This is a genomic window from Acidilobus aceticus, assembly GCF_055392325.1.
Window position 1 is genome coordinate 507,148 of the sequence record NZ_AP042407.1, and the last position, 112,555, is coordinate 619,702.

General features: G+C 56.0%; 121 protein-coding genes and 2 tRNA genes (2 of these 123 running past the window's edge). 73 read left to right on the forward strand and 50 right to left on the reverse strand.

The window, feature by feature from the left end; translation table 11 throughout:
• The 11 genes from ACZ5OO_RS02725 to ACZ5OO_RS02775 form a co-directional block, all read left to right on the forward strand.
• Positions 1–235, forward strand: the 3' portion of a protein-coding gene (locus ACZ5OO_RS02725; protein ID WP_013267137.1) for a 50S ribosomal protein L6. The gene continues 314 nt to the left of window position 1, outside the view; the window shows 235 of its 549 coding nt (coding positions 315–549); its start codon lies beyond the left edge, outside the window; its stop codon occupies positions 233–235.
• Positions 235–642 (forward strand): 50S ribosomal protein L32e, encoded by a 408-nt coding sequence (locus ACZ5OO_RS02730; RefSeq protein WP_013267138.1) that lies wholly within the window; start codon positions 235–237, stop codon positions 640–642. The genes ACZ5OO_RS02725 and ACZ5OO_RS02730 overlap by 1 nt, the downstream gene beginning before the upstream one ends.
• Before the next feature lie 2 nt (positions 643–644).
• Positions 645–1,109 (forward strand): 50S ribosomal protein L19e, encoded by a 465-nt coding sequence (locus ACZ5OO_RS02735; RefSeq protein ID WP_048813027.1) that lies wholly within the window; start codon positions 645–647, stop codon positions 1,107–1,109.
• Positions 1,106–1,744: a 50S ribosomal protein L18 gene (locus tag ACZ5OO_RS02740; RefSeq protein ID WP_013267140.1), complete on the forward strand. Its 639-nt coding sequence runs from the start codon at positions 1,106–1,108 to the stop codon at positions 1,742–1,744. The genes ACZ5OO_RS02735 and ACZ5OO_RS02740 overlap by 4 nt, the downstream gene beginning before the upstream one ends.
• Positions 1,741–2,394, forward strand: a complete 654-nt coding sequence (locus ACZ5OO_RS02745) for a 30S ribosomal protein S5 (protein WP_048812865.1) — start codon at positions 1,741–1,743, stop codon at positions 2,392–2,394. The genes ACZ5OO_RS02740 and ACZ5OO_RS02745 overlap by 4 nt, the downstream gene beginning before the upstream one ends.
• Positions 2,395–2,400: 6 nt before the next feature.
• Positions 2,401–2,874 (forward strand): 50S ribosomal protein L30, encoded by a 474-nt coding sequence (locus ACZ5OO_RS02750; RefSeq protein ID WP_013267142.1) that lies wholly within the window; start codon positions 2,401–2,403, stop codon positions 2,872–2,874.
• Between the two features lie 52 nt (positions 2,875–2,926).
• Positions 2,927–3,427, forward strand: coding sequence for an uL15 family ribosomal protein (locus tag ACZ5OO_RS02755; RefSeq protein WP_013267143.1), 501 nt, complete (start codon positions 2,927–2,929; stop codon positions 3,425–3,427).
• On the forward strand, positions 3,424–4,023 hold the full coding sequence (locus ACZ5OO_RS02760) for a DEAD/DEAH box helicase family protein (RefSeq protein WP_013267144.1): 600 nt from the start codon (positions 3,424–3,426) through the stop codon (positions 4,021–4,023). The genes ACZ5OO_RS02755 and ACZ5OO_RS02760 overlap by 4 nt, the downstream gene beginning before the upstream one ends.
• Positions 4,011–4,514: a CDP-2,3-bis-(O-geranylgeranyl)-sn-glycerol synthase gene (locus ACZ5OO_RS02765; protein WP_013267145.1), complete on the forward strand. Its 504-nt coding sequence runs from the start codon at positions 4,011–4,013 to the stop codon at positions 4,512–4,514. Before ACZ5OO_RS02760 ends, ACZ5OO_RS02765 begins: the two co-directional genes overlap by 13 nt.
• 114 nt (positions 4,515–4,628) lie before the next feature.
• Positions 4,629–5,792: a fructose-1,6-bisphosphate aldolase/phosphatase gene (gene fbp, locus ACZ5OO_RS02770; protein ID WP_048812866.1), complete on the forward strand. Its 1,164-nt coding sequence runs from the start codon at positions 4,629–4,631 to the stop codon at positions 5,790–5,792.
• Between the two features lie 80 nt (positions 5,793–5,872).
• Positions 5,873–6,550 (forward strand): triose-phosphate isomerase, encoded by a 678-nt coding sequence (locus ACZ5OO_RS02775; protein ID WP_013267147.1) that lies wholly within the window; start codon positions 5,873–5,875, stop codon positions 6,548–6,550.
• Here ACZ5OO_RS02775 and ACZ5OO_RS02780 read toward each other — a convergent pair.
• Both ACZ5OO_RS02780 and ACZ5OO_RS02785 read right to left on the reverse strand, forming a co-directional pair.
• On the reverse strand, positions 6,534–6,860 hold the full coding sequence (locus tag ACZ5OO_RS02780) for a helix-turn-helix domain-containing protein (protein WP_013267148.1): 327 nt from the start codon (positions 6,858–6,860) through the stop codon (positions 6,534–6,536). The genes ACZ5OO_RS02775 and ACZ5OO_RS02780 overlap by 17 nt on opposite strands.
• 128 nt (positions 6,861–6,988) lie before the next feature.
• Complete coding sequence (locus ACZ5OO_RS02785) at positions 6,989–8,014, reverse strand: acyl-CoA dehydrogenase family protein (protein ID WP_464078420.1); 1,026 nt, start codon at positions 8,012–8,014, stop codon at positions 6,989–6,991.
• Positions 8,015–8,091: 77 nt separating this feature from the next.
• Here ACZ5OO_RS02785 and ACZ5OO_RS02790 point away from each other — a divergent pair, with 77 nt between their 5' ends.
• Positions 8,092–8,640, forward strand: coding sequence for a 50S ribosomal protein L16 (locus tag ACZ5OO_RS02790; RefSeq protein WP_013267150.1), 549 nt, complete (start codon positions 8,092–8,094; stop codon positions 8,638–8,640).
• 115 nt (positions 8,641–8,755) lie between these two features.
• On the opposite strand, the gene ACZ5OO_RS02795 is transcribed toward ACZ5OO_RS02790, so the two are convergent.
• Entirely contained in the window at positions 8,756–9,082 is a 327-nt protein-coding gene (locus tag ACZ5OO_RS02795) for a PIN domain-containing protein (RefSeq protein WP_013267151.1), read from the reverse strand.
• A 315-nt stretch (positions 9,083–9,397) separates the two neighbouring features.
• On the opposite strand from ACZ5OO_RS02795, the gene glyA reads away from it, so the two are divergent.
• From glyA to ACZ5OO_RS02815, 4 genes are all read left to right on the forward strand, one after another.
• Complete coding sequence (gene glyA / locus ACZ5OO_RS02800) at positions 9,398–10,699, forward strand: serine hydroxymethyltransferase (RefSeq protein WP_013267152.1); 1,302 nt, start codon at positions 9,398–9,400, stop codon at positions 10,697–10,699.
• 211 nt (positions 10,700–10,910) lie between these two features.
• Positions 10,911–11,852, forward strand: a complete 942-nt coding sequence (locus ACZ5OO_RS02805; protein WP_013267153.1) for an ABC transporter ATP-binding protein — start codon at positions 10,911–10,913, stop codon at positions 11,850–11,852.
• 12 nt (positions 11,853–11,864) lie between these two features.
• Positions 11,865–12,839, forward strand: a complete 975-nt coding sequence (locus ACZ5OO_RS02810) for an oligopeptide/dipeptide ABC transporter ATP-binding protein (protein WP_013267154.1) — start codon at positions 11,865–11,867, stop codon at positions 12,837–12,839.
• A 15-nt stretch (positions 12,840–12,854) separates the two neighbouring features.
• Positions 12,855–13,112 carry a hypothetical protein gene (locus tag ACZ5OO_RS02815; RefSeq protein ID WP_048812868.1) on the forward strand — a complete coding sequence of 86 codons (258 nt, stop codon included), beginning with the start codon at positions 12,855–12,857 and terminating at the stop codon, positions 13,110–13,112.
• A gap of 47 nt (positions 13,113–13,159) precedes the next feature.
• On the opposite strand, the gene ACZ5OO_RS02820 is transcribed toward ACZ5OO_RS02815, so the two are convergent.
• Positions 13,160–13,247 (reverse strand) — tRNA-Leu (locus tag ACZ5OO_RS02820).
• Between the two features lie 74 nt (positions 13,248–13,321).
• Positions 13,322–14,041, reverse strand: coding sequence for a CdvA-like protein (locus ACZ5OO_RS02825; RefSeq protein ID WP_013267156.1), 720 nt, complete (start codon positions 14,039–14,041; stop codon positions 13,322–13,324).
• 123 nt (positions 14,042–14,164) lie between these two features.
• Here ACZ5OO_RS02825 and ACZ5OO_RS02830 point away from each other — a divergent pair, with 123 nt between their 5' ends.
• From ACZ5OO_RS02830 to rgy, 3 genes are all read left to right on the forward strand, one after another.
• Positions 14,165–14,845, forward strand: coding sequence for a Snf7 family protein (locus ACZ5OO_RS02830; protein WP_013267157.1), 681 nt, complete (start codon positions 14,165–14,167; stop codon positions 14,843–14,845).
• A gap of 138 nt (positions 14,846–14,983) precedes the next feature.
• Positions 14,984–15,709, forward strand: coding sequence for a TrmB family transcriptional regulator (locus tag ACZ5OO_RS02835; RefSeq protein ID WP_013267158.1), 726 nt, complete (start codon positions 14,984–14,986; stop codon positions 15,707–15,709).
• A gap of 120 nt (positions 15,710–15,829) precedes the next feature.
• On the forward strand, positions 15,830–19,477 hold the full coding sequence (gene rgy / locus ACZ5OO_RS02840; protein ID WP_464078421.1) for a reverse gyrase: 3,648 nt from the start codon (positions 15,830–15,832) through the stop codon (positions 19,475–19,477).
• On the opposite strand, the gene panB is transcribed toward rgy, so the two are convergent.
• Positions 19,463–20,326, reverse strand: a complete 864-nt coding sequence (gene panB, locus ACZ5OO_RS02845) for a 3-methyl-2-oxobutanoate hydroxymethyltransferase (protein ID WP_013267160.1) — start codon at positions 20,324–20,326, stop codon at positions 19,463–19,465. The two genes, rgy and panB, sit on opposite strands and share 15 nt — an antisense overlap.
• Positions 20,287–21,213 carry a ketopantoate reductase family protein gene (locus ACZ5OO_RS02850; RefSeq protein WP_464078422.1) on the reverse strand — a complete coding sequence of 309 codons (927 nt, stop codon included), beginning with the start codon at positions 21,211–21,213 and terminating at the stop codon, positions 20,287–20,289. The genes panB and ACZ5OO_RS02850 overlap by 40 nt, the downstream gene beginning before the upstream one ends.
• Before the next feature lie 134 nt (positions 21,214–21,347).
• Between ACZ5OO_RS02850 and ACZ5OO_RS02855 the strand changes: the two genes are divergently transcribed.
• Both ACZ5OO_RS02855 and ACZ5OO_RS02860 read left to right on the forward strand, forming a co-directional pair.
• Positions 21,348–21,614 (forward strand): ribonuclease P subunit p25 family protein, encoded by a 267-nt coding sequence (locus ACZ5OO_RS02855; protein ID WP_013267162.1) that lies wholly within the window; start codon positions 21,348–21,350, stop codon positions 21,612–21,614.
• A gap of 74 nt (positions 21,615–21,688) precedes the next feature.
• Positions 21,689–22,099 carry a translation initiation factor IF-5A gene (locus ACZ5OO_RS02860; RefSeq protein WP_013267163.1) on the forward strand — a complete coding sequence of 137 codons (411 nt, stop codon included), beginning with the start codon at positions 21,689–21,691 and terminating at the stop codon, positions 22,097–22,099.
• Between the two features lie 196 nt (positions 22,100–22,295).
• Here the strand turns inward: ACZ5OO_RS02860 and ACZ5OO_RS02865 are convergent, their stop codons facing one another.
• On the reverse strand, positions 22,296–23,267 hold the full coding sequence (locus tag ACZ5OO_RS02865) for a transcription initiation factor IIB (RefSeq protein ID WP_464078423.1): 972 nt from the start codon (positions 23,265–23,267) through the stop codon (positions 22,296–22,298).
• Between the two features lie 156 nt (positions 23,268–23,423).
• Here ACZ5OO_RS02865 and ACZ5OO_RS02870 point away from each other — a divergent pair, with 156 nt between their 5' ends.
• On the forward strand, positions 23,424–24,203 hold the full coding sequence (locus tag ACZ5OO_RS02870; protein WP_013267165.1) for a YlqF/YawG family GTPase: 780 nt from the start codon (positions 23,424–23,426) through the stop codon (positions 24,201–24,203).
• Here ACZ5OO_RS02870 and ACZ5OO_RS02875 read toward each other — a convergent pair.
• A complete protein-coding gene (locus tag ACZ5OO_RS02875; RefSeq protein ID WP_013267166.1) occupies positions 24,200–26,038 on the reverse strand; it encodes an aldehyde ferredoxin oxidoreductase family protein in 1,839 nt (612 codons plus the stop codon). The two genes, ACZ5OO_RS02870 and ACZ5OO_RS02875, sit on opposite strands and share 4 nt — an antisense overlap.
• Before the next feature lie 188 nt (positions 26,039–26,226).
• Here ACZ5OO_RS02875 and ACZ5OO_RS02880 point away from each other — a divergent pair, with 188 nt between their 5' ends.
• Together ACZ5OO_RS02880 and ACZ5OO_RS02885 are read left to right on the forward strand one after the other, a co-directional pair.
• Positions 26,227–26,676 carry a DUF2153 family protein gene (locus tag ACZ5OO_RS02880; RefSeq protein WP_083774091.1) on the forward strand — a complete coding sequence of 150 codons (450 nt, stop codon included), beginning with the start codon at positions 26,227–26,229 and terminating at the stop codon, positions 26,674–26,676.
• A gap of 62 nt (positions 26,677–26,738) precedes the next feature.
• Complete coding sequence (locus ACZ5OO_RS02885; RefSeq protein WP_013267168.1) at positions 26,739–27,050, forward strand: hypothetical protein; 312 nt, start codon at positions 26,739–26,741, stop codon at positions 27,048–27,050.
• Here the strand turns inward: ACZ5OO_RS02885 and ACZ5OO_RS02890 are convergent.
• On the reverse strand, positions 27,047–29,317 hold the full coding sequence (locus ACZ5OO_RS02890; protein WP_464078424.1) for an adenosylcobalamin-dependent ribonucleoside-diphosphate reductase: 2,271 nt from the start codon (positions 29,315–29,317) through the stop codon (positions 27,047–27,049). The genes ACZ5OO_RS02885 and ACZ5OO_RS02890 overlap by 4 nt on opposite strands.
• 139 nt (positions 29,318–29,456) lie before the next feature.
• On the opposite strand from ACZ5OO_RS02890, the gene ACZ5OO_RS02895 reads away from it, so the two are divergent.
• A complete protein-coding gene (locus ACZ5OO_RS02895) occupies positions 29,457–30,740 on the forward strand; it encodes an NAD(P)/FAD-dependent oxidoreductase (RefSeq protein WP_464078425.1) in 1,284 nt (427 codons plus the stop codon).
• Positions 30,737–32,044 carry a dihydropteroate synthase gene (locus ACZ5OO_RS02900; protein ID WP_013267171.1) on the forward strand — a complete coding sequence of 436 codons (1,308 nt, stop codon included), beginning with the start codon at positions 30,737–30,739 and terminating at the stop codon, positions 32,042–32,044. The genes ACZ5OO_RS02895 and ACZ5OO_RS02900 overlap by 4 nt, the downstream gene beginning before the upstream one ends.
• A 36-nt stretch (positions 32,045–32,080) precedes the next feature.
• Here the strand turns inward: ACZ5OO_RS02900 and surE are convergent, their stop codons facing one another.
• On the reverse strand, positions 32,081–32,884 hold the full coding sequence (gene surE, locus ACZ5OO_RS02905; protein ID WP_013267172.1) for a 5'/3'-nucleotidase SurE: 804 nt from the start codon (positions 32,882–32,884) through the stop codon (positions 32,081–32,083).
• An 89-nt stretch (positions 32,885–32,973) separates the two neighbouring features.
• On the reverse strand, positions 32,974–33,516 hold the full coding sequence (locus ACZ5OO_RS02910; protein WP_083774093.1) for a hemerythrin domain-containing protein: 543 nt from the start codon (positions 33,514–33,516) through the stop codon (positions 32,974–32,976).
• A 169-nt stretch (positions 33,517–33,685) separates the two neighbouring features.
• On the opposite strand from ACZ5OO_RS02910, the gene ACZ5OO_RS02915 reads away from it, so the two are divergent.
• Positions 33,686–34,210, forward strand: coding sequence for a metallophosphoesterase family protein (locus ACZ5OO_RS02915; RefSeq protein WP_464078426.1), 525 nt, complete (start codon positions 33,686–33,688; stop codon positions 34,208–34,210).
• 42 nt (positions 34,211–34,252) lie between these two features.
• On the opposite strand, the gene ACZ5OO_RS02920 is transcribed toward ACZ5OO_RS02915, so the two are convergent.
• Positions 34,253–34,798 carry a hypothetical protein gene (locus ACZ5OO_RS02920; protein ID WP_013267175.1) on the reverse strand — a complete coding sequence of 182 codons (546 nt, stop codon included), beginning with the start codon at positions 34,796–34,798 and terminating at the stop codon, positions 34,253–34,255.
• 109 nt (positions 34,799–34,907) lie between these two features.
• On the opposite strand from ACZ5OO_RS02920, the gene ACZ5OO_RS02925 reads away from it, so the two are divergent.
• The gene (locus ACZ5OO_RS02925) at positions 34,908–35,330 is read left to right on the forward strand and encodes a hypothetical protein (protein WP_013267176.1); all 423 of its coding nucleotides are present in this window, start codon (positions 34,908–34,910) and stop codon (positions 35,328–35,330) included.
• A gap of 92 nt (positions 35,331–35,422) precedes the next feature.
• Here ACZ5OO_RS02925 and ACZ5OO_RS02930 read toward each other — a convergent pair whose 3' ends face one another.
• Entirely contained in the window at positions 35,423–37,441 is a 2,019-nt protein-coding gene (locus ACZ5OO_RS02930) for an AMP-binding protein (protein ID WP_464078427.1), read from the reverse strand.
• 47 nt (positions 37,442–37,488) lie between these two features.
• Here ACZ5OO_RS02930 and ACZ5OO_RS02935 point away from each other — a divergent pair, with 47 nt between their 5' ends.
• Genes ACZ5OO_RS02935 through ACZ5OO_RS02950 form a run of 4 tightly spaced genes read left to right on the forward strand, consistent with a single transcriptional unit; the run spans position 37,489 to position 40,865 of the window.
• A complete protein-coding gene (locus tag ACZ5OO_RS02935; RefSeq protein WP_464078428.1) occupies positions 37,489–38,664 on the forward strand; it encodes a thiolase domain-containing protein in 1,176 nt (391 codons plus the stop codon).
• 5 nt (positions 38,665–38,669) lie between these two features.
• Positions 38,670–39,848, forward strand: coding sequence for a thiolase domain-containing protein (locus ACZ5OO_RS02940; RefSeq protein ID WP_048813029.1), 1,179 nt, complete (start codon positions 38,670–38,672; stop codon positions 39,846–39,848).
• Positions 39,849–39,864: 16 nt separating this feature from the next.
• Positions 39,865–40,401, forward strand: coding sequence for a Zn-ribbon domain-containing OB-fold protein (locus tag ACZ5OO_RS02945; RefSeq protein ID WP_013267180.1), 537 nt, complete (start codon positions 39,865–39,867; stop codon positions 40,399–40,401).
• Positions 40,402–40,406: 5 nt separating this feature from the next.
• Positions 40,407–40,865, forward strand: coding sequence for a Zn-ribbon domain-containing OB-fold protein (locus tag ACZ5OO_RS02950; protein WP_148217193.1), 459 nt, complete (start codon positions 40,407–40,409; stop codon positions 40,863–40,865).
• On the opposite strand, the gene ACZ5OO_RS02955 is transcribed toward ACZ5OO_RS02950, so the two are convergent.
• Positions 40,862–41,503, reverse strand: a complete 642-nt coding sequence (locus ACZ5OO_RS02955; RefSeq protein ID WP_464078545.1) for an undecaprenyl diphosphate synthase family protein — start codon at positions 41,501–41,503, stop codon at positions 40,862–40,864. The two genes, ACZ5OO_RS02950 and ACZ5OO_RS02955, sit on opposite strands and share 4 nt — an antisense overlap.
• A 77-nt stretch (positions 41,504–41,580) precedes the next feature.
• Here ACZ5OO_RS02955 and ACZ5OO_RS02960 point away from each other — a divergent pair, with 77 nt between their 5' ends.
• Genes ACZ5OO_RS02960 through ACZ5OO_RS02970 form a run of 3 tightly spaced genes read left to right on the forward strand, consistent with a single transcriptional unit; the run spans position 41,581 to position 43,784 of the window.
• On the forward strand, positions 41,581–42,462 hold the full coding sequence (locus ACZ5OO_RS02960; RefSeq protein ID WP_464078429.1) for a thiamine-phosphate kinase: 882 nt from the start codon (positions 41,581–41,583) through the stop codon (positions 42,460–42,462).
• Positions 42,453–43,340, forward strand: a complete 888-nt coding sequence (locus ACZ5OO_RS02965; protein ID WP_464078430.1) for an N-glycosylase/DNA lyase — start codon at positions 42,453–42,455, stop codon at positions 43,338–43,340. The genes ACZ5OO_RS02960 and ACZ5OO_RS02965 overlap by 10 nt, the downstream gene beginning before the upstream one ends.
• 42 nt (positions 43,341–43,382) lie before the next feature.
• Positions 43,383–43,784, forward strand: coding sequence for a 30S ribosomal protein S8e (locus ACZ5OO_RS02970; RefSeq protein ID WP_464078546.1), 402 nt, complete (start codon positions 43,383–43,385; stop codon positions 43,782–43,784).
• 62 nt (positions 43,785–43,846) lie between these two features.
• On the opposite strand, the gene speE is transcribed toward ACZ5OO_RS02970, so the two are convergent.
• Entirely contained in the window at positions 43,847–44,764 is a 918-nt protein-coding gene (gene speE, locus ACZ5OO_RS02975; protein ID WP_464078547.1) for a polyamine aminopropyltransferase, read from the reverse strand.
• 174 nt (positions 44,765–44,938) lie between these two features.
• On the opposite strand from speE, the gene cedA1 reads away from it, so the two are divergent.
• The 4 genes from cedA1 to ACZ5OO_RS02995 are packed head-to-tail and all read left to right on the forward strand — an operon-like array spanning position 44,939 to position 48,802.
• Positions 44,939–45,187 carry a DNA import protein CedA1 gene (gene cedA1, locus ACZ5OO_RS02980; RefSeq protein WP_464078431.1) on the forward strand — a complete coding sequence of 83 codons (249 nt, stop codon included), beginning with the start codon at positions 44,939–44,941 and terminating at the stop codon, positions 45,185–45,187.
• Positions 45,184–46,572 (forward strand): hypothetical protein, encoded by a 1,389-nt coding sequence (locus ACZ5OO_RS02985; RefSeq protein WP_464078432.1) that lies wholly within the window; start codon positions 45,184–45,186, stop codon positions 46,570–46,572. Before cedA1 ends, ACZ5OO_RS02985 begins: the two co-directional genes overlap by 4 nt.
• A 3-nt stretch (positions 46,573–46,575) precedes the next feature.
• A complete protein-coding gene (locus ACZ5OO_RS02990) occupies positions 46,576–48,123 on the forward strand; it encodes a helicase HerA domain-containing protein (RefSeq protein WP_464078433.1) in 1,548 nt (515 codons plus the stop codon).
• Positions 48,089–48,802 carry a 50S ribosomal protein L2 gene (locus tag ACZ5OO_RS02995; protein WP_013267190.1) on the forward strand — a complete coding sequence of 238 codons (714 nt, stop codon included), beginning with the start codon at positions 48,089–48,091 and terminating at the stop codon, positions 48,800–48,802. Before ACZ5OO_RS02990 ends, ACZ5OO_RS02995 begins: the two co-directional genes overlap by 35 nt.
• A 2-nt stretch (positions 48,803–48,804) precedes the next feature.
• Here the strand turns inward: ACZ5OO_RS02995 and ACZ5OO_RS03000 are convergent, their stop codons facing one another.
• Both ACZ5OO_RS03000 and ACZ5OO_RS03005 read right to left on the reverse strand, forming a co-directional pair.
• Positions 48,805–50,193: a bifunctional hydroxymethylpyrimidine kinase/phosphomethylpyrimidine kinase gene (locus tag ACZ5OO_RS03000; protein ID WP_464078434.1), complete on the reverse strand. Its 1,389-nt coding sequence runs from the start codon at positions 50,191–50,193 to the stop codon at positions 48,805–48,807.
• Positions 50,194–50,199: 6 nt separating this feature from the next.
• Entirely contained in the window at positions 50,200–51,270 is a 1,071-nt protein-coding gene (locus ACZ5OO_RS03005) for an AIR synthase family protein (protein WP_464078435.1), read from the reverse strand.
• 74 nt (positions 51,271–51,344) lie between these two features.
• Between ACZ5OO_RS03005 and ACZ5OO_RS03010 the strand changes: the two genes are divergently transcribed.
• The 3 genes from ACZ5OO_RS03010 to ACZ5OO_RS03020 all read left to right on the forward strand — a co-directional run bounded on the left by ACZ5OO_RS03010 (position 51,345) and on the right by ACZ5OO_RS03020 (position 53,967).
• Entirely contained in the window at positions 51,345–52,358 is a 1,014-nt protein-coding gene (locus tag ACZ5OO_RS03010) for a glycosyltransferase (protein WP_464078436.1), read from the forward strand.
• A gap of 63 nt (positions 52,359–52,421) precedes the next feature.
• Entirely contained in the window at positions 52,422–53,330 is a 909-nt protein-coding gene (locus ACZ5OO_RS03015; RefSeq protein ID WP_013267194.1) for a fumarate hydratase, read from the forward strand.
• Between the two features lie 10 nt (positions 53,331–53,340).
• On the forward strand, positions 53,341–53,967 hold the full coding sequence (locus tag ACZ5OO_RS03020; protein ID WP_048813034.1) for a FumA C-terminus/TtdB family hydratase beta subunit: 627 nt from the start codon (positions 53,341–53,343) through the stop codon (positions 53,965–53,967).
• Here the strand turns inward: ACZ5OO_RS03020 and ACZ5OO_RS03025 are convergent.
• From ACZ5OO_RS03025 to ACZ5OO_RS03040, 4 genes are read right to left on the reverse strand one after another with little or no spacing between them, the layout of a single operon-like run.
• A complete protein-coding gene (locus ACZ5OO_RS03025; RefSeq protein WP_464078437.1) occupies positions 53,933–55,078 on the reverse strand; it encodes a SufB/SufD family protein in 1,146 nt (381 codons plus the stop codon). The genes ACZ5OO_RS03020 and ACZ5OO_RS03025 overlap by 35 nt on opposite strands.
• Before the next feature lie 8 nt (positions 55,079–55,086).
• A complete protein-coding gene (gene sufB / locus ACZ5OO_RS03030) occupies positions 55,087–56,481 on the reverse strand; it encodes a Fe-S cluster assembly protein SufB (RefSeq protein ID WP_464078548.1) in 1,395 nt (464 codons plus the stop codon).
• A 53-nt stretch (positions 56,482–56,534) separates the two neighbouring features.
• Complete coding sequence (gene sufC / locus ACZ5OO_RS03035; protein ID WP_464078438.1) at positions 56,535–57,290, reverse strand: Fe-S cluster assembly ATPase SufC; 756 nt, start codon at positions 57,288–57,290, stop codon at positions 56,535–56,537.
• A 56-nt stretch (positions 57,291–57,346) separates the two neighbouring features.
• Positions 57,347–57,745, reverse strand: a complete 399-nt coding sequence (locus ACZ5OO_RS03040; protein ID WP_464078439.1) for a HEPN domain-containing protein — start codon at positions 57,743–57,745, stop codon at positions 57,347–57,349.
• Between the two features lie 107 nt (positions 57,746–57,852).
• Between ACZ5OO_RS03040 and ACZ5OO_RS03045 the strand changes: the two genes are divergently transcribed.
• Entirely contained in the window at positions 57,853–59,478 is a 1,626-nt protein-coding gene (locus ACZ5OO_RS03045; RefSeq protein ID WP_464078440.1) for a B12-binding domain-containing radical SAM protein, read from the forward strand.
• 128 nt (positions 59,479–59,606) lie between these two features.
• Here ACZ5OO_RS03045 and ACZ5OO_RS03050 read toward each other — a convergent pair whose 3' ends face one another.
• Positions 59,607–61,136: an APC family permease gene (locus ACZ5OO_RS03050; RefSeq protein WP_464078441.1), complete on the reverse strand. Its 1,530-nt coding sequence runs from the start codon at positions 61,134–61,136 to the stop codon at positions 59,607–59,609.
• Between the two features lie 232 nt (positions 61,137–61,368).
• Here ACZ5OO_RS03050 and ACZ5OO_RS03055 point away from each other — a divergent pair, with 232 nt between their 5' ends.
• Positions 61,369–61,941, forward strand: coding sequence for a class II aldolase/adducin family protein (locus ACZ5OO_RS03055; protein ID WP_464078442.1), 573 nt, complete (start codon positions 61,369–61,371; stop codon positions 61,939–61,941).
• Between the two features lie 72 nt (positions 61,942–62,013).
• Here ACZ5OO_RS03055 and ACZ5OO_RS03060 read toward each other — a convergent pair whose 3' ends face one another.
• Positions 62,014–62,523: a hypothetical protein gene (locus ACZ5OO_RS03060; protein WP_464078443.1), complete on the reverse strand. Its 510-nt coding sequence runs from the start codon at positions 62,521–62,523 to the stop codon at positions 62,014–62,016.
• A gap of 149 nt (positions 62,524–62,672) precedes the next feature.
• Between ACZ5OO_RS03060 and ACZ5OO_RS03065 the strand changes: the two genes are divergently transcribed.
• The 6 genes from ACZ5OO_RS03065 to ACZ5OO_RS03090 all read left to right on the forward strand — a co-directional run bounded on the left by ACZ5OO_RS03065 (position 62,673) and on the right by ACZ5OO_RS03090 (position 68,860).
• A complete protein-coding gene (locus ACZ5OO_RS03065) occupies positions 62,673–63,503 on the forward strand; it encodes a dipeptidase (RefSeq protein ID WP_464078444.1) in 831 nt (276 codons plus the stop codon).
• 62 nt (positions 63,504–63,565) lie between these two features.
• Positions 63,566–63,883, forward strand: a complete 318-nt coding sequence (locus ACZ5OO_RS03070) for a DUF424 domain-containing protein (protein WP_013267205.1) — start codon at positions 63,566–63,568, stop codon at positions 63,881–63,883.
• A 256-nt stretch (positions 63,884–64,139) separates the two neighbouring features.
• Complete coding sequence (locus tag ACZ5OO_RS03075) at positions 64,140–64,946, forward strand: electron transfer flavoprotein subunit beta/FixA family protein (RefSeq protein WP_464078445.1); 807 nt, start codon at positions 64,140–64,142, stop codon at positions 64,944–64,946.
• A gap of 10 nt (positions 64,947–64,956) precedes the next feature.
• The gene (locus ACZ5OO_RS03080) at positions 64,957–65,865 is read left to right on the forward strand and encodes an electron transfer flavoprotein subunit alpha/FixB family protein (protein WP_464078446.1); all 909 of its coding nucleotides are present in this window, start codon (positions 64,957–64,959) and stop codon (positions 65,863–65,865) included.
• Positions 65,866–65,994: 129 nt separating this feature from the next.
• Entirely contained in the window at positions 65,995–67,911 is a 1,917-nt protein-coding gene (locus ACZ5OO_RS03085; protein ID WP_013267208.1) for a 2-oxoacid:ferredoxin oxidoreductase subunit alpha, read from the forward strand.
• Complete coding sequence (locus ACZ5OO_RS03090) at positions 67,901–68,860, forward strand: 2-oxoacid:ferredoxin oxidoreductase subunit beta (RefSeq protein WP_464078447.1); 960 nt, start codon at positions 67,901–67,903, stop codon at positions 68,858–68,860. The genes ACZ5OO_RS03085 and ACZ5OO_RS03090 overlap by 11 nt, the downstream gene beginning before the upstream one ends.
• A gap of 54 nt (positions 68,861–68,914) precedes the next feature.
• On the opposite strand, the gene ACZ5OO_RS03095 is transcribed toward ACZ5OO_RS03090, so the two are convergent.
• From ACZ5OO_RS03095 to ACZ5OO_RS03120, 6 genes are all read right to left on the reverse strand, one after another.
• Entirely contained in the window at positions 68,915–69,766 is an 852-nt protein-coding gene (locus ACZ5OO_RS03095) for a DMT family transporter (RefSeq protein WP_048812875.1), read from the reverse strand.
• A gap of 10 nt (positions 69,767–69,776) precedes the next feature.
• The gene (locus ACZ5OO_RS03100) at positions 69,777–70,208 is read right to left on the reverse strand and encodes a PPC domain-containing DNA-binding protein (RefSeq protein ID WP_158303798.1); all 432 of its coding nucleotides are present in this window, start codon (positions 70,206–70,208) and stop codon (positions 69,777–69,779) included.
• A 46-nt stretch (positions 70,209–70,254) separates the two neighbouring features.
• The gene (locus ACZ5OO_RS03105) at positions 70,255–72,156 is read right to left on the reverse strand and encodes an aldehyde ferredoxin oxidoreductase family protein (protein WP_013267212.1); all 1,902 of its coding nucleotides are present in this window, start codon (positions 72,154–72,156) and stop codon (positions 70,255–70,257) included.
• The gene (locus tag ACZ5OO_RS03110) at positions 72,143–72,661 is read right to left on the reverse strand and encodes a 4Fe-4S dicluster domain-containing protein (RefSeq protein WP_013267213.1); all 519 of its coding nucleotides are present in this window, start codon (positions 72,659–72,661) and stop codon (positions 72,143–72,145) included. Before ACZ5OO_RS03110 ends, ACZ5OO_RS03105 begins: the two co-directional genes overlap by 14 nt.
• 156 nt (positions 72,662–72,817) lie before the next feature.
• Positions 72,818–72,896 (reverse strand) — tRNA-Gly (locus ACZ5OO_RS03115).
• Positions 72,897–72,923: 27 nt separating this feature from the next.
• On the reverse strand, positions 72,924–74,450 hold the full coding sequence (locus ACZ5OO_RS03120) for a B12-binding domain-containing radical SAM protein (protein WP_148217197.1): 1,527 nt from the start codon (positions 74,448–74,450) through the stop codon (positions 72,924–72,926).
• A gap of 73 nt (positions 74,451–74,523) precedes the next feature.
• Between ACZ5OO_RS03120 and ACZ5OO_RS03125 the strand changes: the two genes are divergently transcribed.
• Positions 74,524–75,672 (forward strand): radical SAM/SPASM domain-containing protein, encoded by a 1,149-nt coding sequence (locus ACZ5OO_RS03125; RefSeq protein WP_158303799.1) that lies wholly within the window; start codon positions 74,524–74,526, stop codon positions 75,670–75,672.
• On the opposite strand, the gene ACZ5OO_RS03130 is transcribed toward ACZ5OO_RS03125, so the two are convergent.
• Positions 75,635–76,087 (reverse strand): PadR family transcriptional regulator, encoded by a 453-nt coding sequence (locus ACZ5OO_RS03130; RefSeq protein WP_202965446.1) that lies wholly within the window; start codon positions 76,085–76,087, stop codon positions 75,635–75,637. The two genes, ACZ5OO_RS03125 and ACZ5OO_RS03130, sit on opposite strands and share 38 nt — an antisense overlap.
• Positions 76,088–76,230: 143 nt before the next feature.
• Positions 76,231–76,704 (reverse strand): NUDIX hydrolase, encoded by a 474-nt coding sequence (locus tag ACZ5OO_RS03135; RefSeq protein ID WP_013267217.1) that lies wholly within the window; start codon positions 76,702–76,704, stop codon positions 76,231–76,233.
• Between the two features lie 156 nt (positions 76,705–76,860).
• Between ACZ5OO_RS03135 and ACZ5OO_RS03140 the strand changes: the two genes are divergently transcribed.
• Complete coding sequence (locus tag ACZ5OO_RS03140) at positions 76,861–77,661, forward strand: mechanosensitive ion channel family protein (protein WP_464078448.1); 801 nt, start codon at positions 76,861–76,863, stop codon at positions 77,659–77,661.
• A 57-nt stretch (positions 77,662–77,718) separates the two neighbouring features.
• Here the strand turns inward: ACZ5OO_RS03140 and ACZ5OO_RS03145 are convergent, their stop codons facing one another.
• Entirely contained in the window at positions 77,719–77,961 is a 243-nt protein-coding gene (locus ACZ5OO_RS03145) for a sulfurtransferase TusA family protein (protein ID WP_013267219.1), read from the reverse strand.
• 125 nt (positions 77,962–78,086) lie between these two features.
• Between ACZ5OO_RS03145 and ACZ5OO_RS03150 the strand changes: the two genes are divergently transcribed.
• Together ACZ5OO_RS03150 and ACZ5OO_RS03155 are read left to right on the forward strand one after the other, a co-directional pair.
• Entirely contained in the window at positions 78,087–79,502 is a 1,416-nt protein-coding gene (locus ACZ5OO_RS03150; RefSeq protein WP_464078449.1) for a YeeE/YedE thiosulfate transporter family protein, read from the forward strand.
• Between the two features lie 121 nt (positions 79,503–79,623).
• Entirely contained in the window at positions 79,624–80,898 is a 1,275-nt protein-coding gene (locus tag ACZ5OO_RS03155) for a Glu/Leu/Phe/Val family dehydrogenase (RefSeq protein WP_013267221.1), read from the forward strand.
• 85 nt (positions 80,899–80,983) lie between these two features.
• On the opposite strand, the gene ACZ5OO_RS03160 is transcribed toward ACZ5OO_RS03155, so the two are convergent.
• Positions 80,984–81,970, reverse strand: coding sequence for a GTPase (locus ACZ5OO_RS03160; RefSeq protein WP_158303800.1), 987 nt, complete (start codon positions 81,968–81,970; stop codon positions 80,984–80,986).
• A gap of 32 nt (positions 81,971–82,002) precedes the next feature.
• The gene (locus ACZ5OO_RS03165; protein ID WP_148217198.1) at positions 82,003–82,542 is read right to left on the reverse strand and encodes a TFIIB-type zinc ribbon-containing protein; all 540 of its coding nucleotides are present in this window, start codon (positions 82,540–82,542) and stop codon (positions 82,003–82,005) included.
• Positions 82,543–82,718: 176 nt separating this feature from the next.
• Here ACZ5OO_RS03165 and ACZ5OO_RS03170 point away from each other — a divergent pair, with 176 nt between their 5' ends.
• A complete protein-coding gene (locus ACZ5OO_RS03170; protein WP_013267224.1) occupies positions 82,719–83,693 on the forward strand; it encodes a tyrosine-type recombinase/integrase in 975 nt (324 codons plus the stop codon).
• 4 nt (positions 83,694–83,697) lie between these two features.
• Here the strand turns inward: ACZ5OO_RS03170 and ACZ5OO_RS03175 are convergent, their stop codons facing one another.
• On the reverse strand, positions 83,698–84,453 hold the full coding sequence (locus tag ACZ5OO_RS03175) for a hypothetical protein (RefSeq protein ID WP_013267225.1): 756 nt from the start codon (positions 84,451–84,453) through the stop codon (positions 83,698–83,700).
• A 181-nt stretch (positions 84,454–84,634) separates the two neighbouring features.
• Between ACZ5OO_RS03175 and ACZ5OO_RS03180 the strand changes: the two genes are divergently transcribed.
• Entirely contained in the window at positions 84,635–85,201 is a 567-nt protein-coding gene (locus ACZ5OO_RS03180; protein ID WP_148217200.1) for a hypothetical protein, read from the forward strand.
• On the opposite strand, the gene gatE is transcribed toward ACZ5OO_RS03180, so the two are convergent.
• The 3 genes from gatE to ACZ5OO_RS03195 are packed head-to-tail and all read right to left on the reverse strand — an operon-like array spanning position 85,198 to position 88,724.
• A complete protein-coding gene (gene gatE / locus ACZ5OO_RS03185; protein WP_464078450.1) occupies positions 85,198–87,126 on the reverse strand; it encodes a Glu-tRNA(Gln) amidotransferase subunit GatE in 1,929 nt (642 codons plus the stop codon). The two genes, ACZ5OO_RS03180 and gatE, sit on opposite strands and share 4 nt — an antisense overlap.
• Positions 87,113–88,498: a Glu-tRNA(Gln) amidotransferase subunit GatD gene (gatD, locus tag ACZ5OO_RS03190; RefSeq protein ID WP_464078451.1), complete on the reverse strand. Its 1,386-nt coding sequence runs from the start codon at positions 88,496–88,498 to the stop codon at positions 87,113–87,115. Before gatD ends, gatE begins: the two co-directional genes overlap by 14 nt.
• 55 nt (positions 88,499–88,553) lie before the next feature.
• On the reverse strand, positions 88,554–88,724 hold the full coding sequence (locus ACZ5OO_RS03195) for a 30S ribosomal protein S30e (RefSeq protein WP_048812877.1): 171 nt from the start codon (positions 88,722–88,724) through the stop codon (positions 88,554–88,556).
• Between the two features lie 260 nt (positions 88,725–88,984).
• Between ACZ5OO_RS03195 and ACZ5OO_RS03200 the strand changes: the two genes are divergently transcribed.
• The 4 genes from ACZ5OO_RS03200 to ilvA are packed head-to-tail and all read left to right on the forward strand — an operon-like array spanning position 88,985 to position 92,650.
• On the forward strand, positions 88,985–90,238 hold the full coding sequence (locus ACZ5OO_RS03200) for a SnoRNA-binding protein (RefSeq protein ID WP_013267230.1): 1,254 nt from the start codon (positions 88,985–88,987) through the stop codon (positions 90,236–90,238).
• Positions 90,239–90,244: 6 nt separating this feature from the next.
• Entirely contained in the window at positions 90,245–90,937 is a 693-nt protein-coding gene (locus tag ACZ5OO_RS03205) for a fibrillarin-like rRNA/tRNA 2'-O-methyltransferase (protein ID WP_048812879.1), read from the forward strand.
• A gap of 1 nt (position 90,938) precedes the next feature.
• Positions 90,939–91,364, forward strand: a complete 426-nt coding sequence (locus tag ACZ5OO_RS03210) for a DUF61 family protein (RefSeq protein WP_013267232.1) — start codon at positions 90,939–90,941, stop codon at positions 91,362–91,364.
• A 50-nt stretch (positions 91,365–91,414) separates the two neighbouring features.
• Entirely contained in the window at positions 91,415–92,650 is a 1,236-nt protein-coding gene (gene ilvA / locus ACZ5OO_RS03215) for a threonine ammonia-lyase (protein ID WP_238523604.1), read from the forward strand.
• Between the two features lie 3 nt (positions 92,651–92,653).
• On the opposite strand, the gene ACZ5OO_RS03220 is transcribed toward ilvA, so the two are convergent.
• Genes ACZ5OO_RS03220 through ACZ5OO_RS03230 form a run of 3 tightly spaced genes read right to left on the reverse strand, consistent with a single transcriptional unit; the run spans position 92,654 to position 95,063 of the window.
• Positions 92,654–93,430 carry a hypothetical protein gene (locus tag ACZ5OO_RS03220; RefSeq protein WP_048812880.1) on the reverse strand — a complete coding sequence of 259 codons (777 nt, stop codon included), beginning with the start codon at positions 93,428–93,430 and terminating at the stop codon, positions 92,654–92,656.
• Positions 93,431–93,464: 34 nt separating this feature from the next.
• The gene (locus tag ACZ5OO_RS03225) at positions 93,465–93,956 is read right to left on the reverse strand and encodes an Lrp/AsnC family transcriptional regulator (RefSeq protein WP_013267235.1); all 492 of its coding nucleotides are present in this window, start codon (positions 93,954–93,956) and stop codon (positions 93,465–93,467) included.
• A 45-nt stretch (positions 93,957–94,001) separates the two neighbouring features.
• The gene (locus ACZ5OO_RS03230) at positions 94,002–95,063 is read right to left on the reverse strand and encodes an NAD(P)-binding protein (protein ID WP_464078452.1); all 1,062 of its coding nucleotides are present in this window, start codon (positions 95,061–95,063) and stop codon (positions 94,002–94,004) included.
• 55 nt (positions 95,064–95,118) lie between these two features.
• Between ACZ5OO_RS03230 and ACZ5OO_RS03235 the strand changes: the two genes are divergently transcribed.
• Complete coding sequence (locus ACZ5OO_RS03235) at positions 95,119–95,559, forward strand: archease (RefSeq protein ID WP_013267237.1); 441 nt, start codon at positions 95,119–95,121, stop codon at positions 95,557–95,559.
• Here ACZ5OO_RS03235 and ACZ5OO_RS03240 read toward each other — a convergent pair.
• Positions 95,556–96,095: an archaemetzincin family Zn-dependent metalloprotease gene (locus tag ACZ5OO_RS03240; protein WP_464078453.1), complete on the reverse strand. Its 540-nt coding sequence runs from the start codon at positions 96,093–96,095 to the stop codon at positions 95,556–95,558. The two genes, ACZ5OO_RS03235 and ACZ5OO_RS03240, sit on opposite strands and share 4 nt — an antisense overlap.
• A 66-nt stretch (positions 96,096–96,161) precedes the next feature.
• On the opposite strand from ACZ5OO_RS03240, the gene ACZ5OO_RS03245 reads away from it, so the two are divergent.
• The 7 genes from ACZ5OO_RS03245 to ACZ5OO_RS03275 all read left to right on the forward strand — a co-directional run bounded on the left by ACZ5OO_RS03245 (position 96,162) and on the right by ACZ5OO_RS03275 (position 100,827).
• The gene (locus tag ACZ5OO_RS03245; RefSeq protein ID WP_464078454.1) at positions 96,162–96,854 is read left to right on the forward strand and encodes an endonuclease III domain-containing protein; all 693 of its coding nucleotides are present in this window, start codon (positions 96,162–96,164) and stop codon (positions 96,852–96,854) included.
• Positions 96,800–97,336, forward strand: a complete 537-nt coding sequence (locus ACZ5OO_RS03250) for a hypothetical protein (RefSeq protein ID WP_048812881.1) — start codon at positions 96,800–96,802, stop codon at positions 97,334–97,336. Before ACZ5OO_RS03245 ends, ACZ5OO_RS03250 begins: the two co-directional genes overlap by 55 nt.
• 116 nt (positions 97,337–97,452) lie before the next feature.
• On the forward strand, positions 97,453–98,691 hold the full coding sequence (locus ACZ5OO_RS03255) for a Cdc6/Cdc18 family protein (RefSeq protein ID WP_464078455.1): 1,239 nt from the start codon (positions 97,453–97,455) through the stop codon (positions 98,689–98,691).
• Between the two features lie 16 nt (positions 98,692–98,707).
• A complete protein-coding gene (locus tag ACZ5OO_RS03260; protein WP_148217299.1) occupies positions 98,708–98,965 on the forward strand; it encodes a helix-turn-helix domain-containing protein in 258 nt (85 codons plus the stop codon).
• Between the two features lie 62 nt (positions 98,966–99,027).
• Entirely contained in the window at positions 99,028–99,459 is a 432-nt protein-coding gene (gene moaC, locus ACZ5OO_RS03265; protein ID WP_013267243.1) for a cyclic pyranopterin monophosphate synthase MoaC, read from the forward strand.
• A 46-nt stretch (positions 99,460–99,505) separates the two neighbouring features.
• Positions 99,506–99,754 carry a hypothetical protein gene (locus ACZ5OO_RS03270; RefSeq protein ID WP_013267244.1) on the forward strand — a complete coding sequence of 83 codons (249 nt, stop codon included), beginning with the start codon at positions 99,506–99,508 and terminating at the stop codon, positions 99,752–99,754.
• Entirely contained in the window at positions 99,754–100,827 is a 1,074-nt protein-coding gene (locus ACZ5OO_RS03275) for a hypothetical protein (protein WP_464078456.1), read from the forward strand. Before ACZ5OO_RS03270 ends, ACZ5OO_RS03275 begins: the two co-directional genes overlap by 1 nt.
• Here ACZ5OO_RS03275 and ACZ5OO_RS03280 read toward each other — a convergent pair.
• Entirely contained in the window at positions 100,824–101,984 is a 1,161-nt protein-coding gene (locus tag ACZ5OO_RS03280; protein WP_464078457.1) for an NAD(P)-binding protein, read from the reverse strand. The genes ACZ5OO_RS03275 and ACZ5OO_RS03280 overlap by 4 nt on opposite strands.
• Positions 101,985–102,074: 90 nt before the next feature.
• Between ACZ5OO_RS03280 and acnA the strand changes: the two genes are divergently transcribed.
• On the forward strand, positions 102,075–104,747 hold the full coding sequence (gene acnA / locus ACZ5OO_RS03285; RefSeq protein WP_464078549.1) for an aconitate hydratase AcnA: 2,673 nt from the start codon (positions 102,075–102,077) through the stop codon (positions 104,745–104,747).
• A 118-nt stretch (positions 104,748–104,865) separates the two neighbouring features.
• Here the strand turns inward: acnA and ACZ5OO_RS03290 are convergent, their stop codons facing one another.
• From ACZ5OO_RS03290 to ACZ5OO_RS03300, 3 genes are all read right to left on the reverse strand, one after another.
• Positions 104,866–106,224: an APC family permease gene (locus tag ACZ5OO_RS03290; RefSeq protein ID WP_464078458.1), complete on the reverse strand. Its 1,359-nt coding sequence runs from the start codon at positions 106,222–106,224 to the stop codon at positions 104,866–104,868.
• 73 nt (positions 106,225–106,297) lie between these two features.
• Positions 106,298–106,897: an alpha/beta fold hydrolase gene (locus ACZ5OO_RS03295; protein ID WP_013267249.1), complete on the reverse strand. Its 600-nt coding sequence runs from the start codon at positions 106,895–106,897 to the stop codon at positions 106,298–106,300.
• A 50-nt stretch (positions 106,898–106,947) separates the two neighbouring features.
• Positions 106,948–107,139 carry a DUF7128 family protein gene (locus ACZ5OO_RS03300; protein ID WP_464078459.1) on the reverse strand — a complete coding sequence of 64 codons (192 nt, stop codon included), beginning with the start codon at positions 107,137–107,139 and terminating at the stop codon, positions 106,948–106,950.
• 145 nt (positions 107,140–107,284) lie between these two features.
• Here ACZ5OO_RS03300 and ACZ5OO_RS03305 point away from each other — a divergent pair, with 145 nt between their 5' ends.
• From ACZ5OO_RS03305 to ACZ5OO_RS03315, 3 genes are all read left to right on the forward strand, one after another.
• Complete coding sequence (locus ACZ5OO_RS03305) at positions 107,285–108,628, forward strand: MFS transporter (protein WP_464078460.1); 1,344 nt, start codon at positions 107,285–107,287, stop codon at positions 108,626–108,628.
• Between the two features lie 93 nt (positions 108,629–108,721).
• A complete protein-coding gene (locus tag ACZ5OO_RS03310; RefSeq protein ID WP_464078461.1) occupies positions 108,722–109,243 on the forward strand; it encodes a hypothetical protein in 522 nt (173 codons plus the stop codon).
• A 90-nt stretch (positions 109,244–109,333) separates the two neighbouring features.
• The gene (locus ACZ5OO_RS03315; RefSeq protein ID WP_464078462.1) at positions 109,334–109,525 is read left to right on the forward strand and encodes a hypothetical protein; all 192 of its coding nucleotides are present in this window, start codon (positions 109,334–109,336) and stop codon (positions 109,523–109,525) included.
• On the opposite strand, the gene deoC is transcribed toward ACZ5OO_RS03315, so the two are convergent.
• Positions 109,511–110,257: a deoxyribose-phosphate aldolase gene (gene deoC, locus ACZ5OO_RS03320; RefSeq protein ID WP_464078463.1), complete on the reverse strand. Its 747-nt coding sequence runs from the start codon at positions 110,255–110,257 to the stop codon at positions 109,511–109,513. The genes ACZ5OO_RS03315 and deoC overlap by 15 nt on opposite strands.
• Before the next feature lie 54 nt (positions 110,258–110,311).
• Here deoC and ACZ5OO_RS03325 point away from each other — a divergent pair, with 54 nt between their 5' ends.
• A complete protein-coding gene (locus ACZ5OO_RS03325; protein WP_464078464.1) occupies positions 110,312–111,721 on the forward strand; it encodes an FAD-binding oxidoreductase in 1,410 nt (469 codons plus the stop codon).
• 12 nt (positions 111,722–111,733) lie between these two features.
• Here the strand turns inward: ACZ5OO_RS03325 and ACZ5OO_RS03330 are convergent, their stop codons facing one another.
• Both ACZ5OO_RS03330 and glmS read right to left on the reverse strand, forming a co-directional pair.
• Positions 111,734–111,892 carry a hypothetical protein gene (locus ACZ5OO_RS03330; RefSeq protein ID WP_464078465.1) on the reverse strand — a complete coding sequence of 53 codons (159 nt, stop codon included), beginning with the start codon at positions 111,890–111,892 and terminating at the stop codon, positions 111,734–111,736.
• A 76-nt stretch (positions 111,893–111,968) separates the two neighbouring features.
• On the reverse strand, positions 111,969–112,555 hold the end of the coding sequence (gene glmS / locus ACZ5OO_RS03335) for a glutamine--fructose-6-phosphate transaminase (isomerizing) (protein ID WP_464078466.1). It continues 1,180 nt past the right edge of the window; 587 of the gene's 1,767 nt are visible here — the last part of the coding sequence; its start codon lies beyond the right edge, outside the window — the gene reads right to left on this strand; its stop codon occupies positions 111,969–111,971.

The window sequence follows — 112,555 nt, forward strand, 5'->3', positions numbered from 1 at the left end:
GAAGAGCAGGGTAGTTATAAGCAACTTCCTTGGAGAGAAGGCCCCGCGCTACGCCACAATAATGCCCGGTGTCACAGTGAAGGTGCAGGGGCAGGACATAATAGTTGAAGGAAGCGATGTGGAGGCGGTGGGCCAGACTGCGGCTAATATCGAGAGAGCAACGCATATAACTGACTTTGACCGCAGGAAGTTCATGGACGGCATATTCATATACTCAAGGGAGGTGGCCAGCTGATGGCCTCGGAGCAGCCAAAGGTCCCAGAGCAGCTCAAGGAGAGGAGAAGGGCGCAGGCCCTCATAAGGAGGAAGCTGAGGCTTCACTTTATAAGGTACCTCTCGTGGCGCCTGAAGAGAATAGATGAGTCATGGCGTAAACCGAAGGGGATAGACAACAAGCTGAGGCTTCAGATGAAGGGTTTTGGAAGGCTTGTTAAGGTGGGCTACGGCTCTAGCTCCGAGATCAGGGGAAGGCACCCCTCAGGACTTATACCGGCCGTGGTGTCCTCTATAAAGGACATTGAAGGCCTCAGCCCAAGCACTCACATAGTTTATATTTCTGCTAAGGTCGGGCTGAGGAAGAGGCTCCAGCTGCTTGAGGAGCTCAGGAGGAGGGGCTTCAGGGTAGCTAATGGTGGTGAGTGACCGTGGACTACAGGCTTCAGAGGAGGCTGGCGGCTGAGATACTGGGCGTCGGCGAGAGCCGCATATGGATAAGTCCAAACCCCGAGGACAGGGAGGATATAGAAGGAGCTGTCACAAAGGATGACGTCAGGTCGCTGATAAGCAGGGGACTTATAAAGGTACTCCCCGCCAAAGGAAACGCCCATAGATGGCTTGAGAGGAAGGGGAAGAGGTCCGAGGGCCACAGAAGGGGCCCTGGAAAGAGGAAGGGAACTGCGTTCTCGCGCAGGGATCCAGAGACCATGTGGGTCAACAAGGTCCGCAAGATGAGGGCTTACATAAGGTGGCTGAGGGACCATGGTATGCTGAGCAGGAAGGACTACAGGACTCTCTACACGCTTATTAAGGGCAACAGGTTTGCAAGCCTCTCAGACCTAAGGAGGTACGCCGAGTCCGCTGGTATGATTAAGGGAGGTGGGGCTAAGTGAAGGGAGGCCCTAATTACAGGGTCCCGCTTAGGAGAAGGAGGGAGGGCAAGACCGACTACTACAAGAGGTTTGCGCTTCTCAGTTCAAGGAAGCCAAGGATGGTGGTCAGGATATCAAATAAGTACATATGGGTGCAGTTCATTCAGTTTGACCTTAAAGGGGACCGTGTCATAGCGGCGGCGCATTCAAGGGAGCTAACCAAGCTTTATGGCTGGAAGGGCAGTGGCAAGAGCGAGTGCGCCGCTTACTTGACAGGTTTCCTCGCCGCAGCAAGGGCCCTGGAGAAGGGCGTTAAGGAGGCCGTGCTGGACATAGGCCTTCACAGGCCAACGCTAGGAGGCAGGGTATTCGCCGCCCTTAAGGGCGCTCTGGACGCTGGCGTGCATGTGCCGCACAGCGACGAAGTTCTACCCTCAGAGGAGAGAATAAGGTGTGAGCACGTGGCATCATATGCTGCTGAGCTGAGCAAGAACGACCCAGAGAAGTACAAGAGGCTCTTCTCGGCACAGCTGACCAGGCTGCCACCTGAGGAGATACCGAAGAACTTCGATGAAGTCCTAGAAAATATAAAGAAGGCCTACAAGACTGTCCTGGAGGCTGCCGGAGGAGCTGAGCAGGCGGTGATGGAGAAGTGAGCAAGCAGACGAGTGCGCCAGGCCCGAGCGCTCCTCAGGCTGAGGAGTGGGTGCCGAAGACTAAGGTGGGCCAGCTGGTCAAGGAGGGCAAAATAGCGTCCATAGACGAGATATTCAGGAGAAACCTGCCCATATTGGAGCCGGAGATAGTTGATGTCCTACTGCCAAACCTGCAGACAGAGGTGCTAGACATATCCCACGTCCAGAAGATGACCGACGCTGGAAGGGTCACGAGGTTCAGGGTGGTAGTTGTAGTAGGCAACAGGGATGGCTACGTTGGTATAGGAAAGGGGAAGGCCAGACAGCTCAGGGAGGCCCTAGACAAGGCTGTCAGGAATGCCAAGCTTAACATAACGCCGGTTAGGAGAGGCTGTGGCAGCTGGGAGTGCACGTGCGGAGAGCCCCATAGTGTGCCCTTCACTGTAGAGGGCAAGAGCGGGAGCGTGAAGGTCATACTCAAGCCAGCGCCCAAGGGCACGGGCCTTGTGGCCGGCAACATAGCTAAGGTAGTGCTCTCAATGGCAGGCATCAGGGACGTGTGGTCTCAGACGTTCGGCGAGACCAGGACAACGTATAACTTCGCAAGGGCTGTATACATGGCGCTCCGTAACACCTACAAGGTGGTCACCTACCAGGACTGGACGAGGTGAGCGGAGGTGGCCTACCTTATTATAAGGATAAGGGGCGAGCCTGACCAGAGGCCTGAGGTCAGGGCAACGCTTAATGAGCTGAGGCTGAGGAGGATATTTACGGCTGTAGTTTACCCTGACGACATGCAGGGCATAAAGGAGATGCTGAGGAGGGCCCAGCCAGCTATTACTTGGGGTGAGGTCTCGCCAGACGTTCTGGCCAGCCTGATAGCAAAGAGGGGCAGGCTGGTGGGGGATAAGCCGATAACTGATGAGTGGGTCAAGGAGCGGCTCAAGCTCAGCGGCATAAGGGAGCTTGCAGAGAAGGTTACAAACAATGAAATTAAGTACTATAAACTGGATGAGGTGGGAGTTAAGCCCTTCTTCAGGCTTCACCCGCCCAGCGGCGGCTTTAAGAGGTCAGTTAAGAAGCTGTACCCTGCTGGAGAGCTGGGCTACCGCGGCAAGGAGATAAATGACTTAGTTCTCAGGATGTTCTGAGCTCCTAGCTTTTTAATCCCCTTTCCTTAGTGTGGTAGAGGGCTGAGCAAACATGACCTGGACGATACCAAGGGCCCGTAAGAAGGTGAGGAAGCTAAGGGGAAGGACCCGCTCAATGGGCTGGGGCCGCATAGGGCAGCACAGGAAGACCGGCAAGAAGGGGGGCAGAGGAGCCGCTGGCATGGGCAAACATAAGAAGAGCTGGATGCTCAAGTATGCTCCGGACTGGTTTGGCACAAGGGGCTTCAGGAACCCTACAAGCAGAGGCGAGCTCAACACTATAGACTTGGAGGGCCTCGAGAGGTTGGTGGCCGGCCTAACTGCTAAGGGCCAGGCCAAGACAGAGGATGGGCTTGTAGTTGTCGACCTTAAGGCAATGGGCTACGAGAAGCTGCTCGGAAGGGGAAAGCTGACAAGCAAGGTCAAGGTAATAGTGCCTATGGCAAGTGAGAAGGCCGTCCAGAAGGTTAAGGAGGCGGGTGGCCTAGTAGTTACAGAGGAGGCGGGCGAGAGCTCAGAAGGGCAGGGCGGCGAGGAGAATGAGGGCCAGTGAGCGGCCCCTGCAAGCCCCTCTCGCCTCTTCCCAGGGAGCTTTCTGAGCTTATTGATATTGGCAGGTTTGTAGTGGTTTACGGCCCCTTTGGCACTGGAAAAACCAGGTTAGCCTTCGAGGTAGCCAGGCACTTGATGTCAGATGGTCATAACGTGAGGCTTCTGGCCACGGAGCCAGGCACCCTGTCCTACGCAAGGAACGTAGTGACGTGCGTGCCCTACATGACAATATTAACGGCTGACCAGCTGGTAAACGAGGTTGTCAAGGCCGCATCCGAGGGCGTGAAGATAATAGTAGACTCCATAAACTGGCCCTTCAGATCGCTGCAGGGGGACTACCCTCTCAGGCTGCTCTCTTTCGTCTCGGCAGTACTAAGGCAGGTAGGGGGCTTCGCAGTAGGCCAGATAGCCGATGTGGAGGGCGGCGAGTTCGAGATGTCCCTCGGGAGGTGGGTCCTGCCGTGGGCTGACGCCATAGCTTACACAGAGAGGATAACATGTAAGAGGGGACCCTGCGTGGCTCTAACCTTTATCAAGCCGTTCATTAACACGCTCATATTTGAGCTGAAGAAGGAGGGTGTTGAATGGGTGGCCTGACATTTTCGCTGCTGCTGTTATTAGAGTATATAGCGCCAGCAATGGTTGCCAACGGAGCCCCAGTTGTGCTTCATGGGCCGCCACCCATAGACTTTGGAAAGAGGCTACCTGACGGCAGAAGGATTTTTGGCGATGGAAAGACTTGGGGAGGCCTCCTGGCTGGCATAACTTCCGGCACCTTCGTAGGGGTCATAGAGTGGCCGCTCCTGGGCCCTCAACACATAGCCTATGCCGCGCTGGCCTCAGCAGGCGCCATGTGCGGCGACCTCTTTGGCTCATTTATTAAGAGGAGAGCAGGACTTGAAAGGGGGGCCGAAGCCCCAGTCCTCGACCAGCTGGGCTTTTACATCTTCGCGCTGCTGTTCCTCTACATAGGCGGCGTCACGTTTTCTGTGTATGCCGAGCTTATATGGGCCGTCATAATATACGTGCTCCACCGCGCGACAAACTGGGCCGCCTATAAGTTGAGGCTTAAGTCGGTTCCCTGGTAGCAGCATTAACTCATGCAGTTGGCGAAATGCCAGGCAACGTTACTTTTGGAATTTTAGATATCATGGATCTCATGTTTCAAAAATAGAAATATAAGGGTGACCCGCACCGCATTCATGGGGATTCTAGTGTCGTCTGGCGGAACAAAGACTACCCTGAGCGTGATAAAGGCCGACATCGGAAGCATAGCTGGGCATCATAAAGCACATCCAGACACCCTTCTTGCCGCCTCAAGGGTCCTGGCCGAGGGCAAGAAGAAGGGTATAATAGCGGACTTTTACGTGACCGCGATAGGCGACGATATTCAGCTCATAATGACGCACTTCAGGGGCGTTAATGATCCTCAGGTTCACGAGCTTGCGTGGAGCGCATTTAAGGAGGCAACGTCCGTGGCTAAGGACCTGGGCCTATATGCTGCCGGCCAGGACCTGCTAAGCGACACCTTCAGCGGTAACGTCAGGGGGCTGGGGCCGGGGGTCGCGGAGCTGGAGTTTAACGAGAGGCCTTCAGAGCCCGTAGCTATTTTTATGGCTGACAAGACGGAGCCAAGCGCCTTTAACCTGCCTCTCTACAAGATCTTTGCTGACCCGTTTAACACCGCAGGGCTTGTAATAGACCCTAAGATGCACAGCGGCTTTGTGTTCACGGTGCTAGACCTTTACGAGGGCAAGGCGGTTGACCTGTCGACGCCTGAGGAGCTCTACGACCTGTTGGCACTCATAGGCACCACGTCAAGGTACGTCATAAAGTACGTCCATAGGAAAGATGGAGAGCCGGCGGCCGTGGTCAGCTCGGAGAGGCTTAACCTAATAGCGGGCAAATATATAGGCAAGGACGACCCAGTTATGATAGTTAGGCTTCAGTCAGGCTTCCCCGCGCTCGGGGAGGCGCTTGAGGCCTTCTCGTTCCCTCACCTGGTGGCCGGCTGGATGCGCGGCAGCCACTTCGGCCCACTTATGCCAGTTGGCCTTAAGGATGCTAAGATGACAAGGTTTGACGGGCCTCCAAGGGTACTTGGACTTGGCTTCAATATAAAAGCTGGCAGGCTTGTGGGCCCAACAGACCTCTTTGATGATGTGGCCTTTGACGAGGTCAGGAGGCAGGCAGCGGAGATCGCAGATTACATGAGAAGGCACGGCCCCTTCATGCCGCACAGGCTAGGTCCTGAAGAGATGGAATATACAACGCTGCCCGACGTACTAAAGCGCCTTGAGGGCAGGTTCAGGCCGTTTGACCTAGGATATAGGCCCATCGTAAAGCATGAGGACCTGCTGGAGTGACGGCCTGACACGCTAACATGACTTGGAAGATCTACATGCCCTTTTTAGGAAGGGAGCCCGCTCCTAACTTGTGACCGGGCATGCCTAGGCTGGTCTTCGCCGTAAATTTTAAGGCATACGAGACCGCATTTAATGAGAAGTCGCTGGAGATAGCTAGGGAGGCGTCAAAGGCCTCCTCAAGATACGGCAACGTCCGGGTTATTCTCATAGTGCCTGCTGCGATTGCATCAAAGGTGCTCCAAATTTACGACGACGTCTACATTGAGCATGCAGATCCCGTGGACTACGGGGCTTACACGGGCTACCTGCCAGCTAAGGCAGCTAGGCTGCTTGGAGTTAGGGGCATTCTAGTAAATCACAGTGAACACAAGATGATCTACAGGGACGTAGCTAAGGTTGTCGAAACGGCGTCCAAGGACGGCATAGAAACTATGGCCTGCGCCGACACGCCTGGCGAGGCCGCTGGGCTGGCTTACTTGAGGCCAACCTACATAGCAATTGAGCCGCCAGAGCTCATAGGCACTGGGGTCTCAGTTTCCAAGGCCAGGCCTGAAGTTATCACTGAGGGCGTTAAGGCCGTAAAGGCAGTGGCCGATATACCTGTGCTGGCCGGCGCTGGGATCACGTATAGGGAGGACGTCGTACGTGCAGTGCAACTCGGCGCCAGCGGCATACTGCTGGCAAGCGCTGTAATGAAGGCCGCGGATCCGGACAAAGCGCTCAGCGAGTTCGTAGATGCGCTCAGCTCTGTTGCATGACTGTTTGAGGTCCTTCAACTTCCTTCGCTTTGGACTCTATCAGCTTCTCGACCTCGTCGAGGCTCTTCCTGCACTCGTCGAGCATCGCAAGTAACTTGTTAACGTTAAGTTTGACCAGCTTTCTCGGCCTCCCCCTTCCCTCTATCTTGAGCTTGCTGGTGGTCACTATTCCCAGGCCCGTCAGATCGTTGATTACCCTCAGGACGAGCGGGTAGCTGACGTTCAGCTCTTTTGTAATATCCCTGACGCTTATCTCCTTGCGGTCGAGTAGGACCTCTATTATTTGTGCGGAGACCTCGGGGTCCGGCACTGAGGCGCACTGAATTAAGGCTTTCAGATACTTTAAGGTTTTACCTTCCACTTCTAGTCCCGTGTCGCACTTTTCAAAGGAAACTTATTAATTTTTCTCTTTTAAATATTAAGACTTAGAACCTGGGTTCAGGCCCCTCTGTACTTCTTGACGGCCAGGTCGCCTATGAAGTCATAGAGCACCTCCCTGGCCCCTGCGCCTATGTCAAGCATCCTGGCGTCCCTCGCGAGCCACTCGAGCCTTGATCCTCTTGAGAAGCCGGTTCCGCCCATTATCTGTATTGCGGTCCACGTCGCCTTTTGCGCAACCTCAGCCCCGAGCAGCTTTGCCATAGCGGCATCGTATGGATCTAGGCCTCCCTTCTCCGCCTTGTCTATGGCGTCCCTTATAAGGGCGTCGAGGGCCCTTGACCTGATCTCCAGGTCAGCTAACATCCACCTTACGCCCTGAAACTCCCCCAGTTCCTTGCCGAATATGACCTTTCTCAACGCCTTGGAACCCGCCTCCTCGAGGGCCCCCTCCTTTATGCCAAGGCCTATCATGCCGTATCCCAGCCTTTCGTAGTTAACGGTCTCGAGCGCCTCCCTAATGCCTTTGCCTGGGGTTCCAATCCTGATGCCGTGAGAGCTGTTGAACTTGACCCTCGAGACTCCGGCGCCCCTGAACGTGAAGAGGTCATGGACTTCAACTTCAACTGAGGGGTCCCTTGTGACCATGTACAGAGTTGGCCCCTTAGGGCCATTGGCAAGTACCAAGAACCTGTCCGCGTAGGCCGCGTTGCTAGCGAAGACTTTTTCGCCAGTAATAATAGCCTCGTCGCCCTTCTCCTCGGCAACGGTCTTTAGGTTAGCCTTTATGTCGGTGCCTCCCCCTGGCTCAGTTATGCAGATTGAGTATATGTGGCCCTCCTCCTTAAACCTGAGGGCGACGGTTGATGATGACATTATTATGTGTGCCACTGCCGGGCTCCACTTAGAGGCCTCCCTCACGACCTCGTATACGGACCTCATGCCAAGGGATACTGCATTGAATGCTCCAGCCGAAGAAAGCCTATCTATGACGTCCTTGTCAACTAAGTTCTTATCGTCTATATCCTTTGCCTTGGTAGGCAGCAGCTCATTAAGGACTTTCAGCACTTCCTCCTTTGACGCCATGTCAAACACCCATGAGACCAGGCTTCAAACTAATATTTAAAGTCCAACCAAGGAAGCTATCTGGAGGGCGAAGCACTATGCCCATGAGGCCTGGCCGCTGCTATTCCCATATAACTAGCCAGCCTTATACTAGGAAAGAGTATATACATGGGGCTCCACAGCCAAAGATCTCGAAGTTCACTGCTGGAAGTCCGGCAGTCCAGGGCAACTACGAGGTGAGGGTTCAGCTTATCTCGCTCGAGAGAGGCCAGATAAGGTCTAACGCGCTGGAGTCCGCAAGGTTAATGGCCTCTAAGTACCTTTCAACGACCGTAGGGGACCCGAACTATTTCCTCGTGGTGAGGACCTATCCACACCAGGTTATAAGGGAGAACAAGATGATGGCTTTTGCGGGCGCCGACAGGCTCCAGGATGGCATGAGACTCTCGTTTGGAACTCCCGTCGGCGTGGCTGCCGTCGTTGATATAGGCGATGCAATAATTGATGTGTTCGGCAGAGCATCAGACCTAGACAAGATAAAGGAAGCTCTCAGGAGGGCAGCCTCTAAGATACCTCATAGGACCCGCATCGTGATAAGGGAGATTAGAGGCCAGGGGCCTAGCCAGGAACCCTCCAAGGCAGCTTAGGCCCTAATGGCCAAGTTCTCTTGGTTCATGTAATTATGGACGTCTTCAATCTCTTTTAACAGCGCAATCACAGCAACACTATTATTAGCACGCCAGCCAGGTTTACCAAAAGTCGCTAAGCTGCTACTGAGGGATGCTGCTGGGTGCCGACAAGGACAAGCTCTGAGCGGCCAGAGTCGCCCAGCGCTGCGTTCTCTATGACAGCCTGAATTATCTCCTCTACGAGCTCCCCATACGACTTGAGCGGATCAACCCTTATCTCTTTATCGCCTATCACCACGGTTGGGTCTTCGGTTGTCTGGATAGGCGCGGTTAAATGGCTGTTTATCTCCACGAAGACCATAAGTGAGTACTCCCTCCTCAACACCTCAGCGGCATCAAAGGCGGCCTTCACTACCATTTCATCGTCCCACGGCGTCTCATTAACTATCAGGTTGAGCATTCCAGACACCCGGGTAAGCGGAAATCCTATGCTCCAACCGGAATACTTGTCATAGGGCATATTTATTATATTAGGGTTCGTAATCCGGCGCTTCTTGATGAAGTAAACTAAAACGTAAAATATAACTACCAAGCTAAGCTGATGCTTTAATAGTATGGTATACTTTTAATCAAAACAGCAAAGCCTCATTTGGGGCTTAAACGTTATCTCAATATTTGTTTCATTGCAACCTACCTGCGCATTGGGAGCCACCTAGAGGTGGGATATTGACAGGCATAATAACTCGCGGCGACAGCTCACCTGTGAGTGGGAAGGTTGATAGACAGGGACACCTTTGTCAAGATTTTTGAGTTGACGAACTCTCAAAACGTGTGGAGGCTAAAGGAGACCATAAACCTCATAGCAAGCGAGAACGTCATGAGCCCCGCGGCTATGGCCGTTTACATTAATGACTTTATGCACAGGTATGCGGAGGGCAAACCCTTCAAGAGGCACTACCAGGGCACCAAGTATATAGACGAGCTTGAGGTCCTTGCTGACAAGCTCATGGGCGAGCTGCTCGACACAGACATGGTTGACTTGAGGCCCATAAGCGGCACCATAGCTAACGCTGCAGTTTTCAGGGCGCTCGCCGCTCCGGGCGAGCAGGCCGTCATAGCTCCTGTCCAGGCGGGCGCCCACGTGAGCCACACTAAGTTTGGCACGCTGGGGGCCCTTGGCATCAAGCAGGTGGAGCTGCCCTATGACGAGGAAAGAATGAACGTAGATGTAGACAAGGCCGTTAAAGTAATAGAGCAGGTGAAGCCCAAGTTCGCCGTCCTGGGAGGAAGCGTCTACCTTTTCCCGCACCCAGTTAAGGAAATAGCGGAAGCCGTGCACTCGGTTGGCGGCAAACTTGTCTACGATGCAGCGCACGTACTCGGACTTATAGTAGGTAAGGCGTGGGAGAATCCGCTTAAGCACGGCGCTGACGTTATCACAGCGTCGACGCACAAGACGTTCCCAGGGCCCCAGGGAGGCGTCATATTCTTCTCGGACGAGGCCACGTACAAGGAGGTTGGGAAGACCATATTCCCATGGTTTGTGAGCAGCCACCACCTGCACAGGATACCTGCCACTGCAGTTGTAGCCCTGGAAATGAAGGAGTATGGCCATAACTACGCTGAGCAGATAACTAAGAACGCAAAGAAACTGGCCGAGGCCCTTGCTGAGAGGGGGTTCACAGTCCTTGGGGAGTCTATGGGTTATACTATGAGCCACCAGGTTCTGGTTGACGTCTCAAAGCAGGGGGGCGGAGCTAAGGTAGCCGCTGAGCTGGAGCAGGCCAACATAATACTTAACAAGAACCTCCTCCCGCACGACCCGCCCGAGGCCGTAAGGAATCCAAGCGGGCTGAGGATAGGAGTTCAGGAAATGACTAGGTTTGGCATGAAGGAGCCAGAGATGGAAGTGATAGCGGACTTCATGGAGAGGGTAGCGATCAAAGGCGAGGATCCAGCTAAGGTAAGGGAAGAGGTTAAGCAGTTCAGGTCGCAGTTCACCAAGGTGCACTATGCCTACACGCTTGATGATCTGCAGGGTATAACTTATGCGGATGCTATAAAGCTCTTGGAGTGAGCCTCCCGCCTTAAGCTCACGCAGATAATAGTATACAATTTTGTATTAGAATAATATACTGAAGTTAAAGCCTTAGGCAAGCGTTGATCAAACTCGAGTCTGTTTTAGGCGGCTCTGCAGGTGCTTATGGTAAGAACAGGATCACTTAGCATAATAATTTAAAGTTCAGACCTGTAGCTGTAAAAAGGCCCCAAGAAGGAAGGGAAATTGCATGCCGCCTCTACTTAAGGTGGAGAACCTGAAGATATACTTCCACATGCCAAGGGGCTATGTAAGAGCAGTGGATGAAGTGAGCCTTGAGCTGAATGAAGGCGAAATAATAGGCGTGGCGGGGGAGAGCGGCAGCGGCAAGAGCACCCTGGCCCTGGGAATAATGAGGCTCATAATGCCCCCAGGATTTATAGAAGGAGGTAATGTGTACTTCGAGGGTAACGAGATCCTGCACCTGCCTGAGAAGGTCTTTAACTCGGAGTACAGGTGGAAGAGGATAGCCATGGTCTTCCAGGGCTCGATGAATGGCTTCACGCCTGTCTATAGGATAAGGGATCAGATCAAGGAGGTTCTGGAGGTTCATGGCTATACGGGGGATCCCGACCAGCGGGTCAATGAGCTCATGAAAATGGTGAACCTGGACCCCTCAATAGCCGACAGGTATCCGCACGAGCTCAGCGGAGGGCAGCGGCAGAGGGCTTTCATAGCTATGGCCCTAGCGCTCAACCCAAAGGTGTTGCTGGCTGACGAGCCTACTACGGCTCTCGACGTTATTACTCAGACCCATATAATAAACCTGCTCAAGCAGCTGAAGAAGGAGCTCAACCTTTCAATACTGTTCATAACGCACGACCTGGCGCTTATGTCAATGCTGGCAGACAGAATTTACGTGATGTACGCCGGCCGGATAGTTGAGCACGCAAGCACTGAAAACATAGTCAAGAACGCAAAGCACCCATACACTAAGCTCCTTATGGAGTCGGTCCCCGACCTAAGTAAAGACTACGTCAAGGGCATACCGGGCTCAATGCCAGACCTGGCCAGGCTTCCGCCTGGCTGCAGGTTCAGCACCAGGTGTCCCTTCGTAATGGACAGGTGCAGGGCGGAGGAGCCGAAGCTGAGGAGGGTGGGCGAGAATGACGTCGCGTGCTGGCTTTATTGAGAGGTGACGCAGATGGTGTCAAATGAGATCTTAATAGAGACCCGCAACCTCAAGGTGTACTTCCAGAAGGGGGGCCTCTTCAGCAAGAAGTCCTTTGTTAAGGCTGTAGACGACGTAACTATACAGATACGCAAGGGCGAGATACTCGGGCTTGTGGGTGAGAGCGGCAGCGGCAAGACAACCCTCGGCAGGACTACGATAGGACTTCAGGCTCCCACGTCAGGGCAGGTTATATACTATGATAGTAAGGGGACGCCGCACGAGATAACTCCTAAGAAGATAAATAAGGATATCAGGAGGAAGCTTCAGATGGTTTATCAGGACCCCTTCTCGTCAATAGACCCCTACATGAAGGTATATGACGCTTTAAGGCAACCCCTTTACTATGCTGGCGTTAAGGATCCGGCCGAGGCCACTGAGATAATTCATAAGGCTTTTGACGAGGTAGGGCTTCCGTATGATCTCCTGTCGAACTTCGTGTTCCAGCTCAGCGGGGGCCAGAGGCAGAGGGTGGCTATAGCCAGGGCCCTCATGTTAAATCCTGAGTACCTGGTTGCTGACGAGCCCGTGACCATGTTAGACGCCTCGCTCAAGGGGCTCATAGTTGACGATCTGAGAAAGATAAACGCCGAGAGGGGCATATCTATACTGTTCATAACTCACGAGCTCCCAATAGCGAAGGTTATCTCGCACAGGATAGCCATAATGTATCTAGGCAAGATAGTCGAGATAGGCCCGACCAAGAAGGTGATCGAGAATCCACTTCATCCATATACTCAGGCCCTGCTTCAGGCATATCCAAGACTGGACCCAAGCCTAAGGGATAAGATGATAAAAGTTAATGTCAGAGAACTAGAGCTGGTAGTGCCTAAGAGCGGCTGCAGGTTCCACCCCAGGTGTCCCTTCGTAATGGACAGGTGCAGGGCGGAGGAGCCGGCGCTTAAGGAGGTGGAGCCTGGCCACTTTGTAGCGTGTTATCTCTACTAGATCGGGGGGCTTTTGTTGAGAATCTACTTCAGGTTCCTCATCGTTGGGACGATAATGATGGGCCTAACTTATATTCTTACAATAATAGCCATAAGGTATACGAGCCTTCCGTTGGAGGTATTGGCGTTCGCTATAGCCTTGGCAGGCGCCATGATACTCTTCAGGGGCCTTGCAGAGTTCTTAAGGGACGTGATCAGCGGCGAATACAAGAAAGGGAAGGGCAGCGTCAAGAGGCGCAACGGCGAATCCGATGAGGAGCAGGGAGCTGAGTGAAAAGATCGCAGCTCCTTTCCTTTCAATGGACCTATAATTAGCGCCTATGGTGCGGGGGGTGGGCTTCGAACCCACGCAGGCCTACGCCAACGGGTCTTGGGCCCGCCCCCTTTGGCCAGGCTCGGGCACCCCCGCACCATAAGAAGCTGTAAGTGTGAGTGGAAATAAGGCCTTACTCTGGACAGAGGCTCGCTAAGCTGGCCCACAGTTTAGGCCTCTATCTTAACTACCATAGTTTGTTGTGCGTTGGGGCCCGCGGCTACCGGGCTTTGGGTGGTCGTCGAAGGCTGAGGCTGTACAGCTTTCTGAACCTCGCCCTCGCTGGCCAGTTGCACTACCTTATCCAGCTTGTCCAACAGGTCCTTGGCAGCCTTCTTTTCCTCGCTTAGGCTGTCCTGAAGCTTCCTGAGGTGGTTCATGCTCTGCGTGTAGCCTCTCTCGCTTATCTCCCCGCTGAAGTAGGAGATCCCTATAGTTGCTATGGCCCTGGCAACTTTGAGGCTTTCGTCATCTATCTCACCTATTCTTGAGTTTACGACCTTCTTGACCTCGTCAGCCTTTAGTTTGAGCGCCTTTATCTCATCTTCAAGCTTTCTCTTCATGGGCTCTACTACTACAGCTGGAAGGTCGTTCCTGCTACTTATGTTCTCGATGGCCTTTCTCCTCTTGTAGGCCCTGTCAAGATTCTCTATCACCTGCAGTATCTCAAACTTCCACTCAGGAGTCACCGTTACCTTGTCGTCACTAACCTTAACTCTCTCGCCCTCTATGACATCAAGTGACAGGTCCTCGGACTTAACTATTATAGACGACACCTTGCCGTCTATGTCGCTCTCCACAGCTATGAGCGTGCCGAGGCTCCTGCCGAAGTCATCAAACACTTCAGAACCTATGAACTTAGAGATCTCGTCAACCTTAATTGCGGGCATTCGCTGCACCAATGGGTCCTAGCTGGGCCGTATATAAAACGCAGAAGCCCGCTTAACTTTGGCTGTCCCCCTTTAAGCCTATGTAGTCAAAGGCGCGTCTGGAGCAAATCCCGGTGATAAGAAGTGAGCGGGATAGAGAGCTGGCCCAAGAGGTGGAGCGAGGAGCCGAAGAGGGACACGATAGCTGAGAAGGTTAAGAACTTCATATCTCCACCCCCGCCCCTGAAGAGGCAGATAATGATAGCGAGCTACAGGGTAGCCACGCAGATGAACAAGCTGGACTACACTCTCAGCAAGCTGCAGGCTTACGACAGGCAGCTCTTTGAGAAGGTGGTCAACAGCCTCACTGAGGGCGACAGGAGCAGGGCTGCCATGTATGCCAACGAGGTCGCAGAGGTAAGGAGAATGACTAAGGTAATAATGACCGTCAGGTACGCTCTCGAGAAGGTCAAGCTGAGGCTTGACACGACGCTGATAATGGGTGACGTTAACGCCGACCTGGCGCCTGCAATAGTAGCGCTGAAGCAGGTGGCCGGGTACCTCAGAGGCACCATGCCTGACGTGTTCACCGACCTGATGGACATAGACGAGGAGCTGCAGACAGCAGTAACGCAGTACACAAGCGGAGCTGTGCCAATGCTTGACAACGAGTTCGTGACCGAGGAGGCGCAGAAGATACTGAAGGAGGCAAGCATAGTCGCAGAGCAGAGGATGAAGCAGGAGTTCCCAGAGCTGCCCTCCGTGGAGGGAGCCCCAACCTCTACGGGCCAGCAGGGGAGCGCAACGGCCGGGGCCTCAAAGTGAGGCCCCACCGGCCTCAGTTTCACAAGGTTATTTTAATTACACCTTAAGTTTGTTAGTTATAGTTCAGTGGTTCAAATTCTTTGCAGGAGTAGCAGATATTAGGTCTTTGGTCGCATCAAATAAAGGGCAGAGCAAGGATTGAGCAGTGAGGACAATATAATAGAGACGCTCAGGAGGGCCCTGGACCTAACGCTCTACGAGGCAAAGCTTTATGTAGCTCTCCTTCAAGGGGCCAAGGACCCAAAGGAGGCGAGCGCAATAAGCGGGGTGCCGCTCCCCAGGATATACGACGTTATAAGGGTCCTTGAATCTAAGGGCATGGTTTACCGTGATCCAAGCGGCTGGTACAAGGCCATAAGTCCTCAGTCATTGGCCGCAATGAGCATTATAAGGATAGAGGAGGAAATGAGGAGAAGGGTAAAGGACGTAGAGAGCGCGGTTAAGATGCTGGAGAGGTTTGACAAAAGACTTTCATCTCCCCCAGCAACCGTGGTCAGGGGCCTTCTTAACGTGATAAGCGCTGCCGTTGATTACTTCAGAACTTCCTCAGTGGTCTATGTCACTGCAGTCTACGTGCTGGCAAATGGCGACTACCTGGGCAAGCTTGTCAGCTCCCTTGCCGCTTACGTTTCTGACGTCAGGGTTCTCGCAAGCTTTGTGCCCCAGCTTCCTCAGTCGCCTGGGGTCAAGCTGAAGGGTAACGTGGCCTCGCTATATGTTGACTCAGTGGCCTCAAAGTCATCACTGATGGTTATAGTTAAGGATCCTGCAAACGATGAACCTATGAGCCTTCTGGTCAACGACCCTGTGCAGGCCAACACTTCATTCAAAGCCCTCTCAGCTCTCTGGCAAATAGCCCAGTAAGTAGTGATTACTTGACGTATATCATTTAAATCAGCGAGTGGCTGTGCTGGTGGCGTAGCCTGTAAGCCTTAATACCCTAGCTTGTGAGAAACCTGAATATGGTATAATGGGAGAAAAGCAGTGCCTGCGCTGCTGCCAATCTACGAGCGAATGTGTCCTAACTGCGGCAGGGAGATAACAGCCGACCGACTTGAGAAGGGGCTTCCCTGCGCTGTTTGCCTCCCAAGGGAGCCTAAGAGCGGCGATATACTTGAGATAGGGCTTGAGTTAGCGAAGGAGGGCAAGTTAAAGGGCTATTCATCGCTATATCTCATGGAGAAGAGCTTTCGCGATTTCTCTAAGTTCTTTGAGGAGAAATACGGTTTCAAGCTATCCAGCGCGCAGAGGAGTTGGGCCAGGAGGCTCCTCTCAGAGGAAAGCTTCTCCATAGTGGCGCCGACGGGCGTCGGAAAGACTACCCTCCTGATGGCCTACGCCGCCTTCAAGGTAATGCAGGAGGGCTACAAAGTAATGTATCTTGTCCCCACGGAGAACTTGGTGGCGCAGACGGCCGGAAGGCTCGCATCAATGTTAGGGGACAAGGTGGCCTTTTACTATAGCAGCCTTCCGAAGGCCCAAAGGAGCCAAATGCTGGATAAAATAACTAGAGGGGACTATTCCGTTGTAGTCATAACTCCAGGTTTCATGGTGAAGAACTTCGACATGCTTAAGAAGCAGTCACCGTTTAACCTAATGATAGTGGACGACGTTGACAGCCTGCTGCGGAACAGCAAGAATATAGACAGGGCCCTGATACTCATAGGGTTTGACGAGGATTCCATAGCTACGGCATTTAAGATAGTCCAGGAGAAGCTTGAGCTGGTAACTTTAGAGGCCTCCGGGAGGAGCGAGGAAAGAATTAGGCAGCTCCAGAGCGATATAAGTTCTCTGTCGCTTAAGCTTAGCGAGAAGGTCCTCGAAGGCCCTAAAGGTCAGCTGGTAATAGCGTCGGCCACTGGAAGGCCCAGGGGAGTGAAGCACCTCATATTTAGGGAGCTGCTAGGCTTTGAAATAGGCGGCGGCACCGACTACCTCAGAAACGTTGTGGACACCTTTCTCATAACAGCCTCACCGGTGGACTCGGTAGTAAGCTTAGCTAAGAAACTTGGGAAGGGAGGCCTGATATTTATCTCTCAAGCTTATGGGAAAGCTTACGTTAAGGAGCTTATGGACAAGCTCGCAGGAGCTGGGGTCAAGGCCGTTCAGGCTATAAGTAACTCCAGGAGGGCTGTGGAAAAGCTCTCGTCAGGGGAGGTTGACGTAGCTATAGGCCTCGCGAGCAGGTACGGCGCGCTGGTCAGAGGTATTGACCTGCCCGAGGTTATCCGTTACGCGATATTCCTTGGGACGCCTGCAATAAAGGTAGAACTTAAGACGGCCCTTCTCTCGCCTAGAAGGCTTCTCAGGGCCCTAATATTTCTTGAGGAAAAAGATAGCAGCTTCAAGGAGTATAGGGAAAAGCTGGAGAACCTGCTCAAGAACTTTAATGTTGAGAGCAACATCCTGTCGGCCGCCATTAGGGGTGAAATAGAGGCCAAGGGGAGGCTCGAGGTGTTGAGGGAGCTTGTCCTAGAAGCCTCAGCCAAGGCTGTTCAGGCGCTCAGCAACATGATTGTCAAAGACGGGCAAGTTCTGAGGATAGGCACAATGGTGCTCAGGAGGGAGGGCCCATCAATATGGCTTTACTCACCTGACGCGCCGTCGTATTTGCAGGCGAGCGGCAGGACCAGCAGGCTCTACCATGGGACTATGACCAAGGGGCTCTCTGTCATAGTTGACAATATGAAAGAGCTCGTAGATGCTATGGAGGACAGGCTCAGGTGGATGAGCCAGGCGACCTTCGTAGAATTCAACAGCGTAAACCTTGAGGATGTGACGCGTGAGATAGAGGCCAGCAGGTCTGAGAAAGGGGAGAGAAAGCAGGTTAACATAGTGACCGAGCTCATAGTCGTGGAGTCGCCCACTAAGGCAAAGACCATTGCCAACTTCTGGGGCAGGCCAGCGAAGAGGTCCGAGGGAAGGGTTAGCATATATGAAACCACCGTTGTTGACCAAGAGACGGGAACGGTGCACCTGATAACTATAACGGCGTCGAAGGGCCACATTTATGACCTCGTAATAGAGGGAAGCGATGAGGTTGGCAACAGCCTCTTCGGGGTCAGGTTTAACAACGCCATACAGCCCGTCTACACTACAATAAAGAGGTGCCTCAGCTGCGGCTATCAGTTTACTGAGAACGTTGATAGGTGTCCAAGGTGTGGCTCAACTGCAATAATAGACTCCAAGGGCATCGCTGATACCCTGAGAAAGCTCGCGACGCAGGTCGACAGGGTAATCATAATGACCGATCCTGACAGGGAGGGGGAGAAGATAGCGTGGGACCTCTACCTTACGATGAGGCCATATAACCAGAACATTTACAGGAGCGCATTCCATGAGGTGACGCCGAGGGCCTTTATGGAGGCCCTGAGGCTTCCGGGCTCCATAGACGTAAATCTAGTGAACGCTCAGATGGCGAGGAGGATAGACGACAGGTGGATAGGCTTTGTGACAAGCCAGTACCTCTGGCTTAAGATGAACAAGAACTGGCTGGGTGCTGGAAGAGTTCAGACCCCGGTCCTGGGCTGGATAATAGACAGGTATAATGAGTACAAGGAGGTCATGGGCTACAAGGTCAGGGGCCTGCTTCCCTCTGGGACCCCAGTTATATTCTACACGAAATCAAGTGAGGAGGCGGAGGAGGCGTCAAAGCTCAACGTAGCGGTCGCTGTTACCGAGAAAGTGTGGACCGAGGACGTAAATCCAATGCCCCCATACACCACGGACGAGATGATATTTGACGCCTCGGCTAAGCTTGGCTACTCCGCAGAGCTTACAATGAAGCTGGCCCAGGACCTCTTCTACTCAGGCCTCATAACGTATCACAGGACGGACTCGACAAGGATTTCAGAGGCGGGCATGGCGGTCGCGAAGCAGTACCTCGAATCCCATGGTCTTGCCCAGTACTACAAGCCGAGAAGCTGGGGCGCTGGGGGAGCTCACGAGGCCATAAGGCCCACGAGGCCCCTGAACGCTGAGGAGGTCGAGAGGGCAATCCTTGACAGCTCCCTGAGGGTTCCCATGGCGCTCTCGGGCGCTCATTATAGGCTGTACCAGCTGATATTTGAGAGATTCATGGCAAGCCAGATGGCCCCTGCGACGCTTGAGAAGGCGTCAGTAACGCTGAGGCTGGGGAACCTTACTCAGTCTATGGAGGTGGTTATAGCAGTGGTAAAGGAGGGCTTCACGGCTATAATGCGTCCAAAGCTTGAGACTTGGGTCCTCAGGGAGACCAACAAGGAGTATGAGGTTCCCTTAACTAACGTGGTAATGTTTAAGGGAAGCCTCATTCAGCCTTACAGGAGCGGCGACCTAGTTATGCTGATGAAGAAGAAGAACATAGGGAGGCCGAGCACGTATGCAAAGGTAATAGAGGCAAACCTAAGACATGGATACGCGGTTGAGACTAAGAAGCTGAAGTTCCTAATACCAACGCGCCTCGGGATAGAGGTCTACAGGTTGCTCAGCAGCTCACCCTTCAGTGATATGTTGAATGAGGAGGCTTCAAGGAGGCTTGAGGAAAGCTTAGATGCCATAGAGTCCGGGTCTCAGGATGCCGGGAGCTTCATAATGAGCGTTAGGGAGGAGCTCTTCAGGAAGCTCAGTGAGGCTAACCTAAGGCTCAGGTGATGTAACTCCGCGGAGCATATTTAGCAGCCTTTCATACTCGCCATCCTTCATATGCCAGTACATTTCCTCCTGGGGGAACCTGTTGTTCTCTACGTCGTCCTTATATGACTTGATGGCAGAGGCTATGATATCCTTAAGGTTCACGTATTTTTTGGCAAACGGCGGTGGCGCATCGGAGAGCCCCAGCACATCATGAATTACCAGCACTTGTCCGTCACAGAAGGGGCCTGAGCCTATACATATCGTGGGCACCTTGACCCTCTTAGTGACCTCCGCGGCGACCTCGGACGCCGTGTACTCTATTACAATTGAGAACGCGCCGGCCTCTGCTATGGCTTCTGCGTCCTCAATGATTTCCTTGGCCTCCTCCGCGGTCTTGCCCATGAGCCTGTAACCTCCCAGGAGCTTGTGCTTTTGGGGAGTCAGACCAACATGACCCATGACTGGGATGCCGGCGCGGGTCAAAGCCTTAACTACGTCAGTATACTCCGAGCCTCCTTCAATCTTGACTGCGTCCGCGCCAACCCTGAGGAACTCGCCGGCGTTTCTTACGGCCTCGTTAACGTTAGCCTCATAACTAAGGAAAGGCATGTCGGCCACCAGGAGCGACTTAGGCTGAGCCCTCGACACCGCTGCGGTGTGCCTTAACATGTCGTTCATGTCAACCTGTAAGGTTGAGGGGTTACCAAGAACGGTCATCGAGAGGGAGTCTCCGACCAATATTATATCAACGCCTACCTCGTCGACAATCTTTGCAGTAGGGTAGTCGTAAGCTGTTATCATCACTATAGGCTTCTTGCCCTTGAGGTTTACAATCTTACGCACGGTGACCTTCTCCCTTTCAGCCACCTCGAGGCCACCTCCACCGCCCTGTACACAGAGAGGTTCGCTACAGCGCGTACCTGTAAGCTTACTGAGGCGTTCCAGACAGCCAAGTTAATATACTTAAGTTCCGTCTCCCTGTTGGCGGCCAGGTCCTGAACTGTTGAGCTGCAGTTGTCAGCGGTCTCCCTGGCAGTCCTGTAGGTAGCCTCGACGGGGTCCTCGGGGAGCTTTATGCCAAGTTGAGACGCCACATTGCCCGTTTCCGCCGCAAGGTCCGCCGCGAGATCTCTGGCTATCTCATCTTTAATTATCACCTCGTTCTTATCCCAGGACAGCGCTGTGACAGGATTTATGGCGCTGTTGACGGCCAGCTTAAGCCACCTCTCCGACTGAAAATCCTCAGGGGTCGTAACTATCGCATCAAGGCCGCCGGCTTTCAAAGCCTCGGAGAGGTCCCTCAATAGCGTCTCATCGCAGCCCCTGCGGCATCCAAGTATTACCTTTCTGCCCCCATTGTACTTGGACCTACACCTGGACACCCTTGTAGCTCCATAATAGACTACGGAGCCTGCGGCCCTGCTCCCAGCCCTCTCCTCAAGAAGTTCGAGCGGGCCGAGGCCATTATGAGGTGAGACGTAAAGTTTAGCATTAAGTTTGACAGAATCTTCTATGGCACCATCAGCGTCATATGCCTTGGTGAACAGGATAACAACGTCGTAGGGTCCCTTTGCCGAGCTCCAGCCGCATACCGTCAGACGCCCTTTCCAAAGGCCCTCAACTTCTACCTCCTCGTCACTGCAGCCTTTCTTGCCTCTATCTATTATCTCAACGCTGGCGCCCCCCTTGACGAGGGCCGCCGCGGCAACAGAGCCTGCGGCGCCGCATCCGCCAACTATGGCGACCCTGAGCAAAGCCCCTCTGGCTAGTTCTGCCGCTGAGTCCCTAAAGTGCTATGCTCCCAGGATGCCCCCTGAAGAAGGTGTAAGGCCAAGGGGCGCAGTTAAGCTAAAAAGCCAGTAAGTCCGTAGTGGCTTTGGGAAATACCATGGAGAGCAGGAGCAGAATAAACGTAACCTCAAGCAGCTCAGCCGAGGACTACGCCCTACAGGCCATACTGGAATTTAACAAGGGGTTTAAACAGGTAGAGCTTTATGCTGACAGCGACGATGCCTGTAAGCTGGTGGATGTCTACTTAATAATGAAGCAGAGGATGGGCGAGGCCCTCAGGGTCGTTTCCGCAGATGTCGGCTCTTCAAGGCCAAGGGGAAGGAACGCTGGCTACCTGAGTATAATAATTGAAAGGCTGGCCTAATGAGCGGTAGCTTATGTCGCGGAGGAACATTTTTAAAGAGAGAGTGTTAGGTAGGCTTTTGGGTGTAAGGCAAGATGAGCGTTCAGTTCGCCACGCTAGGCGACCTAAAGAAGGGCAATTACATAGTAATTGATGGGGAGCCATGCAGGATAGTTGAGATCACAAAGGCAAAGACTGGGAAGCACGGCAGCGCAAAGGCTCACGTGGTTGCAATAGGCCTGTTCAGCGGCACTAAGAAGACAATGGTCGCACCTACCGACACCCAGGTCCAGGTTCCAATAATTGAGAAGAGGAACGGGCAGGTCCTCGCTGACCTGGGTGACTCGATCCAGCTTATGGATCTCGAGACCTATGATACTATAGAGGTGGAGAAGCCCAAGGACGACCCTGAGCTGCTAGAAAGGCTTAAGCCAGGGGCTCAGATAGAATATTGGCTAATAATGGGGAAGCCTAAGATTATGAGAACAAGGCCCGAAGAGGGCTGACGCCCTTAATACGAAAAGTCCTTTCATAACGTCATCGTTAGGCAGTCGCATCTAGTAGTTTTAGCAGCAGAGTCAATAAAGTTAATTAATGACGTGAATTAGGTTAACTAACGATATTAAGGGGCCGTTCAAAGTAAGATTTAAGGTAAGACGAAACACAGCTATTAATAAAGAAAAGAAAAGAGGAAAGGGAAAGTTACTGCGTCTCCCCCTTAAGCTCGTCCCCCACAAGCTCCTTATACCGGTTTCTTACCGTGACCTCAGTGACGCCAGCCACGTGAGCTATCTCCTTCTGGGTCCTCCTTAGGCCGTTCTTCAGCGCTGCGAGGTAGACAGCCGCCGCGGCTAGGCCGCTTGGATCTTTGCCGGCGGTAACCCCCTTGTTTCTGGCCTCCCTTAGTATCTTGGCAGCCTCGATGGTTATATAGTCTGGCAAGCCAAGGGCGCTCACTATCCTACTTATGAACAGCTCTGGCTCTATGACAGGTATGTCAACGCCCAGGTCCCTCACAAGCAACCTATAGCACCTGGCTACCTCCCTCTTGGTGTCAGCGCTCTTGCTGGGCAGGTTCTTGGCTATGTCGTCTATGGTACAAGGTATCTTTAGCTTACGGCAGGCAGCATACAGAGTGGCCGCGACCACGCTCTCTATGCTCCTGCCCCTGGTGAGGCCCTTCTCGGTGGCGTCCCTGTAGAGCTTAGAGGCCTCCTCCTTAACCCTGTCCGGGAGCTCCATCCTGGTGGCTATCTCGTCGAGTATCTTGAGGGCCTGGTTTATGTTCTTCTCAATGCCGCTTAGGGTCCTTCCCATCTTAAAGCTACGCTGCAGCCTTAGGTTCTCTATCCTCCTTGAGAGCCCTCTTATCCTCTTGCCACTTCCCTCGTGGAACCCGCTCAGGTAAACGTCAAGGCCCATGTTTGGCTTGGCAAGGGAGAGCGGGCCTCCGACCCTTGTTCTCCTGGCCCTTTCGTCGGGCGTATAGGCCCTCCACTCGGCCTCGTCACCTATAACCTGCTCCTCTATAATCTCGCCAGTGTCAAGGCAGATCCTGGCGCCGGTGTTAGGGTCATAAATTATGTGGTCAGGGGGGCACTTAGAGGACTTCTGAGCAGCTGTCTCGGAGTCCTTTTTAGGCTGTTCAGCGTTAGACACGCCCTGACCCCCCAAATACTTGCATCTATTTAGTCAGGAGAGCAAAGCTTATAAGCTCAGATGCTTGCCGTGATGCCATGGCCTCCAGAGCTGATGTAATGCATAAATAGCAGTAAATGTTTATAAGCACTTAATCTGCTGCTCGGCGCTACAGTTTAGGGAAAGGCCGCAGTGCAGCTAGCAGATTGGCGTTCTCTGGCCAGAATAATAAAAAGGTCTGACGGCATACTTGAGGTCCTAGACGCAAGGGACCCCTTGGGCACGCGAAGCCCCAGAGTTGAGGAGATGGCGAGGGCCTTTAATAAGAAGGTCTTGCTAGTGATTAACAAGTCTGATCTGATACCTAGGTCTGTGGCTAGGGCATGGTTGGAGTACTTCAGCTCCCACAATGTTAGCGCGGTTTTGATCTCAAGCCTCAAAGGCTATGGTAAGGGAGTCCTGAAGGCTGAGCTCAAAAAGATGTCCCAGGCCGGCGTCTCGACATTCTGCGTAGTGGGTTACCCCAAGACCGGCAAGTCCAGCTTGATAAACATGTTAAAGGGCTACAAAAGCGCGCCCGTGAGCAAGGTGCCAGGAAGCTGGGGGTATACCAAGAGCTACACCATCTACAGGGTTGCCAGTGACATATACATCATAGATACCCCGGGCACTATACCTGTCGAGGGGGATGAGCTGGAGTCCGTGATCAGGGGCAAGAGCCCTGAGGAGCTCTACGACCCAGTAAAGCCTGCGATGTTTTTGCTCGAGAGGGCCATGAAGTATAACCCTAACTCAGTCGTTGAGGCTTATGGAATAGTTGAGAGGGACCCCTACAAGATACTTGAGGAGCTGGCGGCGAAGAGGATGTGGATATATAAGAGCACCCATGAGCCTAACGTGGAGGAGGCCGCCAGGGCCGTCATAAGGGACTACCACAGGGGCAAGCTCTGGTTCTTCGTGCCTCCGCCTTAGCTCAGCTTCACGTACTTCTCAAGCTCTGGTATGACAAAGTCAAGGCCCAGCCTGTGAAGGGTCGCCTTGGTGGGAACGCCGTTGTAGTCCCAGCCCCTCAGCTCATAGTAGTAGTTTAACAGCTGGTTATACTTGTCATAGTCCAAGTGCATGCCGCTCAGCGGCCCCTTGGTCAGGGGCCTCTTAAACCACTTGACGGGCGGCATGTCGTAGTCCCTGCTCCAGCTGCCCTTCTCCCTTATCCAGATGGCCCTTATCAGTGCATACACGCGGTCGCCTATAGCGTAGAGGTCGTCCCATGTATACTTGACGCCGGTGGAGTAGTAGAGCAGCAGCGGGTAGTGCTCTATGTTAAGCCCTACTTCAACCCACGGCAGCCTGCAGGTGGTGAAGCTCTCAAAGAGTCCGCCCCTTATCCTCTGCAGCTCTATAACCTTGGCGGCCTTCTCCTTGCTGTACGCAAACCTGTCGTTCTGGACTTCCCAGCTTATGACCCAGGCGTCCTTGTGATGAGCCCCTATGGGGCTCGTCGCGAAGGCGAGTGCCATGCCCGGGGCCGCGTGGCAATCGTAAGCGCTCACACCAAGCCCCTTGACGTCCATTGAGAAGTCACAGCCTCCGACCTTTCTGCACGCGCCAGAGCTGGCCTCAGCGAGTAGGTCTCCCAGGGGCGTCGACCTGTTAGCTATCTGGTACGCCACGTCCGCGAGCGTCTTAGCGTCGCCCCACTCAAGCCTCAGCCCGCCGTCGTAGTCCTTTAGGAGCCCTGCCTGGCTGGCCTCTATGGCCCAGCTCAGGGTAGTTCCGAGGCTCTCCGTGTCATAGCCCATCTGGTCCCCTATCCTGTTGAGGTAAGCAGCGTCCGCCAGGTGATCAATGCCCAGGTTGCTCCCCAGAAGCGCTACGTTTTCATAGTCAAGCTCGCTCTTGACTCCGGCCCTGTCAAGCACTACGTTGCCGCACTGCATGTTACAGTTAGGGCAGCCCCTCTGCTCCACCTTCATGCTCTCCATGGTGTAGCCGTCTATCCCCTTAAAGCCGTCAAAGACCCCCTCATCAAAGTTGTAGGTGGGGAGCACGCTGGTCTCCTGGGCCCAGTCTATGGTGGCCATTGTGCCCTGGCGCATCCAGAACGGGTATCCAGGCCTGTTCTTTATCTCTATGAGGGCCTTAGTAGCTTCAGCCATGTACTCCTTGCTGTCATAAAGCTCATACTTCTCGCTTCCCCTCATGACTACAGCCTTGATCTTCTTAGAGCCCATGACGGCGCCTATTCCCGGCCTTCCGCCGCTCCTGCCCTCCTGGCTTATAATAGTTGCAAATTTCACTAGGCGCTCGCCCGCGGGGCCTATCTCAACGATGCCAGCAAAGCGACCGTAGCGCTTCCTCAGCCTCTCCTCGGCGGTCCAGGTGTCAAGTCCCCACAGGTCGTCGGCTGGCTCAAAGTTGACCTTAGTGTTCTCTATTTCAACAACAACCGGTTTGTCGGAGACCCCGCTGAAGACCACGGCGTCAAGGCCTGCTTTCCTCATCTCGTTAGAGAACGTGGTCCCAACGTTGCCGTCCCCATAGCCTCCTGTCAGGGGGCTTTTGGCCGCCACCTGAAGCTTGCCCGTGCTGGGCCCCGGAAGGCCCGTGAGGGGCCCTATTGCAAGGATCAGAAGGTTGTCAGGCCCCAGGGGATCGGCCCCCGGCTTCATGTACTCCCAGAGGATTCTTGCCGCAAGCCCCCTGCCTCCAAGGTACATCAGGGACCATTCGGCAGGATACTCGACGACCTTCGACTCCTTCCTTGTTAGGTCAATCCACAGCAGCCTGCCACTCCATCCCTTCATTGAGGGTTACCTCACCTATATTCACATGTGAAAATTAATATAGTTATCTTCATTAGCGCTATGAAGGTGCTGCAGGTGGTAATAAAGGGGGGAGAAGTCCTATATTAAGTTAAGGGCTACCTAACGTGAGGGTCCTTATGCATTAAAATAATAGGCCTGGAGGCCTTTCTCGCACAGAGGTGCGGAAAGTGTCGTCCAGGCAAGATATAACAGACTTCCTGCGTAACCTAGATAGATGGGTAGTTATGCAGCAGAGCATACTTCAGACCTTCAAGGAGAACGAAAAGAGGATATCGCAGGCTGACAGGCTTGAGCTTATAGTCAACACTAGGCTTGCATTCAGCCACATGATGAGAACTATAAAGGCCTTTGACGACTGGCTCCAGGACCCCTTCATAACTACGAACGCGCCCAGAGACCTCCTTGTTGACGTGTGGGAGAGAACTGTGAAGATACTTGAGGAGCTCCTGGAGCTTGACATAGAGCACACCTCGAGCATGAGGAACACCCTTGACAACTACTTTAAAATGGGTCAACTGAACCCCATACTCACTAGGCTGAGGGAGATAGGATCGACCCTTGGTGGCGAGCAGGAGAGAGGGCGGGGAGAGATAGGGGGCACGACAATATCATTCTAAGGCCCCTACTCGCTCAACCTTTTTAAACCAGCCTAAGTCGCTCATAGGTTGGGTGATGCTAAGTGTCAGAGCAGCCAAGGAGACAGGAGCAGGCTAGGAAAGCCCAGGGAGCCAAGGGTTCAAGGCAGCAGGCCAGGGCCCAGGCAGCGGCGCCCGCTCTTGACGTCACGCCAGAGCTCATAAACAGGGCTAAGAGGGACATAGCCAAGATGGGCTACGTGACGCCGGCAAAGCTAGCGCCTATGCTTAACGTGAAGCTGTCGGTGGCCAGGAAGATACTTAAGAGGCTAATTGCTGACGGCTCCGTAGATGTCCGCGCAAAGAACAGGAGAATTATAGTCGCCGTGCCCAAGTCATCCTCTTCATCCTCTTAGAGGTCGCAGGTCGGGCATCCTCCAGCGTACTCTTCGCTAACAGCTGAAAGCGCTGAGCCCTCAACATTTATAACGCCAGGCACCATTTTGGCCTTAACCCTTATCCTCAGATTTGGCGGCTCCCTGATGAGGGCATCGATATTTTGATTTACGCTCATCACCTGGACTCCCTTGCTTTGGTCCCTGAACACTGTTATGCCCTTACACTTAAGCCGCCATGCCTCTATGAAGACGCCCTTCACATCATCCACGGTGGCGTCCCTTCTCATGTTGACCGTCTTGCTGACAGCGTTGTCAACCCATCTCTGAAAGACCGCCTGCATCCTGACGTGCCACCTCCAGTCTATATCAAGCGCCGTGCCGAGAACTGCCTGGACGTCGCTTGGAACCCAGCTCAGTCCCCTGACGGACCCTCCATGCCTTATAACGTCCTTAATCTTTTCCGCGTTAAGGTTGTTGCTCTCCTGAAGCCAGTCCCTCAGGAACCTGTTAAGCTCAACCCATGAGAAGAGGGAGCTCTGTCTGATGTATATGAGTGAGTAAAACGGCTCTATGCTGCTGCTGGCGTCAGCTATTATGCTTATGCTTCCCGTAGGTGCAATTGTAGTCATAGTCGCATTCCTCGTGCCCTCCATCATCTCAGACCTGACCCTGTCCCAGTCAAGCTTAGGCCTTGAGTTTACTATCGAGTGAACGGCGTCAGAGACCTTGGACTCATCATAAATCTGTGAGCTGCTGACCTGTGGCTCAAAGTTGAACCTTCCATCCTTGTGTATGCTTCCTGGAAACTCAGGGTAGGGCCCCCTCTCCCTTGAAAGCCTGTTGCTTTCATCCCTGGCGACGTAGGCTATGAACTCCATAAGCTTATCAGCGAGGTATAGCGCTGAGTCGCTGTCATAGGGTATCTTTAGTTTAGCCAGCATGTCGGCCCAGCCCATAACTCCAAGCCCTATTTTCCTGGTGCGTTTGACCGCCGCCTCTATTTCGGGCCGCGGGTACCAGGAAGTTTCTATTACGTCGTCCAGGAACCTAACCGCAATTCTTATATCGTGCTCAAGCAGCTCCCAGTCTATGCCCTCATCCTTAACGTAACGTCCGAGGTTAAGTGAGCCTAAGTTACAGGCCTCCCAGCTCAGTAGCGGGGTCTCCCCGCAGGGGTTTGTAGCCCTTATCCTACCAAGCCTTGGAGTCGGGTTGTGCTGATTTATTGTGTCAAGGAACACCAGGCCTGGGTCGCCGGTCTCCCACGCGGCCCTCGCAGCCTCTTCAAGCAGGGAGCTGGCCCTAACGGTCCTCCTGGGGCTGCACCTTCTCCAGAGGTCGGGAAGGTCGCCGCTGAGGAGGCCCACGAGCTGGGGGCACTCATTTGGGTCATAAAGGTTCCACTCGCTGTCGCTCGCGGCTGCCATCATGAAGGCGTCGTGGACTCCTACGCTTATATTGAAGTTCTCCAGGCCGCCCGACAGCTTTGAGTTTATGAAGTCCTCTAAATCTACATGAACATCGTGAAGTACCCCCATCATGGCAGCCCTTCTTCTACCTCCTTCCTTGATTACGTCGGCGACCTCGTCAAAGAGCTTCATGAAACTGACGGGCCCGCTGGCGGTGCCCCCAAACGACAAGGGCGATCCTCTTCCCCTGAGGGGAGTGAAGTCAAAGCCTGCGCCCGCGCCCGTCTTGAAGACCCAGGCGGCGGTGTTAAGCGCCGAAAAGATGGAGTCCATGTCGTCCTCCAGGGGTATCACGAAGCACGCCGCCAGTTGATGATACTTAGTTCCAGAGTTCATTATAGTGGGGCTGTTTGGCATGAACCTGCCTGACGACATAATTTCGTAGAACTCCTGCCTAGCAGCGTCAAGGGAGCCCCCGAGGCTAAGCTCGGCCTCGGCCACGAAGGAGGCTACCCTCTCAAGCGCCTCGTTGGGCGTCTCAACCACGAAACCTTTGCGCTTGACAAGGTACCTCTCATAAAGTAAGTTCAGGCCAACCCACGTTGCCCAGGACTCTATGCCCTCAAGCTTGCCGGGCGCCTCCGAGCCCTTCTCCTCATATATCTTGTAAAGGATCAGCCTCCTTGCTGCCTCCTCCCACCTCGGATCCAGAAGGCTCCATGACGCGAAGGTGCTGAGGGCCTTAGTGAAGAGCTCCTGCGGGCTGCTGGCCTGGAGCCTCAGTAGCTCGAACTCTATTTGAGATGGGTCGAGGCCAGCGTCTCGCGAGGCATGCTTAGCCCACGCTATAACCTTAGTTCTTGTCAGCTCTCTCATAGTTACCCTGCTCTATATTGTAGGGGAAAACTAAATAGTTAGCCTCATTAACTCAAATCAAAAGGTTAAGCTGTGGGATTTCTTACGATAGATACCTAATAAAAGCCGCTGCTCGACAATGTATACATGAGGGAGCCAAATGTACGATTACATAGTGGTGGGCTCTGGCATAACTGGGCTTGCGACCGCTTACCACATAAAGCTGATGAGCCCTGACTCCTCGGTAATAGTCATTGATAAGGAGGACTCAGTAGGAGCGGGGGACACCTCTAAGAGCGCGGCGGCCTTCAGGGCGGCGTTCACAAATAAGGTAAACTTAATGTTAGCCAAGGGCAGCATAACGTTCTATGAGAGGGTTCAAAACGAGGGCTTTAGCCTAGGAATGCTGAGGGTGGGCTATCTGTTTGCAGTCGACGCTACCTCTGACAGCATAGTAAGGCAGGGGGTCAGGGCGGCGGAGTCCCTGGGAGTCGACGTTGATGAACTTCAGCCGGAAATACTTAGCAAGACTCTGCTCATGAGGACAGAAGTCGGCGGAAGCGAGGAGTCCAAAATAGTTGGAGCTGGCGACATAGTCAGGGGGTACCTGTTTAAGTACGCGGGCGTTCTGGACGCTGAGAAGCTGGTAGATTACTACTACAGCAAGCTTAGGTCCATGGGCGTAGAGTTTCAGCTCGGAGTCCCGGTGAAGGAGTTCGTGGTTTCCCCCGCGAAGCCTCTTGGCATAGAGGGTGAGCCGTTCCCGTGGGAGGAGGCCAGGGTCAGCGGCGTCAGGCTAGAGGATGGAAGGGTTCTGGAGGCTAAAAGGAAGATCATAGCAGCCATGGGCGTCTGGGCCAACGACCTCCTGAACCCCATAGGAATAGACACATACAGCAGACCTAAGAAGCGGCAGATCTTCGTAGTAAAGGCCGACACGCAGGAGCTGAGGTCCATGCTTTACGCGGAGGGCCTTAACAGCGAGAAGGTGATGCCGTTTACAGTGTTGCCAAAGGGGGCCTACATAAGGCCCAACCCCACGGAGAGCACGTTCTGGATCGGGATGGCTGACGAGCTTGGCAGGCCCTTCGCCAGGGATGAAAACCCAACGGCCGAAGAGAGGTACTACACTTACGGAATCCTGCCAGTGTTAAGCCTTTACTTCCCCCAGCTTGGCCTTAAGTACCCCGAGGCCTCCTGGGCTGGGCACTATGACATAAGCTTTGACGGGCTGCCTGTAATATATGAGCCTTACTCAAGCGGCCTGGTGGTGGTGGCGGGGACCAGCGGCAGCGGCATAATGAAGGGTGACTCCATAGGCAGGGTGGCGGCGGCCCTCGCACTGGACATGGATGAAGTAGAGCTCGGTGACGGCACCAGCTTCAAGGTCTCCCTGCTGGGCCTGGAGGGCAGGGGAGCGGAGAGGGAGCTGCTGATACTATGAGGGTGCTCCTAGTAGTTACAGGTGACGCATCTAAGTTTAAGGATGTTATAATGAGAAGGGTCCCTCATTACATTAAAGTCGACTTCTTGGAGGTCAGGGACCTCCTTTTCCTAGATCCTGAGGCGCTGAGGGCTACGATAATTCAGAGCGCGGGAACGGACTACGATTACATAATAATTCCCGGGAGCTATCCTTGGAGCGCCAGGCTGGTTGGAGCTAATGTATATAAGGGTCCTGAGGGTCTGGGGCTCCTAGCTCAGATGTTGGAGAAGGGAGACCTTGATCTCAGCAGGGACCTCAGCTTTGAAAAGTATAGGCCTGACCTGGTGAACTCCATGGCCAGGGAAGCCTTAGAAAGCCTCAGAAATTATGAGCTTATTCCTCTTAGGCCGCCCCCTGTGAGAGTTCTATCAGAGGTAGTGATCAAGGGCTCTGAGAACATTGAGGACATAGCGGGCACGGCTAAGACCTTGGCTGCTGATGGAGCCGATGTAATAGTGTTGGCGCCCATTACTGCAAAGGCCGAAGGCATGCTTAAGGACATCCTGGCGGCGATGAGCGACTTGAAGATCGCGCTAGGCCTTGACGCAAGAGCTGAGATTTTGAGCAGGTTTTCCTCAGATTTTGAAGTGCTTCTGAGCCTTAGGCCGTGGCAGCTCAGGGACCTTTCATGGGCCAGCGGCAAGTACCTCGTGATAACCGCGAGCAGTAACGATGAAATAAACCTCGCGAGAAGCTATGTGGAGCATTTAGTTAGCGAGGGCGTTAGACCAATTTTAGACCCAGTTATAAGGCCCCCTCTGGTGCCAGGCCTCTGGGGCTCGCTCCAGAGGCTTGCTGCGATCAGGGAACTTAACGCGCCTATAATGATAGGGCTCAGCAATGCAGTAGAACTCATGGATGCCGACACGGCGGGCTCAGCGGCAATGCTGACTTTCATCTCTGCAGAACTTGGAGCCTCAGCGCTCCTCGTGGAGGAGGCGAGCTTCAAGGCTAGGGGGCTGACGGCCGAGGCCAGGGCCGCAGCGGATATGGCGTCGCTCTCGCTCATGTGGCTAAAGCCGCCCAAGGACGTCGGCGTAAGCCTGCTGAGCTCTAAACTTAAACATGGAATAATCAAGGATGAAAATTTTGAGATCAGGCTTTTGGGTAGGGATAAGATAGAAGTAAAGCTGGGCAGTAAAACCCTTACGCTAAGTTGCAGGGACAGGTGCCCGCCTAAGTCTCTTGGAGCTGCGGATCCCTCCCTTATAATAGCAGTGTACAGGGCCTGTCTGCCCTGGTCATCCAGGTGGGACTGTTAAACTATAGCTTGAATCTTGGAGGCCACTTGAAGAGCGCTACAGGAGGCCCGCGAGGGCCTCCTTGAGCTTACTTAAGGAGCTCACAGGGTAGGTGGCGACGCTTAGACACCTTATACATATAGGTGTCAGTGAGGCGTAGCCTCTCTTGACAACGTCCACGTCGCTTCCTTCTTCCCCTCCAGAGTAAGCTACGCTTAGGTCATCAGTTCTCCAGCCGAGCACGTGGTAGGTGTTCCCGTCCTCACCGTTGTAGATCTCTATGTTAGCTATGTTGGCTATGGGCGCTATGGTTATCCCTTTGGGCTCTCCCCTGGGGAAGTTAAGGTTTATGATGTCTACATCCGTGAGCTCATAAATTACGTCTACGAGCCTTGCAACTATATCAGCTGTAATCATAGATGCCGTCCTGAGCCCTCTTAGATCCTTCTCATCCCTGAGGCCGCGTAGCACTGCATAGCTAGAGGCCACGGCCTTGACGCCTAGCAGGGAAGCCTCGATGGTCGCCCCTATTGTGCCGCTCGTGAAGAAGTCCACAAGGCCCATGTTAGGGCCAATGTTTATCCCTGAGACAACCATTACTGGCCTCGAGGGCAACAGAGCCTTTATTCCTATGGCCACGGCGTCCGCGGGCCTTCCATCTATGGCCCACGCCTCCCTAGCTCCTTCAAGTTTGCGTTTCTCGACTTTCACAGTGAAGGAGTTAGATTTACTGGCGCCGCTCACCTGTGAGGCCGGCGCTACAACATAGACCTCTAGTCCTCTTGAGGCTAGCTCCTCCACCAGGTATCTCAGCCCCGCACTGTCTATGCCATCGTCATTGGTCACTAGCAGGCTCTGCATTTCTTCCACGCTCCAGGGCTTGCGAAGCGTCAGATGTGTGATGCACGGAAGATAAAAGCGTTAACATTAGGCACTACAACAAGGTTCGGCTAGCCCTCCATGACAGAAAACATGTAATTAAGCTGCCTCTCCACGGAAGCCTTGTTACACTCAGGCTTTGCGTCAAACAGCCTTAGCTCATTCAGCAGCTGGCTCTTCTCGTTGTCGCTGGTGTACATTTCGACGTAGGCGAATGCAACGCTGTTCTCCTTCTCCTGGTGGCTGAGGAGCCTCTTTACCAGGTCTCCGAGCACGGCATCAATGAGGCTAACGTCGCCGGTCTCCCAGGCGGCCTTAAGTTTATCTGTGAGCGCCCTGATAGCGTTATGATCCTCCTCTAGCTCAAGCTCCAGCGACTTAATATCGTCGCCTAGGGCCCTCAGCTTAGGAAACACGTAAAGCTCTTCCTTTGCGAAGTGGCACGAAATTACGAAGTCCCTGAGAAAGCTAAGCTGCGATGAGATGAAGTCCTCGTCTAAGCCTATGCCCGACTCCACTCTTGTCCTAGTCCACTCGAGGACCGTCGTGAACCGCTCTATTAGTACGTGTTCTTCCTGAAGGCCTAAAGTGACGGCCTCCACTCGAAATCCCATTTAGACGTTACCCGCCTGTGGCGTTTTTAAGTTAGGACCATGGTTAGTAAATCTTAAAAGGCGAGGTTAGGACTCTAAGCTTTTACTTGTAAACAAGCGAGGCCATCTGTGGAGACCCATATTGAAAGCCACGTTAGTGCTGGCAGACGTTCATTACCCTCACACTGACTTGAAGCTCTTAAGGTGGTCGCTGGAGGAGGAGCACGACTCAGTGGTTCTGCTGGGGGACTCTGTCGACTTAGCAGCGTCTCTGCCAGAGCTCCTGAGGTTAGTTGGCAACGAGGGGTCTGTACCCGTCACGCTGGTGAGAGGAGATAATGAAGAGGCGCTAGGAATAGGGGGTGTAGACTTCTACTCAGCGCTCGGAGGAAGAGTGCTCATGGTTCATGGACATCAAGGTAACGTGGCCAATGAGAGCTTTACAAAGTTCGCCGCAAGGCTTGCCGCTAGGGTCAGTAGGAGGCTCGTCCTGAGCGTTTATGCAATGAGGCTGCACAGGCCCGGGGTTTTTGTTGTCGCTGGGCATGCCCATGCTCTGTGGTACTCACGTGCTTTCAGGGTAGCTATCGTTGGTTCACTGTCCACTAAGAGCAGTTCGAGGCCATTCAACGAGCAGGGCTATGCGATCTTAAGCGGGGAAAGCCTGACCCTTAAGGTCGACCCCGACGATCTGGTGGTCTCCATAAAGGTCTGAAGGCGTGGAGAATCGAAAAAGCTAGTGGTGCGCGGTCAAACCTTACTCCTGGACTACTATCCTCTTGACGAGCTGGCACTTCTTGGCGAGTTGAAGCATGGGTATCCCCTTTGGGACGACTAGCTCATTAACAACCTTAATGGACCTCACCTTTGAATTTATTGTGTCCCAGTCTACATCGGGCGAGAACACCAGCCTCTTGATGTTTGAGAAAACAACAGGTTTATCAAGAGCCAGTAGGTCGTTCTTGCTTACTGTAAGTTCGTCTATGTCACTTATGAGGTCAAAGTCACCAACCACGCTAACCATAGTCTTTATAGCGGCTGACTGGGCGGCCTTAAGTTTCTCGGCTATCCTGGACACCTTAGATGAGGCCTTCTGAGCTGCGTCCTTAGAGGCCTCGAGAGTCACAAGTAGGTTACTCATGGCCATATTCATTAGGTCTCCAACGGTGACCCCTACCTCCTTTGCGACCTTTGTAAACCTGTCGTAGAGGTCAGGGTCAAGCCCCCTTATGGTGTATACCTTCTCCCTCTGTTGAGTTTTGCCTTCTGGGGCCTCCCCCTGCTGGTTTCCTTCCGAGCTCATAATACATGTCACCTCTGTATTACAAGTATTCTATGCATGCCTAATAAACTTTGCTATATTAACTAACATTCTAAAAAGAAAGGCTCCAGAAGTCAGAGCGGGGGCAGCAGTGGCCATAGGGTTCATGATCTCTAGGGGAGTTTCCGACCCCGCGTGCGCCTGGAAGGCGGTGGCTGACATAAGCCAGATGCCAAGGTACTGGAGGGGGCACAGGGAAGTCAACGTGATGAGCTACGATGGACATAGGTATTATGTTAGCATAAGGTTTGCCTTCCCTGGGCCCTTAAATAAAGGGCTGGCGAGCGTGCTGATAAATGATGCCGAGAAGTACGTCACGGTGGAGTACGCTAAGGGCCCGGTGAGGGGCACTGTGACGACTAAGGTTCAAGGAGGCAAGGTGATCACTGTATGGAACGTCAAACTCGCATGGTATTTGAGGCTTCTCGAGCCGTGGGTTAAGGGTCACTTCATGAAGGGGGCCTCTGACGCCCTCGGGAGGATAGCATTGGAGTGCAGCGAAGGTCACGCCTAAAAGGCCCCGCGCGCACTTCTAAACGGCCGCCGTGAGGAAAGGTTTCGGGCCTGAGGCGATGAAGAGGGCTAGATTGTCCGAGCGGTCCTCGTTCACTTCATAAGCCTCTTCAGCGTTGCTGCAGCCTCCTTCACGTAGTTTATGGACTCTGGGTTATCAATTACAGAGGACTGCTCCACCTGTTTATCAACAGCGGCGTCCCTCACTATCCTCCTCATTATCTTTCCGCTCCTGGTCCTGGGCAGGTCCTTAACGGGCACCACGGCCTCCGGCTCAAAGGGTTTTCCAAGCTTTTCTGCCACCAACCTCCTTATGTTGCTCAGGTCCACATCATCAAGCACCTGGCCCGGCTTAGGTATGGCAAAGCAGACAACCACCTCACCCTTGACAGGGTGCGGGTAGCCTATGCACGCGCTCTCGGCGACCTTGGGGTAGCTGTTGACTATAGTTTCGACCTCGGCCGGGCCCAGCCTCTTGCCGGCCACCTTTATCACGTCGTCAGCCCTTCCAAGTATGTACCAGAAGCCGTCTTCATCGATAAGTGCGTAGTCCCCATGGTACCAGACCCCTGGGAACCTGGACCAGTAGGTCTCTATGTACCTCTCGGGGTCCTTCCAGAGCCCCCTTGTCATGCTTGGGGCAGGCTTCTTGGCGACCAGGTAGCCGGGCTTGCCCCTCACAGGCGTGCCGTTATCGTCGAACACGTCAACGTCCATGCCAAGGCCCGGGCCCCAGAGCGTAGTGGGCTTGAGCGGCACCACGGGGCTCGGCAGCAGGAAGCACCCCATTATCTCAGTGCCCCCGCTCAGGTTTATCATAGGCCTCTTCTCCTCGCCAAGGTCCCTGACCACCCACATCCAGGTGTCCTCGTCAATAGGCTCACCGGTGTTGCCAAAGGCCCTGATTGAGGACAGGTCATGGTTTTCATACGCGTCCTTGCCAAGTGACTTAAGTAGTCTGCCCGCAGTGGCGGCGAAGCCCAGGTGGGTCACCTTAAACTTCTCTATTATGTCCCAAACCCTGTCCCTTGCAGGGTAGTCAAGGGCCCCCTCTATCGAGAGGTGGGAGGCGCCAAGCGCCTGGGAGCCAACTACCATCCATGGCCCCATCATCCAGCCCAGGTCGGTTATCCACCAGAGGACGTCATTGTACCCCTCCCAGCCGGGCTTTATGTCAAGGTTGAAGTAGTGCTCCTTCGTGGGCTGGAGCAGCATGCCCGCGTGGCTAATTACTGCCCCCTTAGGCTTTCCGGTTGTGCCGCTCGTGAACATAAGGATTGCCGGGTCCTCGGCTTCGGTCTCTGCAGGCTCAAAGGTAGGCCTCTTGGACTGTACCTCCCTGTCAAATATCAGGTCTCTCTCCTCGTTAATGGGAACCTCTATGTTTAGCCTTCTTATCACTATTACCTTAGGTTTAAGCCCGGAAAGCCTAACAGCTTCGTCAGCGCTGGGCTTGAGCTGCACTACCTTCCCTTTCCTGTAATACCCATCAACGGTTACAAGCACCTTGGCCTCCCCAAGCCTTAACCTTTCAGCGACGGCCTCAGGCGCGTAGCCGCTAAATATCGGCGCGGCTATGGCCCCGACCCTCATGGAGGCCAGCATAGCTATGGCGCTCTCAGGCATTATTGGGGCATATATCGCAACGACGTCGCCCTTCCCAACGCCAAGATCCACTAGCAGGTTGGAGAACCTATTGACGTAGTCCAACATCTCATTATACGTTAACCTGACAACCTTAGAGTCCTCGCCTATCCACGTCATAGCTACCTTGTCTCCAAGCCCCCTCTTGACAATTCTGTCGAGGACGTTATAGCTCACGTTTATTTTACCGCCTATGTACCACTTGGTCCACTCGACGCCCCTGGAGGAGTCGTAGACATCCCTAGGCTCAGCGAACCATTCAAGCTCCAGCCACTCTGGCACGTTGCCCCAGAACCACTTGATGTCCGACGCGCTGCGCCTCACGAGGTCTTGATAGCTTTCTATCTTCTGGGACTCCATGAAGTGCGTGACGTTGGCCTGCTGCACGAGGTCCCTGGGCGGAGTCCAAATATAGGTCACAATCCCACCCTTAATACTGGGCCCGATTATGTATCCAGTAAGTAGCACAGCTTTTATTTTAATGAAGGACCCCATTTATAATAGGCAGAGTTAGTATGGGGAATGGAAGAGTAGCCATAATAGGCGTCGGCTTTTATGGCTTCAGGCCATCAACGCCCGAGGTAAGCTTCCAAGGGATGATGTTCGAGTCATCCCACAGGGCCTATGCAGAGGCTGACGTGGATCCAAGGAAGGACATCGACGTCTTTGTAGATTGTCAGGAAGACATGTGGGAGGGCATAGCTATAACTGACGAGTTCGCCCCGGAGCCCATAGGTGGAGCTTTAAGGCCTACCTTCACGGTGTCAGGCGACGGCCTGCTGGGGGTAGCCCACGCCTACATGTTAATAAGGTCGGGCCTTGCCAACGTGGTGGCCGTGGAGTCCCACGGAAAGCCCAGCGAGATAAAGACCTTACAGGACATCTATTACTTTGCGATGGACCCGCTTCACATAAGGCCTCTGAGCACGGGTAACCCGTTCTTCATAGCGGGCCTTGACGCCCAGGCTTACATGAGCAGGACCGGAGCTAGAAGGGAGCACCTAGCTATGGTGGCAGTTAAGAACAGAAACAACGGCCTCCGTAACGACAGGGCCCCCTACTCATCAAGGATATCACTTGACGAGGTCCTTTCATCGCCTTATGCAGTATACCCGATGACTAGGTATGAGATGGCTGGGTTCTCGGACGCCTCAGTAACTGTGGTGCTGGCGAGCGAGGACGTAGCGAAAAAGTTCACCGATAAGGTGGTGTGGCTAGACGGCGTTGGATACTCAACTGAGGTAGGGAGCGGCTCCATCGAGTGGCACCAGTGGGGAAGGATGCCATCTATGAGAAACGCCGCCTTGATGGCTTACAAGCTCGCCGGGCTCTCCGACCCGCAGAAGGACGTCAGCTTCGCAGAGGTGGAGGACAGGTTTAGCTTTATGGAGCTGCTCTCGGCCGAGGAGCTTATGCTGTCGCCTGAGGGTGAGGCCCACAAGATGCTGGAGGCCGGGGAGTTCGACTTTGATGGAAGGCTCCCGCTGAACCCGAGCGGCGGCAGCCTGGCCATGGGCGTCTCGCTGGAGGCCACAGGCCTAGCCAGGTTCCTTGAGGCCGTGCTTCAGCTGAGAGGCGAAGCCGGAGCTCACCAGCTCAAGGAGGCCAGGAGGGCGGTGGTGGCCTCGTGGAGGGGGGTTCCCACGTACACGAGCGCCGTAGCTGTTTTGTCCTCAGACGTTGAGGGGTGATGTACATGGTGAGTAACCTGTTCGTTAAGGATAGGGTTGCGATAGTTGGCGCGGGCATAACCACTTTCATGAGGCGCGCGCTCGAGACGCCCAGGGAACTCGCCTGGGAGGCCGCAAGGCAGGCCCTTGATCAGGCTGGGCTGACGCTGAGGGACATAGACTGCGTGGTAATAGGCTCAGCGCCGGACACCTTCGACGGCGTCCACATGAAGGGTGAGTACCTTGCTGACGGCTCAGGCGCCCTGAACAAGCCCATGACAAGGGTTTACGTCGGTGGCGGCACCGGCGTCTTCGTGCCGGTATCGGCGTGGTGGCACGCGGCCAGCGGCCTCTGCAGGACGGTCCTGGCGGTGGCGGAGGAAAAGATGAGCCCTGCCCACCCTCACCCGCAGTACGTCTTCAGGTACATATGGGACCCAATAATTCACAGGCCCCTTGAGCCTAACCTGATATGGATATTTGCCATGGAGATGAGGAGGTACATGGCCAAGTGCGGCGCCAAGAAGGAGGACATAGCGCTGGTCAGCGTCAAGAACAAGCGCAACGCGCTCGACAACCCTGCGGCGCAGGTGGCGGCAAACATAACTGTCGACGACGTGCTTAAGAGCGAGCTCCTGGTGTGGCCGGTCAACGAGCTCGACATATCGCCTGTGACGGACGGCGCGGCAGCCCTGGTTATCACCAATGAGAACACCGCGAGGCAGGTCACCGACTCCCCAGTGTGGATAGACGGCATAGGCTTCACGCTCGACAACCAGCACTGGGAGAACAGGGAACTGGCATTTCCAAGGTACCTCAACTACGCCGCAAGGATGGCTTACAGGATGGCGGGAATAGAGAGGCCCTGGAAGGAGATAGACGTGGCGGAGCCGTACGACCCATTTGACTACAAGGAGCTACACCACATAGAGGGCCTTATGCTGGCCAGGCCCTGCGAGGCATGGAAGCTGCTCAAGGAAGGGTACTTTGAGAGGGACGGGGAGCTGCCTACCAGCCCAAGCGGAGGCCTGCTGGGAGTCGGCAATCCAATAGCCGCCGCTGGGCTGATGAAGGTGGCCGAGCTCTTCTGGCAGCTGAGGTACGAGGCCGGCAAGAGGCAAGTTAAGAAGCCTGTTCACAAGGCCGTCGCCAACGCGTGGGGCGACCTCATGCAGGCTGGAACCGTTATTGTTTTGAGTAATTGAGGTGGAGGTGGTGTGCATGAGCGCGAAGGAGGGTGCAAGGCTTCCGGGAACTAAGCTCAGTGCGAAGGAGATGTACTCGTTGTTAGGCCTCGTGGAGTCAAGTCCGCAGGCCAAGTATGAGTTCTCGGCAGGGCCCACCATCTCAAGGTTCCTGCAGGGGCTCAAGGAGGGTAAGATACTTGGACGCAGGTGCCCCAGGTGCGGCAGGATCTACGTGCCACCTAGGGACTACTGCGAATACTGCCACGTAGCTTTGACTGACTGGGTCGAGGTCCCCGACACCGGCACTGTGCAGACCGCAGTGGTGAGCTACATATCTGTAAGGAGGGAGAGACTTGAGAAGCCGGAGGTTGTCGGCGTCATAAAGCTTGACGTGCCAGGCTACAAGGAGGGCAGCTATGAGTTCGCAGGGCTCTTCCATAGGCTCTGCATAGACCCTGAGGAGGCAAAGAAGGACAGCACCATAGGCATGAAGGTCAAGGCCAGGTGGAAGCCCGCCGAGCAGAGGACAGGGTCTATTTTAGATATTGAGTGCTTTGAGCCCGTGAGGTGATGGACATGAGCTGGGACAAGCACGGTAGGATTCACGACCTGATATTCTGGCCTGAGCGTGAGGAAGTAGACAAATACGTCTATACTCCAGGCCTTCATGGACTCGAGCTGGCCAAGGCCCTGGTTGAGGGCAGGATACTTGGGATGAAGTGCAGCGACGGCTCGGTATACGTACCGCCTAAGACCTTCTGCCCAGACTTCGGCGAGGGCTCGCTGGTTGAGATCAAGGGACCATGGAGGCTTCAATACTACACCGTAGTTTATGAGGACCTCTACGGCAACAGGCTCGAGAAGCCCATAGTTGTCGGCGTCATAAAGCCCGACGACGCGGTAAACGGTATGGTACACATAGTAAATGTGGACCCAGGCAAGGTTTACGTTGGAATGGAACTAAAGCCCGTCTTTAAGCCCAAGGACCAGAGGAAGGGCACGATAGCAGACATACAGTACTTTGAGCCCGCTTAAGCCCCAAAGTTCCTTTTTTGCAGCTCAAACCACTCGAGGGCTTTCTTCAGCTCCTCCCTTGTGAACTCAGGCCACAGGGTCTCCGTGAAGTACAGCTCTGCGTAGCTGGTCTGCAGCGGGAAGAAGCCGCTGAGCCTCCTCATGCCGCCGGTCCTTATCACTAAATCTATGGGCGGCACCCCAGCGGCCAGCGAGGGCGAGGCCGTCCCAGATGCAATGATGTTCCTCTCCCACTCACCGCTGTAGCACACTCCCAGGTGAAGGGAGCCACCATCATAGCTAGCCGTGTGCTCCTCGAGCGCTGTTCCCTCCCTCCTAGCGGCCTCGGACACGAGGGAGAGGTCGCCGACAAGCCTCACCCTTATCCTCTCCCCGTTAATTATTGGGTCAGATCTCAGATCCCTCAGCCCGTTGACCAGCAGGTCCTCAAGGACGGCCTTCTCTATAGGCGACCTCCTAGTGCAGTTCTCATAGCTCAGCACGTACACAACGGCCCTCCTGACGCCCTCCTCTATAACCCACCTCAGGGCCTCCCTCAGCCTCTCATAGCCCTGCCTGTAGGCCTGAAAGTAGCTGATGTTGTGCTTCTTAGCGAACCTCCTGTTGCCGTCAGGTATAATGCCGATGGTGTTAGGTATCGTTGGGACACACCATGCAGGTCAGAGGTGTCAAAGTTAATAAGAATTAGTTTCCTTAACCCCTGGGACGCGACTAGTTGCAGGGCGAGGAGAGTATTTTAAGAAGGCTGGCGGAGCTCGCTGGAAACGCCGACATTTTCAACGTAGATGCCGCAGGGCCGCAGGGTCTTCTTATTAATATAGATGGCTACGCGGCCTCCATGAGCAGGCTTCCGTTCATGAGCTGGAGCGACTGGGGCTACAAGTCGACGGTGGCCTCAGCCAGCGATATCATAGCGTCAGGGGGCAAGCCCATAGCGATAGCTTACAGCGTGGGCGCCACGTCTGTTGATATGCTTGAGGAGGTAGCCAAGGGCGTTGGCGAGGCCTCCCGCGACGTGGGAGCTAAGGTCTACAAGGCGGATTCCAATAGGTCCGCAGCAGACGCGTGGATCGACGTGGCCGTCGTGGGTACCACTAGTAGGCCTGTGACAAGGAGCGGGGCAACGCCAGGCGACATTGTGGTGCAGGTTGGCTACCTTGGGTATGGGGCGCTGGCCTACAAGATTATGAAGTCCGAGGTTTCGCTCAGGGACGTTGAGGAGGACGTCATAAGGAAGATAGTAAGGCCTCGCCCTCACGTTGACGCGGCTGAGGCCATCTCAAGGTATGCCCATGCCTCATCCGACAACAGCGATGGGTGGCTCGTGACCCTTAACAACATAGCTAGCTCCAGCGGTGTGCTAATATCATTAGAGGAGGTGGTCGTGGATCCCCAGCTCGAAGGGCTGCTTACGGCAGAGGAAAGCATCACGAGCTGGGAAGACTATAATCTAGCTGTGGCAGTGCCGGCCAGCTCCCTTGACGATTTTCTGAAGCTCTGCGGCTCACATTGCTTTGCAGTGGGGAAAGTCAGGGAGGGGCGTGGAGTGGAGTTTAAGGGAAAGCCCCTGGAGCCGCGGGGTTGGTCATGGTGGTAGCCAGGGTTGACAGCGAAAGGGTCAGGGCTGTAGCCTCAGCAATATCAGGAGCAGGGGTAAACGGCATCCTAAGGCTCGAGGAAGTTCTAGACCCTCAATATGACGACATGCAGAGGCTTGCGGAGAGCGTGGGAAGGGGGCCAGCCACCGTCTACGCCCTTCTGGTGGCCCTATCAAGCTACAGGTTAACTATGAGAGGTGAGGAGTGGTGGCGGTGCGTCTCAGACATGTTAGGCGGTAGGGGGACTCCCAAAACTGTTGACGAGGCCGTCGATAACGTTATATGGTTCCTGAGCAACTGTCCTGGCTCCCTGATTGGCAGGGATGTCAAGATAAGGAGGGTTAGAAAGGTAGGAACTTACATGAGGGGCGTCCTTGAGGGGCTCATGTCGCGGCCGGAGCTCGTCATTGAGAAGCCGCAGGACATCCTAAGCTCTGTGGCGGCCTCGCTGGGCTCCAAGGAGGAGAGGAAAACGGTGGCGTTCTCAGTTAAGATGGCCTACTACGCTGCGAGGGCCAGAGGCGTCATGAGACCGTTAGCCTTTGACCTTCCAATGCCCATAGACGTCAGGGTAGCATGCGTCACCATGACAAGCGGGCTTGTCAGGGGCCCCAGGGACTACCACGAGCTTGTTAGGTCGCCTGCAGAGGCCCAGAGGGCCTGGAGGGACGTTTCGCTGATGAGTGGGGTGCCGACGCCTCACCTGGACTCGCTGCTGTGGGTGGTGGGCTGGGCTCCGAGGGACCTTGATCAGGCAGCCGCCAGGGAGGAGATAAGGAGGACACTCTCAAAAGTAATCCCAGAGGCGGCAGAGGCCATAGCAAGGGAGCTCACGTATATTCCTTGCCCCTCTGGCGGAGGCCCGCGTCGCCATTAACGCTTTTATGTGTAAGCCTAATGCTAACCCCTGGTGCAGGCAATGGGCGTGTACCAGTACAGGGACCTTAAGAAGCCCAGCGGCGGCCTCAGGTCACTGCCTCACAAGAGGAAGAGGAGGTACGCGATGGGCGACTACTTTGTGCCGACGGTGCTGGGCGACTCACGCGACGTCAGGGTCAAGAGGGTGATGGGGGGCAACTATAAGCTGTCGCTTAGGACTGTGACTGAGGCGATAGTTAATGACCCCAAGACCGGCAAGAGCGTTAAGGCCAAGATACTTGCCGTCGTGTCAACGCCCGCCAACAGGGAGTACGCGCGGAGGAACATAATAACTAAGGGCACTATAATCAGGACATCCGCTGGCTTAGCCAGGGTCACCTCAAGGCCAGGCCAGGACGGTATTGTTAACGCAGTTCTAGTTGAGGGGCAGCAGGCTAGTTAAGTTGCCGAAAACCTTGTTATATAAGGACTGAATTACTAGGGGAGCGGTAAAAGGAAAAATGATTAGGCCGGCAGGTAAACAGGATGGCTGAGCGTCGAGACCTCATTCCATGAGGCCAGGAAGTCCCTTATGTTCTTAGGTACGTTAAACATTGACCGATGGCTCTCGGAGTCATAGAACCTGTTGCCCTTGACCCCCATGGAGCTGAGCCGGGAGTCTATGTCGTTCGTGGAGCGCAGGGACTCCACCTCTATGTTGTCAGAACCCATAACAAAGCCCCAGAGGCCCTCGAAGCTCCTTATGTAGACGTAGTAAGAGGTTGCGTGCTTAAAGGCGGCTCTGACGGTGTTGTAAATGGTTGCATGCACAGAAGGCGTAAGCACAGGGCTTGTGGCCTGAGTTACAAAGACTCCCCCCTTGTTAAGCTTTGACTTAAGCAGCTCGTAGAACTCCTTAGTGTAGAGCCTCCATGCCGGGCCCCCCTCCTCTGGATCAACCAGGTCAGCTATTATTACGTCGAACTTCTCGCCGGTAGTAGTGACGTAGTGCTCAGCATCATCTATAACCAGTTTTAACCTTGGATCGTCGAAGGCCCCCCTGTGCCACTCTGGCAGAAGCTCCTTGCAGGCGTTAACCACCTCCTCATCTATGTCAACCATTATCACCTTGTTTACTGAGGGAAACTTAAGGACCTCGCGCGCCGTGGCGCCCTCGCCGCCCCCAAGTATGAGGACGCTCCTGGGGGAACCGTGGGCTATCAGGGCAGGCTGAACTAGGGATTCATGATAAACGAACTCATCTATAATGGCCGACTGGGTCTTACCGTCAATAACGAGCGCCTTTCCTAGGTCCTCAAACTCCACTACAAGGTAGGTCTGGTACTTACTTTTACCAAAGGCGTAGACCCTCTTCACTGCGTGTGCGTGAAATGTGCCGGGCGTGCTCCATTCATGAATCCAGTGCCACTCAGGGTAGTTCACAGACAAGACTCCCGCCGCACTCGAGGGTTCATAAGTGAATTTTAAAGCCTTTAACCTTCCCCTGAAGGCTTGTTGACGCTCAAGGGGCGGCCTTTCCAAAGGTCCTTCACTTTCGCTCGCTCCGCCCACCCCTCCCTGCAATTTTTGGCTATGCTGTAGGCTGGGTACCAGGCAATGGCTGATGTGGTAAGTTTCATACAGCAGCTCACCCAGGAGATCACGCTGGCCGCCTGGGCCCTATTCCTCTTGACGTGGACCATAGGGTGGACTTTGAGGGGGGCCCCAATACCGCTCTCAAGGCTGAAGAGGGCCGGCTCAGGGCTAGTTGAGGACTCCATATGGGCTGCCCTCTGGCTGGCCCTTGGAAGTACGGTGTTCGCGTTCATAACCTATATCGTAAAGGCGGTGGTAGGCTCGCCATGATCTCCTATGGCTACCTTTTTCAGCTCGCAGTTAAGCTTGCCCTGCTCTCCTTCTACATTGGGGTCCTGATCTACGCCCTGCCAATACCGGTCAGGGGAGTGAAGAGGTGGGGAGGCACCCTAGTGAGGGACTCCATGTTCTCCTTCATACTGGCCATATCGCTTACTGCAATCATGGAGTTCGCCCAGGGCCTGGCTGGCATGCTAGGCGGCTCGTGGCCCTACTTTGACTCCTGGCTGACTAATGGAATAGAGCTGCTCCTGAGCGTTAAGGTGGCGCTCCTGGCCCTCTCCTCACTGGCCTCCTACGTTCCAGGAGGCTCCGCGGCCAGGGCCCTCGTGTCCCCCTTCAATGATGCGCTGACCGCCGACCTGCTCTTAATGGTGACGCTCGCGGCCATAGAGACCATAGTTAGGTACGCTGGAACTCTAATCGCACTGTTGGGCCTCGTGCTCTTCGCGCTCCCATTCAGGCTGGGCCGCGAGGCCGGGGCATGGTTCATAGCGTTTGTCGTTACGTTTAGCGTGGGCCTGCAGGTGATGCCGGCGTTTGAGTCGGCCATAGCGTCCTCCCCCTCAATAGGCGTCTCGCCAGGCGCGGCTGCCCTAGGGTTAACGTATGAAAAGGTGGCCATCTACACCGCCAGCGGTCAGCCCCTAGGTGACTCCGTGCTTGAGCTCTATGCTAACGTCAGCGGGAGCGCGACCAAGGTGGCCCAGTACTGGGTCGAGGGCGACGGCTACGCGTATGACCCCCAGTCTCCCCAGCCCCAGATGGTCTCAATGCCAAGCTCCCAGCCCGTCTACGCTTACGACGTAATAGACGGCGTGGGCTCCCTGCTCGAGCCCTACCCGTTTAACCCGTCTAACTACAGCTTCTCACAGCAGGTGACCCTGAGGTCCCCTTACATCATCTATACAGCTGGCGATGACGTAATAATCTTCACTAATCAGCCGGGCCAGGTTAATTTGACGCCGTCAGCCAATGGCGTTAAGGTTGTGGCAAGCCTTGGCTATGGGGGGCTGCTGGAGGTTAGGGCCCCACAGGGCTGCGAGGTCAACATATCATCTGACATAAGGCCGGGGCACTCGACCTGGACGTGGCTTGGAGTAAGCGGGAACTCGTGGTACTTCGAGGGACCCCTGAACCTCTCGGCTACGGTCAGCTTCGGCAGGTGCCAGGCCCCCAACGTGACTGAGTTCGTCACTATGGACTACGCCACCAAGTTCTTTGGCATTAACTACTTGTCCGTTAACGTCGTTGAGGAGTTCATAGTTTACTACATGGTGGTGCCCTTTATGTACATGGCGACGCTCACTACAATAGCGTATGCGCTTGCAAGGCTGCTGGGAGGCAGGAGAGGAATAATGCCCAGGGTGTTCTGAGCCTTGAACCCATCATACGCCTTTGACATATTCCTTGCTGGCGTCGCCGTTGTCACAGTGTCGCTTATGATAAGGAACATGCGGACCTCGAGGGAGCTCAGGCTGTCGCTTGGGATAAAACACGAGGGCGGCGAGAGGCCATCCGTGTACATTGACGGCAGGAAGCTGGTTGGCATAGCCTATGTGGCTGACGGAGTTCCCAGGGAGGGCGGCGACCTCCCGCTTAGGCTTGCCAAGCTAGCCAGGTCCTCAAGGCTCTCGGTAACGTTCCTGAGCAGCATGTACTCGGTCAGCAAGAGCTCGCTGCTCAAGGAGCTTGAGGAGGAGATACGTAAGGCTGACTTCGCCTACAGCGCCACCAGGCACGTGAAGTACAGGGAGAGGCTGAGCTTCCTCGAGGGTCTGTACAAGGAGGTGCTGCACTCCCAGGTGCCTTACGTGGGGGGCTTCTCATTCATAGTCTGGGTCCCTGAGGGCGATAGGGAGGCCGAGCTAAACGCTGAAGCCTTTAAGGAGCTTGTTGAGGCCGAGGCCCAAGTGAAGCTTAGGAAGGTCTTAGCCTCAGACATATCCACGCTGTTGGGCTCGGCCGAGCCCACGTGGCTGAGCGAGAGCAGCAACAACCTGGTCATAGTCGACAGGGAGGACATAAACGACGAGGACGGGGTTGTAATAGGTGAGGACATAAATGAGCCGGGCAACTTGGTCGTGCTGAGGTGGCCCTACGCCTTTAGGGTACACCTGGGGGTCTTTGGGCCCACCGGCAGGGGCAAGACAGTGATGCTCTCCGGCCTGGCCTCACAGCTCACGTCAATGCATCAGACCTTCGGTGACCCAAGGGCCATAGTTGTTATAGACCCCAAGGGGGACCTGGCCTCCATGCTTAGGGGGGTTGCGGACTCCTACGTTACTCCGGGCGAGGACGACTGCGTTCCTATGAGGAGGCTTGACGGCATAGCTGCAAAGCTCCTTGAGAGCAGCCGCGAGACCGGCGAGGGGGCTAACGTTAAGGTCTGCGTTGGAAGGCTGGACCCGGAGGGCCTCGTGGTTTACGACCTGACGAGGCTGCCGAACGAGGTTAGGAACGTCTACGGCTCGCTGCTCGTGAGCTCTATGGCGCTCAGCGCCAGCGAAGGGGACCTTAAGGGCAGGGTCGTGATGATCCTAGACGAGGCCTGGCGCTTTGCCAGGGGCTCCGCAGTTCACATGGAGTTCGCCCTGAGGGAGGGCAGGAGCAAGGGCCTCTACGTGGTCTATGCGACTCAGCTGCCCTCGGACGTGGGCCGTCCGATAGTTGACAACACAGGTTACAAGCTAGTCTTTGGCGGCTTCACCAACTACTACGCGGAGCTGGGGGCGCAGCTTGGCATTGATAAGCCCGAGGAGCTCAAGTCCCTGCCGGTGGGCCATGCTGTCATGATAGACGAGGTGGGCAGGACCAGGCAGGTGAGGGTGCTGGACTTTACGAAACTGCTTAAAAACCTACCCACTTCACCTACAGAGGAGGGCGCAAGGGATGGGAAAGAGCTTAAGGCAGCAGAGGGCAGGTAAGGGATCGCTGACATTTAAGAACCCGGACCACATACATCCAGGTCCAGCGAGATACCCTCAGCTCTCTGACAAGACCCTTGAGGGCGTTGTTAAGGAGCTAGTGCACGACCCCGGCAGGTACGTGCCCCTTGCAAGGGTAGTGCTAACCAACGGCGAGGAATTCCTGATGCCAGCAGCAGAGGGCATGTTCGTTGGTCAGAAGATAAAGATAGGTCCTGATGCAGAGCCAACTTTTGGCAACGTGCTTCCCCTCTCTAAGATACCTGAGGGCACCCTGGTCTACAACCTAGAGCTCAGGCCTGGCGACGGCGGGAAGCTGGCCAGGCAGGCGGGAAGTTATGCCATAGTGCTGAGCAAGTCCGGCGACACCGTGAAGGTGCTGCTGCCGAGCAAGAGGGAGAAGGAGATCTCGGGCAACTGCAGGGCCACCATAGGGGTTCCGGCTGGGGCCGGCAGGATAGAGAAGCCGCTGCTCAAGGCCGGCAACAGCTACTACAAGTACAGGGTCAAGGGAACTAAGTGGCCTACCGTAAGAGGCGTTGCCATGAACGCTGCCAACCACCCGTTCGGAGGCGGCTTCCACCAGCACGAGGGCAGGCCAACGACGACCTCAAGAAATGCCCCGCCGGGCAGAAAGGTGGGCCACATAGCTGCAAGGAGGACTGGAAGAAGGCGTTAGCCTTACTTCTCCTGTTTCATCAGCTCCCTGACCTTCCTTCCAATCTCGATCATCCTGCTGGCAACCTCCATGGCGTTACGTCCAAAGACGAAGGATCCGGGCTCTTTGCCAAAGTCGCCCGTGTCATAAATTACGTCGACGGGTCCATTGGCCTTCTCGAGGGCCCTCCTAATGCCCCACGGTATGGAGCCGCCCTCCATTTCCTTGACGTTCTCAGGCTCCTCAGACCTGTCATAGTAGGACCACCTGAGACCCAGGGACTCCACAGCCTTTCTTATGTAGTCGTTTAGGGCTATGTTTGCGGCCGCCCTGTACTCCGGGTACTTGCTCATATAGGCTAAGATGGCCCTAGCCACGTGGCTTGAGGCCCCCGGCGTGGGGTCGCCATGAACCATGATTCTATCGCCATACCTGGTTATCCTGCCTGGGACCGCTATCACGTCATCGACGCCCCTGGCGTAGGGGTACTCCACGGCCTCCCCCACGTTAATTGATATTTCTGGGACGAGGACTGAGACATAGTACTCCTGCTGCTTAAGCATGTCTATAGCTGCCCTGAGGTCCTGTATAGCGTTGTACTTCATCGCTGGCACGTAGCTCCAGGCGGAGGGGTTCACGGGCCCGTGGCCCTTGCCAAGCCTGAGCGAGTACCTTATGGACTCAGTTATCACGTCCTTGGCAGCCCTCACGGCGTCGGGCAGCTGGAACCCTTTGGCCAGGAATGCGGTTATGGCGGCCGAGAGCACGTCGCCCGTGCCGTGCGTGTCCTCAGTGTTTATCCTAGGGGCCCTGAACTCCCAGTAGCTCCCGTTGTAGTACAGCACGTCAACGGACTCGCTGCCCCCCAGGTGGCCGCCCTTGACCAGGGCCGCCGCGGCCCCAGTGCTATCAACTATGGCCTTGGCGGCGCGGCGGGCGTCCTCCAGGCCCCTTATTTTCATGCCTGAGAGCCTCTCGGCCTCAGGCGAGTTCGGGGTCACTAACGTGGCCCTGGGTAAGAGCTCCTTAACTAGCACGTCTATGGCATCATCTCTGAGCAGCTGCGCGCCGCTCTTGGCCACCATGACTGGGTCCACGACCAGCGGAAAGTCATACTTCTTAAGCTCAGTGGCGACGGCGTGAACTATGTCCCTGTTGCTGAGCATGCCAGTCTTGGCGGCGTCTATTCCCATGTCCTCGTAGACCGTCTCTATCTGCCTGGCCACGGCCTCTGGGCTCATGTCGTATATTCCTGTCACTGAATACGTGTTCTGGGCCGTGACGCTGGTCACGGCCACAGTCCCGTGAACTCCAAGCGCCGCGAAAGTCTTGAGGTCAGCGTTGGCCCCAGCGCCGCCACCGCTGTCTATGCCAGCTATGGTCATAGCCACCGGTATGCCCCACCTGCTCACCCTGCATCACCTCCGCATCTGGAGGACCTTGAAGAAGAGCTCCCAGAAGGGGTCCCTCTCAGGCTGGGAGATCGGCCTCTCGCTGCTGTCATCTACTAGGTAAACTCCCTTGCCCTCTACTACCTCGCCTATGACGGCCGCGTCGATTCCCTTGGACCTCAGGAGCCCCACCGCCCTGTCGGCCACCTCGGGCCTAACGGTGGCTATCAACGTGCCCTCGCTTATTGACGCATATGGGTCAACGGGCACCGACGTGTACTCAGAGAAGGCGTCAATAACCTTCCTAACGTCATCCCTCATGAACAGCTTCTCCCTGTGAACCCTTATCGAGACCCCGCTGGCCTCTGCTATGTCATTAAGGGCCCCCCAGACTCCGTACTCAGTAGCGTCATGCATGGCCGTGACTCCAGTCCTCAGGCCAAGCTGTGAGAGCGTGAGCGCGTCCTCAACTACAGACTGAAGCCAGAATATGCCCTGCGCCTTTCTTGCGAACTCATCGCCATACTTCCTGCTCAGGACGTCAGGGAACATGGATGCAAGTATCCCAGCGGTCTCAACGGCGGCGCCCTTAGTCATTATTACGACGTCCCCGGGCCTCGCCATGCCTGGCGTCACGTAGTGATCCTTGGGCGTCACCGCGACCATGGTGGCGCCGCCTATCATTGGGTAATCAATGCCGCCGTAGCGGCCGGTGTGACCGGCAACTATTGATATTCCCAGCCTGCTGCACTCCCTGTGTATGTAACCCCAGAGGGTCGCCAGCTCATCGTCCTTCATGTTGAGGGGGAGGTTGAGGTCTATGAAGAGGTACCTCGGCGGCACCCCAGAGACGGCCACGTCACTGGCGAGTATGTGCACCGCGAACCAGGCGCTCTTCTCCCAGCCGTACTCCGGCACCACATAAACTGGATCAACCTCAAATATTAGGTCATAGTCCCCAACCCTCACAACCCCGAAGTCGACCCCGAACTGGGGCCCAACTATGACGGAGGGGTCCTTTGCGCCCAGCTGAGGGTAAATGACCTTCTCAAATAGCTCCCTGTTCACTTTACCTATGACTATGCTCAAGCCAGGCACCTCGTTACTATTCCTAGTGGTAACATAGAGCAACACGTTAAAATACGCTTTAGTACATGCTCCAGGTGCAGGCCTTGAAGCTTAAGGTGCTTTATGTGAGCTCAAGCGTCGGCCTAGGCCACGTGACCAGAGACTACAGGCTCTCAAGGCTGCTGGGCTGGGCTGACGTAACGTGGCTCACAGCCGGTAGGGCTGCAAGGTACCTCGAGGCCAGGGCCGAGAGGCTCCATGAGCTCTCCCGGGAGCTGAGGAGCCTTGGGGACTCCATAATGAACGTGATAAAGGACTGCAGGGTGACGTTTTCACCTATTGGCCTGGCCAGGCTTTACCTTGATTTGAGGCGCAACTCTCGAGCCATAGCCGAGCGCCTGGACCTGGAAGACTTCGACATGGTGATAGGCGACGAGCCGTGGGAGCTCATGATGAGCGGCCTCGGTCTGCCCCAGAAGTCGGTGCTCATAACCGACATAACGTCCTTGGGCAGCTCAGCCAACTACGTGTCCAGGAGGGTCAACTCATGGGTCCTGAAGAGCTTTCACAGGTTTACCCTTCGATTTAACGTGGGCCTCTGGGGCGACGGCGAAGGCTTTCTGAGGTACGGCCAGATCCCAACACATGAAAGTTACCCTGAGCCGGAGGAGGGTGACTACGTGGTGATCAACATAGGTGGAACAAACGCCGGCCTCAGGCTGGCCAGACAGCTGGAGGAGCATCTAACTAAAGTCGGCATGGACGTGGTGACCCTGGGCGGGGAGAACTTTGTTTCTGACCCAACGAAAGTCGTGGCCAAAGCTAAGGCGCTGGTAGCGTTGGCCGGCTATGGGAGCCTTGTAGAGGCCTCAATCATGAGAAAGAGGGCAGTCATATTAAAGATCGATAGGCATTTCGAGCATAATGAGAACGCAAGTCTGTTTGAGGGCAGGAAAGGCTACAGGGTGCTTAGCTGCAGCGAGGCGACGCCAGAGAGGGTTTACAGCGCTCTGCTCCAGGTGCTCAGGGAGGACCCGCAGCCCCCTCTGCTAAGGGACGCCTCTCATGATATAGCGTCAGAGATCGAGAGGCTGGCGAGTCAGGATAGTCTAACTTAGTATTGGGGATTTTATAGTAAAGGAATATTTAGCTTGACGTGATAGCTGAGCCTGGTGTGAGGCTTGGGCATAACTGAGCAGGACCTAGTGGGCGCCTTCTATGAAATGATAAGGACCGCGGCCACGAGTATACCTGAGGACGTCTACAGGGCACTGAAGGAGGGATATGAGAGGGAGACGAACCCACTGGCTAAGAAGCAGCTCGAGGCCATACTGAAGGATATAGACATAGCGTGCACAAGGAAGGTGCCCATATGTCAGGACACGGGAACCCCCTACTTCTTCTTTGAGATGGGCGAGAACTTCCCCCTCAGGCTGGGCGCGGTTAACGCTGCGCGCGAGGCCGTCAGGAAAGCCACGAAGGACGGCTACCTGAGGCCCAACGCCGTGGACCCGTTCTACAAGAAGAACAGCGGTGACAACACCGGCAGGTACATACCGTGGATCCACGTAGACATTGTGGAGGGCAGCGACCTGAAGGTATGGTTCATGACTAAGGGCGGCGGGAGCGAGTTCCCGGCAACGCTAATAATGAGCGAGCCCATACTTGGCTTTGAGAAGCTCAAGAGCGGAGTCATAGACACCATAGTGAAGTACGGCCCCCTGCCGTGCCCTCCTGTGATAGTAGGCGTCTCTGTGGCAGCAGGGGCTGACATAGCGCTAACGCTTGCCAAGAAGTCCCTGCTGAGGCCCGTGGGCGAGCGCAACCCTGACCCCAACATAGCCAAGCTGGAGGTGGAGCTGCTTAACGCGATAAACAAGCTCGGGCTGGGACCTCACGGCTTCGGCGGCGGCCTTACAGCCCTGGACGTTAAGATAGACTACTCATACAGGCACCCGGCGACCTTTGCCATAGGTATAGTGACAAGCTGCTGGGCCACCAGGAGGGCCTCTGCTGTGGTGCACTCCGACGGCAGCTGGGAGATGACTAGCAAGCACATAAGGTACACGGGGAGCGGCTGCATGATATGAGGTGATGAGAATGAGCTCTGCCAGGGAGTTCCACCTGAGGACCCCCCTCAGGGACGAGGACGTGGATAAGCTCAGGATAGGCGACGTCGTCTACCTCACGGGCACGGTGGTCACGGCAAGGGACGAGGCGCACGAGCTGGCCCTTGAGGTGCTCCGCGGGGGAGGGTCGCTGCCCGTGGACCTCAGGGGACTGGCGCTTTACCACTGCGGGCCGGTGGCGGTCAAGGACGTCAGCGGCAGCTGGAAGATCATAGCTGCCGGCCCCACGACAAGCATGAGGATGGAGCCCGTGGAGCCGGAGTTCATAGAGAGGACCGGGGTAAAGATGATAATTGGCAAGGGAGGCATGGGCAGGGGCACGGCTGAGGCCATGAAGAAGCACAAGGCGGTCTATGCGGTCTTCACTGGGGGCGCCGGGGCGCTGGCCGCCGAGGCGATAAAGAGGGTGCCAGCCGTTTACTGGCTTGACAAGCTGGGCATGGCAGAGGCCATGTGGGTCTTCGAGGTCGAGGAGTTCGGCCCGCTAACGGTTGCCATAGACTCCACGGGCGCTAACCTTTACGAGCAGAGGCTGGCAGAGGTGGCTGAAAAGGCAAAGGAGGTCAAGAGGGAGCTCGGGCTTCCTGCTGAGGAGTGACCTTCGCTGCTATGGCCTCGACGGCTTTCTTTATCAGCCTTAACCCCAGGTCCTCCGCCTGGAACGTCAGCTCGGCCGGTAGGCCATCTAGGGTAGACTGCAGCTTGCCCCTGAGCAGCAGCTCGAAGGCCTCCTGCCCGTTAAGGCCCCTGGACTCAAGGTAGAAGAGCTGGTCCAGGGGCACCCTGTACTGGGCGGCGCGGTGGGAGGCGGCCCTTATGTCCCCTGTGTCTATCCTCATCATAGGCATAGTGTAGGCCCTGGACTCCTCGCTCAGGAGCAGGGCCTCAACTACGAAGCTTGACGACGAGCCGTAGGACTGCGGGTTCATGATTACCGTGCCCCTCACGGACACCAGCGACCTGCCGGACGAGAAGCCAAAGCCTGTTACATCGGCGGTGCTGTCGTGGCCCGTCTGAACGGTATCTATCACATCATCAACTGTCTGGCCCTCTGACGAGGCCACGAAGGACCTGTGCACGAGCTGTGAGCCGGAGCTCAGGAGGCTCTGCTCGTCAACCCTCGTCATAACGCTGCCGCCCGAGACCACAGTTGACCTAACCTTGGCTCCAACTCCCAGGGCCCTCCTCAATATGAATGCCATGGGCTTCTCGGCCTGCGGCTCCGCCACTATCACAAGGTTAAGGTTGGAGTTCCTCTTGGCCCTGACCTCTATTCCCGTGGTCCCAGGCGAGGCCCTCGGCGCGTAGACTAAGATGTTCGCGCTTACCCCCTCATTGACGTTTATGAGAAGGTGATAGGAGTACCAGCCGTCGCCCTCGGGCCTGCAGAGGGCTATTCTGTAAGTGCCGCTCGTGGGCTCAAGCTTGTGCGCACCGGCAAGCCTAGCTACGTGCTCCGCGTAGAGTTTAGATGCCGAGAGGTCAAGCACGCTCTCATCAATGTCATAGTTGTAGCTGGCGCCGCAGGGCCCTAGCACCATGTCCCAGCTTCCCTTGGGCTGCGAGAAGCTCACGGGGCCGCTCAAGTTCAAAGCCTCCTCGAAGAGCCTCCAGTTAGTGTAGTTCTTAGTTGTGGGCGAGTCTGCGACCGCCTGCCACAATGCCGTGGAGGCTATTCTCCTCGCCCTCTCAACCAGGAGCGAGGTCATAGTAGTGTTCACCCAACGCTCCCGAGCTGGCTGAACTCGAGCTCGATGACCTTTGTTAGTATGCTCACCGTCTCAAGCGGCAGCCCCCTCAGTACGTCCCTTATGAAGCCGTTGACTATCATTGCCTTGGCCTCCCCCTCAGTTATGCCCCTTGAGGCCAGGTAGAACAGCTGCTCCTCGCCGAGCCTTCCAACGGTGGCCTCGTGGGTCACCTCCGCTGTTGGCTCGTCAACCTCGTTCCTCGGCAGCGTGTAGGCCCTGCTCTCCCTGTCCATTATTAGGCTGTCGCACTGCACGTGGGCGACGCTGTTCCTGGCGCCCTTAAGTACCTTGACGAGGCCCCTGTAGGCCGCTATGCCGCCCCCTGAGCTTATGCTCTTCGATATTATCAGGCTCCTGGTCTCAGGCGCCACGTGTATGGCCTTGGAGCCGACGTCCTTTATCTTGGATGGACCGTTGGCTATGCCTATGGATATGTTCTTGGTAGAGGCGCCCCTCCCCTTAAGTATGGTGCTTGGGTACGTGAACGTTATTTTGCTCCCTATGCTGCCCTCAACCCACTCGACGTTAGCGTAGTCCTCGGCTATGGCCCTCTTGTTATTGAAGTTGATTATGCTGCCGCTCCAGTTCTGTATTGTAGTGAAGTGGACCTCGGACCTCTTCCTGGCGTAGATCTCCACCATACCGTCGTGGAAGCTGAACTTCGGCAGTATTGGGGCCGCGCATCCCTCTATGAAGTGTATGAAGCTGCCCTCGTCAGCCACCAGGAGCGTGTGCTCGAACTGGCCCTCGAGCTCGCTGCCTATCAGGAAGAACGCCTCGACCGGGTTGAGCACCTTGACCCCCTTGGGGACGTAGACGAACGCGCCGCCGCTCCAGAGGGCGTAGTGAAGTGCGGCGAACTTGTGATCGTTGTACGGGAATACCCTGCCGAAGTACTCCTTGACCAGGTCGGGGTACTTCTTCACCGCCTCGTCCATAGACATGAATATCACGTTCTTCTTCTTCAGCTCCTCCTTGACTCTGGTTATCATGTTCTCGCTGTCGAAGACCGCCGTGAGGCCCGAGAGCACCTTGGCCTCGGCCTCTGGGAGGCCGAGCTTCCTGTAGGCATCCTTCATCCAGTCAGGCAGGTCCTCCCACTCACTGGAGCTCTCAGCCTTTGGCTTCACGTAGGCGGCTATCTCATCAAGGTCTATGCTCTCAACGCCCTCAAGCCAGTTGGGCATGGGTAGCCTCTCGAACGCTTCAAGCGCCCTGAGCCTGAGGAGCCTCATCCACTCGGGCTCCCCCTTGGACCTTGAGATCTCCTCGACGAGGTCCCTTGAAATTTTACCCTTGACCTCCACCTCCTTGGGGTATGGCATTGACCTGCCAAGCAGCGACCCAACGTCGAAGTGCATTACCTCCTTGAGTTCCCTTTCCCTCACAAGCTTAACGGGTTCCGTCAAGGCTGTCACCTCGCCATCTGAAGGGTCTCATAACCCTTGGTGAGGACCTCGTCAACTAGCTCAGGTCCCCCGGAGTCCACTATTCTTCCGTTGATAAGCACGTAGGCCCTTGAGGGCCTCACGAACTTGGTTATCTCGGCGTGGTGAGTTATTATTAACACCCCTATGCCCTGGGATGCCATGGAGGCTATGGTGTTTCCTATGATCCTTATGCCATCAACGTCAAGGCCGCTGTCGGGCTCGTCAAGGATAACGTACTTGGGCCTCATGGCGAGCACCTGAAGGATTTCAGACCTCTTCTTCTCGCCTCCGCTGAAGCCCACGTTGACCTCCCTGTCAAGCAGGTCCTTCGACATGCCAAGCTCTGACGAGCGCTGCCTGACCCACGAGACGAACTGCGGGTCGACGTAGCTTAGGTCAAAGCCTTTAACCCTCTTGGCGTTTATTACGTTAAGTAAGTAGCTCAGCTTTACGCCTGGGACCTCGACCGGGCTCTGGAAGGCCAGGGTTAGGCCCCTGAGGGCGCGATCGTATGTGGGCTCGTTAGTTATGTCAACACCGTCCATTAATATCCTGCCGCTGACAACCTTATACCTTGGATGCCCCATGAGGGCGTATGCAAGTGAGGTCTTACCGCTGCCGTTAGGACCCATCAGGACTACGGCTTCCCCTCTCTCAACCCTAAGCGAGACCCCCTTCAGTATCTCCTTGTTGTCCACGCTGACTCGCAGGTCCTGAACCTCTATAGCCAACTCGCTCACTCAGACCTTTAACGCGCGTTAAAGTTAATAAGCGGTGGTCTGTGCCTTGAAAGGCCTTATCTTGTAGGTCTGGAGGGCACGCCCAGGGCCCTCCTGACGTACTCAATTATAACCCTCGCGCACTCCAGCGCCTTCACGGCGTCCTCCTCGGTGGCCTCGCTGACCTCATAGCCGCCTGGGAGCTCGTCGCTGCAGGCGTCGTCGCAGGCGTCGCTTGTAAGTATGCTAAGGGAGTCCAAGACGCCAAGGCACGCAGGGAGCTGAGGGTTCCTCGGGGCACCCCTCTTAACGGCCTCAGCGTAGGCCTCCCTTAGGCTGTGAGACGACCTGGCCCCAAGCATGGCCAGCGATGACAGGGCCGCCTGCCTGGACTCGTAGCACGAGATTCCATAGAGGCCAGCCTTCAGGTGCTTCTCAGCCGACCTCAGCAGCTCCTCGCCGTACCTAAGCGACACGCCGCAGCCCTGAGGACTCGGGAAACCTAAGGCGTAAAGCCTTAATTAGGTTCCATAAATGTTAATTTAAGTTAGCACTTTTAAAGTAGCGGTATTCTACATATTACATGCGCACAGTGTGGGTGAAGGCTGTGAGCGAGGGCTTCAAGGTCGTGCTAACGGCTGAGGGGGCCACCGCCAGTGACACCTTAGGCGCCAGCGTGGCAGGCTTCATAAGCGCCCTCCCGGACAGCTACATCAAGCCCCTCATAGCAAGGACGTACTTCAGGGTGAAGTCAAGGAATGGCATAGCTGAGAGGGCTCCCTATGGCTTAGCTAAGGTCGAGGCCTCGCTCGTGGCTAAGGGTGTGGTTAGCAGAGACGAGGTTGTCATAGCCAGCCCCTATGAGCTTGACAAGGTCATAGGGTCCAACACTAGAGTGCTTGGGATATATGTCATGGACCCCCTCGGGCTCAGCTTTGGAAGCGGGATAGTTTACTGGATACTTAAGCTTGCCGGCCTGCCCTACAGGGGCATACCGTTCATCGCCAGGTCCTTCCTGGAGATATTTACAAACCCGGCAGTTAAGGCGCACAGGAGCCACATGAAGATAGTTGTCGGAGGGCCGGCCACGTGGCAGCTGACAGACACCGGTTATCATAGGAAGCTTGGAGTGGATGTTGTATATGAGGGGGAGTTCGAGAGCCTCGGCCCCTCGGTGTTCTCCAGGCTTCTAAGGGGGGAGCCCCTGCCCCCGGTGGTCTCAGCCCCTCCAGCTAAGCTTGAGGACATCCCGACGATATTGACGCCTGCGAACGGGGGACTGGTGGAGGTCTCAAGGGGCTGCGGCAGGGGCTGCTCCTTCTGCACCCCGACGCTCAGCGGCGCCATAAAGTCGCTCCCATTTGAGGGCCACATAGATCAGGAGATAAGGGTCAACATAGAGAGGGGTGGGATGAAGGACATAAACCTTCACAGCGAAGAGTTCTTTAGGTACGGAGCCAAGGGCATAGAGCCCAACCCTGAGAAGGTCATCGAGCTCACCAGGAAGGCCTACAGGCTTGTCAAGTCGTATGGCGACGAGTATACTATATCCACGGACTTTACAACGGCCGCCGCGGTGGCCTACAGGCCTAAGATGGTTGAGGAGGCCGCGCAGTACATAAACGAGGGTGACAGGAGGACATTCATAGAGATGGGCATAGAGACGGGCTCCCCGAGGCTGCTGAGGAAGCTCATGCCCGGTAAGGCCCTTCCCTACACGCCGGAGCAGTACCCTGAGGTAGTGGAGCAGGCCATAGGCATACTCAACGATAACAGATGGGTAGTGGTTGGCACAATGATAGTTAACCTCCCCGGGGAGACCGAGGACGACGTAATTTATGACTTAGAGCTTCTGGATAGAATTAAGAAGCTGAGAGTGATAACGTTCCCGCTGCCATTCATACCCATGGGGGCCCTGAGGCACACATACTTCACCATCTTAAACAAGATGCTGCTGGACCCGGTCAGAGGGCAGTTCATACTTGAGGCTCTTTCAAAGGCCTTCAGCGAGGCCGCAGCTGACATGGATATGGCCGTGGAAAAGATGGAGAACCCCTTTGCTAAGGTAATAATAGGGAGGCTTGGCAAGACGTTGGCTTCCATGCTGGTTAAGCGTTATGAGGAGGCAATGAGCGAGCTCGCCTCGAGGAGGTTGAAGGTACCAGAGGTGAGCGAGAGCTACACGACGTTAAGGACTACCGCCTATTGAAGTATATGTTTACATGTTTTGGAGGCGAGTCGCTATATAAAGAAAAGGGTTTTAATATTTTAATCAACAATTTAGAATATTAAGAAAAGGAAGGGAAAGCTATGGGGTGCCAAGTGGCAGGAATCGTTTTACGACGAGCTTGCGCTGAGGACCCCCCATGGAAGAAACGCCACGACTGAGACTACAGCCACTATGATGCTTGCTGGTATGAAGCCTATGATCGAGAGGGCGCCATCGCTGCCTATGTAGGACATGAGTACTATGAAGCCCAGGTATACAAGGTACCATAAGGAGCTGAGAAGGCTTCCTTTGACCCTAAATACGGCGCCAAAGATCAGGGCGCCGGCAAGCCCTATGGCCACTGCGTAGGGCACCGCGGGCCAGCCGCTCCAGAATGATATGAGAGAGGCGCTGGCAAAGGCCAGGGCCGCCCATATCCATGAGCCTGGCAACCTGTACTCCTTAGGTATCAGGTTCTTCCTGTGGCCAGCGAGCATTGCCACGGGGAGAGTTGCAAACGCCAGGTAGCCGCCCACCACGGCGTCCTGGAGCATAGCATATATTGTGGGCACTGGGGCCGTCAGGAAGGTCAGAACGGCTGCAATTATAGCAAACACTATGAGGGCCCAGTAGGGGATCGCGTAGGACTCGCTTATTTCCTTAAGCTTCTCCGGCATGTAGCCCGACCTTGCCATAGAGAACAGCACCCTGACCCCGCTGCCCAGGTATATGTAGCCTGTGACGAATGGGCCTAGTATAGCGACGACTAGCGTCAGGTAGAGCGCAAGCGAGGACCTGGCGGCGTTTGCTAAGTCTACGAAGGGATTCCCTGGCAGGTAGCCCACTGCCGTCCAGTTACCGGGCGTTATGCTAAGCGAGCTCCACTTTAACCCGCCAATGAAGACCACGCTAAACAGTATATAGAAGAGCGTCTGGCCCAGCACCGTTAGCAGTATGGCCTTTCCTAAGAACGACTTATCCTTTACCTCCTCGGCGAAGTCGGGTATAACCCTTATGCCGCCATATGCGAACATGGCAAAGGGTATCGCCAGGAAGACGCCGCTGAACCCAAAGGGCATGAAACCTCCTTTGACTGCTGAGAAGTTCCTGAAGTCGAAGAACGCAAAGGCCAGGGCCAGCGCTGCGGCAACGTAAACGAGCAGCTTTATAATGCCGATCGAGGCCGTGGCCTTACCAAAGGCCTTCACGCCGAAGTAATTGAATGGCACGAAGAGCAACAGGAGCAGGGTTCCCACCACTGCGCCTTGTAGGGTCGGAATAGTGGTGTGTGGGACTATTAGTGACGGAAATATGAACGAGAGGCCCTCGACAGTGGCCAGGGCCTCTATCGGAGGTATGAAGAGGTACCAGACCAGGTTCATAAACGATGATATCAGGTTTAGGATGTTACCATGGGTATACAGGGGGTACCTGGCAGGCCCTCCGGCCTCGGGCCAGGTAAGGGCAAGTTCTATAATAGGTATTGATATGAATGTGTAGAATATGGCGCCGAGAACCCATGCCATTACTAAGCTCGGCCCTGCCTCAACGGCCATCTGCGCGGGCGCGAAGAGGACGCCGGTTCCCACGGCGCCCACTATCCCGGCTATCAGTATCTCAAGGAAGGAAAGCTCCTTCCTCAGGGACCTGCTCGGCATGCGCGCCACCTAAAACGCCGACCTCACGGCGACAGTCATGCCTTAAAGGTATTAATGTATGTACACAGTTATTGTATAGATCTTTATGTAGAGCATGCATGGCTATACCTACCCTTGATGCGGCGAACAGCAAGCTGCGCTTAGAAACAATCATTAATGAAGTCCATCAGTTCGCCCTAACGGTTTTAACTCAGTTGTAATAGTCCTGGTAGATGGGTTACGTAGGTTGAGGTTGAACGAGGAAGTAATGGAAGTCGTTGCAGATGTTATGAGGCTCCTTTACCAGAGGGGGCTAGTACAAGTGAAGGGGGGTAACGTCAGTGTCATAGACAGGTCGTCAGGACTTGTTTACATAACTCCGACGGGAGTTCCAAGGCATCAGCTTAAGGCCGACGACATAGCAGTTATGACTCTTGACGGTAACGTGATAGTTGGAACCCCGAGCAGCGAGTTCAGGATGCACCTAGGCATCTACAGTTCAATACCTTCAGCCGTGAGCGTTGTCCACGCTCACCCACCTAAGGTGATAGCGCTCTACGAGCTCGGGTCTAAGCTCGATCTTTCCATAACTACAGAGGCCAAGGCAAGAGTTAATTGCGTCAGCGAGGTACCTTATGTAAAGCCTGGCACCCCAGAGCTCGCGGCTGCGGTAAGCGACGCGCTTAAGCAGTGCCAGGCGGCCGCGCTCAGAGGCCACGGCATAGTGGCCTACTCCTCTCGCGACGTCTATGAGGCCCTTGATATTGTTGAAGCCCTGAGTGACCTTGCTGAGGTTCAACTGTACGTTAATTTAATGAGAAGGTGAACTTCAATACGTAAAGAAAAGGGGCTCCTGAGTTACGAGGGTCTCAGTGCATAATAAAGGAACCCTATGGGGTTAACCTCCCGGTGTTCCATGATATGTCGCGTCACGCCACACGGCGTCCCATATTTCCTGCTCGCTGAGAGTTATGTTCTTTATTATTGCATTGTAGATCTGCGTCAGGAGGGCGTGATGGAAGCTCTCATCCCTCAGCAGCATATCTATGAGGAACGTGAGCGCGGGGTCGGACTTTATCATATTATCATTTTTAAGTTTTTCAAGTTCGTCTATGCTCTCCTTCTCCATCTGTATGTGCGACTCTATGTCGTTAAGCACGGCCGAGGACTCCGCCTGGTCTATGAGCCCCGTGCCCTGAATTATGGATGCCATAGTTTCATAAATCTTAGAGTGCTTTATTGAATCCTGGGACACGGCGTCCATTATGAGCTTTACCACCGGGTTCTGGGACTTCTCGGAGGTCGCCCTCAGCTTCTCCGCATACTCAAGCTCACGTTTAGCCTCATTCTTAAAGTACTCGGCCAGCCTTCTCCTGGCCTCAAAGTTCTGCAGCGCCAACTCGCTCACTAAGTAGAAAGCTGTTCTAGGCGCGTATAAAGTTTCATTACGTGAACATATAATATTTAGCCTTTAACCATAGGCTGTCCGGTGGGACCACGAGGCTTATTGACCTACATGAGGACATAGGGTACTGGTACTCCAGGGGCTATGACTTCGTGTCGGGGCAAGGCCCCACGAGCCTTGATAAGCTGTCAAAGTTAGGCGACGTTGCAGTAGTGGCCATGATATTCCCCGCGGTCGGCAGGGGAAGGTATGACTTAACGCTTAACGTGCTGCTCAACCAGCTTAAGTACTTCCTAAGCCTTGAGCGCGAGGGCAAGGTAAGAATAGTGAGGAGGGCCAGCGACCTGGATCAGCCTGGGGTGAAGCTAATAATAGGGCTCGAGGGCACGGATGCCCTAAGCGACGCCTATGATTTGCTCTGGCTCTTTAACGCTGGCCTCAGGGTAATAGCTCCAACTTGGAACTATAACACCAAGTTCGCGTCCTCCTGCACCTCAAAGAAGGACTACGGCCTCACAGACCAGGGCGAGGAGCTGGTAAAGCTTGCCAACGAGCTTGGAGTGATAATAGACGTGTCGCACTCGTCCAGGCAGACAACCCTTGACGTGACGTCATTAAGCAGGAAGCCCGTCATAGCCACTCACAGCAACGTGATGGCGCTTAAGCAGCACTACAGGAACCTCGACGACGCGGAGATAGAGGGCATAGTAAAGACTGGGGGCGTGATTGGCGTGACCAGCATACCAGGCACGCTGCCGTCCGACGACATAAATGGAATAGCCACAGTGGCCAGCTACATCGGCGAGAGGTTTGGGTGGGACTACGTGGCCCTGGGCACGGACTTCCTAGGCCTTGACAAGTACCCGCAGGGGTTCTCAGACCTCTCCAACATTGATGACCTGGCTTCAAGGCTTGGTAGCCACGCAGAGGCCGTCCTGTGGGGCAACGCGATGCGCGTCTTCAGACAGGCGCTGCCGCAGTAGCCAATTAGCCCTACTTGAGCTTTTAAACATCCCTCGTCGTTACAACTTTTGAGCTGACCGACATGGGAAGCAAGCTGGTCTACAACATAATAAGGTCCGAGTCTGGCACGGTGTTAGCAGTAGCTGACGCCGAGCTACTAAATAGGAGGTTCACAAGGGAGGACGGGGCGGTGCTTGAAGTTAACGAGGAGTTCTTCGGAGATAAGGTTGGCGATGAGAACGACGTGCTGAGGCACTTTGACGAAGCCGACATGATAGTGCTCGTCGGCAAGAGGTCGGTGGAGCTTGCAGCGAGGCTCGGCCTTGTAGCCCCAGGCTCTGAGATAGTGGTGGGTGGAGTACCTTACGTGCAGATATTCAAGTCGCTCATGTTGGGCTGAGCCCTTCCTCGAGCCCTGCGACTTGCCTTAGATGGGAGTCTCCACTCCGTTGGGCTCGATAACCCGTAGGCCCACGAGATTTCAAAAGCCCTGCGGCAAGGCGGAAGTCCCTGCGCCGACCATGATTTAAGGAAATGATTAAGCGAAGGCACAGGACAAACGGTAAACTCCAAAAGAGCTCAGCTGAGCCCCCTATATGCAGCCCATAAGCTTGGCCTTTTATTTACAGGGTCAAATATAGCAGGCGGGTGATCACGTGGGAGACATAGTGGTGTTGCTGAAGCCGGCCCTCAACCCGGAGATGATAAGGGGGACCCCCGAGGGCTCCGTGGACTTTGACTACATGCCCCTGAAGCTCTCCGACATAGACAGGAACGCGGTGGAGGAGGCGGTAAGGATCAGGGACCAGTACCTCAAGGGCTCAAAGATTTACTCCATAAGCGTAGCTACATGGGGGCCCGTGGCTAAGAGGGACAAGGACATAAAGATGGCCGTTCAGGAGGGCCTGGCAAAGGGTGTGGACGAGGCCTACATAGTTGAGGATGACTTAATAACCCCTGGAGACCAGGTGACCACAGCTTCCGCTATAGTGGCTGTGCTCAGGAAGTTCAACATAAAGCCGGATATAATACTGGCCGGCGAGGCCACCATTGATGGGTTCTCGGGCCAGGTGGCGGGCAGGGTTGCCGCGAAGCTCGGCCTGCCCTACGTTAGCTTCGCGAGAAAAATAGATATCAAAGGCAACACCCTGGTGGCCGAGAGAGACGTGGAGGACTACGTGGAGGTTGTAGAGGCCCCGCTTCCCGCAGTTGTGAGCGTCACCAGGGAGATAAACTCTCCAAGGCCTCCAACACTGATACAGATAAGGATGGCCTCAAGGAAGCCGCAGCACGTGGTCAAGTTAAGCGACCTAAGCGACGTGGTGACGCCAAAGAAGAAGCTCTCAGCTGCCAGGGTGCTTGCGGTCAAGAGGAAGCAGGTAATGATAGAGGGCAAGACCCTTGAGGAGACTGCCGACAAGCTGATAGATGCCCTGGTTTCCGAGGGCGTGATAAAGGCGTGAGGTGATGGCAATGGCTTCCTCGTTGGTCGTTGGAGGTTCTGAAGATGACATAGCTGAGGCCCTAACTATAGCCAGGCAGCTGGGCAGCGTACACATAGTGGCTTATGGCAACGTTAATGCGGCCTCGCTGGCCGAGTACGGCCACACCGTCTATCATATAGGCCAGGACGACCCTGAGTCCATATTCAAGGCCGTTAAGGAGATCTATGACCAGGTCAAGCCTTCCCTTGTAGTCGCCTTAACCTCTAAGAACCTGAAGGACGCCCTCTCGAGGCTTGCAGGGCTCTACGATCTGCCCATGGCAACTGAGGTCTTCAATGTGAAGCTCTCAGGCGACCAGGTCTCATACACTCGCGGCTTCCTAAGCGGGAGGGCGCTGGAGGACGACGTAGTCCCACTGCCAGCGGTCCTCCTCCTGGCCGCCAGGAAGACGCCCAAGGCGCAGAAGTCGCAGTCCAAAGGCGACGTAAAGGAGCTAACGGTCACTCCATCCATTAAAGTTGTTGAGAGAAGGCCCAAGGAGAGGGGCGGCGTTAATATAGAGGCGGCTGAGATAATAGTGAGTGTCGGGAGGGGGTTCAGGAGCAAGGACGACCTCAAGCTGGCCTTTGATCTGGCGGAGGTGCTCAACGCCCAGATAGGCTGCTCAAGGCCCGTGGCGGCCGACCTCAAGTGGCTTAGCGAGGACCACTGGGTTGGCCTGAGCGGCCACAAGGTGGCTCCAAAGCTTTACATGGCAATAGGCATAAGCGGCGCGCCGCAGCACCTGGCGGGCATCACTGACGCTAAGCTTGTAGTAGCCATAAACAACGACAAGAGCGCCCCAATATTCAAGAACTGCGACTATGGAGTGGTGGCCGACCTCTACCAGTTTGTGCCGGTGCTCACGAAGAGGCTGAGGGAGAGACTTCACAAGTAGCCCTGGATACACTTTATAATACTTTTCTATAAAAATATTTTGAAGAAATTATTTAAGATTATGAAAAAGAAAAATACATACATCAGTGTAAAAGCGTTTTAGGCTAGCTTAATTTGATGAGTGTGAGCAATGGCACTTAAGGAGGTTCACCTGCTGCTGGGCGGGCCGCAGGGCGCTGGAGTTGAGACCAGCGCCTCGGTGCTCACGGCCTCCCTGGCAGGGCTAGGCTATGGCATCATGTCAGACAGGGAGTACTACTCAAACATAGTGGGAAGACATTCGTACGTGCACTTCACCATATCAGCCACATCGTTCCCGCGCAGCCTAACCTATCCAGTCGAGCTCGTGGGCGCAATGGACGCTGAGTCCGTCCTGACACACTTCCATGAGGTTGCGCCGGGAGGGGTCTTAGTTTACGATGCAGGCGTTGATAAGACGAAGATCTCCCAAGTAATAAGCATGGAGCCTGAGGTAAGGGAGAGGGTCGAGGCCAGGTTCAAGGAGTACGGCCTCGAGCCCACCGTAGGCAACGCTGCCAAGATCGTTGAGGAGAAGCTAAACGCTCATTCTGTTCCTCTGGACTTCAGGAAGATACTTGACGAGGCCAGACAGAAGCTCGGCGTCAGCAGCGTTGAGGTGCAGCGCTACAGGAACAGCATACTCCTGGGGGCCGCAGCTGCGGTCCTGGGCGTTGACCCAGAGGTAATAAGGGACGGGCTCAGCGTGAGGTTCAAGGGAAACCAGAAGATAGTTAACGCTAATATGGTCGTCATAGGACTTACAATGGAGAGCGTCCCCAAGGACGTGAGGGGACTTGCAAAGCTCGATGAGCCCAAGCTCGACGTTGAGGAGATGATCAGCGCCAGTGGGAACGACGTTATAGGCATGGCTAAGATAGTGGGCGGCGTCAGGTATCAGTCGTACTACCCAATAACGCCAGCATCGGATGAGTCTGTGTTCATAGAGGCTCACCAGGCCGTCAGCGTTGATGGCAAGCCGGTGGGCTCAATAGTTGTCTTCCAGACTGAGGACGAGCTGGCAGCTATAAACTCAGCAATAGGCGCCGCACTCACAGGCGTGAGGGCAGCCACGGCAACCAGCGGGCCAGGCTTCAGCCTGATGGCTGAGGGCCTTGGCTGGGCTGGCCACAACGAGGTGCCGCTGCTGATAACCTTCTACCAGAGGGGAGGCCCAAGCACTGGACAGCCGACAAGGGGGGAGCAGGCTGACCTGCTTTTCTCGCTCTTCGCGAGCCACGGCGAGTTCCCAAGGATAGTGATTGCAAGTGGTGACATAGAGGAGGCATTCTACGACACGCTGAAGGCCCTCAACTGGGCCGAGAGGTTCCAGGTGCCTGTTATACACCTCGTAGACAAATACATGGCTAACGTCATATCAGCCATGAGGATGCCTGACCCCTCTAAGGTTAAGGTTGACAGGGGCAAGCTTATACTTAAGGCCTCAGGACCCATGAAGAGGTTCGACCTAAGCGACCCCATAAGCCCGAGGCCTGCCATAGGCTCTGGCGCTATAACCTGGTACACCGGCGATGAACATAACGAGTGGGGCCACATAAGCGAGGACCCTATAAACAGGGTCAAGATGTATGACAAGAGGATGAAGAAGCTTGAGATCATGGACCAGGAGATACCCGTGGAGGAGAGGGCCGTATACTACGGCGACGACAACGCTGATTTCCTGCTGGTGGGCTGGGGCTTCGTGAAGGGGGCGGCCCTTGATGCCCTTGAGGAACTGAAGCAGGAGGGCTATCACGGCGCCTACCTTCACTTAAAGGTATTCAGCCCGTTCCCATCAAAGTACGTGGCTGACATCCTGTCAAAGTTCGACCCCAAGAGGGTAATAGACGTTGAGCATAACTACCTTGGCCAGGCGGCCAAGGTTATAGAGATGAACACCGGCTTTGAGATATCAAGGTTTATTTTGAAGTACACGGGGAGGCCCATGTATCGCATGGAGCTCAAGGAGGCCGTGAAGAGGATCCTTGAGGGTAAGAGCGTGAGGGAGGTGTTGACCTATGGCGAGTGAGGCCGCATATAAGACTAACGTGTGGGTCGACTGGTGCCCTGCGTGCGGCAACTTCGGCATACTGACAGCCATGCAGAGGGCGCTGGCGGAGCTGAACATACCGCCAGACAAAGTGGTCGACGTTTCAGGCATAGGCTGCAGCGGCAAGACGTCACACTTCCTCAATGTAAACGGCGTCCACAACCTTCACGGGAGATCCATACCTTACGCCGAGGGCATAAAGCTGGCCAACCCAGAGCTCACGGTGCTGGTTAACGGCGGCGACGGCGACCTCCTGGGAATAGGCATGGCGCACTTCGTCGCACTTGGAAGGAGAAACCTGGACATAAAAGTGATAATTCACGATAACCAGGTGTACGGCCTGACCAAGGGGCAGGCGTCGCCAACTCTGAGGGCAGGCCAGAGGGTCAAGTCAATGCCCTTACCTAACATGCAGGACTGGGTTAACCCGATATCTGTCGCCCTTGCAAGCGGCTACACCTTTGTGGCCAGGGCCTATGCGCTGTGGATAGACGACCTTAAGGAGATACTGAAGGCCGCCATAAAGCACAGGGGCGCAGCAGTCATAGACGTGCTGCAGCCGTGCCCGACGTGGAACAACATCTACACGCCGGACTTTTACAAGCAGAGGCTCTACAAGCTTGACAGCGAGAAGGACTGGGACCCATACGTGAAGGGCCCTGACCCAAAGGAGGTGGCCGAGAAGCTGAGCAGGGCGTTTGCTAAGGCCCAGGAGTGGGGAGACAGAATACCTGTGGGCATATTCTATGCTAACCCGTATGTCGAGAGCTTCGTCGACAACGTCTCTAAGGTGAACCCAATGTACATGCAGATGTCGCCGGCCAAGAACGTAATAGCAAAGGACGATGGAACGCCCATAGTAGACGTGCCGACAATGAGGGCTATATTTAAGGACTACATAATAAATGTGAGGAAAAAGCATAACTAAATAATTGCTTCTAAAACATAATTATATTTTAAAGTTTTTCTTTAATTTTAATAATTATAGAGCTATAGTTCCCGACACCAGCAGTATTCCAAGGAACGCCACGCAGGCCGCGACCCAGTGCCTTATCATAGGGTGCTTGCCAGCCTCCCTGGTGGCGCCGTAAAGTAAGGCGGTCGTCACTATGGGCCTCAGGTTTTGAAGCGGGGTCACGACGTCAACTTCCAAGGACGTGAGGGCCACGTACCTGAGAAGCTGGCCCAGGGCCGCGGCCAGGCCCATTATAGCGACAGGCTTCCCGGACCTCCTCAGCAGGCCCAGGCTAGCCCTGGGGCTAAGCGCCACCAGCCCTGAGAGGTAAGCTATTATCACTCCGAGCCCTGGGCTGCCACCGTAGAGGTCGCCAAGCTTTATTATAGCCACTGATGACGCTATGGCAAAGCCTGTGGCAAGCCCAAGTCCAAGGCCCGAGAGGCTGAACCTCTCCGTGCCCCAGTCCGAAGCCAGGTAAACGCCGGCCATTATAGCGACGACCCCTAGAACTATTGAGGGCGTTACCCGCTCGCCCAGGATCAGGCTCATGAGTATTGAGAAGGCCGCGCTGGAGCTGGTCATAACGCTCGCACCACTGGAGGATAGTCGGGAGGTCGCGGCGTACATGAGTGTCCTTCCGACGCTGAAGTTCACTATGCCAGCTACAATAAAGAGCCCAGCTGACGCGAGGGTTAGCCTGAGGCCGCCAGCGAAGGGCAGCACTATAGCAAGGAGCGGGAGCCCTGCCAAGAGCGTCGAGAACGAGAGAAGTGACGGGTCAGCGCCTTCAAGTTTCATCTTCGCGACAGCGTCATGTACTCCAAAGGCCACGCCAACCGACACGGCCATTGCGAGAGCTGCTGCTCTTGGTATCAAGCTGACAGCCTCACAGAGTTAACGCCGGAAGCCCTATGGACTGATCCATGAGCCTCCGAAGGGTCCCAGAGGCGCTCACTATGAAGACTTCAGCCAGGGGGCTGACCACGCCCTTAAGCAGGTGGCCCGACACGGGTTGATGATCTGGCAGTGCCGCCGTCACGTGTATGTGAGGCGAGGGGGCCCCAGTTTCGTCGAGGGCCAGGCTCCCTACGGCAGACGTGAGCTCTATGGTCTCGCCCTCGCCGGCGTCGAAGCTTTGGACGTCATACTTTCCCTGCTTGTAGACGCCTACCTCCAGGTGCTTCAGGCCTCCGATGGCTACTATGAGGCCGCCACTTATTGAGTACTTCCTGGAGAGCTGCCTCACGGACTCAAGCAGCTCCTCCCCGGGGTGAAGCCTTGCAATTATCAGGGATGAGGGAGAAAGGCTTACTTCCACAGCCCTCACCTGCTAGCTTTTACCTGGGGGGCAATTAACGCGTTAGCTAGTCCTCGAGCTTTATTCCCCTGGCCTCCAAGTCCATGGCCACCTCCTTGAGCCCCAGCCTTAGTAGGGTGGACCTCCTTGGTACGCCATCCCTGGTCCAGCCTCTCACGTCATAATATTCATCTAACATGACGTCAAGTTCTATCACGTGCCCCTTAGCTGGCCCGCTCCTCAGCGGCTCCTCCAGGAACCTCTTCGGCAGCCTGTCGTGGGACCTCCTCACTCCTTCCCTGACCAGGTAGGCCCTCTCTATGTTAACTATCCTCATGCCGGCCTCCCTCATCTCGCTCTCGGTGACGTGGATTCCTGTGATTGCGGTGTAGGCCCTGGCGGCCATATCAAAGTCAAGTATTAGCATGTTCTCTGCCGTGTTTTTACAGGACTCAAACGAATCTACGATTGCATTGAGGTCCTCAAAGTAGTTTATCAGCTTGCCCTTACCCTTGACGCCTAGCCTCATCGCTGCCTCGGGCTCCCCGAACATCTTCTTGCCAAGCTCAGGATCGTCCTCAACCTCAACGAAGGGCTCAGACCTGAGGTGATCCGCTCCCCTGCTGGCCACCGCAAAGCCGAGGCCGTAGCCCTTGAGGGCCCTCGGGTCCGCCTGTATCATCTCCAGCCCCTTAACGTGGAACGCTATGTCCTTGCCTCTGTTCAGCATCTCAGAGGCCCTCTTGACGCCCTCTGCCAGGACCTTGCCTATGCCCCTCCTGTAGGCTATCATGTCCACGAGCTCCTCTATTGTGTCAGGGTTGCCCCACTCCAGCTTCACGCCGGCCTCCTCATCCGTTATCTCACCGCGCTGCCTCAGCTCCATGAGCCAAGCTATGACCTCGCTCGTGGTTATGGCGTCCATGCCGTAGTCCGCCACCTTGAGTATTATCTTGAGCGCCCTGTCCAGGTCCCTGTTGCCCACCCTGACGGTGAAGCCGCCGAGGGGCTCGTACTCAGGCCCCTCACCCATGAGGCCGGCCAGCGGCCCCCTCTTTATCATGAAGAACCTCGCGCAGGGCAGTGCGCAGCCGGCCGAGCACGCCCTCACCTTAACGTTGTACTCCCTGGCGAGCCTCTCGCCGCTGACATCATACGCGTAGTCAACCACTGGGTCCTGGAAGTGCCTCCCTGGGAGAAAGCCAAGCCTCTGGCCGGCCATCAGCACCCTCGACGTGCCCATTATTCTCCTTGGCCAGTACTGCGGGTTCTCATAGATTCTGCGGAGCATCTCATCTATAACCTTGATGAGCTCATCTACGTTCTCAGCTTCAATGTAGCCGTCCCCCCTCACGGCTATTGCCTTAACGTTCTTGGAGGCCAACACCGTCCCCATGCCAGTCCTGCCGGCGGCCCTGTAGACGTTGAAGAAGACCCCAGCGAACTTCACAAGGTTTTCAGCCGCAGGCCCAACTGCGCCCACCTGGACCCTCTGATCCCCGAGTTCATGCCTTATAGCCTCGTGGGTCTGCGACACGGTGAACCCCCAGAGGCCCTCGGCATCCATGAACTCAACGCCTGACTCCGTGATGTACAGGTACACAGGCCTTTCACTTCTGCCCTCTATGATTATCTGGTCATAGCCGGCGAACTTCATCTCCTCGGAGAAGTGAGTGCCTGCGTTGGAGTCCCCGAGGAGGCCTGTCAGGGGCGAGCGGGAGGTCACGTTAAGCCTCGACCCAAGGCCGTGGGGGAAGCCTACCAGGGGCCCCGTCGCTATCATTAGCTTGTTCTCAGGCCCCAGCGGGTCGACGCCCGGCGGAACCTCCCAGTATAGCCTGTAGGCGTTGAGCCCCCTGCCGCCTATGAAGGCCTTGGCGAGCGAGGGGTCGAGCTCCTCAGCCCTGTATGTTCTGTGAGTAAGGTCTACCCTGAGCACCTTCCCTCCATAGCCCTTAAGCCTCGTCAACGTCAACACCCCACTCATCCGCCAACTTCCTGAGCTCGCTTATGGCGAAGGCCTCGGCGGCGTTACGCGGCTTCACCTTTACGTTGGTTACCTTGGAAAGCGACAGCGCATTAGTTGGGCACCTGGCGACGCACATGGGCTCCCCGCCGCACAGGTCACAGATGAGGGGGTAGCGGGCCTCCCTGGGCTCCATTCTCGCAGCGCCATAGGGACAGACCTCGCTGCACACCCTGCAGCCTATGCACTTGCCCTTGTCTAGGTTCACCTCACCGAGCTTTCCTTTGCTCAGCGCGCCGGTGGGGCACAGCTCGACGCATGGGGCTGGCTCACACTGCTGGCATACCACGGGATAATCAAAGCCTAGGCGTTCATAAGTTATAACTGATATTCTGGAGAGGGACCTCGAGAACACACCTTCATGTTCATAGGAGCACCAGAGCTCGCATATATTACAGCCAACGCACTTAGAGGGGTCCACAACTACGTGGATCCCCTTAGACTCCATTGGCTCAAGGTCTCACCACTGGGGTGGGTTTGGGGCTTCGCCATTTTAAGGGCTCACATATATGCACCTATGATTTTCTGCGCTGGTTTGGTCTGCAGGATGGTTATATGGGAACATAGCTACATATAATTAATTTTAATTAATTTTTAGGCGATCTGGTGCGGCGGCCGGGATTTGAACCCGGGACCTTCGGCTTGGGGGGCCGACGTCCTAATCCAGGCTAGACGACCGCCGCACCCAGGTTAAGCATAAGGTGGGGGCTTTAAAATATTCCCTTGACATCCCCTAGCTCCTCCAGCGCCTCAGGCACCTCTGCCAGATATGCCTTAAGCCTCATTTTCAGGGTGCCCTCATCCACGGCCCCTATTACATGGCTCCATGGCAGCGGGGACGCCCTGGGCCTCACGGCGCTTGAGAACATGCCCTCCGCGGCGCGCCTTCTCCACGAGCCTCTGCCAACGCCTTCCATTGCAGTCTCAACTATGTACTTTAGGGTATCCCTGTTGCCAAGCGATATTGAGGCCTGCACCAGCGCAAGGAAGGGGTCGTAAAAGCTGAAGTTAACACCTGGCACGAGCTCGCGGAACAGCCTCAGCCTCCTGTTCAGCTCCCCCTCGTCCTTCATGGGGAGCCACTGGAGCGGGGTCTGAGGCTTAATGATGAGGGGGTTGACGCTGAGCTCAACTCTGGCCACCTGTGACACGCTCTTAACAAGCTCCGCGGCCTCCCTCAGGTCCCCCTCCCTCTCCCCAGGCACCCCGACCATCATGTAGAGCTTAACTGTAAGCCCAAGCTTGCCAGCCCTCTCGGCAACCCTCAGGAAGTCCTCATTCCTTGACGACTTGCCCAGGGCGAACCTGAGCCTCTGTGAGGTCTCGGGGGCTAGCGTTATTGTCCTCTGGCCGGCAGACGCTATGAGCCCCACGGACTCCTCGTCGAGGAGCTCCGCCCTCATGGAGGGCAGGGAGAACCTTATCCCCTCACTAAGGAGCGAGCTCAGGACTTCCTTAAACCACGGGCTGGCGTTCACAGTGAGCCCTATCATGGCAACCCTCTCCTTGTACCTTTGGTAAAGCTGCCTGGCCTCCCTGACTACATCATCGGCGGGCCTGGGCCTGAACGGCTTGGTTATGTAGGAGTCCATACAGAAAATGCATGAGAAGGGGCAGCCCCTCACCAGCTCAACAGCTATTGTAAATGCGGCCTCCGGAGCCATTACTCTCCTGGGATCCCCCCTTATCTCGCCGGAGGAGGCTATGCGAACCTCGTGAGGTCCATAAGATGGGACGTAAACGTGCTCAGAGGGCTCTATGGGAGCGCCCTCGTTGAGCACCTCCTCTAGCCACAGACTTGACGGCTCCAGGTCGCCCATTATTATGGCATCTGCCGCGTCTGCCATGGGTTCCGGGTTCGCCGTCACGGCGGGCCCTCCCATTATTATCTTCGGGCCGGCCCTGTCGGCAGACCTCACGCTAACCCCTGAGCCTATGAGCGCTCTAACTACGTTAGCATAGTCAAGCTCGTAGTGCACCGGTATAACTAGGTAGTCAAAGGACCTGAGGGGTGTGCCGCCCTCCAGCCCCCTGAGCTGTACAGGGCCTCCTGAAGCGCTAGGCATCACGAGCCTCTCAACGTAGGCGTTCTCCATGTCATTTAACATAAAGTAGAGCCTGTGGTATACCAGGGACGACATGGCCACTCCATAGGTTGACGGGTAGAAGAGGCCAACCTTTGTCATGCCCTTCCTGTACTTCTTTGTTACAGCGCCGGCCTCCAACTGGTTTGCCATCTGCTTCCTAGCGACTAGAGCCTTGCCAAAGCTAATAACTGCTAGTAGCTAAGCGTGCGCCTTGGAGGAAGCGTTGAAAGGCGATGAGATATTCAGCGATGTCCTTGCCGAGGCCTTCCTGACGGAGTGCCCAGCGACGCCCCTAAGCCACTTGGCTGAGGGCTCAGAGGGTCTCGCTGCCGAGGGGGTTCCGTACCAGGTCTCCGCGTACGTCACCAGGGCCTGCAACCTCAGGTGCCTCCATTGCTATATCTCCGCTGATAAGCCTCTCCCTGATGAGTTGAGCTATGAGGAGTGGTCCCGGGCATTCTCGGAGCTCGTGGACCTGGGCACCAGAGTCCTGTACATCCTTGGCGGCGAGCCCATGCTCAGGAGGGACATCTACGACATCATAAGCTCAGCCTCAGGGCTCGGCATGAAGGTCTCCATGAGCACTAACGGCACGCTCATAGGTAAGAGGGAGGCCGTAAGGCTCAGGGAGTCAGGGCTCTCGGAGGTCCAGGTGTCACTTGACGGTCCAAGTGAGGCCATAAATGATTCCATAAGGCCGCCAGGCTCCTTCAGGGCCGCCATCTCGGCCATAAGGCACCTGAAGGAGGTGGGCCTCAGGGTCACCATCGGGGTCACCCTTTTCAGCGCTAACGAGGCCTATGTTAAGTCCATGATTGACTTAGCAAAGAACCTAGGAGTGGACAGCATAACTTTTGAGGCGCTGGCGCCTTTTGGGAGAGCGATTGTAAACCGGCTTCAACGGCCGTCTGAGAATATCTGGAGGACGATACTGCCTTTGGCGGCGGGCAGCCCAAGGATCTCGCTGAGCTCCATGAGGTTCCTTATGCCGATAAGCCTACTTCAGGAAAGCTACAGGAAGGCCAAGGAGTTGCTCGGCAAGAGCAGTTACCAGACGTGCCCAGCAGGCAGGTCAAGGATGGTGATAGACGCCAACGGTGACGTTTATGGGTGCGAGCTTCTTATTGGACTCATGAAGCCTGAGGGCAACGTGAGGAGGGACAGCATTAAGGAGCTTTGGAGGGGCGGCTTTGGGGGCCTCAGGCGGAGGGACCTGAGCAACGTGCTGCCGTGCAGCTCATGTACAATGTATGAGCTCTGCCGCGGCGGTTGCCCTGCCAGGGCGCTGCAGAGGTACAGGACGCTGAGGGCCCCCGACCCGATGTGCCCCTATGTCAAGGGCCGGCCTGTCCCTTCAGCTTCTCGATTATAGCGTCAAGCCTCCTCCTTGCTTCAAGCAGGCGCTGAAGCTTGTCCTTGAGCATAGTTGGGGACTCGCTAAGCTGCTCCTCAAGGTCCGTCAGGGCGTTGTCAAGCATCACGAGCGGGTCAAGGGCCGACGCTAGGGGCATGTAAAGGGTCTGCGCCAGCTGTAGCCCCCTCTCAGTAAGCTCGTATCTTCCATCGTCGCGCCTTGAGATGAAGCCCTCGTCGCTTAGCTCGGCAAGCGTAGGGTAAATGCTTCCCGGCGAGGGCCTCCAGAGACCTCCTGTGAGCCTGTAAATTTCCTCCATAAGCTCCATGCCATTCATAGGCCTCTTAGCGAGAAGTGAGAGGACCAGCGGCCTCAGCCAACCCCTTCTCCTTCCTCTGGCCATGTGAGACCATGGCGGTCCCCAGCCCTGCAACTCAAGGCCCTCGTGTGCTGAGTTTTTAAAGGACTTATATCTGTTAGCTTGATGAAGTCCTGCGGCTATCAGAATTTTCTGCATTTACTAGCTGGCGGCCATGTTCCGATAGTGAGCGGAAAGCGCATTATTAAAAGAGCGGATCATCGCGATGACGTAGTGATGACCTCAATGGGGTTCGTCATGGTTGTCAGGCCTCTCATAACCTTTTTGAGGAACTCGCGCGTCGAGGCAGCAACCTCCGCGCTTTCCGACGCCTCCTTAATGTCAAACAGCCTAACATCTACAGCATCGCTTGAAGCCCTTGGAGTCCCTCTACAGTTTTCCATAAGGACCGTTATCAGGATGTAGTGGAACATTACCTTTCCATTTTCGTCTCTAGTTATTATTTCATCGACGTTCACTACGCCTTTAGAGCTACATAGTAGACCTGTCTCCTCAGCTAGCTCCCTCTCGGCGGCGGCGTAGAGACCCTCGCCGAGCTCTACCTTGCCCCCAGGTATAGCCCACTTGTCCTTGTCTGGCGGCGCCGCCCTCTTAACCAGGAGGACCCGATCGTTAATTATTACAAGGGAACCAACGCCTACAATAGGCTGATCCGGGTAAAGCCCGCGCAAGATTATACGCCTGCCAGCTGTCAAGAATGCACCATAATATTATAACTTATTATTAGCACTAGCTGTGGCCCTATTATATTTTTAATATAAAAAACTACTTCAGAAAGATTTTTAAATTTGTTTATTAGAAGAGAAAAGAGACCTGGTGATCGTCCAGTGAGTGGCGTGCTCTCAACTCTAAGCTACGCCCTTACTCAGAGCCTGCCCTCGATAATAGAATTCATTATAATAGTAGTAATAGGCGTCGTAGTTGCTTATGCAGTTGCCGCGGTCCTAAGAAGAGTACTAAACCTCAGGTTCTTCGCCCAGTACCCTGACGTTGCCAACCTATTAGGCCTCAGCGTCGGCGCTGTAAAGGCCTTCATTATATTGATATCACTGGCCATAGGGTTCTCAGTGCTAAAGCTTGGCATGGCAACCGTCTATATGACTGAGATAGCCAACTACCTGCCCTCCCTGGCAGGCGCTATAGTGCTGCTAACGCTTGGAATAGCGCTCGTTAACATACTCGTGGACTACATGCAGAAGCAGGTGGGCGGCTCTGGAAACCCATTCTTCGGGGCCATATTTAACGTGCTTAAGTTTGGCCTCTACGCAGTGATAATAACGGTTGCAGCCCAGCTGGCAATATTCTACTGGATAAAGTTCATAAACCCATACCTGTTCTATGACATCATAATCGCTTCAGTGATACTTGTAGCTACTTTAAGCATAACTGACACCGTGGTTGACAACCTCCTGAAGTCGCACCCTGAGCTCAAAGACCTGGCCGGCTACGGTAGGTTCCTGCTCTACGTCGTGTTCCTACTTATAGCAATAGCTGTCATAGTGCAGCCGTTCTCTAATGTTACAAGCATCATATATGCGTTCAGCTGGGGCTTTGCTATAGCCTTTGCAATAGCAGTCATACCGCTGGTCTACATGCTCATAAAGAGAGTCTCCAAAGAATTAGCATGAGTGTTAAATAGATATAATGTTTTATCTTAAACAAAGAAAAAGTAAAATGGTTACAAGTTATTTTTTAGCGGTGACCTTTATCACGGCCACTATTTTGTCCTTCTCCTCTCTAACCTCGACCAGCTGGTTTCCCGTCCTCTTAACCCAGGCCTCCACGTCAGGCTTGAAGCCGGGATCCGTGGCCCAGATCTCTATGGTGTCTCCGTTCTTTAGATTCCTGTAGGCCTTAACTATCTCAGTTATGGGGCCTGGGCACGAGAGCCCCCTGGCGTCTACAAGGACCTTTCTGGCCTCACTCATGCTTCCACTCTCATATTAGAGAAGGGAATTCTCTCTATAAAAATTTTGCCATATAGCGTCCCCGTTTTTCTAAAAAGAGAACGCTTTTAGGTCGTTTTCTCTAAAATGAGAAATGGTGGGAGCGGTTGGCAGGTGTTCCGCTGTTTAAGGTGGACCCCTGGGTTGACGCTGCTTTCTACGCTGTCCTGGGCTTCCTCTTTGGAGTCCTGGCCGAGAGGACCACGTACTGCATAGTAGTTGCGACCCATCAGGTAATGGGAGTTAAGTACAGCAAAGTCTATGAGATGATCCTCGTAGGGGTGGCGGTCTCCTCGCTCCTCACAGGGCTCCTAGTGGCCTCGGGGCTTGTTCCTGCAGTGGACGCCTATTTCAAGGTGCCGGGGGCGGGCTGGTACACCCTGTTAGGCTCATTCATATTTGGCTTCGGCATAATGCTTGGCCAGGGCTGCATGGTGGGCATGCTGTGGAAGGCCGGCCAGGGCTACCTGGTCAACTGGCTCGAAATAGCGGGCATGATAGCGGGCACTGTTATATTTGCCTTCCCAGTATTTGACGGGCTCAACCTTAACTGGTGGTGGCACCACGACACCTCACTCAGCATAATGAACGGGGCCCCCCAGAACTATGTGCCGAACCTTCTTGACAGCTTCCTGTCGCTCAGGGCGGCCGCCGCCCTCACTGGCGTTATATTCTTCGCTGGAATTATGGCCGCCGCCCTATGGCTCAGGCATAACAGGCTAGCCTGGACCGGCGGCGAACGGGGAAAGACTTGGAGCTCGCCGTATCTCCTTGGAACAGTGTTCGGCCTCTTCATGGTGGCCTCATTTGTGTTCCTGGCTGGCAGGGACTTCAACTACCTCGGCGTGACGACACCTGTTGGCCTCCTCGGGGAGTATTTGACGGCCCCCTTTGGCGGCGTCCTCGGCTCCGCGTCAATGCCAAACAACTGGTTCCAGACAGTGGGCATAGCCAGCGTGTTCACCTTCTTTATACTGATGATACTCTCCGGCGCCATGGTGTCAGCCATTTGGAGGGGGACGTTCTCGATCAGGCTCCCAGCGAGGAACACGAACGCCGCGGCTGAGATGGCAATAGCCTTCCTGGGAGGCGTCATACTAGCGATAGGCGCCAGGATGGCTCAGGGCTGCAGCGTCGGCGGCTTCTGGAGCGGCCTCGCGGCCCTGAGCCTCTTTGGGCTCGTCTTCACAGTAGGCTTCATACCTGGCACCATAGCCGGCTACTACGCATATGTTGCCATGAGCAGCGCGGCCGCCAGGAGAGTTAAGACAATAAGGCAGCTCTCCTCAATTGAGCTAAAGGTTGGCAACGTCGACGTAAGCGGGCTTGTGGTCGCAGTCCTTTGGTCTATGGTCCTTGGAGCTGTAGGAATAGAGCTCAGGGCCTTTAACTCGGCGCTCAGGGTTCACATGAGCCCCGCTGCGGTATCGCAGTGGTCAGCGGTAATGGAGGTCGCAGCAGTAGTAGTGCTGCTGCTGGCGGTCGTGGGCTGGCTAAGGAGGGGCTCCGCCGCTTCCCGTTAATACTTAATTTAAAATAGCCGTCTATTTCTTTTAAAGCCTATAAGAATAACTCTTAGACTATTTTAGCAAGAATTTATATATCTTGTGAAACAGCTCTGTATACATGCGAGGTGCATTTGAGTTGGCCGTAAGGCTTGACCCTTATGAAGAAGCCAAGAAGCAGCTGGAGGTCACGGCCAGCATACTGGGCCTGAGCAAGGAAGTCTACGACATGCTGGCCACGCCCGAAAGAATTGTACAGGTCAAGATACCTGTGGTCATGAGGGACGGGAGCGTCAAGGTCTTCATAGGCTGGAGGGTTCAGCACAACAGCGCCCTTGGCCCCTACAAGGGAGGGGTCAGGTACAGCCCTGAGACCAACCTGAGCGAGGTAATGGCTCTGGCCATGTGGATGACCTGGAAGAACTCGCTGGCAGGTCTCCCCTACGGAGGCGCTAAGGGCGGTATACAGGTTGACCCATTCCAGCTTAACCAGTATGAGCTCATGCAGCTCTCTAAGAACTACTTCTCAGCAATATCACCCTTTGTGGGCGTCGACCTTGACATACCTGCCCCGGACGTTAACACCAACCCCCAGACCATGGCCTGGTTCCTGGACGCCTATGAGTCAAGGACTGGGCTGAAGCAGCTGGGCGTCGTTACTGGTAAGCCCCTGGAGCTCGGGGGCCTTGAGACCAGGATATACTCGACGGGCCTCGGCGTGGCCACCGTTGCCCAGGCCGCGGCTAAGAAGCTCTGGGGTGGCATAGAGGGCAGGACCGTTGCCATACAGGGGTTCGGCAACGTGGGCTACTACACTGCCAAGTTCCTCAAGGAGATGGGCGCAAAGGTAGTTGCGATATCAGACATAAAGGGAGGCATATATAACAGCAAGGGCTTTGACCCTGACGCGGTCAGGGAGTACATAACTAAGAAGGGCTCCGGCTTTGTCATTGATTACCCTGACGTTGAGAGGAAGATTACCAATGACGAGCTGCTGACAAGCAACGTTGACATACTGGTCCCTGCTGCCGTGGAGAACGTCATAAATGCGAGTAACGCAAACAACGTAAAGGCCAAGCTCATAGTCGAGGGAGCCAACGGGCCAACGTCGCCCGAGGCGGAGCAGATACTTGTTAAGAAGCAGGTCGTCATAGTGCCTGACATACTGGCCAACTCAGGAGGAGTAGTGATGAGCCACATAGAGTGGGTCAACAACAGGATGGGCGGGTGGATAACTGAGGAGGAGGCCAAGAACAAGCTGATGCAGAAGATGACTGACAACTTTAACGCGGTCTGGAACTACTGGGAGCAGAAGCTCGGAGGCCTCGGAGGGGCCTACAGCATGAGGACGGCCGCGCAGGCCATAGCTGTTGACAAGGTCGTAAGGGCTATGAAGCTGAGGGGCTGGATCTAAGCCCCTGTCAACTTGAAGTTTTAGCCTAGGTCAACCTCACCTTATTTTGTTGCCGCCTTCCTGGGCTGTCACCTACAATGGAAGCCTACGGTTTAGGTTTCAGAACCGCTCTAAGGGCCTCAAGGCACGCCTCCTTATCCAGCGCTGAAATCTTCATGTGCTCTGTGATGCCAGACTTCAAGAGGGTGCTCTCCACTAGGTTAAGCCTGTTGGAATCAACTGCGTCCACCTTGTTAATTACCACAAGGACCCTACGGCTACCGCCTAACATCGCCCTAATTCTGGAGAGGAGGCTAACCTGGGACTCAAGGTCCAGGGGAGCCTCCGGCGTCGGGTCCACGAGGTAGAGGACAGGCCCTGGAAGCTCCTGGAGAGCCGCCACCGCCCTCAGCTCGACTTCGTTCATCTGAGAGGGATCCCTGTCAAGTAGCCCTGGGGTGTCAATTACTTGCACTTCGACTCCATCAACGTTAGCGTGCCCCACTATAACGTTCTTAGTTGTGAATGGGTAGGGGGCTATCTCAGGCCTTGCCCTTGATACCGACGACAGGAACGTGGACTTGCCCGCGTTAGGAGGTCCAGACACTATAACTATCTGTTTGCTCACGTCTATGCCAGGCAGTCCAGCGAGGAACTTGACTACCTCCCTGAGCCTCTCAAGGCCGTGGGAGCACTTCTTAAGCTGAGACATCATCCTTCCCCGGGCTTCCCTGCCTATGGCCCTCGCCTCGCCTTCGCTTTCGGCGGCGAGCAGCCTGTACCTGTAGCTCTGCCACATTCTCTGGGCCACCGTCCTGGCCTTCACGACGCACTCTATATCCCTGTTGACCTGTTCCATGTCAAAGCTTATACTGAGGAGCCTCAAGTAGAACGGGTGGAGCCCCCTGAGCAGCGACCTTAGCTGCATCACAGGCTCCGTCTTGCCCACTATCACATCTTTAACCAGGTCCAGGGACCTCCTTTCCCTCTCGTAGGCGTTGACGTTATGGGGGTACCTGTTCTTAATTCTCTGCAGCACTTCGCTGTAAGAGGGCACGTGTATCCTCTTAGCTATGGCTGCCGGATCCGGCAACAGTTGACCCTTGATTCTGGCGGAGCCCATGCTTATTTGCGCTCTGGGCCCAGGAGCCTCTCCCTCACGAGTTCCTCGTACATCATGAAGGCGGCCCTGTGCCTCCTCACAGCGCTTTCTATGGACTTAGGCGAGGCCCCTGACCTCCTGGCGGCCTCAGACAGGGCCCTCGAGGAGCTCACCCCGAGCGCCTTAAGGGTAGCGTAGACGGCTAAGCCCACCTTAACCCTCTCAGTTCTTGACTTAAGCTCGGGGAACCCATCTATTACCTTGAGGGCCTCCGAGGCCTCAGCGTCGTGCCTGGTGGCGGGCGACCTAAACTTTATAGCGCCGTTTATAACCTCAATGAACTTGCCCCTGCTCACAGCCTTAGCTGAGGCCCTCTCAAGGGCCACCTCAAGCGGCCCCCTGGGGGGAGAGCCCTCAACTACCCTCTGCGCGTCTTCGCTAAACCGCGGAGGCCTGTCGTCTATTAAGTTCTCTATTATCGCTCCGCAGTCCTGACACACCAGGTGTCCGGTCTCCTCGCTCCAGGCAAGCCTCTCAGAGCCGCAGTAAGGGCACCTGAGCACGTTAATCACCACCACGTCCTTGAACTATGGGCTGTAAATTCATTGTGATAGCTTAGCTACGCAGGGAGGGAGGGGCCCTGGCGTAAGTGCTATGGCACTTTGCGAAACTGTGGTATCACTGGCTCCGAACCCCTAGCTGGCCCTGCCCGCTACTTGATCTCAGGTGAGCGCTAAGTTTGCCTGCCAGAAGAATTCAGCAGCCTCAGCCAGAGGTTCTTTCGAAGAGCGTCGCTGACGCTGTTGAAAGCTTCCTTAGCGCGCTGGAGGCCTCCGGGGCCTCAAAGCTGACGCTCAAGTCCTATAGGGCGGCGCTGCAGTCCTTCGCGTCTCACGTGGGTCCTTCAAGGCCTGTCTCCCAGCTATCCCAGGCAGACTACCTTTCATGGCTTTCAGAGATGAGGTCCAAGGGCCCCGTGGGACCACGAGGAGGTAGGTGGAGTTCGACGGTTCACTACTACACAATCTTTGTCAGGAGGTTCCTCCAGTGGCTCGGCATCTCAGGCCTCCCGGCAGAGCCCCAACGTAGGTCTGAGTTCAGCGGGGCCCTGAGCTGGAAGGAGGTTGAGGCCATGATGTCTAAGGCCAGGGACCTCTACGACTTGCTCATACTTTCCCTGATGGCTGAGTCAGGGCTAAGGGCGAGGGAGGTGGTCAACTTGACGTGGGGCGACATAGACCTAGCCAAGGGCGAGGCCAGGGTTAGAGGAAAGTATGGCAAGGAGAGGCTTGTGGTGCTTGGCCAGGTGGCGAGGTCAGTGCTTTCAGTGCTGCCGCCAGGGGGGCCCAACGAGAGGGTGGTAAAGCTGAGCTACCAGGCCATATATGATAGGGTGAAGTCCCTCGCGAGGAGGGCTGGCATAGACGTCAGCAAGGTGAGGCCTCACGTGCTCAGGCACACATTCGCGACCGAGGCGCTGAGGAGGGGGATGAGCCTTCCCGTGCTTCAGAGGCTGCTGGGCCACAGCGACATAAGGATCACACAGGTGTACCTTCACCTGCTGGACGAGGACGTCAGGAGGGAGTACGAGAGGGCCTTCATGCAGCCCCAGCAGCCCTACTATATGGCGCCCCAGTACCCAGGGCAGGCTTACATGGGTTACCCGCTGTACCCTCAGGGCTTTTACCCAGGCATGACAGGGCAGAGGACCTGATCCCTCAGATCATGCCCTCCTCCATGACCTGCTCCTTTACCCTCCTCCTGAGATCCCTGCTCTCAAACGGCATGAGGTCCTTGAGCTGTTCAGGGACGCTGAGCCTGGAGCTCCTAATCATTTTTAGCAGGGCCTTGTAGGCGCTGTACGAGGCCAGGCCCTCGTCGTTTATGTCGGCCTCAGCTATGGCCTTAGCTACCCTGTAGAGACTCCTGAGCTCCTCCTCGTTGTTCACAACGGCCACCTCCCCATCCCCTCCCTGGACGACTTTGACTAGCTGGGCGAAGTGTTTAGCTGGCAACTTAACTACAAGCTTATCCCCATCAAGCAGCTCGGCCTCCGGCTCATCCGGCTCATCCAGGTCCGCATCACTGTAGTAGTCCCCTTCGTCCTCGCCCTCAGAGCCTAGCTCGAAGGGTTCTGGGTAGAAGAGCACCAAGTCGTCGGTGAACGCCACCATCTCTATGGATTTAAGGCGACCGTAGACCTCCCTAGCTATGTTTGATACTAAGTAGTACACGAGGAATACGTCTTCATTATCATACTCTTCATCGCTGTCGTTATCTTCCATGCCCTCGCCGCCTCCGTAATCCCCTTCGTCCTCGCCAGAGCCTACGGCGACTGAGATTATATTGCTAAGCCAGGTTTCGAACTCCCTCGAGGCTCTCCTGAGGAACACGAAGGAGAGTGCGGCGGTGAAGGCCCCAACAAGTGGCGGCACAAGGGAGGGCCACCTGAAGATGCCTGAGAGCACCAGCACTGATGAGAATGTGAAGACTCCAAGCAGGGCTGAGATGATCGTGATAGCTATGTAAAGCTTTACACCCGTCCCTATCAGCCCAACTCGCAGTATGTTGAGGCGCCCCTATTAAGGCTAATGCTCTATTGAAGCTTTTTCACCTGTCTACGAACCTCTAAGCTAGAATTACCAGGTGGACGCCTTGCCAAGAGTTGACATTGGTATGTACCTCGTGGAGTTCGCCAACATCTTCACGCTGAGCAGGCAGGAGCTAATGTCGTTAAGGGACTGGGCCCTGGCCAGCGGCGCTGTGTTAGTCACGTCGCCGTCTATCGTCAGCGTGAGCACAGCCTCAGGCCCAGTCAGGCTAGCCGTCGGCGTGGGGTCCCTCATAAGCAGCGAAAAGCCTCCGATAAGATGGCTTCAGATAACATCGCACGACTGGGTCGACGGCTGTCCCTCAGGCTCGAAAGAGCCCAACTATCATGTGGCTGACTCAGGTGACATCAAGGTCAAGGGCGTTGCTGTTGCTATAGACTACAGGGACCCACCCTCGCTTATGGCTAATTCTATGAGAAGTGAAGCGATGCTTAGGTCGCAGACGGAGGGGCAGCCGCTACTTGTTATTGTAGACGACGAGACGGGAAAGCAGTGGCCGCTTATGACGCTAAGGGAAGGTGCTTATGAAATAAACGCGGCGGAGGGGAAGGTCAGGGACTTGTTGGAGTATGCGGCTTCGCTCTACTCGTCGTGCCCTAGTGGCGTTTAGCTCGAGGAGGCCAGCTGCCTTAGCTTTGACCTCAGAATATCTGAAACGGTCTTACCGTCTACTTTACCCCTGAGGACCCCCATGGCTTTACCCATCAGCGTGCTGAATGAGGCCTCGCCCTTCTGCTTTATGAGCTCCATGTTCTCAGCAATTATCTTGTCTATCACGGCCTCGGCCTCCTCCCTGCTCATGCCAATGAGTCCTAGCTGCTTAGCCGCCTCCTCAGCCGTTATCTTGGGGTCCTCAGACATCTTAGTAAGTATGGGCTCGATGGCTTCCTTGGCTATCTTGCCGTCAGCTAGGAGCCTTATGAGGCTCTCAAGCCTGCTCTCGTCTATGGAGTCCACGTCAACGCCCTTGCCCCTCAGGCCCTTCATTATGGTTACGAATATCGAGGCTATCAGCGTTGGCTGCACCGAGGAGCCATAGGTGTATATCATCTCCTCTATTATAGGCAGCCTGGGGTCTGAGACCACCTTCTCCGCAAGCTCCCTACTCATGCCGTACTTTTCAACGAAGCGCCTCACCTTGGCCTCGGGGGGCTCCGGCACCAGCTTCTCGGCCTCAGCCAGTATGTCAGGCGTCACCCTCAGCGGAGGTATGTCCGTCTCGGGATACATCCTCTCCCTGCCAGGCCTTGGCCTCATGTATTTAGTCGTGCCGTCCTCGTTGGCTGCCCTGGTCTCCTCTGGGACGCCGTCGAGCGCCTGCCTGACCCTGTCCACTATAACGGAGAGTGACCTGAGCGCCCTGTCCTCCCTCTCCGCCACCATGGCGAAGGCGTCTACGCCTGGGTCAGCCCCCAGGGCCTTATAGACGGCGTTAACCTCCTCCTGCGTTATGCCGTAGTTGGGCAGCTCGTCGCTGTGGAACAGGCCCTGCACGTTGGCCCAGAACCTGACGTAGTCCGCTATCTCTGTGCCAAACCTCCTGCCGGGCTGTACGTAGGTGCCGAGCAGGCCCTTCATCCTGGGAAGCTTTATAGCCAGGACGCGGCCGCCCGAGCTTATGGCCTTGGCGATTACCTTGCTCTTGGTGCTCCTGAATACGTCAGTCACGTCCACTGGCTCCATCCTTATGAGCTCCTTAGTTATGCCCCTCCTTACCATTTCATCCCTTATCTTGAGCAGGTTGACCTGCCTCATGACCTCATACTTGACTATCTTGTCTATGAGCTCCAGGGTCTGAACTCCCTTGATCTCAGTCTTGGCGCCTCCCGCTATACTGACGTTAAGGTCCTGCCTTATGGTTCCAAGGCCTCTCCTGACGGCGCCAGTCATGCGGAGCAGCATGCCTATAGCGAGGGCCACGTCCCTGGCCTCAGAGGGCGTGTGCATGTCAGGGGCCGTGGAGATCTCTATGAGCGGTATCCCGAGCCTGTCAAGCCTGTATGATGTCTCAGGCCCGTTCTCGCCGACCTTCCTGGCGGCGTCCTCCTCGACGACTATAGTCTGTATGCCGTAGTCCTTACCGTTGACGGTTATCTTACCTCCCAGCGCCACTATTGCAGTCCTCTGGAAGCCGCTCGTGTTACTGCCATCTATCACTATCTTTCTCATGACGTGGACTTCGTCCACAATGGTTGACCCGAGCGCCTTAGCGATGGCTATAGCTATGGCCACCGCATCCCTGTTTATCGGGTGTGGCGGCTCCTCGTCAGACTCGACCAGGCAGTAGTGCCCCCTAGGCGCCTCGTACCTGTAGACCCTACCTTTCCTGTACTCAAAGAGCGCGGCTATGTCAACGTCTCCAGTCTCGCTGCGGGTCGGCCTGAGCCTCCTGGTAAAGCTCTCAGGGGCGTTCTCCTCAGTCAGCTCGGCCGGGCAGCTGCAGAACAGCTTAGTCCTCGTCTTAAGCTGCTGGTGGATCTCAAGGCCTACCTTGAGCCCCAGCGCCTCGTAGTCGAGCTCGTCACTCTCTGTCATGGTACCACCTCGGGAACAGCTTAAGTTCATGTCTTGGATTTATCTCGCCGGCCAAGTTGGTCAACATCAGCCTCCTGACCTCTCCCAGGTCCCTGGTTCTGTGGAGCGCCCAGGAAAGCTTTACGTAGGCGGTCTCTGGCAGCATGTCCTCCGCGGGTATGACTCCGGCCTGGAGCATGCGCCTTCCCGTGCTATAGACGTTAAGGTTAACCCTGCCGAAGAGCGTCTGGCTAGTTATAACAACAGGTATTCCCTCCTCCACGGCCCTCTGCACGGAGGGTATGAGCGCGTTAGCTACGTGGCCGAAGCCCGTGCCCTCTATCACTATTCCATGGTAGCCCCTGTCCACAAGGAAGTCTATCAGGTCGCTCGTCATGCCTGGGAAGAACTTTATTAGCGCTACCTTGTCGTCGAAGCCGTTCTCAGGCCTGAGCTCCCTCGACCTGCGCCTGTAGTCCTCCTTGAGCATCTCTATCTTACCCTCGTAGGGCCACACCTTGGCAAGGGGCACGTCGTTTATAGACTGGAAGGCGTCCCTTCTGCTGGTGTGCATCTTCCTCACCTTTGTGCCCCTGTGGACCAACGCGTACGAGTCGCCGGTCTCGCCGTGCATAACCACGCACACCTCCCCGAAGGGCGCCCTTGACGCCACGAGGACGGCCGACGTAAGATTGAACGCAGCGTCGCTGCTGGGCCTGTCGCTGCTCCTCTGGGCTCCAACTAACGCCACAGGTCCTGGCAGCCCCCTGTGAAAGACAAACGAAAGGGCTGCCGCCGTGTATGCCATGGTGTCTGTTCCATGTGCTACTACTACGCCGGAGTACCCCTTCTCAAAGTACCTGGCGACCTCCTCGGCTATGGCTTGCCAGTTCCTTGGAGTCATGTCCTCGCTGAATATAGACATGAACTGAACAGAGTCAACGGTGGCGTACTTAAACATCTCAGGCACGGATGCCGCCAGCTCCTTGGAGTCCATGTACGGGTTCACGGCCCCAGTCTCATAGTCAACCCTGCTCGCTATAGTGCCGCCGGTGCCCAGCACAAGGACCCTTTCAGCGGGGGGCCTGACCTCCTCCTCAGAGAGGCTCACCGGCTCGCCTGGATGGGTCGTCAGCGACCCTCCCTCGACAACTCTGACCTTGGCGCCTTCGTCAATTCTTATGCCCACGTTATAGCCATTGTCAAGCTTAAGCACCACTATGTCAGGCGCGGAGAACTCGCTCTTGGGCATCAGGGTTCCCATAAGCCTGGACCCGTCGGACCTTGCGACCTCAACTACATCTCCTGGCCTCGCTGAGGCCTCAACCAGCTTCTTCGCTGCTATGCCCGTGTAGCCGTAGTAGGGTCCGCTCTCGTTGGAAATACGCCTCACCGCGAGCTGTGGGTGAGCTCAGGGTTAAATAATAAGCAAAAGAAAGTGGTGGGGCTCAGCTCGCTGCCCTTGAGGAGGCCGTCTGCTGGGCGGCCTTAAGCACCCTCCTGACGAACTCCACCTTATTTTTAATCCTTGGCGGCTGGTTCTTCTTGTGCTTGGGCTCTATCTTGGGCGTCGCCTTCCTAACCTTGCCAGCCTTAGTCATTGATCCGTGCGTAGGCAAGCGTTCTCACCGCTGTGAAAGCTCCGCTTGCTAGTTAAAACCTTTCCTCTGAGGCCTCGACCCGTTACCTGTTAATGGCTGCTTCTGGACTACTTCGGCTCAGGCACATGAGCTGCCGTCCTTCCTTCCTGTCTTCAATGTCCTCAGCTCGGCCCTGATAATGTTTTTGTAGTAGAAGCGGTTAGCGGCCATGCAAGAGCTGCAGGCAAAGGGCTCGTTTAAGGTTATAATCTTCTCTTATCAGACGTTAGCCAGGAGCGGTGAAGGGGTTGAAGATTTACATCGTTGACACTATAGCGGGTAGCTATGCAGTTGACGAGAGCGGCAAGGAGCTGGCCTTTGAGCCTCTGCCAAAGTCTTTTGACGACCTGGTGGCCGAGGCCATTAAAATATCTAGGGGGGAGCTGAGCGAAGCCTTCATCAAGCTTGCCGACAAGGTTAAGCAGCTCAGCCCCGAGGAGGTGATAGTGGAGAGCGAGGAGGAGGCCAAGTACCTGAACCAGCAGGGGCTTAGAGCTACTGTCAGCGAGGGCAACCAGGTAGCCCTGTCCGTGAGGTCCAGAATTCCCCAGCTCCTGATAGAGTCAGAACTCATAAAGAGCGACTCGGAGGCCCCCGCCTTTGAGCTCAACGTGGCCTTCGAGTTCACAAGAAGGGGCCTCATGGGGGCGGCCAAGAAGCGTGACCTTCTGGCAGCCCACTCCATAAGGACCATAGATGACATAGATAAGACCGTGAACTTGTTTGTAAACAGGCTGAGGGAGTGGTACAGCGTCAACTTCCCTGAACTTAATGACATAGTGGAAGATCACAGGCTCTACGTCAAGCTCGTCGCTGAACTGGGCGACAGGGAGAACTTCACAGAGGACAGGCTGAAGGACCTTCGCGTCCCACCCCAGCTGGCCGAGAAGATAGCCAGCGCCGCGAAGAGGAGCATAGGGGCTGACCTCTCAGAGCACGACTTGGAGGCAATAAAGACCTTCGCAGGCATCATACTTCAGCTCTACGACCTTAGGGATCAGCTGGAAGGCTACGTGAACAGGGTAATGAAGGAGGTGGCCCCGAACATAACGGAGCTGGTAGGGCCCCTGCTCGGCGCTAGGCTAATAAGCCTTGCAGGGGGCCTTGACAGGCTAGCCACGATGCCGGCCAGCACTATCCAGGTTTTAGGCGCAGAGAAGGCCCTCTTTAGGGCCCTTAGGACTGGCGGCAGGCCGCCAAAGCATGGGATAATATTCCAGTACCCGGAGATATTCAGGGCCCCAAAGTGGCAGAGGGGTAAGATAGCCAGGGCCCTAGCTGCAAAGCTCGCAATAGCCGCTAAGGTTGATGCCTTCAGCGGAAGGTTCATAGGGGACAGGCTTAACTCTGAGCTTCAGCAGAGGATAGCTGAGATAAAGAAGGTATACGCCTCGCCGCCCAAGAGGAAGGAGGCCCCACAGGCCCCGCAGAGGGGGCAGAGGCCTCCAAGGAGGCATGGCAGGGGAGGAAGGGGAGGAAAGGGCAGGAGGTGATGAAAAGTGCGCGTGTATGAACACCAGTCTTGGAAGAACGTGTACGTAGTTGAGTTGGACGACGGCAGCCTGAGGCTAGCCACGAAGAACCTCGTGCCGGGCCAGAGGGTTTACGGGGAGCACCTTTACTCCTACGAAGGCGTTGAGTACAGGGAGTGGAACGTCTACCGCAGCAAACTTGCAGCCGCGCTGCTGAAGGGCCTTCAGGAGCTGCCCGTGAGGGAGGGCGACAGGATACTCTACCTTGGCATAGCCAGCGGCACCACGGCGAGCCACATAAGTGATATCATAGGCCCCACCGGCCTGATATATGGGATTGAGTTCTCGCCAAGGGTGATAAGGGACTTGCTGCAGATAGTGCCTGACAGGAAGAACATAGTGCCGATTCTGGCGGACGCTAGGGAGCCCGTCAGGTACAGGCACCTGGTGGGCGCCACAAGGGGGCTTTACGCTGACGTGGCCCAGCCGGAGCAGGCGGACATAGTGGTTAGGAACGCCAAGCTCTTCCTTGAGGACGGTGGATACCTGCTGTTAGCTATAAAGGCGAGAAGCGTCGACGTCACCAGTGAGCCGAGCGAGGTCTACCTTAGGGAGATGAGGACCCTGGCGGAGGGAGGCTTTGACATAAAGGACGTGGTTCACCTGGACCCATTTGACAAGGATCACGCGATGGTCTACGCCATATACAGGAGGGGCTGAAGTGGGCTCTGAGGAGGGGCCTGCAAGGCACATAACTAAGGTGTACACCGAGGAGGTCAGGAGGCTCCAGGCCTCCTGGCCGAGCAAGCAGGTGAGGCTGCGGGAGCTGAGGGACACCGATTATATAATCCTCAACGACGGCACGTCGCATGAATTTGACAAGGACGAGGTCTCCAGGCTGCTCTCCCAGGTGCCGGAGTACTTTTGGGACTTCATGACGGTGCCCCTGCTGCTTTACTATATAAGGACTGAGTCGGGCGTAGCTAAGTATGTCGTGGTTGGCAACAGGTGGCAGAGGAGGCTGGCGGAGATAATGCTGAGGGGCGACTACACCGCGGAGGGCATAGGGGAGCTGAGCGTTGACGAGTTTCTCGTAATTATAGGCAAGTACAGGAGCCTGGTCTTCGTCTCGCTTAGCGTGGCTTGACGCGCGCCTTTTATAACTCTGTATACACCTTCAAGTCGTGGTGTCAAGCCTTGGAGAGCGGTCTGGTGGAAGAGATTTACCAGAACGCCCTGAGGGCCAGGGACGTACTAAAAGGCCTTATACACGAGACCCCGCTCGACCTGAGCTCTACGTTCTCAGCTATGACGGGCGGGGAGGTCTACCTCAAGCTGGAGAACCTGCAGAAGACGGGCTCGTTCAAGGTAAGGGGGGCATACTACAAGATGTGGACCCTGGGCGACGCCGCCAAGAGGGGCGTCGTGGCCGCCAGCGCTGGAAACCACGCGCAGGGAGTAGCGTTTGCGGCGAAGCTGCTGGGCGTCAAGGCTACCATAGTTATGCCGCTTGTGGCCCCCCTCTCTAAGATACTTGCCACGAAGTCCTATGGGGCCGAGGTGGTGCTTTATGGGAACGTTATAGATGAGTCCATGAAGAAGGCCAATGAGATAGTCGAACAGACGGGGGCCACGCTGATACACCCGTATGACGACCCAGCTGTTATAGCTGGCCAAGGAACTATATCGCTTGAGCTGCTCGAGCAGATGAGCGAGCCGCCGGACGTGGTGGTCATTCCCATAGGCGGCGGAGGCCTCATATCTGGCAACGCCGTGGTGCTTAAGAAGAGGCTTGGCGACAAAGTCAAAGTAATAGGAGTTGAGCCCTCCTACCTGCCCAAGTACTCTATGAGCCTCAAGGAGGGCAGGCCCGTTAACATAACTGGCGTTGTCTCAGGGCTGATGGACGGCCTTATAGTGAAGACAGCCGGCAAGTTCACCTTTGAGTTAATAAGGGACCTCGTAGATGACGTAGTTACAGTTGATGATAGGGAGGTCGCCAGGGCCATGTTCCTCCTGCTGGAGAGAGGCAAGACGCTTGCTGAGGGCGCGGGGGCTGCCCCCCTGGCGGCGATACTGGAGGGCAAGGTTAACGTAAAGGGTAAGAGGGTCGTCGCACTCATAAGCGGAGGCAACGTGGACCTGACGAGGCTGGCCAACATAATTAACTACGAGCTCTTCAGGACGAGGAGGCTTATAAAGCTCGTGGGCACAGTGCCTGACCAGCCGGGCTACCTTGACAGGGTCCTGAGGAAGCTTGCCGACGCCAGGTTCAACGTTATTGACATAAGGCACGACAGGTTCTCGCCAAGCCTGGTGCCGGGCTACGCCATGGTAGAGGTGTTGGTCGAGGCGCCAGACCCGGACGCGGTGCCTGAGGCGCTGCAGGCATTGAAGGCTGACGGCTTTAACTTCAGGGAGGCCGAGGGGTAGCCGTCAGGGCCCGCTCGGCCCGCTGGCTGAGCTCACGACCTCCATGTACTCTTTGTCAGAGTATATGCCCTCCTGCTCCTCCCTGACCTTTTCAAGGAGCCCGCTGGCGGTCCTTGAGACGAACTCGGCAATCCACTCTACGTCCTCAGACGCGGAGCCCTTAGGGTTGTAAGGGAGCGCGGACCTCCCAAGGCTGCCCTTGCCGAGCAGCCACAGGCCTACCACCTCAGGCCTTGAAAGCTCCCTGACAAGTTGGGGGCTTAAGGCGCCGCCGGAGGCCCAGTAGAGCTCCCTGACGAAGCTGATCGACAGCGCCCTCCTCAGCTTGTCGCGCCACTCAGCGAAAAGCTCCCTGTCCTTTCTAATCACTTCGCCTATAACCTGCTCAGGCCTCACGCCGCTCACGGGAGACCTCACGGCGGCGCTGACCAGCTCCCTGACGGCCACGGGGGCAAGGGAGCCGTGAAGTATGGCAACCGCCGATGCAAGGGAGCTGTGAAGGACCGAGTTCATGAAGGCCTCGACAGGGTCCCCTGGGTCTACCTTAGAACCGTTAACTATGTCAATGACCTCCTCGGCGCTCACAGGGTCAGTAGCCGCAGGCTCGTCACCGACCGTCACCCAGGGCACGCTGAGGACGCCTAGCCTGACGGCCTCAAGGGAGCCCAGCCTCACAAGCCTGACCCTGCCCAGGGCCCCAGCCCTGCGGAGCCCGGTTATCACTTCATGGCTGGTCTCGCAGGAGGGGTGAAAATATATCGTTACGTCGCGGCTTGTCAAGCCTGGAACCCCTCAGCAAACTAGTCGCTTAGCTTTAAGGCTTTTCTGACCAGCTCTCGTAGACGCTGGCGACGCTCGAGACCCTCTTCAGCTCATTTATTACCATTATCGAGGAGACCTCTATCACACCGGGCGCAGAAGCTATGCCGTCCAGGGCCGCTGACAGGTCCCTCTGGGTCGGCGCCAGCACCTTGACAAGGAAGTTGTAGGGCCCGCTAGTTTCATATGCCTCAACTACATAGTTAAGGCTTCTGAGGAGCTCCCTCACTTTGCCCAGGCTGTCGGCCCTGGCCTTTACTAGGAAGTAGGCCGAGGCCTCAAGGCCAAGCTTTGAGGGCTCAACATTTACCGTGAACCCCTTTATGACCCCCTCGCTGACCAGCTTCTTGACCCTCAGGTAGACAGTTGCCTCGCTGACCTCCATCTTCGAGGCTATCTCGCTCCACGGCATCCTTCCGTCCTCCTCCAGGTACTTTATGAGCTGGAGGTCCCTCTCGTCAACTACGGGGGTCGCCTGCCTTCTCAAGCCCTCTCGCCGACAGGCCTACTAGCCTTCAGGCAGTTAATATTGTCAGCTAATCATAATATACTTCATTATCTTAGCTGCAAGGAGAGGCTTTGAGGCGAGGGCCTTTACTATCCTGTTAATGTTCATGGTGCCCAGGGCCACCTCCTCATGAACGGCTGCGGGTATCTCAAACATGAAATCCCTCCTCCTCTCCGGACTCATGCCCTTAAGCGCCTTAAGTATGGACCTGTGGATCCTAACTACCCTCGATATGTTAAGGGACTCGAGCACACTATTAACGTCAAGGCCTGTGAGGTAAGCCCTGGCGGCCTCGTAGCCTGATATAGCCGAGGGCCTAATGCCCTCCCCAGTTAGGGGAAGGACGAAGCCGGCCGCCTCGCCGACCTTGAAGAGCCCTCTGACGCTCCCCGTGGACACCCCTCCCACTGCTATGGGGGCCCCGGCTATCGAGAGTATTGAGTAGCTGCCCAGCATTTCCTTATGCTTCTCAATGTACCTTTCCAAGAGCTCCCTGAGCCTCTGCGGTGACTCAAAGCCGCCCACGCCGACTTCAACGCCCTCCTCGGCAGGGAATATCCAGTAGTAGCCTATCAGGCTCGTGTCAAAGTCTATGTAAAGGTAATCCATGGACTCAAGCTTGGGCGCCCTGACTATGGCCTGAACCCCATAAATCTTCTCGCCATCGTAGAAGGCAACGCCGCCCGCCAGGAGGCCCGTCCTGACCTCCCTGACCTGGCCGTTCACCTTAACTGTGCCGTTTGAGGCGTTGTAAGGCGACGAAGTGTACAGCTCGGCCCCGGAGGAGGCTATTACATCACGTATCATGCCCTCCTTGTCAACTATGTACCCCCTGACGGTGTCCCTGACCTCAACGGACTTAACCCCGTCAACATAGAGGACGGCGCCCTTTATGTCAGCTATGACCCTTTCCTTGGGGACATCGAAGGGCAGGTTAGAAAGCGTTGGTATGCCCCTCCCGCATGGCTTAACAGCCGGCCTTGGGTTAGCCTCGTAGACAACTGCCCTGAAGCCAAGCTTTGAGGCCGCGTACGCCGCAGAGGCGCCTGCAGGGCCCGCTCCAACTATGTTTAGTGCCTCAGCCAAGCCCCTTCCTCTAAAGCCTTTTACATTTGCAGCGAAGTAATAAGTTTGCGGCAGGGTGGGAGTGTTGCAGGGCTGTCCCGGCTATGACTTCCTGGATCACACGGCTGACGTGCTCATAGAGGCCAGGGGCAGGACCAAGGAGGAGGCCCTTGAGCAGGCGGGGCTGGCTGTCTACGAGATCATGACTGACACGTCGAAGGTCAGGCCGCTGACTCACGTCGACATAGAGGTTAACGGGATGGACCTCTACAACACCATTTACAGGTGGATCGAGCAGCTCCTGGTCAGCACCGACGCCGACGGCTTGGTCTTCAGCATATTCAGGGTGTGCGACCTCAGCGAGGACGGCACGCGGCTCGTAGCCAGGGTCTGGGGCGAGAGGTTCGACCCGTCAAGGCACGAGCAGAGGACCATAGTAAAGGCGATGACCTACTCGCAGATGGACTTCAGGGAGGAGGACGGGTGCTGGAGGCTTCGCTTTGTCGTGGACATCTAGTCCGATGGGTGAAGGGACCTGAGCTTAAGCTTGCAGTCGTCGCAGAAGTACGCGGACTTAAGGTCGACGTCCTCCAGCGAGTTGCTGAACGACATGACGCACGACCTGTTGCTGCAGTGTCCAAGGCCAAGCAGGTGGCCCACCTCGTGAACGGACTCCTTGAGGAGCCTCCCCAGGTACTTGCCGTGGTCCTCGGACTCAAGCCTTGCGGTGTAGACGGTGGCAACTCCAAGGTTTGGGTCAGCGAGGCCAAAGACGAAGTTAAGGCCAGGCACGTAGGCGTCCGCCCCCACGAGGCCCAGCGCTAACCTCCCTCCCTTGAGGAGCGGCTCAAGGTTCCTGTGAAGCCACGCGTTGACCTCATCAGCCCTGTACTGCATCCTGCTCCAGTCATAGGCAGATGCGGGGGGCTGAAGCGGCCACATGGAGGGCACGGCGCTTAACCTCACCGGGAAGTGCTTCGCTATTTCGGAGCCCACGAAGACCGCGTCCTCAGGCCTAGTCCTGCCCACGGGCTGTACTATCAGCTCTATCATGACTCTCAGGTGCCAGGTGTTCCTTAAAGTTTTAACTTTAACTTAGACGAGGCTAAGGGGACAGCCTTGGGGGAGAGGCCGAAGGTCATATCAGCTGACGGCATTACAGTTTACAACATACTTAAGGGGAGCGTCACAGTGAGGCAGGAGGACTTTACAGCGCTCCACAGCCTCCCCGACGGCCCCTTCGCCCTCCTGGTCGCAATAATATTAAGCCAGAACTCGAACGACAGAAACTCAATAGCTGCATATGATGACCTCAAAAGGGCCACGGGCTTGGACCCGGCGAGGATACTTGCCCTAGGCGATGGTCTGGAGCAGGTAATTAGGAGGGCAGGGATGGTTAGGCAGAAGGCCAGAGCCATAAAGGAGCTCGCTAGGCTTGCGCTTGAGAGGGGAGTTGATTTCCTTGAGCACGGCGACATTAATGAGGTCGAGAGGGCCCTGCTCTCAATAAGGGGCATCGGCTCGAAGACTGTTGACGTGTTCCTCTCGCTCTACAGGAAGGTGCCGAGGTTTGCGGTGGACACGCACGCCAAGAGGATAGCGGCCAGGTGGGGGCTTACAAGGAAGGGGGCAAGCTATGAGGAGGTCTCAGGGGCGCTGCTTAACTTCTTTGGGCCAGAGAGGTCTGACGAGGCTCACAGGCTATTAATAGCCTTCGGCAGGGCCTACTGCACGGCCAGGAACCCAAGGTGCTCGGAGTGCCCCCTGAGGCAGTACTGCCCATCAGCTACTGCGACAGGTGCCCAAGGCTAGTCGTCACCTCGCTTCCAGGGAGGGACTCCTGGGCCCTCGAGGAGCTCATGGACACCGTGGTCGCGAGGGACCCCTCGGCCAGGTTTGAGGCCACGGGCTACAGGGGGGTCGTGGAGGTCTACTCAAGCCTCAGCCCTGACGAGATCGCGAGGCAGTTCCTCCTGTATCAACATGCCTTCATAGCCAGGGTCGTCCCAGTGCTTGCGTGTTCGACGCCTGAGAGGCTGGGCGAGGCGATGGCAAGGCTTGTGCCCAAGGGGCTTTCGGCGGGCCTGGAGCTCAAGGTAAGGGTACCACTTAAGGGCAGGGTCAGCGAGGGCGCCGTTAAGGAGGCCTTAAGGGTCGCCGGCGTGGCGCTCCGCGGCAGGGAGGCCAACCTCAAGGTTGTAGTGGAGAGCGTTGGGGACTGCCTGCTCATATCAGTTGGGGAGTGGCGCAGCTGTGGGCCTCACTGCGCCGTCCTAGTTCCAGTATTACCCTGAGAGGGAAGGTCCGCGAGGCGCACGCGCGGAGCTAGCAGGTTCCCTTAATAAGCTCAGCTCCTCTTCCGTTAATAGAAGGTATGAAAGTACCCTAGCCGGCCGGAGGACAGGCCTTGATGGGAGGAAGGATATTCACGGACAGGAGGGTGTTCGAGGAGACCTACGTGCCCGACATACTGCCGGTCAGGGACAAGGAGGCGGAAATGCTGCTGAACAGGTACACGTCAAGGTTCAGCGAGGGGCCAGGGGCCACGGACATAACGGTTATATATGGCTCCATAGGAAGGGTTGGCATAGGCAAGACCACGCTGGCGAAATATGTAGCGCACGCCCTCCAGGAGCACCTCAGGAGGAGGGGCGTTAACCTTAGGCCTGTCTACATAAACGTCTACGGCGCCCCCAGCGTGCACCAGATACTCTCAGGCATAGTATCGGAGCTTGGCATAAATGTGCCGGTCAGGGGGACAGCGGCCATAGAGATGCTTAAGGCTATAACGGACTACCTTTACATAAAGGACTCCTACGCCCTCGTGGTCCTGGACGAGTTCCAGTCGCTGCTCATGTCAACGAGGGTCAGCAACGAGGACCTCTATATGCTGCTCAGGGTCTACGAGGAGATACCACCTAAGGACAACGTGAACAGGCTCAACTTCCTCCTGGTCTCGCAGGACTTCAAGGTGCTCAGTTACATGAAGGAGAGGATACCGCAGGTCGAGTCCCAGATAGGCTTTAAGGTCTACCTAAAGCCTTACACGGCCGACGAGCTGAGGGCCATACTCGAGCAGAGGGCATCCCTGGGCCTCGCCGATAGCGCGTGGAGCCACGACATAATTGACATGATAGCTGACTACTACGGCTACTCAGAGACCAAGGGAGGCGACGGCAGCGCCAGGAGGGCTATACTTGCGCTCAGGATGGCAGCCGAGATGGCTGAGGCCGAAGGAGCCATCAGGATAACTGAGGAGCACGTCAGGAGGGCCATAAGCACTGACGCCATATCAAACGTGCCGCTTGACGTCATGAGGTCCCTGAACATTCACGAGCTGCTCATACTGCTGGCCATCTCAACCCTCATAGCAGCCAAGGGGGGCTGGCTCTCCACTGGGGAGATAAAGGGCGAGTACGAGAGCCTCGCCAGGGCCTACGGGGAGGAGCCCAGGAGGCACACGCAGTTCTACGAGTACCTCAAGGACCTCTCAAACCTGGGCCTCCTGGAGTCCAGGGTGACCAACCTGCCCCAGAGGGGCAGGACCACCATGGTGAGGCTCCCACCTGAGATCCCTGCTGACAGGCTCAGGGAGGTCGTCGAGTCCATAATAATGGACAGGGTCGGCGGCCCAAGGATATCGCCATGAGGTGTGGGACTTGAAGGTGGAGGACCTTCTCTCCAGCAGAGGGAGGGTGAAGGTGCTTAAGGTGCTCCTGAACGAGGGCCAGGCAAACATAACGAGGATAGTCAGGGAGTCGGGGCTCAACCACAGGCTCGTCGAGAAGCACCTTGAGGAGCTGGTCAAGATGGGCATAGTTCAGGAAAGGAGATACGGCAGGCTGAGGATGTTCATGGTTGACCTCAGGGACCCCAAGGTCAGCGGGCTCAGCGAGGTCCTGAGGCAGCTGGAGAGCCTCTGAGCTCGTGTAAGCTGATTTAACTTCAACCGTGTACGCCTCCTCGGGCGACCTCAGTGGCTCACATGGTTGACGTCACAAACAAGCCTGTAGTCTACAGGGAGGCCACCGCCTCCGGCGAGATAGTGCTCAGGCCCGAGACGGTGAGGAGGATCAGGGAGGGCCTCGTTGAGAAGGGCAACGTTGAGGCGGTGGCCTCGGTCGCGGCCATCATGGCTGCCAAGGACTCCTCAAAGATAATACCGTTAGCTCACCCGATACCTATAACTGGCGTTGACGTGAGCTTCGACTACACCGAGAACAGCGTCAGGCTGAGGGTGACGGTTAAGACCAAGGCCGAGACGGGCGTCGAGATGGACGCCCTGGCGGGCGTCATGGCGGGCCTGCTGGCCATATGGGACATGGTTAAGGCTTACGAGAAGGACGAGAAGGGCCAGTACCCAGTAACGGCCATAAGGAACGTCGTGGTTGAGTCCAAGTTCAAGGGGGAGGCATAGGCTTACTCATTTTTCCTCCCCCTCCACCTGGGATCAGGGAGCTAGCTTGAGGGTTCACGACGCGCTCAGGAAGGCGTTCACCAAGTACAATGCCTACGCGGACCCGTTCACGCTGATGGAGCTAGAGACCTTCGTCCAGGCGGCCGTCAGGGAGGGGCCGCAGGGGAACAGCATGAAGTCACTAGTTGATAACATAGAAGTTATACTGAGGAGGTCCGAGGACCCGGACGCGGAGACGAAGGCTAGGGAGATAGCCGAGTACGTGCTTCAGCTCTGCAGCTCAGGGTGCAACTGATGAGCCTCAGCAGGAACTCCCTGGCCTCCCTGTTAGCCGACGTGGAGCCCCTGATAATACACCACTGGGACGCCGATGGCATAGCCTCCGCGGTGACCGTGGCCCAGTTCGTGGGGCCTGGGGCCATCTTCGTGGTGCCTCCCTTCACTTACAGGCCGCCCAGGGACTTCGTGGAGCAGGTATCTAAGCTGGCGGCCAACAAGGACGTGGTGCTAGTTCTAGATTATAATGCTCCCCCGGAGGTCTACGCGTCACTTGTGACCGCCATAGGGGGAAGGCCTGTGGTGGCGGTTGACCACCACACCACCACCTACCCAAGGGTCCCGAACTTCTACTATTACAACCCCGCCGCCGAGGGCGACCCCAACGGCCTCTGGCCCAGCGCAGCCCACGTCATAGCTGACGCCCTAGGCTTCTACGATCCCATGCTGGTAGCTATGAGCATATATGGCGACCTGTGGGACGACTCCGTCAACAACAGGGTGTACAGGGCATACATGGAGGAGGTAGGGCTTGACGTGAAGGAGGACTCGGAGCTGATAAGGAACTGCGCCATGCAGATATGGGCGGCTGAGGCGGCGAAGCTAAAGGATGTAATAGACGGCCTCGCCTACTCGCTCGCCTATGGCGGGGCTGACCCATGCGAGGCCATACTGAGCGACCCTCGCATGACCAACGCCAGGGAGGCAGTGGAGGAGGAGCTGAGCAGGGCCCGCTCGGCCGCCTCAAGGAAGGAGGAGCTCAACGGAAGGGTGCTGGCCTTCGGGGTCACCACGAAGTATAAGATAACAGGCATGCTGGCCAGGCAGCTGGCAAGGGAGAACGCCGGCAAGATAGTGGTAGTTTATTCAGTAGAGGAGGGCGCCACGGGCAGGATCTACGTCAGGGGGCTTGCCCAGGCCAAGCCACTCATAGAGGAGCTCCGCTCCAAAGGGCTCAACGTGGGCGGAAAGAGCCAGAGGAGCAACAACGTGGTTTCACTTGAAGTTCAGCCAGGTGACCTTGAACAGGCGGTAGATCTAGTGATTAAGTCCATAGGAAAGCTTGCAGACGTGTTAGTTAGCAATGGTTAGATCATGTCAGCAAGCAGCGAGGCCAGAAGCCTAAGCGACGTCACGGGGCTGGTTATAACAGTATCAGCTGCGGCCAGGTAAAAACGCCACGACTTAATGGACTCCCTGAAGAGGCTATCATGGACGTCATAGTCTATCCTGCCCGAGACCCTCTCTGCAAGCCCTGAGTCCGTGGCGGCCCTTATCAGCACGTCAACGGCCTCCGGCCTCCCATGAAGTAGCCTGGAGAGCCTGTATGTTCTCCTCAAGACTTTAAGCACGCCCAGCACTGCCTCCTCTACGGCGTCAGCGGGCCTGGCCCCGGCATTAATGAGGGCCTGCGCTCTTCGGGCGGCGGCCGCTGATGGGTAAAGCCCCCCACCCGTGAGCGGCTTGTTCATAGAGGCGGCGTCGCCGACGGCTATCACCCTGCCCAGCCTCACCCTCCTTGGCATCGGGCCCGTCAATATGGGCCCTCCATATGTCTTCAGCGGCTTTCCCTCAGCCCCGTGAACCCTCATGGACTCCTCCAGCAGCCTACCGAGGCCCCTTGGGTCCCTCGAGGCGGTCCCTACTACGGTGAGGCCATCTACGGAGACCTTCCACGAAAAGAAGCCGTCTGACGTGGACCTGTCGAACCTGGCCACGAAGTCAGCTTCCCCGCCCCCCTCGAACTCGGCGTTGACCCCGAAGAGGGGGTGACCCGAGAACCCTATGCCTAGGGGTCCCCTCAGGCGGCCGTTAAAGCCCTCGGCTAGCACAATGACGTCATAGCTCCTGCCGGAGGGCAGCACCTCGCCCGAGGGCAGGGGCCTAACCTTGGCCCCGCTGATGAAGTTCACGCCTTCAGCCTCTGCCTCCTCAAGCATGAGCTCCTCAAGCCTCACCCTGTCGAGCTTAACTATGGGCTGCGAGGCCCTGAGCCTGAGGGACAGCCTGGGGCCAGCTATGACGAAGCTCCCTATGGTTCCCAGCTCGGAGCGCAGGGCGGGGCGGCCTATCATGTCCTGGGTGGCCTTAGACACGAGCCCCGTGCAGTGCTCAGGGTAGCCGACCCTGTTATGCTCCTCGTATAGGTCAACGTTCACTCCGCCCTGGGCCAGCGACAGGGCAAACATCAGCCCCGAGAAGCCGGCCCCTATCACAGCCGCCCTCATGTCCTGGGCCTGTAAGTTCACGCCTAGATGCAATAGCTAAAAATCCAGATGCCTAGGTTAGGAGGGGGCTGAAGCTTGAGCACGCAGGACATAAGCGTAGCCTTTGAAAAGATGGACTCGTACGCCGGCCCAGTGACAATAGTGAACCTCCGCAGGCTCGAGGAGAAGGGCATAGTAAAGGTCAGCGAGATGCCGTACTCAATAAGGGTCCTGCTGGAGAACATAGTTAGAAACTACGACGGCTTTGTGGTGAGGGACGAGGACCTAAAGACCATATTTAATTGGAAGGAGAACGCGGGAAAGGTCGAGATACCGCTCCTGCCTGCAAGGGTGATAATGCAGGACCTCACAGGGGTCCCGGCCATAGTGGACCTGGCTGCCATGAGGGACCAGTTTGCCCAGATGGGCTACGACCCCAACATGGTCAACCCGCTCATACCCGTGGACCTTGTGATTGACCACAGCGTCCAGGTAGACTACTACGGCACCAGCCTCGCCCTGAAGAAGAACATGGAGAAGGAGTTTGAGAGAAACTCAGAGAGGTACAGGTTCCTCAAGTGGGCTCAGAAGTCATTCCAGAACCTGAGGGTCGTGCCCCCGGGCAAGGGAATAATTCACCAGGTTAACCTCGAGTACCTCGCTAAGGTGGTATGGATAGGGAACGACAGGCGCAGAGGCCTCACGGCCTACCCTGACAGCGTCCTCGGCACCGACAGCCACACGACCATGATAAACGGCCTCGGGGTGCTCGGCTGGGGCGTTGGAGGCATAGAGGCGGAGGCGGTGGTCCTCGGCCAGCCGTACTACATGCTGGTGCCCCCGGTAGTCGGAGTTAAGCTCGTGGGTAAGCCGAGGGAGGGCGTCACGCCAACGGACATAGTGCTCTACATAACGGAGACCCTGAGGAAGGCAAATGTCGTAGGCAAGTTTGTCGAGTTCTTCGGCCCAGGCATAAAGTACCTGAGCGTCCCTGACAGGGCAACCATAGCTAACATGGCGCCTGAGTACGGAGCCACCATGGGCTACTTCCCAATCGACGAGGTCACCATAAGCTACCTGGCCATGAGCGGGAGGGATCCGAGGCACGTGAGCTTCGTGGAGGAGTATGCCAAGAGGGTGGGCCTCTGGCACGACGAGAACGCCCCTCAGCCATCCTACAGCCAGCTCATAGAGATAGACCTGGGCAAGATAGAGCCAGCCATAGCTGGACCAGCGCATCCTGAGGACAGGATACCCCTGAGCTCCGCCAAGCAGCAGCTCAACACAATAATAGAGTCATATGCTAAGTCACAGAACAGGCAGAGGAAGACTTCTAAGCTCACAATAGACGGTGAGACCTACGACGTGGGCGACGGCATGGTAATAATTGCCGCCATAACGAGCTGCACCAACACCAGCAACCCAACCAACATGATAGCCGCTGGCCTCCTGGCCAGGAACGCGGTTCAGCGCGGCCTAAGGGTGAGGCCGTGGGTTAAGACCAGCAACGCCCCGGGAAGCAGGGTGGTCACCGAGTACCTGACAAGGCTGGGCCTCATGCCTTACCTCGAGGCCCTGGGCTTCCACATAACCGGCTACGGCTGCACTGTCTGCATAGGCAACACGGGGCCGCTCAGGAAGGAGGTTGAGGACTTCATAAGGTCCGAGAAGGTCTACACGGCTGCGGTGCTCAGCGGCAACAGGAACTTCGAGGGAAGGATACACCCGCTCGCCACCGGCGCCTTCCTGGCCTCGCCGCCGCTGGTCGTCGCATACGCCATAGCCGGCAGGATAGACATAGACTTCGACAGGGAGCCGCTCGGCTACGATCCCAACGGCGAGCCCGTGTACCTGAGGGACATATGGCCCTCGGCCGAGGAGGTGGCCAAGTACGTGCAGGGGGCCCTTGACCCGAAGGAGTTCCAGGAGAAGTACAGTGACATATTTGAGGGCACCGAGGAGTGGGTGAAGCTAGAGGCGCCCGCGACGCCGACGTTCCAGTGGGACCCCAAGAGCACCTACCTCAAGAGGCCCCCATTCTTCGAGGGGATGACTGAGAACCCCGAGCCGCTCAAGGACATAAAGGGGGCCAGGGTGCTCATCTACGCCCCGGACAGGATAAGCACGGACCACATAAGCCCAGCCGGGGCCATAAGCCCGACCTCAAAGGCCGGCCAGTACCTGCTCAGCCTGGGAGTGAGGCCTGAGGAGCTCAACACGTGCGGGAGCAGGAGGGGCAACCACGAGGTCATGATGAGGTGCACCTTCGACAACCCCAAGTTCAAGAACCTGCTGACCCCGGACAGGACCGGAGGCTACACCATATACTGGCCCACAAAGGAGGTCATGCACGTGTTTGACGCTGCAATGAAGTACAGGGAGGCGGGCATACCAGTCATAGTCCTGGGCAGGAGCCAGTACGGCATGGGAAGCAGCAGGGACTGGGCCGCCAAGGGACCCTACCTGCTGGGCGTCAGGGCCGTCATAGCTAAGAGCTTCGAGAGGATTCACAGGAGCAACCTGGTAGGCATGGGAATAGTGCCCATAGAGTTCATGCCTAACGAGGGTCCAGACGAGCTGGGACTTGACGGCAGCGAGACCTACGATATAATAGGGCTCTCCGACCTGACCCCAGGCAAGATACTGACCATAAGGGCCGTGAAGCCCGACGGCAGAGTCATAGAGTTTAAGGCCAAGTCCAGGGTCGACACGCCGATAGAGGTCGAGTACATAAGGCACGGAGGCATACTGCACTACATGCTAAGGCAGCTGATGAAGGAGGCAAAGGAGAAGGCGAAGGGGTGAGGGGTGCAGTTTTAAGGCCTTCAAAAACCTTCATGTATGAGGAGGCCGGAACTTTTTCTGTATGTCTTAGTTCCTTCACCTCCCACAGAAGTGGGTAACAGGCGGAAGTTATAAATGTTCACCCGCGGGCGCGGCCCAGGTGCCCTCTTACGGGGTTTCTTGAAATCGACCGCCTTCCAGGCCGCTCACTCCCCAGCATGTCTAATATCTCGGCGTAGAAGAAGCCGAGGATTATCCAGCCCATGAAGACGTAGACCACGTACTTGTTGACGCTGGGAAGCGAGTAGAGGAGCACGAAGATGCTGAGGGAGGCGCCGAGGAGCCCTATAATGAGCTCATGCAGGTGCTTGAGGGCCCTCCTGGCGGAGAGCCTGGCCAGGGAGAAGTTAGCGGAGGAGTGTATGAACAGGTTGAACATGCCTGCAAGGGAGCCGAGCGCGACGAAAGTGTAGAAGAGCCCAAGCCGATAGGCCAGTAGGGTGAGAACTGCGACGAAGAGCGCGGCAGCCATGGCCTCGGCGTAGAGGGGCCTGCCCCTGGCCCTGGCTGAAAGCGACCTTGGCATGTAGCCGTCCAGGGCCATGGCCTCTATGGTCCTTGAGAGCGCAAGCATGTACGAGACTCCGCCGAGGGCGCCGTCATTTATAGCTATGATCGCCAGCGGCACCAGGCTGTAGAGGCCAAACCTGTGGAGCGAGTACTCCACCAGGTTCCCTGAGAACTTCATGGCCTCGAGCGAGTAGAGGAACAGGGAGGCCAGCAGGCCACCGTAGAGGACAACCATGATGGCGGCCTTACCTATGCTCCTGGACTCAGCGTCGCTGCCGAGGGGCGCTATGGAGCCGTAGCCCGTCGGTATCCCAAGCCCTAGTAGGGTGGCCGCAAGGAGCGTCGAGCTCAGCCCGAACCTGAACGGGTCGTAGAGCCTCCAGCCCGAGTCCCTGAGGAAGACCACTGAAAGCGTCACAATTATGATCATCTCCGCTATGGAGACGGCCTCGGCGTACTTGGCGGAGTACCTTATGCCTAACATCACGACCGTGGCCGCCGCGGAGCTCACTAGGAGCGCGAAGGCCCACTGGGGCACTACATTGCCAACGCCCTGCTGAAGCACGTAGGCGCCTCCTGCGAGCAGGGTGCCGCCGTAGGCTATGGCGTAAGCCACGTAGGTCCAGCCCGCGTTAAGGCCGAGGTTTGGAGTTAGGGAGTAGTAGGCGTAGACGTAATAGCCCCCTCCCCTCTTGAACCTCCTGCTCATGAAGTAAACTACGAGGCCGTTTATGCTGACCACGGCTGTGGCTATGAGCATGGCCAGGGGTGCGGCCTCTCCTGCAAGTATAACCATGGCTGTCCCGAACGTGAGCAGCGATATAAGGGGCGCCTGGCCTCCGAACGATAGGAAGAAGAGCTCGCGGAGGCTGAGCCTCTCGCGTTTGTCCTCCTTCGCCTGCAGGATCTCAGCCCTTGGCTCTGACACCAGGACTCAGCCACAGAGCTCTGAGCCGGGAGGGCTAAAGGACGTTTGAGGTGCAAAAACTTATTAATAAGGTTCAGGCCTGCGCTACCCTGCTCTTCAAGAACTCAACGACGGTCTGTACAAAGCCCTGAGGGTCGTCAAGGTAGCAGGCGTGCCTCTCACCTATCCTGACCAGCTCGGCCGTGTTGACCCTGCTCATGACGGCCTCTGCGTTGTCTACTGGTGACACGTCGTCGTGTTTGCCCCATATGAGCAGTATCGGCCTGCCGGTCAGCACCTTGAACTGAGGCCCGTGCCTCACCAGGTCCACGGCGCCCACCAGGACCAGGCCGAGCACCTTGTCGGGGTGGGCCAGGGCGTAGGTTGCAACTGTGTTGCCTCCAAGGCTCGCGCCCAGCAGCACCCCCGCGTTGAAGTTAACCATGGGCAGGAAGTCCTCCAGGAACTTCAGGCCTCCCCCAAAGCCATACTTGCCCTGAGGAGTCTCGCCCTGTCCAGGAGGGTCAACGGATATGGCCCTGAAGCCGGCGTCGGCAACAGCCTTAACTAGGCCCACCTGTACCCACGTCCTGGCGTTGTAGGCTGCTCCCGGCATCATGACAACAGGGGTGCCGGAGCCCTCCTCTATGTAGTGAACCTTAACTCCTCCAACGGTCACGTACCTGTCAGGCACTCCAGGTCCCAGGGAGGCTTGGGCGTTTGAAGAAAAACGGTTAACTCCGCTTACCTAAGCCTCAGCCCGGCCCTCCTTATCTTACCTATGGCCCTCTTGGTTATCTCCATGTTACAGGATCCGTGGGCAGAGCACCACGACTCGCAGCTCCTGGCGGTGTCGCTGTCGGCATATATCATTCCGCAGACCTCGCACGCGTAGTACCTTGAGCTTCCTAGGACAACCTCCAGCGTTGGTATCACCGTTGATGAAGATGTACCTGTTTGAGGTTTTAAAGAAAGGTCCTTATAGTCATGCTTTTATCGGCTAGCCGTAAGCGGCAGGGCTTTTGGTGGGCCTTTAGCATGCTTAAGAACGCTTTTATATAATTAAGAACAGCTGTTCTTAATGGTGGCAGGCTTGCCCGAGGACCTTGGAGGCCTAATAGACAGGGCCCGCTGGGGGAGGGCCCACACGCTAATATTTGCCTCAACGGCGATAGGCTTCTTCATATGGGGCATAATTAACGCGCTGGCATTCTCTGTTTACCCAAGTTATAACAACGTCTACTACATAGTGGTGGTTGCCGCGGCGCCCCTGCTGGGCGACCTATTGCTTCCATGGATCTCGGACCAGTCCCTCGGCAGGAAGAACATGTACATAATAACCATGAGCCTCTATGGAATAGGAAGTGCTGTAATAGTGTTGGACCTGTTGCTGCTTAAGCCTGGCCTCCGGCAGATGGTCATTTTCCTGGCGGCCTACGCGCTCTCCATGATTGGCGTTGAAGGCGAGGTGCCCGTGGGGCTGGCGCTCCTGGCGGAGATCATGCCAGTCAAGTGGAGGCAGAAGAGCCTGATCCTGAGCCCTAACTTTGAGAACATAGGGGCCGCGGCGGGCGCCGCAGCTATATACTTGACTTACTTCCTGGGCCCTCATGCCCCTGTCGTCGACGCAATATCAATAGTAGGCATAGCTGTGGGAGGGCTCGTCGCCGCCATAGTCATCAGACTCATGATGCCGGAGTCCATAAGGTGGCTCACAGCCAGGGGGCTGGCCAACGTCGCTGAGAGGGAGGTGAAGAAAGTCAACTTCACTGAGGACCCCGGCGTGAAGGTCGAGGAAGTAAACAACAGGCTGGGCGTGAAGTCAAGGTTCCTGGTGCTCACGTCGTGGAGCATCGCGAACTACCTGACCTGGTCGCTCATGGCGTTTGTGCTGGCAGACTATTACTTCAAGCCACCGCAGCTGTACCTGGTAATGTTCTATGCTAATCTAGGCGCCGCAGCGGCCGGCCTGGTAGTCCCGCTTTTCATAGAGAAAATCAACACCAGGAGCTACAGCCTGCTGTCCTTCGCACTGGCATCGCTAAGCTTTATACCGGTGCTGCTCTATGTGGCTTTAGGCCTTGATAACGCCACCATATTTTACGCCCTGACCTTCACTAACCTCTTCTTCATAACATTTACCTGGTTTGCCAGAACTATATACGAGCCCCTGCTCTTCCCAACTGAGAGGAGGGCCTTCATGGTGGGCTCCGTTAGGGCCGTGGCGATGAGCGCTTTCACGGCCTCCACTTACGTTACGTACAACTTCTCGGAACTCGATTTCGCGCTCTACGGACTTGTCATGGAGCTTGTCGGGCTGGCCGGAGCCCTGTGGTGGGCCTTCAAGGGCTATGACGTGAGGATGAAGTCCACGGACTCGCTGTCGGCCATACCATCAAGGCCATCCTACAGGCCGCTATCCTGAAAAAAGAAGTATCAATAGATTTTTATAAACTAAATTAATTAGTACATTAGTTTTAAAGGATTCGCTGCCTTTACAACACACGGGACACCTGCTTTGGAGCTTCCAAGCTACCTGGACCTGTTAGACTACCAGGACGACAGCATAGCAGTTAAGGCGTGGGGCGAGGCCGTTAAGAACCTGTCAGCGGATGACGTGAAGGCAAAGGTGATAGCTAACAGGGCGAGGCTCCTATCAATGCTGTCCTCAAGGAGCCTGCAGGTCAGGATGGCCGCCTGGCCAGTGGCCGTGGCCCTGCTCAAGGAGGGGCTCCTGAGCGAGGACGACCTGAGGCCACTGGGCAAGTATTATGTAGAGGCGCTGAGCTCCATAGGCCCCGAGGACTACCTTAAGGCAGTCTTTGTCTCCGTGGCGCCTGAGCTGGTCTCAAGGGGCGTAATACGTAAGGAGGAGGTTAAGACGGCAAGCGATGCCATATGGAGGCTTGTCGACAGGCTAGGGGCCAGCCTTCCCCAGCTAACTCAGGCCGTAGAGGAGCTGCTTAGGGTAGGCGCACTTTCAAAGAGGGGCTGGTCCAGCGGCGTCAGGGTCCTGAGTGACGACGCCATAATTCTTTAAGCTCAGTTAAACTTTTTAACCCGTCCTAAACAAGTATAGGGGTAAGCGGGTGATCCTCCAGAGTTGAAACGACGGAAGCCGGGTAAGGTTATGTATGTGGTCCAGGGCCTGGCGTTTCTTGCGTCCCTGGCCTGGGTGTTGGCGACTCACCACGTTTCCCTGGCCTCGCTGGCGGGAACCGTTGGAGTCTCAATGATAGACGACGTGATAATAGCGGCCGCTCCCCTGCTGATGAAGGCTCTGAAGGCAGCCGGGATAATTAAAGGCTCAGGCCCTGCCTGAGCTGATGTCTCTCCATATGGAGGCCGCCGCGCTCGTGCCAATCCTAAACTTTGAGGGGTCCGGGGGCCTGCCGGAGGCCTCAAGAAGCTCCTGGACCTGCCTCAGGGTCCTTATGCCTCCGGCCGCCTTTATTCCAAGCGAGGGGTTGTACTTGTTGGCAACCTCAGCCATGAGCCTCACGTTATCAGCCTGGGCCCCTGGCCTGTTGCCTATCGACGACGCGTACTCCCTGTCCTCAAAGCCCGTGCCGGTCTTTATGAAGTCGGCCCCCGAGGTGGCCACGATCTCGTAGAGCTTAAGCTTCTCATCCCTGGTGGTGTAGGCGTCCTCAACGATTACCTTTATCACGAGGCCCTCGCCGTGGGCGGCCCTGACGACCCTGCTCAGGTCCCTGGTGACCTCAGCCCAGCGGCCGGACTTCACTAGTGTGATGGGGGCAACTATATCTACCTCGTCAGCTCCGTTGGCCGCGGCCCTGGCTATCGCCTCAACCCTGGACTCCGTGTCCATGGCCCCGAATGGGAAGTCTATGACTGAGCAGACCCTCAGGTTGGCCCCGGAGTCGTCCACGAGGCTCCTGGCGAAGCCCACGTAAACGGGGTTGACGCATATTGAGTAGCAGCCAAAGCTTACTGCCTCCTGGAACACCCTCCTCACGTCCTCCTTCGTAGAGTACGGCTTGAGGATGGTGTGGTCCACAAGCTTCATTATATCAGCTCCTGGGAGCCCCAAGCCCTTTTCCCTCGAGCGCTAGGCTTATTGCCATTATTAAGCCTAAGGTACCTGGTGCAGCGGTTGGAAGACAAGGTAGGCGAGGCTGTCAGGCTGCTAAGGGATGAACTCGGCGACGACAAAGTTATAACTGACCCCAACGTGGTGATGCTGTACTCAAGGGAGCCTGACGGGCTGGCCCACCAGGCCAACGCAGTCGTCTTCCCCTCCACGCCTGACGAGGTCAGCAGGGTAGTGGCGACCAGCTACTCCTATGAGGTCCCGATATACCCGCAGGGAAGCTCGAGCAGCCTCTCGGGAAACGCGGTACCCTTGAAGGGAGGGCTCGTGCTAAGCCTTGAGAGGATGTCGTCAATACTTGACGTCAGCCTGGCGGACTCCGTCGCTGACGTTGAGCCTGGGGTCAGGATAGACGACCTGAACGTCGAGCTCTCAAAGGTTGGCTACATGTTTCCAGTCGACCCGGCCAGCCAGGCGGTTGCAACCGTGGGAGGGGCTATAAACAACGGGGCCGGCGGCATGAGGGGGGCAAAGTACGGCACCATGAGGGACTGGGTCAACGGCCTTGAGGTGGTTCTGGCCGACGAGTCCGGCACGAGGCTCTGGCTCGGGTGCCGCACAGTTAAGTGCAGGGAGGGCTACGACCTGGTAAGGCTCATAGTTGGCAGTGAGGGCACGCTGGCCGTCGTGACTAGGGCTGCCCTCAGGATAGCGCCGCTGCCCGAGAAGGTGGTGACGGCGCTTGCCTTCTTTGACGACATAGGCTCGCTGATGAAGGCTTACATGGCTATTAAGACCAGCAGGGTGCAGCCCTACATAGCCGAGTTCATGGACGCGCCTACTGTTAGGCTGGCCTCGCAGGCCGTGAGCCTCCCCTTCGAGGCCAGCGGTAACATGTTCCTGGCGAGCCTTGAGAGCACGCCGGAGAGCTCGGAGAGGCACCTCAGGTGGCTTGAGGGCGTCATGAGGTCCTCGGGGGCCAGGAACGTCTACACGGCTGATAACGATAAGGACGCCGAGCCCCTCTACCAGCTCAGGAGGTCCCTCTTCCCAGCCCAGGTCAACATGTTCAGGAGGCCTGAGAGGCCCTTCCAGCTCCTCATAGAGGACATAGTCGTGCCCCCGTCAAGGGTGCCGGAGGCCATAAGGGAGCTCAGGGCCCTTGACGACAAGTACGGCCTGACCTCGTCCCTGGGGGGCCACATTGGCGACGGCAACCTGCACCCAGCCATAGGCTTTGACCCCACGGACCCTGAGTCTACTAAGGTCGCCCTGCAGTGGTTTGACGACGTTGTTGACATAGCGTTGAGGCTGGGAGGTGCTGTGAGCGCTGAGCACGGCATTGGCGTGATAAAGAGGGAGGCGCTCAGGAGGGCGGTGGGCGACAGGCAGCTCGAGCTGATGAGGTCCATCAAGGCAGCCTTTGACCCGAGGGGCATACTAAACCCTGGGAAGCTTTTCTGAGCAAAAAGGAAGTTACCTCGTGAACCTGTAGAGTCCGCTCTGCACCAGGAAGCTCATCTGCAGGGAGTCCTGCTGCCCGTGCGGCGACCTCACTATCCTGGCGGAGCTCCTGTTCTCGTGCCTTATGGTCGACATTATCTCTCTCCCAGCCCAGGTGTACTGTTTCAGCACTTTTAAACAGTTATTCGTATTAATGAATCAGTAAAAATAGACATTGATTGATAATAAAATGTGTACAGCGAGCTGTTCACGTAGTTATAGCCTTGGCCAGGCCTGGCGGCGAGTCTATGGGCAGCCCCCTCTCAAAGCCCACCCTGTATGCAAGGAGCTGAAGCGGCGCTACAGCAGCTATTGGGTAAAGCTCAGGCCTCGGCGCGCGGGGCGCCTGCAGGGCGGCCTGCGTTGAGTCGGAGACCTCTATCACCTTGGCCTCCCTGGCCCTCAGCTCTGACATGACCCTAGAGTAGAGCTCCTCCGCGGCCTCCTCCCTGGGCTTTATGACTATTATTGGGTAGTTGCCCCTTGCCAATACCATGGGGCCGTGCCTGAGCTCGCCGAGCTGAACCCCCTCCGCGTGGAGCATTGCGGCCTCCTTGAGCTTGAGGGCCCCCTCCAGGGCCACGGGGTAAGTTATGCCGCTGCTCACCACGTAGGCGTCCCTGGAGTCCCTCAGCTCCCCCGCTATCTTTGACGCGGCCGCATCTATGGCTGGCATGTCCTCGGCTAGGGACCTGGAGAAGGACCTTATGTCGTTGTAGAGCTCGTTTAGCTCCGCCTGTGAGAGCCTGCCCGCAGTGAGGCCCACGTGGGCCGCCAGCAGCATGAGGGCCACGA

Excerpts from the sequence above, each read along its gene's own strand:
- moaC (WP_013267243.1), top strand. The coding sequence starts at position 99,028 with ATGGTTGACGTCACAAACAAGCCTGTAGTCTACAGGGAGGCCACCGCC.
- ACZ5OO_RS02785 (WP_464078420.1), bottom strand. The coding sequence starts at position 8,014 with ATGGCGTCAAAGGAGGAAGTGCTGAAAGTCCTTAATGAGCTGCTGCCT.
- ACZ5OO_RS03050 (WP_464078441.1), bottom strand. The coding sequence starts at position 61,136 with ATGCCGAGCAGGTCCCTGAGGAAGGAGCTTTCCTTCCTTGAGATACTG.
- ACZ5OO_RS02935 (WP_464078428.1), top strand. The coding sequence starts at position 37,489 with ATGGGGAATGGAAGAGTAGCCATAATAGGCGTCGGCTTTTATGGCTTC.
- ACZ5OO_RS02900 (WP_013267171.1), top strand. The coding sequence starts at position 30,737 with ATGAGGGTGCTCCTAGTAGTTACAGGTGACGCATCTAAGTTTAAGGAT.
- ACZ5OO_RS03275 (WP_464078456.1), top strand. The coding sequence starts at position 99,754 with ATGAGCCTCAGCAGGAACTCCCTGGCCTCCCTGTTAGCCGACGTGGAG.
- ACZ5OO_RS03090 (WP_464078447.1), top strand. The coding sequence starts at position 67,901 with ATGGCGAGTGAGGCCGCATATAAGACTAACGTGTGGGTCGACTGGTGC.
- ACZ5OO_RS02995 (WP_013267190.1), top strand. The coding sequence starts at position 48,089 with ATGGGAAAGAGCTTAAGGCAGCAGAGGGCAGGTAAGGGATCGCTGACA.
- ACZ5OO_RS03255 (WP_464078455.1), top strand. The coding sequence starts at position 97,453 with ATGGGAGGAAGGATATTCACGGACAGGAGGGTGTTCGAGGAGACCTAC.
- ACZ5OO_RS03145 (WP_013267219.1), bottom strand. The coding sequence starts at position 77,961 with ATGAGTGAGGCCAGAAAGGTCCTTGTAGACGCCAGGGGGCTCTCGTGC.
- ACZ5OO_RS02730 (WP_013267138.1), top strand. The coding sequence starts at position 235 with ATGGCCTCGGAGCAGCCAAAGGTCCCAGAGCAGCTCAAGGAGAGGAGA.
- ACZ5OO_RS03045 (WP_464078440.1), top strand. The coding sequence starts at position 57,853 with ATGCGCACAGTGTGGGTGAAGGCTGTGAGCGAGGGCTTCAAGGTCGTG.
- ACZ5OO_RS02965 (WP_464078430.1), top strand. The coding sequence starts at position 42,453 with ATGGTGGTAGCCAGGGTTGACAGCGAAAGGGTCAGGGCTGTAGCCTCA.
- ACZ5OO_RS02755 (WP_013267143.1), top strand. The coding sequence starts at position 2,927 with ATGACCTGGACGATACCAAGGGCCCGTAAGAAGGTGAGGAAGCTAAGG.
- ACZ5OO_RS03120 (WP_148217197.1), bottom strand. The coding sequence starts at position 74,450 with ATGGCAAACCAGTTGGAGGCCGGCGCTGTAACAAAGAAGTACAGGAAG.
- acnA (WP_464078549.1), top strand. The coding sequence starts at position 102,075 with ATGGACTCGTACGCCGGCCCAGTGACAATAGTGAACCTCCGCAGGCTC.
- surE (WP_013267172.1), bottom strand. The coding sequence starts at position 32,884 with ATGCAGAGCCTGCTAGTGACCAATGACGATGGCATAGACAGTGCGGGG.
- ACZ5OO_RS02825 (WP_013267156.1), bottom strand. The coding sequence starts at position 14,041 with ATGCCCGCAATTAAGGTTGACGAGATCTCTAAGTTCATAGGTTCTGAA.
- ACZ5OO_RS02795 (WP_013267151.1), bottom strand. The coding sequence starts at position 9,082 with ATGCTCAACCTGATAGTTAATGAGACGCCGTGGGACGATGAAATGGTA.
- ACZ5OO_RS03315 (WP_464078462.1), top strand. The coding sequence starts at position 109,334 with ATGTATGTGGTCCAGGGCCTGGCGTTTCTTGCGTCCCTGGCCTGGGTG.
- ACZ5OO_RS02890 (WP_464078424.1), bottom strand. The coding sequence starts at position 29,317 with ATGAGAGAGCTGACAAGAACTAAGGTTATAGCGTGGGCTAAGCATGCC.
- ACZ5OO_RS02855 (WP_013267162.1), top strand. The coding sequence starts at position 21,348 with ATGGAGAGCAGGAGCAGAATAAACGTAACCTCAAGCAGCTCAGCCGAG.
- ACZ5OO_RS02920 (WP_013267175.1), bottom strand. The coding sequence starts at position 34,798 with ATGAGCTCGGAAGGAAACCAGCAGGGGGAGGCCCCAGAAGGCAAAACT.
- ACZ5OO_RS02860 (WP_013267163.1), top strand. The coding sequence starts at position 21,689 with ATGAGCGTTCAGTTCGCCACGCTAGGCGACCTAAAGAAGGGCAATTAC.
- ACZ5OO_RS02910 (WP_083774093.1), bottom strand. The coding sequence starts at position 33,516 with ATGGGATTTCGAGTGGAGGCCGTCACTTTAGGCCTTCAGGAAGAACAC.
- ACZ5OO_RS02985 (WP_464078432.1), top strand. The coding sequence starts at position 45,184 with ATGATCTCCTATGGCTACCTTTTTCAGCTCGCAGTTAAGCTTGCCCTG.
- ACZ5OO_RS02790 (WP_013267150.1), top strand. The coding sequence starts at position 8,092 with ATGCCCATGAGGCCTGGCCGCTGCTATTCCCATATAACTAGCCAGCCT.
- sufB (WP_464078548.1), bottom strand. The coding sequence starts at position 56,481 with ATGCACTTCGACGTTGGGTCGCTGCTTGGCAGGTCAATGCCATACCCC.
- gatE (WP_464078450.1), bottom strand. The coding sequence starts at position 87,126 with ATGACAGAGAGTGACGAGCTCGACTACGAGGCGCTGGGGCTCAAGGTA.
- ACZ5OO_RS03305 (WP_464078460.1), top strand. The coding sequence starts at position 107,285 with ATGGTGGCAGGCTTGCCCGAGGACCTTGGAGGCCTAATAGACAGGGCC.
- ACZ5OO_RS03025 (WP_464078437.1), bottom strand. The coding sequence starts at position 55,078 with ATGACCTCGCTCCTGGTTGAGAGGGCGAGGAGAATAGCCTCCACGGCA.
- ACZ5OO_RS02765 (WP_013267145.1), top strand. The coding sequence starts at position 4,011 with ATGGGTGGCCTGACATTTTCGCTGCTGCTGTTATTAGAGTATATAGCG.
- ACZ5OO_RS02970 (WP_464078546.1), top strand. The coding sequence starts at position 43,383 with ATGGGCGTGTACCAGTACAGGGACCTTAAGAAGCCCAGCGGCGGCCTC.
- ACZ5OO_RS02950 (WP_148217193.1), top strand. The coding sequence starts at position 40,407 with ATGAGCTGGGACAAGCACGGTAGGATTCACGACCTGATATTCTGGCCT.
- ACZ5OO_RS02805 (WP_013267153.1), top strand. The coding sequence starts at position 10,911 with ATGCCGCCTCTACTTAAGGTGGAGAACCTGAAGATATACTTCCACATG.
- ACZ5OO_RS03085 (WP_013267208.1), top strand. The coding sequence starts at position 65,995 with ATGGCACTTAAGGAGGTTCACCTGCTGCTGGGCGGGCCGCAGGGCGCT.
- ACZ5OO_RS03110 (WP_013267213.1), bottom strand. The coding sequence starts at position 72,661 with ATGGAGTCTAAGGGGATCCACGTAGTTGTGGACCCCTCTAAGTGCGTT.
- ACZ5OO_RS03240 (WP_464078453.1), bottom strand. The coding sequence starts at position 96,095 with ATGATAGAGCTGATAGTACAGCCCGTGGGCAGGACTAGGCCTGAGGAC.
- ACZ5OO_RS02875 (WP_013267166.1), bottom strand. The coding sequence starts at position 26,038 with ATGAAGGGATGGAGTGGCAGGCTGCTGTGGATTGACCTAACAAGGAAG.
- ACZ5OO_RS02775 (WP_013267147.1), top strand. The coding sequence starts at position 5,873 with ATGCCTAGGCTGGTCTTCGCCGTAAATTTTAAGGCATACGAGACCGCA.
- ACZ5OO_RS03020 (WP_048813034.1), top strand. The coding sequence starts at position 53,341 with ATGAGCTCTGCCAGGGAGTTCCACCTGAGGACCCCCCTCAGGGACGAG.
- ACZ5OO_RS02895 (WP_464078425.1), top strand. The coding sequence starts at position 29,457 with ATGTACGATTACATAGTGGTGGGCTCTGGCATAACTGGGCTTGCGACC.
- ACZ5OO_RS03080 (WP_464078446.1), top strand. The coding sequence starts at position 64,957 with ATGGCTTCCTCGTTGGTCGTTGGAGGTTCTGAAGATGACATAGCTGAG.
- ACZ5OO_RS02940 (WP_048813029.1), top strand. The coding sequence starts at position 38,670 with ATGGTGAGTAACCTGTTCGTTAAGGATAGGGTTGCGATAGTTGGCGCG.
- fbp (WP_048812866.1), top strand. The coding sequence starts at position 4,629 with ATGGGGATTCTAGTGTCGTCTGGCGGAACAAAGACTACCCTGAGCGTG.
- cedA1 (WP_464078431.1), top strand. The coding sequence starts at position 44,939 with ATGGCTGATGTGGTAAGTTTCATACAGCAGCTCACCCAGGAGATCACG.
- ACZ5OO_RS02810 (WP_013267154.1), top strand. The coding sequence starts at position 11,865 with ATGGTGTCAAATGAGATCTTAATAGAGACCCGCAACCTCAAGGTGTAC.
- ACZ5OO_RS03070 (WP_013267205.1), top strand. The coding sequence starts at position 63,566 with ATGGGAAGCAAGCTGGTCTACAACATAATAAGGTCCGAGTCTGGCACG.
- ACZ5OO_RS02945 (WP_013267180.1), top strand. The coding sequence starts at position 39,865 with ATGAGCGCGAAGGAGGGTGCAAGGCTTCCGGGAACTAAGCTCAGTGCG.